The sequence below is a fragment of the Enterococcus sp. AZ149 genome, from assembly GCF_051714285.1.
Lineage (GTDB): Bacteria > Bacillota > Bacilli > Lactobacillales > Enterococcaceae > Enterococcus_D > Enterococcus_D entomosocium.
In genome coordinates, this window is the sequence record NZ_JBIORO010000001.1 from 1,191,893 (window position 1) to 1,307,235 (window position 115,343).

96 protein-coding genes, 1 tRNA gene and 1 riboswitch (2 of these 98 running past the window's edge) are annotated in these 115,343 nt (G+C 40.3%); of the genes, 84 read left to right on the forward strand and 13 right to left on the reverse strand.

What is annotated here, in order from left to right; all coding sequences use genetic code 11:
• Positions 1 to 3: the end of a GNAT family N-acetyltransferase gene (locus tag IGI94_RS05665; protein ID WP_438899524.1), read on the forward strand. 1,179 nt of this gene lie to the left of the window's left edge; the window shows 3 of its 1,182 coding nt (coding positions 1,180-1,182); the start codon falls outside the window, past its left edge; the stop codon is at positions 1 to 3.
• A 76-nt stretch (positions 4 to 79) separates the two neighbouring features.
• Here IGI94_RS05665 and IGI94_RS05670 read toward each other — a convergent pair.
• Positions 80 to 151 (reverse strand) — tRNA-Arg (locus tag IGI94_RS05670).
• A gap of 69 nt (positions 152 to 220) precedes the next feature.
• Between IGI94_RS05670 and IGI94_RS05675 the strand changes: the two genes are divergently transcribed.
• The 5 genes from IGI94_RS05675 (at position 221) to IGI94_RS05695 (ending at position 4,395) form a co-directional block, all read left to right on the forward strand.
• Positions 221 to 1,153, forward strand: a complete 933-nt coding sequence (locus IGI94_RS05675) for a DUF7916 family protein (RefSeq protein WP_074536761.1) — start codon at positions 221 to 223, stop codon at positions 1,151 to 1,153.
• Positions 1,154 to 1,248: 95 nt separating this feature from the next.
• Positions 1,249 to 1,968: a ThuA domain-containing protein gene (locus IGI94_RS05680; protein WP_438899525.1), complete on the forward strand. Its 720-nt coding sequence runs from the start codon at positions 1,249 to 1,251 to the stop codon at positions 1,966 to 1,968.
• A gap of 83 nt (positions 1,969 to 2,051) precedes the next feature.
• Complete coding sequence (locus IGI94_RS05685) at positions 2,052 to 3,176, forward strand: baeRF6 domain-containing protein (protein ID WP_438899526.1); 1,125 nt, start codon at positions 2,052 to 2,054, stop codon at positions 3,174 to 3,176.
• Positions 3,177 to 3,455: 279 nt separating this feature from the next.
• Positions 3,456 to 3,656, forward strand: coding sequence for a cold-shock protein (locus IGI94_RS05690; RefSeq protein ID WP_003126918.1), 201 nt, complete (start codon positions 3,456 to 3,458; stop codon positions 3,654 to 3,656).
• 106 nt (positions 3,657 to 3,762) lie between these two features.
• On the forward strand, positions 3,763 to 4,395 hold the full coding sequence (locus tag IGI94_RS05695) for a YfbR-like 5'-deoxynucleotidase (protein WP_008381147.1): 633 nt from the start codon (positions 3,763 to 3,765) through the stop codon (positions 4,393 to 4,395).
• A 98-nt stretch (positions 4,396 to 4,493) separates the two neighbouring features.
• Here the strand turns inward: IGI94_RS05695 and IGI94_RS05700 are convergent, their stop codons facing one another.
• The gene (locus IGI94_RS05700) at positions 4,494 to 5,264 is read right to left on the reverse strand and encodes an SDR family oxidoreductase (RefSeq protein WP_438899527.1); all 771 of its coding nucleotides are present in this window, start codon (positions 5,262 to 5,264) and stop codon (positions 4,494 to 4,496) included.
• A 212-nt stretch (positions 5,265 to 5,476) separates the two neighbouring features.
• Here IGI94_RS05700 and IGI94_RS05705 point away from each other — a divergent pair, with 212 nt between their 5' ends.
• The 20 genes from IGI94_RS05705 (at position 5,477) to IGI94_RS05800 (ending at position 32,805) form a co-directional block, all read left to right on the forward strand.
• Positions 5,477 to 8,233, forward strand: a complete 2,757-nt coding sequence (locus IGI94_RS05705) for a helicase C-terminal domain-containing protein (RefSeq protein ID WP_438899528.1) — start codon at positions 5,477 to 5,479, stop codon at positions 8,231 to 8,233.
• A gap of 48 nt (positions 8,234 to 8,281) precedes the next feature.
• Entirely contained in the window at positions 8,282 to 8,782 is a 501-nt protein-coding gene (locus IGI94_RS05710) for a cell wall elongation regulator TseB-like domain-containing protein (protein WP_005236934.1), read from the forward strand.
• A gap of 50 nt (positions 8,783 to 8,832) precedes the next feature.
• A complete protein-coding gene (locus IGI94_RS05715; protein ID WP_115232551.1) occupies positions 8,833 to 10,026 on the forward strand; it encodes a pyridoxal phosphate-dependent aminotransferase in 1,194 nt (397 codons plus the stop codon).
• Between the two features lie 43 nt (positions 10,027 to 10,069).
• Complete coding sequence (gene asnS, locus IGI94_RS05720; protein ID WP_005236932.1) at positions 10,070 to 11,368, forward strand: asparagine--tRNA ligase; 1,299 nt, start codon at positions 10,070 to 10,072, stop codon at positions 11,366 to 11,368.
• A gap of 201 nt (positions 11,369 to 11,569) precedes the next feature.
• Positions 11,570 to 12,733 carry a CDP-glycerol glycerophosphotransferase family protein gene (locus IGI94_RS05725; RefSeq protein WP_081116199.1) on the forward strand — a complete coding sequence of 388 codons (1,164 nt, stop codon included), beginning with the start codon at positions 11,570 to 11,572 and terminating at the stop codon, positions 12,731 to 12,733.
• Positions 12,723 to 13,469: a WecB/TagA/CpsF family glycosyltransferase gene (locus IGI94_RS05730; RefSeq protein WP_177900717.1), complete on the forward strand. Its 747-nt coding sequence runs from the start codon at positions 12,723 to 12,725 to the stop codon at positions 13,467 to 13,469. The genes IGI94_RS05725 and IGI94_RS05730 overlap by 11 nt, the downstream gene beginning before the upstream one ends.
• Entirely contained in the window at positions 13,450 to 14,649 is a 1,200-nt protein-coding gene (locus tag IGI94_RS05735) for a CDP-glycerol glycerophosphotransferase family protein (RefSeq protein ID WP_142424438.1), read from the forward strand. The genes IGI94_RS05730 and IGI94_RS05735 overlap by 20 nt, the downstream gene beginning before the upstream one ends.
• 3 nt (positions 14,650 to 14,652) lie before the next feature.
• Positions 14,653 to 17,970: a CDP-glycerol glycerophosphotransferase family protein gene (locus IGI94_RS05740; protein WP_438899529.1), complete on the forward strand. Its 3,318-nt coding sequence runs from the start codon at positions 14,653 to 14,655 to the stop codon at positions 17,968 to 17,970.
• 101 nt (positions 17,971 to 18,071) lie between these two features.
• Positions 18,072 to 20,054 carry a CDP-glycerol glycerophosphotransferase family protein gene (locus tag IGI94_RS05745; RefSeq protein WP_142424440.1) on the forward strand — a complete coding sequence of 661 codons (1,983 nt, stop codon included), beginning with the start codon at positions 18,072 to 18,074 and terminating at the stop codon, positions 20,052 to 20,054.
• Between the two features lie 69 nt (positions 20,055 to 20,123).
• Positions 20,124 to 23,570: a CDP-glycerol glycerophosphotransferase family protein gene (locus tag IGI94_RS05750; protein ID WP_438899530.1), complete on the forward strand. Its 3,447-nt coding sequence runs from the start codon at positions 20,124 to 20,126 to the stop codon at positions 23,568 to 23,570.
• Positions 23,571 to 23,573: 3 nt separating this feature from the next.
• Entirely contained in the window at positions 23,574 to 24,530 is a 957-nt protein-coding gene (locus IGI94_RS05755; protein ID WP_016610763.1) for an NAD-dependent epimerase/dehydratase family protein, read from the forward strand.
• A 43-nt stretch (positions 24,531 to 24,573) separates the two neighbouring features.
• Positions 24,574 to 26,109, forward strand: a complete 1,536-nt coding sequence (locus IGI94_RS05760; protein WP_438899531.1) for a prepilin-type cleavage/methylation protein — start codon at positions 24,574 to 24,576, stop codon at positions 26,107 to 26,109.
• 110 nt (positions 26,110 to 26,219) lie between these two features.
• A complete protein-coding gene (mltG, locus tag IGI94_RS05765; RefSeq protein ID WP_016613200.1) occupies positions 26,220 to 27,563 on the forward strand; it encodes an endolytic transglycosylase MltG in 1,344 nt (447 codons plus the stop codon).
• A gap of 115 nt (positions 27,564 to 27,678) precedes the next feature.
• Positions 27,679 to 28,158: a transcription elongation factor GreA gene (greA, locus tag IGI94_RS05770; RefSeq protein WP_005229556.1), complete on the forward strand. Its 480-nt coding sequence runs from the start codon at positions 27,679 to 27,681 to the stop codon at positions 28,156 to 28,158.
• A gap of 152 nt (positions 28,159 to 28,310) precedes the next feature.
• Positions 28,311 to 29,042 (forward strand): cell wall-active antibiotics response protein LiaF, encoded by a 732-nt coding sequence (gene liaF, locus IGI94_RS05775; RefSeq protein ID WP_010749367.1) that lies wholly within the window; start codon positions 28,311 to 28,313, stop codon positions 29,040 to 29,042.
• Entirely contained in the window at positions 29,039 to 30,106 is a 1,068-nt protein-coding gene (locus IGI94_RS05780) for a sensor histidine kinase (protein WP_008379604.1), read from the forward strand. Before liaF ends, IGI94_RS05780 begins: the two co-directional genes overlap by 4 nt.
• Positions 30,107 to 30,109: 3 nt before the next feature.
• Positions 30,110 to 30,739 carry a response regulator transcription factor gene (locus tag IGI94_RS05785; RefSeq protein ID WP_005236913.1) on the forward strand — a complete coding sequence of 210 codons (630 nt, stop codon included), beginning with the start codon at positions 30,110 to 30,112 and terminating at the stop codon, positions 30,737 to 30,739.
• 87 nt (positions 30,740 to 30,826) lie between these two features.
• The gene (locus IGI94_RS05790; protein WP_005229566.1) at positions 30,827 to 31,492 is read left to right on the forward strand and encodes a potassium channel family protein; all 666 of its coding nucleotides are present in this window, start codon (positions 30,827 to 30,829) and stop codon (positions 31,490 to 31,492) included.
• A gap of 11 nt (positions 31,493 to 31,503) precedes the next feature.
• Positions 31,504 to 31,803 carry a HesB/YadR/YfhF family protein gene (locus IGI94_RS05795; RefSeq protein WP_008379609.1) on the forward strand — a complete coding sequence of 100 codons (300 nt, stop codon included), beginning with the start codon at positions 31,504 to 31,506 and terminating at the stop codon, positions 31,801 to 31,803.
• Positions 31,804 to 31,860: 57 nt separating this feature from the next.
• Entirely contained in the window at positions 31,861 to 32,805 is a 945-nt protein-coding gene (locus IGI94_RS05800) for a glycosyltransferase family 2 protein (protein WP_438899532.1), read from the forward strand.
• A 64-nt stretch (positions 32,806 to 32,869) separates the two neighbouring features.
• Here the strand turns inward: IGI94_RS05800 and IGI94_RS05805 are convergent, their stop codons facing one another.
• Complete coding sequence (locus IGI94_RS05805) at positions 32,870 to 33,865, reverse strand: phosphoglycerate dehydrogenase (RefSeq protein WP_016613204.1); 996 nt, start codon at positions 33,863 to 33,865, stop codon at positions 32,870 to 32,872.
• Positions 33,866 to 33,891: 26 nt separating this feature from the next.
• Positions 33,892 to 34,701: a DUF1189 domain-containing protein gene (locus tag IGI94_RS05810; RefSeq protein WP_005236906.1), complete on the reverse strand. Its 810-nt coding sequence runs from the start codon at positions 34,699 to 34,701 to the stop codon at positions 33,892 to 33,894.
• Between the two features lie 132 nt (positions 34,702 to 34,833).
• On the opposite strand from IGI94_RS05810, the gene IGI94_RS05815 reads away from it, so the two are divergent.
• The 14 genes from IGI94_RS05815 (at position 34,834) to IGI94_RS05880 (ending at position 49,401) form a co-directional block, all read left to right on the forward strand.
• Complete coding sequence (locus tag IGI94_RS05815) at positions 34,834 to 35,277, forward strand: GtrA family protein (protein ID WP_034872204.1); 444 nt, start codon at positions 34,834 to 34,836, stop codon at positions 35,275 to 35,277.
• Between the two features lie 76 nt (positions 35,278 to 35,353).
• Positions 35,354 to 35,959 carry a superoxide dismutase gene (locus tag IGI94_RS05820; protein WP_144330983.1) on the forward strand — a complete coding sequence of 202 codons (606 nt, stop codon included), beginning with the start codon at positions 35,354 to 35,356 and terminating at the stop codon, positions 35,957 to 35,959.
• Between the two features lie 144 nt (positions 35,960 to 36,103).
• The gene (locus tag IGI94_RS05825; RefSeq protein WP_005229578.1) at positions 36,104 to 36,304 is read left to right on the forward strand and encodes a cold-shock protein; all 201 of its coding nucleotides are present in this window, start codon (positions 36,104 to 36,106) and stop codon (positions 36,302 to 36,304) included.
• Between the two features lie 109 nt (positions 36,305 to 36,413).
• Positions 36,414 to 36,815, forward strand: coding sequence for a glycerol-3-phosphate cytidylyltransferase (gene tagD, locus IGI94_RS05830; RefSeq protein WP_086317041.1), 402 nt, complete (start codon positions 36,414 to 36,416; stop codon positions 36,813 to 36,815).
• Positions 36,816 to 36,982: 167 nt separating this feature from the next.
• Positions 36,983 to 38,038: an ABC transporter ATP-binding protein gene (locus IGI94_RS05835; RefSeq protein WP_140965430.1), complete on the forward strand. Its 1,056-nt coding sequence runs from the start codon at positions 36,983 to 36,985 to the stop codon at positions 38,036 to 38,038.
• A 45-nt stretch (positions 38,039 to 38,083) separates the two neighbouring features.
• Positions 38,084 to 38,893 carry an ABC transporter permease gene (locus IGI94_RS05840; protein ID WP_438899534.1) on the forward strand — a complete coding sequence of 270 codons (810 nt, stop codon included), beginning with the start codon at positions 38,084 to 38,086 and terminating at the stop codon, positions 38,891 to 38,893.
• Between the two features lie 175 nt (positions 38,894 to 39,068).
• The gene (locus IGI94_RS05845) at positions 39,069 to 40,097 is read left to right on the forward strand and encodes an LCP family glycopolymer transferase (RefSeq protein WP_438899535.1); all 1,029 of its coding nucleotides are present in this window, start codon (positions 39,069 to 39,071) and stop codon (positions 40,095 to 40,097) included.
• 311 nt (positions 40,098 to 40,408) lie between these two features.
• On the forward strand, positions 40,409 to 42,529 hold the full coding sequence (locus IGI94_RS05850) for a peptidoglycan D,D-transpeptidase FtsI family protein (RefSeq protein ID WP_008379624.1): 2,121 nt from the start codon (positions 40,409 to 40,411) through the stop codon (positions 42,527 to 42,529).
• Positions 42,530 to 42,719: 190 nt separating this feature from the next.
• Positions 42,720 to 43,001, forward strand: a complete 282-nt coding sequence (locus tag IGI94_RS05855; protein WP_008379625.1) for a hypothetical protein — start codon at positions 42,720 to 42,722, stop codon at positions 42,999 to 43,001.
• Positions 43,002 to 43,004: 3 nt separating this feature from the next.
• Positions 43,005 to 45,041 carry a cation:proton antiporter gene (locus IGI94_RS05860; protein WP_086317044.1) on the forward strand — a complete coding sequence of 679 codons (2,037 nt, stop codon included), beginning with the start codon at positions 43,005 to 43,007 and terminating at the stop codon, positions 45,039 to 45,041.
• Between the two features lie 204 nt (positions 45,042 to 45,245).
• Complete coding sequence (locus IGI94_RS05865) at positions 45,246 to 47,153, forward strand: ABC-F family ATP-binding cassette domain-containing protein (RefSeq protein ID WP_438899536.1); 1,908 nt, start codon at positions 45,246 to 45,248, stop codon at positions 47,151 to 47,153.
• A 16-nt stretch (positions 47,154 to 47,169) separates the two neighbouring features.
• Positions 47,170 to 48,117, forward strand: a complete 948-nt coding sequence (locus IGI94_RS05870) for a thymidylate synthase (protein ID WP_005236877.1) — start codon at positions 47,170 to 47,172, stop codon at positions 48,115 to 48,117.
• Between the two features lie 43 nt (positions 48,118 to 48,160).
• Positions 48,161 to 48,907 carry a hypothetical protein gene (locus tag IGI94_RS05875; RefSeq protein WP_086317050.1) on the forward strand — a complete coding sequence of 249 codons (747 nt, stop codon included), beginning with the start codon at positions 48,161 to 48,163 and terminating at the stop codon, positions 48,905 to 48,907.
• Positions 48,908 to 48,912: 5 nt separating this feature from the next.
• Positions 48,913 to 49,401 (forward strand): dihydrofolate reductase, encoded by a 489-nt coding sequence (locus IGI94_RS05880; RefSeq protein WP_086317052.1) that lies wholly within the window; start codon positions 48,913 to 48,915, stop codon positions 49,399 to 49,401.
• 63 nt (positions 49,402 to 49,464) lie between these two features.
• On the opposite strand, the gene trhA is transcribed toward IGI94_RS05880, so the two are convergent.
• Positions 49,465 to 50,118, reverse strand: coding sequence for a PAQR family membrane homeostasis protein TrhA (trhA, locus tag IGI94_RS05885; RefSeq protein ID WP_005236874.1), 654 nt, complete (start codon positions 50,116 to 50,118; stop codon positions 49,465 to 49,467).
• Positions 50,119 to 50,244: 126 nt separating this feature from the next.
• On the opposite strand from trhA, the gene IGI94_RS05890 reads away from it, so the two are divergent.
• The 7 genes from IGI94_RS05890 to lepB all read left to right on the forward strand — a co-directional run bounded on the left by IGI94_RS05890 (position 50,245) and on the right by lepB (position 55,758).
• Complete coding sequence (locus tag IGI94_RS05890; protein ID WP_034872242.1) at positions 50,245 to 51,087, forward strand: DegV family protein; 843 nt, start codon at positions 50,245 to 50,247, stop codon at positions 51,085 to 51,087.
• A 214-nt stretch (positions 51,088 to 51,301) separates the two neighbouring features.
• The gene (locus IGI94_RS05895; protein ID WP_438899537.1) at positions 51,302 to 52,288 is read left to right on the forward strand and encodes an SGNH/GDSL hydrolase family protein; all 987 of its coding nucleotides are present in this window, start codon (positions 51,302 to 51,304) and stop codon (positions 52,286 to 52,288) included.
• Positions 52,285 to 52,935 carry a YpmS family protein gene (locus tag IGI94_RS05900; protein WP_005236869.1) on the forward strand — a complete coding sequence of 217 codons (651 nt, stop codon included), beginning with the start codon at positions 52,285 to 52,287 and terminating at the stop codon, positions 52,933 to 52,935. Before IGI94_RS05895 ends, IGI94_RS05900 begins: the two co-directional genes overlap by 4 nt.
• Positions 52,935 to 53,456, forward strand: a complete 522-nt coding sequence (gene msrA, locus IGI94_RS05905; RefSeq protein ID WP_438899538.1) for a peptide-methionine (S)-S-oxide reductase MsrA — start codon at positions 52,935 to 52,937, stop codon at positions 53,454 to 53,456. The genes IGI94_RS05900 and msrA overlap by 1 nt, the downstream gene beginning before the upstream one ends.
• A complete protein-coding gene (locus tag IGI94_RS05910) occupies positions 53,449 to 53,670 on the forward strand; it encodes a YozE family protein (RefSeq protein ID WP_005236867.1) in 222 nt (73 codons plus the stop codon). Before msrA ends, IGI94_RS05910 begins: the two co-directional genes overlap by 8 nt.
• Before the next feature lie 76 nt (positions 53,671 to 53,746).
• Positions 53,747 to 55,177: a S41 family peptidase gene (locus IGI94_RS05915; protein ID WP_438899539.1), complete on the forward strand. Its 1,431-nt coding sequence runs from the start codon at positions 53,747 to 53,749 to the stop codon at positions 55,175 to 55,177.
• A gap of 32 nt (positions 55,178 to 55,209) precedes the next feature.
• Positions 55,210 to 55,758, forward strand: coding sequence for a signal peptidase I (lepB, locus tag IGI94_RS05920; RefSeq protein ID WP_086299602.1), 549 nt, complete (start codon positions 55,210 to 55,212; stop codon positions 55,756 to 55,758).
• A 135-nt stretch (positions 55,759 to 55,893) separates the two neighbouring features.
• Here the strand turns inward: lepB and IGI94_RS05925 are convergent, their stop codons facing one another.
• A complete protein-coding gene (locus tag IGI94_RS05925; protein ID WP_005236849.1) occupies positions 55,894 to 57,387 on the reverse strand; it encodes a helix-turn-helix domain-containing protein in 1,494 nt (497 codons plus the stop codon).
• A gap of 344 nt (positions 57,388 to 57,731) precedes the next feature.
• Here IGI94_RS05925 and IGI94_RS05930 point away from each other — a divergent pair, with 344 nt between their 5' ends.
• From IGI94_RS05930 to IGI94_RS06000, 15 genes are all read left to right on the forward strand, one after another.
• Positions 57,732 to 61,307, forward strand: a complete 3,576-nt coding sequence (locus IGI94_RS05930; protein WP_438899540.1) for a SpaA isopeptide-forming pilin-related protein — start codon at positions 57,732 to 57,734, stop codon at positions 61,305 to 61,307.
• Positions 61,308 to 61,361: 54 nt separating this feature from the next.
• Positions 61,362 to 63,230, forward strand: coding sequence for a SpaH/EbpB family LPXTG-anchored major pilin (locus IGI94_RS05935; RefSeq protein ID WP_438899541.1), 1,869 nt, complete (start codon positions 61,362 to 61,364; stop codon positions 63,228 to 63,230).
• Between the two features lie 22 nt (positions 63,231 to 63,252).
• Positions 63,253 to 64,158, forward strand: a complete 906-nt coding sequence (locus IGI94_RS05940; RefSeq protein ID WP_008379656.1) for a class C sortase — start codon at positions 63,253 to 63,255, stop codon at positions 64,156 to 64,158.
• Positions 64,159 to 64,581: 423 nt separating this feature from the next.
• The gene (gene ylqF / locus IGI94_RS05945) at positions 64,582 to 65,448 is read left to right on the forward strand and encodes a ribosome biogenesis GTPase YlqF (protein WP_005229614.1); all 867 of its coding nucleotides are present in this window, start codon (positions 64,582 to 64,584) and stop codon (positions 65,446 to 65,448) included.
• Positions 65,432 to 66,196: a ribonuclease HII gene (locus IGI94_RS05950; RefSeq protein ID WP_016621295.1), complete on the forward strand. Its 765-nt coding sequence runs from the start codon at positions 65,432 to 65,434 to the stop codon at positions 66,194 to 66,196. Before ylqF ends, IGI94_RS05950 begins: the two co-directional genes overlap by 17 nt.
• A gap of 68 nt (positions 66,197 to 66,264) precedes the next feature.
• Entirely contained in the window at positions 66,265 to 67,143 is an 879-nt protein-coding gene (gene dprA, locus IGI94_RS05955) for a DNA-processing protein DprA (protein WP_008379662.1), read from the forward strand.
• A gap of 142 nt (positions 67,144 to 67,285) precedes the next feature.
• Complete coding sequence (gene topA, locus IGI94_RS05960) at positions 67,286 to 69,364, forward strand: type I DNA topoisomerase (protein ID WP_438899542.1); 2,079 nt, start codon at positions 67,286 to 67,288, stop codon at positions 69,362 to 69,364.
• 152 nt (positions 69,365 to 69,516) lie between these two features.
• Positions 69,517 to 70,818 carry an FADH(2)-oxidizing methylenetetrahydrofolate--tRNA-(uracil(54)-C(5))-methyltransferase TrmFO gene (gene trmFO, locus IGI94_RS05965; RefSeq protein ID WP_016613226.1) on the forward strand — a complete coding sequence of 434 codons (1,302 nt, stop codon included), beginning with the start codon at positions 69,517 to 69,519 and terminating at the stop codon, positions 70,816 to 70,818.
• A gap of 119 nt (positions 70,819 to 70,937) precedes the next feature.
• Complete coding sequence (locus IGI94_RS05970) at positions 70,938 to 71,363, forward strand: hypothetical protein (RefSeq protein WP_008379668.1); 426 nt, start codon at positions 70,938 to 70,940, stop codon at positions 71,361 to 71,363.
• Between the two features lie 13 nt (positions 71,364 to 71,376).
• Positions 71,377 to 72,813, forward strand: coding sequence for a flotillin family protein (locus IGI94_RS05975; RefSeq protein WP_016613227.1), 1,437 nt, complete (start codon positions 71,377 to 71,379; stop codon positions 72,811 to 72,813).
• Between the two features lie 196 nt (positions 72,814 to 73,009).
• Positions 73,010 to 73,948 (forward strand): tyrosine recombinase XerC, encoded by a 939-nt coding sequence (gene xerC, locus IGI94_RS05980; RefSeq protein ID WP_005236822.1) that lies wholly within the window; start codon positions 73,010 to 73,012, stop codon positions 73,946 to 73,948.
• Between the two features lie 22 nt (positions 73,949 to 73,970).
• Entirely contained in the window at positions 73,971 to 74,513 is a 543-nt protein-coding gene (hslV, locus tag IGI94_RS05985; RefSeq protein WP_005229630.1) for an ATP-dependent protease subunit HslV, read from the forward strand.
• Between the two features lie 14 nt (positions 74,514 to 74,527).
• Positions 74,528 to 75,925: an ATP-dependent protease ATPase subunit HslU gene (hslU, locus tag IGI94_RS05990; protein ID WP_438899543.1), complete on the forward strand. Its 1,398-nt coding sequence runs from the start codon at positions 74,528 to 74,530 to the stop codon at positions 75,923 to 75,925.
• Between the two features lie 13 nt (positions 75,926 to 75,938).
• Entirely contained in the window at positions 75,939 to 76,730 is a 792-nt protein-coding gene (gene codY / locus IGI94_RS05995) for a GTP-sensing pleiotropic transcriptional regulator CodY (protein ID WP_005236817.1), read from the forward strand.
• Positions 76,731 to 76,741: 11 nt separating this feature from the next.
• Positions 76,742 to 77,617 carry an aldose 1-epimerase family protein gene (locus IGI94_RS06000; protein WP_008379674.1) on the forward strand — a complete coding sequence of 292 codons (876 nt, stop codon included), beginning with the start codon at positions 76,742 to 76,744 and terminating at the stop codon, positions 77,615 to 77,617.
• A 52-nt stretch (positions 77,618 to 77,669) separates the two neighbouring features.
• On the opposite strand, the gene plsY is transcribed toward IGI94_RS06000, so the two are convergent.
• Positions 77,670 to 78,308 (reverse strand): glycerol-3-phosphate 1-O-acyltransferase PlsY, encoded by a 639-nt coding sequence (gene plsY / locus IGI94_RS06005; protein WP_008379676.1) that lies wholly within the window; start codon positions 78,306 to 78,308, stop codon positions 77,670 to 77,672.
• A gap of 284 nt (positions 78,309 to 78,592) precedes the next feature.
• Here plsY and parE point away from each other — a divergent pair, with 284 nt between their 5' ends.
• The 18 genes from parE to efp all read left to right on the forward strand — a co-directional run bounded on the left by parE (position 78,593) and on the right by efp (position 104,817).
• A complete protein-coding gene (parE, locus tag IGI94_RS06010) occupies positions 78,593 to 80,620 on the forward strand; it encodes a DNA topoisomerase IV subunit B (protein WP_438899545.1) in 2,028 nt (675 codons plus the stop codon).
• 11 nt (positions 80,621 to 80,631) lie between these two features.
• On the forward strand, positions 80,632 to 83,094 hold the full coding sequence (gene parC / locus IGI94_RS06015; protein WP_005236805.1) for a DNA topoisomerase IV subunit A: 2,463 nt from the start codon (positions 80,632 to 80,634) through the stop codon (positions 83,092 to 83,094).
• Positions 83,095 to 83,364: 270 nt separating this feature from the next.
• Complete coding sequence (gene pflB, locus IGI94_RS06020) at positions 83,365 to 85,593, forward strand: formate C-acetyltransferase (protein WP_008379680.1); 2,229 nt, start codon at positions 83,365 to 83,367, stop codon at positions 85,591 to 85,593.
• Between the two features lie 104 nt (positions 85,594 to 85,697).
• Positions 85,698 to 86,453 carry a pyruvate formate-lyase-activating protein gene (pflA, locus tag IGI94_RS06025; protein ID WP_008379682.1) on the forward strand — a complete coding sequence of 252 codons (756 nt, stop codon included), beginning with the start codon at positions 85,698 to 85,700 and terminating at the stop codon, positions 86,451 to 86,453.
• Between the two features lie 94 nt (positions 86,454 to 86,547).
• Positions 86,548 to 87,477 (forward strand): manganese-dependent inorganic pyrophosphatase, encoded by a 930-nt coding sequence (locus IGI94_RS06030; RefSeq protein WP_008379685.1) that lies wholly within the window; start codon positions 86,548 to 86,550, stop codon positions 87,475 to 87,477.
• A gap of 88 nt (positions 87,478 to 87,565) precedes the next feature.
• On the forward strand, positions 87,566 to 88,375 hold the full coding sequence (locus IGI94_RS06035) for a DUF1803 domain-containing protein (protein ID WP_034872210.1): 810 nt from the start codon (positions 87,566 to 87,568) through the stop codon (positions 88,373 to 88,375).
• 197 nt (positions 88,376 to 88,572) lie between these two features.
• Positions 88,573 to 89,019, forward strand: a complete 447-nt coding sequence (locus IGI94_RS06040) for a hypothetical protein (protein WP_005236794.1) — start codon at positions 88,573 to 88,575, stop codon at positions 89,017 to 89,019.
• A 94-nt stretch (positions 89,020 to 89,113) separates the two neighbouring features.
• Entirely contained in the window at positions 89,114 to 89,521 is a 408-nt protein-coding gene (locus IGI94_RS06045; RefSeq protein WP_008379690.1) for a hypothetical protein, read from the forward strand.
• 174 nt (positions 89,522 to 89,695) lie between these two features.
• Positions 89,696 to 91,630 carry a 1,4-alpha-glucan branching protein GlgB gene (gene glgB, locus IGI94_RS06050; RefSeq protein WP_016613231.1) on the forward strand — a complete coding sequence of 645 codons (1,935 nt, stop codon included), beginning with the start codon at positions 89,696 to 89,698 and terminating at the stop codon, positions 91,628 to 91,630.
• A 41-nt stretch (positions 91,631 to 91,671) separates the two neighbouring features.
• Positions 91,672 to 92,814, forward strand: coding sequence for a glucose-1-phosphate adenylyltransferase (locus IGI94_RS06055; RefSeq protein ID WP_016613232.1), 1,143 nt, complete (start codon positions 91,672 to 91,674; stop codon positions 92,812 to 92,814).
• Positions 92,804 to 93,955 (forward strand): glucose-1-phosphate adenylyltransferase subunit GlgD, encoded by a 1,152-nt coding sequence (gene glgD, locus IGI94_RS06060; RefSeq protein ID WP_016613233.1) that lies wholly within the window; start codon positions 92,804 to 92,806, stop codon positions 93,953 to 93,955. Before IGI94_RS06055 ends, glgD begins: the two co-directional genes overlap by 11 nt.
• Entirely contained in the window at positions 93,952 to 95,385 is a 1,434-nt protein-coding gene (gene glgA, locus IGI94_RS06065; RefSeq protein ID WP_438899547.1) for a glycogen synthase GlgA, read from the forward strand. Before glgD ends, glgA begins: the two co-directional genes overlap by 4 nt.
• A gap of 117 nt (positions 95,386 to 95,502) precedes the next feature.
• The gene (locus IGI94_RS06070; RefSeq protein WP_430617800.1) at positions 95,503 to 97,956 is read left to right on the forward strand and encodes a glycogen/starch/alpha-glucan phosphorylase; all 2,454 of its coding nucleotides are present in this window, start codon (positions 95,503 to 95,505) and stop codon (positions 97,954 to 97,956) included.
• An 81-nt stretch (positions 97,957 to 98,037) separates the two neighbouring features.
• A complete protein-coding gene (locus tag IGI94_RS06075; RefSeq protein WP_430617801.1) occupies positions 98,038 to 98,799 on the forward strand; it encodes a hypothetical protein in 762 nt (253 codons plus the stop codon).
• A 409-nt stretch (positions 98,800 to 99,208) separates the two neighbouring features.
• Entirely contained in the window at positions 99,209 to 102,208 is a 3,000-nt protein-coding gene (locus IGI94_RS06080; RefSeq protein WP_438899549.1) for a WxL domain-containing protein, read from the forward strand.
• 362 nt (positions 102,209 to 102,570) lie between these two features.
• Complete coding sequence (locus tag IGI94_RS06085) at positions 102,571 to 103,140, forward strand: DUF2179 domain-containing protein (protein WP_005236782.1); 570 nt, start codon at positions 102,571 to 102,573, stop codon at positions 103,138 to 103,140.
• 103 nt (positions 103,141 to 103,243) lie between these two features.
• Complete coding sequence (locus IGI94_RS06090; protein WP_034872243.1) at positions 103,244 to 104,182, forward strand: cation diffusion facilitator family transporter; 939 nt, start codon at positions 103,244 to 103,246, stop codon at positions 104,180 to 104,182.
• A 74-nt stretch (positions 104,183 to 104,256) separates the two neighbouring features.
• Positions 104,257 to 104,817: an elongation factor P gene (gene efp / locus IGI94_RS06095; RefSeq protein WP_005229668.1), complete on the forward strand. Its 561-nt coding sequence runs from the start codon at positions 104,257 to 104,259 to the stop codon at positions 104,815 to 104,817.
• A 62-nt stretch (positions 104,818 to 104,879) separates the two neighbouring features.
• Here the strand turns inward: efp and IGI94_RS06100 are convergent, their stop codons facing one another.
• Positions 104,880 to 106,091, reverse strand: a complete 1,212-nt coding sequence (locus tag IGI94_RS06100) for a chloride channel protein (RefSeq protein WP_086299712.1) — start codon at positions 106,089 to 106,091, stop codon at positions 104,880 to 104,882.
• Between the two features lie 94 nt (positions 106,092 to 106,185).
• Positions 106,186 to 106,258: riboswitch (Fluoride riboswitch) on the reverse strand.
• A gap of 231 nt (positions 106,259 to 106,489) precedes the next feature.
• Between IGI94_RS06100 and IGI94_RS06105 the strand changes: the two genes are divergently transcribed.
• Complete coding sequence (locus IGI94_RS06105; protein ID WP_008379712.1) at positions 106,490 to 107,182, forward strand: hypothetical protein; 693 nt, start codon at positions 106,490 to 106,492, stop codon at positions 107,180 to 107,182.
• Between the two features lie 83 nt (positions 107,183 to 107,265).
• Here the strand turns inward: IGI94_RS06105 and IGI94_RS06110 are convergent, their stop codons facing one another.
• Together IGI94_RS06110 and IGI94_RS06115 are read right to left on the reverse strand one after the other, a co-directional pair.
• The gene (locus tag IGI94_RS06110; protein ID WP_005236776.1) at positions 107,266 to 107,544 is read right to left on the reverse strand and encodes a GIY-YIG nuclease family protein; all 279 of its coding nucleotides are present in this window, start codon (positions 107,542 to 107,544) and stop codon (positions 107,266 to 107,268) included.
• Complete coding sequence (locus IGI94_RS06115; RefSeq protein ID WP_016613240.1) at positions 107,534 to 108,268, reverse strand: tRNA1(Val) (adenine(37)-N6)-methyltransferase; 735 nt, start codon at positions 108,266 to 108,268, stop codon at positions 107,534 to 107,536. The genes IGI94_RS06110 and IGI94_RS06115 overlap by 11 nt, the downstream gene beginning before the upstream one ends.
• A gap of 137 nt (positions 108,269 to 108,405) precedes the next feature.
• On the opposite strand from IGI94_RS06115, the gene IGI94_RS06120 reads away from it, so the two are divergent.
• Positions 108,406 to 109,041 carry a lysophospholipid acyltransferase family protein gene (locus tag IGI94_RS06120; protein ID WP_005229679.1) on the forward strand — a complete coding sequence of 212 codons (636 nt, stop codon included), beginning with the start codon at positions 108,406 to 108,408 and terminating at the stop codon, positions 109,039 to 109,041.
• A 53-nt stretch (positions 109,042 to 109,094) separates the two neighbouring features.
• On the opposite strand, the gene IGI94_RS06125 is transcribed toward IGI94_RS06120, so the two are convergent.
• From IGI94_RS06125 to anmK, 3 genes are all read right to left on the reverse strand, one after another.
• On the reverse strand, positions 109,095 to 110,186 hold the full coding sequence (locus IGI94_RS06125) for a DUF871 domain-containing protein (RefSeq protein ID WP_275626195.1): 1,092 nt from the start codon (positions 110,184 to 110,186) through the stop codon (positions 109,095 to 109,097).
• Positions 110,187 to 110,304: 118 nt separating this feature from the next.
• Positions 110,305 to 111,600: a PTS sugar transporter subunit IIC gene (locus tag IGI94_RS06130; RefSeq protein ID WP_008379718.1), complete on the reverse strand. Its 1,296-nt coding sequence runs from the start codon at positions 111,598 to 111,600 to the stop codon at positions 110,305 to 110,307.
• Positions 111,601 to 111,621: 21 nt separating this feature from the next.
• Positions 111,622 to 112,782: an anhydro-N-acetylmuramic acid kinase AnmK gene (gene anmK, locus IGI94_RS06135; protein WP_275626194.1), complete on the reverse strand. Its 1,161-nt coding sequence runs from the start codon at positions 112,780 to 112,782 to the stop codon at positions 111,622 to 111,624.
• Positions 112,783 to 113,036: 254 nt separating this feature from the next.
• On the opposite strand from anmK, the gene IGI94_RS06140 reads away from it, so the two are divergent.
• Positions 113,037 to 114,158, forward strand: a complete 1,122-nt coding sequence (locus IGI94_RS06140) for an exonuclease SbcCD subunit D (RefSeq protein ID WP_005236763.1) — start codon at positions 113,037 to 113,039, stop codon at positions 114,156 to 114,158.
• Between the two features lie 2 nt (positions 114,159 to 114,160).
• On the forward strand, positions 114,161 to 115,343 hold the start of the coding sequence (locus tag IGI94_RS06145; protein ID WP_429967114.1) for an SbcC/MukB-like Walker B domain-containing protein. Its footprint extends 1,946 nt past the window's final position; the window shows 1,183 of its 3,129 coding nt (coding positions 1-1,183); the start codon lies at positions 114,161 to 114,163; the stop codon falls past the right edge of the window.

Consider the following 115,343-nt stretch of genomic DNA (forward strand, 5'->3'; position numbering starts at 1 on the left):
TAAGCAAATCGAGGCAGAGGTATTTACTTTCCAACAAAAAAAGATTCCTTAAAAATAAGGAATCTTTTTCTTCAAAAAACGTTCCCTGCCGGAATCGAACCAGCAACTAATCCTTAGGAGGGACTTGTTATATCCATTTAACTAAGGGAACACAATAGCTATATTTTACCTGTTATTCGTGTTTCTCGCAAGATGAGAAGGAAAAGAAAGGAAGAAAAACATGGTCAAACGATTGATAAGTGCAAACTATAGTGAAATCAAAGAAATGTCGGCGCAAGAATTAAAGCAATCCATTAAAGCGAGCGAAGGACGAGTGATCGTCTGTGAAACGGTGGTTCAAACCATGCCGCAAGCTGGCGATATCACCAACGCAGAAGTCGCGGCAGCTTTTGGGGCTGACTTGATTTTGTTGAATGGCTTTGATTGTTATCGTCCAGCTATTTTTGGGATGCCTGGTATCACATTGGAGCAGCTGCTTGATCCTACACAACCGATTGAAAACCCGATTCCTCAACTAAAACAACTGATTGGACGACCTGTCGGCATCAATCTTGAGCCGATCCCAGCTACGACGGAGATGATGAGTGAAAAGATCAGCATCAGTCAAGGCCGAACAAGTTCGGTTGACACCATCAAAAAAGCCCAAGAACTCGGGGTGGACTTTCTCTGCTTTACAGGCAATCCTGGAACAGGTGTGACCAACCGAGAAATCGCTAAAGCAGTAAAATTGGCAAAAGAACATTTCTCTGGGTTGATCATCGCTGGAAAAATGCACAGTGCCGGCTCAGATGAACCTGTGGTTGATCGAGAAGCCATCATTTCTTACGCTGAAGCTGGGGCAGATATTTTGTTACTGCCTTCCGTTGGATCGATTCAAGGCTTTCTAGAAAAGGATCTGATTGAAGCTGTTCAAATTGCCAAACAATATGACTTATTGACGATGTCAGCGATCGGAACGAGTCAAGAAAGCGCACGTCCAGAAACGTTGCGTCAATTAGCCATTATCAACAAAACCTGTGGGGTCGATCTGCAGCATATCGGTGATGCCGGCTATGGCGGCATGGCACCGACCGAAAATATTTTCGAAACATCGGTTGCAATTAGAGGCATGCGCCATACGATCAATCGTGTCGGGCGTTCAATTAATCGTTAAATCAGAAAAAATTACTAGCGAAGGAAAACGAAGAATCGTTCTGCTTCGCTTTTTGCTTTTTTTCGCTAAGTTAGAAAGAAAGGAGGAAATACAAAATGAAACAAGCATTGATCATTTACGGAGGATGGGAAGGACACGCCCCAAAAGAAACCAGTCAGTTTTACCAAACGTTGCTGGAGTCAGAAGGATATCAGGTGACACTCGCCTCAGATTTTGAACCTCTCTATCATAAAGAAGAATTAAAAAGGCTGGATCTGTTGATCATGAATTGGACGCGTGGAGAATTACCTGATGAGCCGCTGCAAAATGTCACTCAGGCTGTAGCAGAAGGATTAGGATTAGCAGGAGTTCATGGCGGCTTTGCTTCGGCTTTTCAAGCCAGTAAAGGCTGGTTGTTTCTGACTGGCGGCTGTTTTTTGGCACATCCTGGCGGCTTGGAAACGACCTATAGCATCGATCTTACGACAAATCACTATATTACGGCAAATACGCAATCGATCCCTCAGTTGACGACGGAGCAATACTATTGTCTGGTTGATCCAGCCGTCACTGTGTTAGCTACCTCAACATTTGCCGCTAAAGATCATCCGAATGCAGCTAACCAAGAAGTCATACTGCCAATGATGTGGATCAAAAAATGGGGCAAGGGCAGAGTCTTTTTCCAATCTGTTGGACACAGTTTAAAAGAGCTGAAAGAGCCGATCATTCAGACTTGGACCAAGCGAGGCTTTCTATGGGCCACCAGAAACACATTGACAGATCCGTTGAAGAATAGTCGGTATAGTGAGTCATCAGAAAAACGAATGAGGAAATAAAATCGTGCAATCGTTTTACTTTATGGAAGAAAATAAGCATGGTACACTTTATTTGTATTTGATTAAGCAGGAGGTAATGTGGAATGGGAAAATTTGGAAAAAGTTTTTTATCGCAGGTAATATCTGACGGAATCAAAGGACCATTTGTCACGATCATGCTCAATACGCATGTCGGCCACCAGAATGTCGAAAAGGATCAAATCAAATTTAAGAACTTTGCCAAAGATGCGAAGCGCCGCTTTGAAAAGAAATACCCAGAACATTCTTGGGATCTTTTTCAAACGAAAATTGATGAACTGCTTGCAGATCAATCATTTTGGCGCAACAGTACAACAAGTGTGGCGGTGATTATCACCCCAGAAGAGGTACTGGTCCATCGGTTAAGTATTCGTGTGGATGATCAATATTACGTAGGGGAAACCCCTTATGTATTAGCTGTCATCAAAAATGCACAATTTAATTACCCATTTTATCTCTTAGCGTTGAATCGCGATTCAATGCAAGTCTATCAAGTTGAAAACAATCAAGTGCGTGAAGTCGAGTTGCCAGAAGAGGCACCGACGACGATTGAAAAAGCGCTGGGGGAAGAAGTCACTGGTGGTGGTAACTTTAATTACAGTGCTCAAGGTGGCCCTAACTCAGGGGGAGAAGGCGTTGCTTATCACGGCTTTAGTGCCAAAGATGAAGAAGTCGAGATCGATCACGTCAACTACTACCAAGCAGTTGATGCATTTTTCAAGAATGATTTTTCAAATGAAGAGCATTTACCAATGTATCTGTTTGCATTACCAGAAAATCAAACGCTGTTTAAAAAAGTGGCAAAAACGAACTTTTTCAAAGCAGAACCAAGTATTTCCTCTTCCCCAGCATCGTTATCCTTGAAAGAGATCCAAACGTGTACGCATAAGTTGATTGCAGAGTTGACACAAAAAGAAGTTGGGGAATACGGTAAGCTGTTGGATCGAAAATTTATTGACCAATTGGTTGATATCGTGCCTGCAGCCAAAGAAGGCCGGATCGCCTATCTGTTTGTGGCTACCTCAAATCTCGCCGATGGTTTTGGAGAAGATCCTGATACAGAGTACGATCGGCGGCAAGTGTTAAATACAATGGCAATCGATGTTTTAGAGAACGGCGGTGAGGTATCTATCTTGGAACAAAAAGATGCCCCTGGAGAAAAAAGTTTGACGGCGATTTTGCGCTACTAAACGCAGTTGCGTCGTTAGCCAATAAATCGTTTCCAAAAAAGAGAAGACTGTTGCAGATCTTTAATGCAGCAGTCTTTTTGCAAATTATAAAAAAAATAAAGGCGTTTTCATTTTTTTTGATTTTCTATTAGTCATAATGAAGATAATGTGCTATAATACAAAGTGTAGTTTTTGTTACGGTAAATTATGGTAGCTTGTTTCATCTTAAACATCTTCCACATTTTCACCTTATACAAGTAATTGCAAAATATGTGTATAAACACAAGGAGGATTTTTATTATGGAAACAGGTACAGTTAAATGGTTTAACTCAGACAAAGGTTTTGGATTCATCACTGCAGAAAACGGTAACGATGTATTCGTTCATTTCTCAGCTATCCAAGGCGAAGGCTTCAAAACTTTAGAAGAAGGTCAAGCAGTGACTTTCGATATCGAAGACGGACAACGTGGCCCTCAAGCGACTAACGTTAACAAAGCATAATTAGTGAATGCCTTTTAAGAGCAGCTTAGCTGCTCTTTTTTTGTGCGCGAGATAGTTGCTTGCAGACAAAGGAGTTGTTATACTCTTAAAAAAAGGAGGCACATTTATGGGGTTGAATGAATTTATTCTCGGATTGGCTAATTTAGAGAAGATCCAACGAGCGCCGGGTTTTTTTAAGTTTACTGAGCACAGTGTCGCTGCTCATTCATTTCGAGTAACGATGATTGCCCAGACCTTAGCTGATATCGAAGAAAAGGCGGGGAATCAAGTCAATTGGCAAATTCTCTACGAAAAAGCCTTGAATCATGATTACACCGAACGTTTCATCGGTGATATCAAAACGCCGGTCAAATATGCGAACAAAGAATTGCGGGCAATGTTATCAACCGTTGAAGAAAAAATGACCGATGCCTTCATCGAAGAAGAAATTCCAGGAAGCTTTCAAGCAACGTATCGCAGACGCTTAGCGGATGGCAAAGACAACAGCCTTGAAGGGCAGCTATTAGCAATTGCGGATAAGATCGATCTTTTGTACGAATCTTTTGAAGAGATCTCAAAAAGCAACCCAGATAAAGTATACAAAGAAATGTTTCGAGAGGCCGTTTTAACCGTCAAAGAGTTTCAGCATCGTCCGTGTGTCACTTATTTCTTTGAAGCCATTTTTCCAGAGTTACTAAATGCAGATTTTTATGGCAAAACTGCTTTTCTAGAAGAAATTGCGGCTTTGGTGGAAAAATAACCAAAACGAAAAAACGAAAAATCAAGAAATGATTCATCTCAAGGGCTTCAATGAAACAAGTGAGGGGATCAGGTTTGATTTTTCGTTTTTTTGTTGGATTAAAGTAAAGATTCCGCTCCATCAATATAGACTTCCGTTCCAGAAATATTGCCGGCAGCCTCTGAAGATAGAAAAAGCACAAGGTTGGCGACTTGTTCTGGCACGCCTGTTTCTTGCTTTAATGGTCGAGAACGTTCTGGATATTTGACGGGGATCTCAACGCGAGCAACCTCTTCTTCAATTTCTGTGCTGGCATCGATATTCGTCGCGATCGCCCCAGGGCAGATGGCATTGACCCGAATATTATAACCAGAAAGTTCCAGCGCAGCCATTTTTGTAAAGGCGACTTGACCTGCCTTAGACGTACTGTAAGCAGTCGCACCAAAATTGCTGAAGATGCGGGTTCCATTGACTGAACTCGTAATGACAATGCTGCCACCGTTCGTTTTCATAAAGGGAATGGCTGCTTTGACGGTAATAAAGGTACTACGTAAGTTTGTGTTGATCGTCTGATCCCATTCTGCCACTGTCAGCTCTTCGATCGGTGTCCAGGTACCGTTGATGCCGGCATTGACATGGAGTACATCGAGACCGCCTAGTTCTTCTACAAGACCACTCATTGCTTCTTGCAGCTTATCCGCTTCAGTGACGTCAACAGCTCGATAATGGGCTTGTGCTTGATAGTCAGCAAGAAACTCCTGCAGCTCTTCTTCGTTGCGATCAATTAACCCAACAAGTGCGCCCTGTGCTAGAAATTGTTCTGCCACCGCTTTTCCAATCCCTGAAGCAGCCCCCGTTACAATCACTCGTTTGTTTTTGAAATCATTCATTTTTTTCGCCTCCTTACAGTAAATTATAAAAAAGATCCCTTTTTTTGTCGAAAAAAGCGATCAGCGAACAGCAACAAACTTCTTCAGCTAGAAAACGCCAATGGTTGGTTTTATAATTTTACCTCCCGAGAACCCTCTTATCTAGTGGGAAAACAGATGTAATCGCCATTGATTTTGTAGTATAATGCAGACAGTGTGCAAGGAGGAATACAATGAAACCCATATACGCTGTGGTGGATCTTGAAACAACAGGAACCGATTCGACGATTGATCGAATTATTCAATTTGGCTGTGTCTTAGTCCAAGATGGCAAGATCATCAATCGTTTTGCCGCAGATATCAACCCTGACCGCAGAATTTCTAAGCAAATTCAACGATTGACACACATCACAAACCAACAAGTAAGCAAAGCGCCATATTTCGAAGACGTAGCTGATACGATCTATAACTTACTCAGCAACACGATTTTTGTGGCGCATAATATTTATTTTGATTATCATTTTTTAAGCAATGAATTTGTGCGTTGCGGGCTACCGCCTTTATCACTTCCCGGAATCGATACGGTGGAATTGGCGCAAGTGTTTCTACCAACAGAAAGCAGCTTTCGTTTAGGCGATCTGGCAGATAGCATCGGCTTTCGTCATGATAACCCGCATCAAGCTGATAGTGATGCAGAAGTGACCGCAGCTTTATTTTTGTATATCGAAGCGATCATGCGAGAACTGCCCCGAACGACCCTGAAACAAATTGCGCTTTTAAGTGGTCAAATGGGCATGCAAACGAGTGACTATATCCATGGAATCTTAAAAGAAAAAGGCCCAGAGTTGGCAGAAGATTTAGAAGTGATCGACGGTATCGTCTTGCGGAAAAAGACCGTCCCGCTTTTTGAATCTACGCATTTTCAAGAAACGTATCCGAAAGTTAAAGCGGAAAAAGAACAGCGCTTTGGCCAGCACTTAGTCTATCGGAAACAACAAGCACGCTTGATGAATGCAGTGTATACGCATTACACCCAGCCAGAGAAAAATCTGATCATTGAAGCAGAAACAGGCATGGGGAAAACCATTGGTTACTTGTTTCCAGCCGCCTATTTAGTGACACCAGAAAATCCGTTGATCGTTAGTACCTCTTCAATTCTATTGCAAAATCAAATCATCAACAAAGACATTCCTTTGGTAAACCAAGTACTGCAGCAACCTTTGCAAGCAGTTTTGGTCAAAAGTCATCGTCATTACATTGATTTGCAGCGTTTTAAAGCGACCCTTGATCAACCGATAGAGCAAAAGCAATATGCGCAATACCAAATGGGGATCTTAGTTTGGCTAACTAAAACAGAAACGGGGGATTTCGATGAATTGAACTTGGTTCGACTTGATCATCCTTTATTTACCGACATCCGCCATCGCGGCGTTGCTTTTTTAGCCAAAGATCAACCCTTCTATGAACAAGATTTTGTCCGACATTTATATCGGCGGATGGCGCAAAGCAATGTTTTGATCGTCAACCATGCCTTTTTGATGCAGGAAAATCGGCGAGCGCAGCCACTGTTGCCAACGAGTGATTACTTATTGATTGATGAAGCCCAACAGTTGCCGCAACAAGCAGAAGGCTTTAGTCAACATGTCTTTGACTCTGCTCACTTCAAGCGGCAGTTTTTACAGCTAAATGAAGAAGGGCTATTTGAAGAAATTGCCCAAATCATTACCGAGGATGACTTTCTGCAACGGATGTTCTCGTTGTATCGAAACGCGTTGTCGATTTTGGTCGAAACACAAGAACAGTATTTTCGCAGTTTGTCGATCGATGCGCCAGAGCTACAAGTCGTGCACCATGACGACCTCTATGATGGCACGTTAGAACAAGACAAGCTGCATCAGAAATTGAGCCTTTACTATCAAGAAATCAATGAGATCCAACAACAGTTGCGTCAGCGATTCGAGTTGACCAATGATCGGTGGTATGCAAGACAACGAATCGTGATTGCTCGTTTGTTTGATTTCTTTGGTCAAATGGAAACCCAGGAACAAACGGTGACCGCATGGTTGACTTGGTGGCATCCTCGTTACGTTCATTGGTTGAAAAAGCATCCCCAGTCAGGAAATGCTGTGATTGAATTAGCTGATCTAGAAGGGCATTCGATCGTGGAAAGCACGTGGTATCAACGCTATCAGCACATCATTTATCTTGGGGGGACATTGAAGATCCCAGGAAATAAAGAATATTTTGCCCATCAGATTGGCTTGACCGATGTGCCAGTCAAAACGATTCCCGCTTTTTATGACTACAGCAAACAAACTCGACTCTATGTAGTTAAAAAAGGACTCTCGATCCAACAAGCATCAGCTGCCGAATACGCGGATTATTTAGTCGAAGCGTTAGTCCCAATTTTGTTTGACAATCCGCAACCAGCGCTTGTGTTGTTTACGGCGCACGAAACTTTGAAAAATGTCTATGATCGATTGAATAAAAAAGCCCTGCATTATGGCAGAGAAATCGTTGCTCAAGGAACTGGCGGAACCCGTGAGAAAATCTTAAAGAAATTTTTATTAGCGGAAAATGGCATCTTATTAGGGACTAGCAGTTTTTGGGAAGGGATCGACCTACCAGGTCAGGCCTTGAAGATCGCTGTGGTGACTCGCTTACCTTTTGAGAATCCTAAGCAACCAATGGTCCAAGCACGGCATGCCTTCTTGGAAGCAGAAGGCATCGATTCTTTCAAAGAAGATGCCTTACCTAAAGCGATTCTACGGCTACGCCAAGCGTTGGGGCGCTTGATCCGTTCTGAAGAGGATACAGGCGCGATGGTCGTCCTTGATCGACGCTTGTTATCAACGAAGTATGGCAAACGGATGGTCAAAGGTCTACCTAAAAACTTACCTCTGATTGAAGCTAGTCCAACCGAAATTGCCGAAGATATTCAACATTTTTTTGCGCAAGAGGAAAAAGCGGCGGTTGATTTTGAAAAATGAGTCGAACATCTGATATAATGAGTTTTATTTAAGATTGGAGTACGAAGTGTGAAAACAAAAGACAAAGAACATCGGCGAGTGATTATTTTGCTGAGTGCGATCACGGTTTTACTGGTCGTTATTCTCTTCGCTTCTATTTTCTATCTCCGTTCTTCTCGTCCAATGCGGCAAGCAAGAAACGAAGCGATCGAAATAGCAGAAAGATACACCGATTTAGCAGAGGTCGAACAATTTTATTGGTTCACCCGTGAGGAAACATCTTTTAGCATTGTTGGAAAAGATACGAATAACAATGAGATCGTCGTGATCATTCCTAAAAGCGGCGAAAAGGTTTCCGTTTTTAATCAAGGGGATGGATTGACGGAAGCACAGGCCAAGGCCTTCGTTCGCGACAACCATCAAGGGCAGGAAATCCAAAAAGCAGCATTGGGTATTTTTAAAGGCGAGCCCGCTTGGGAAGTCATGACTAAAGACGACCAAGGCCGCTTGAACTATTATTTGATTGGTTTCAAAGATGGAGAAGAAATCAAAGCGGTCACTGAACTATAAAAAGGCGCTTTTGATAGACAGAAATTTGGATCGTAGGAAGGATGATAAACATGGTACTTTCAAAAAGAGCAGAAAAATTAGAACCCTCCGCTACGTTAGCGGCATCTGCTAAGGCAAAAGCATTAGCAGACCAAGGTGTAGACGTATTAAGTCTAACCGTCGGTGAGCCCGACTTTATTACCCCGAAGAACATTCGCCAAGCAGCGATTGCAGCGATTGAGAGCGGCAAAGCTAGTTTTTATACAGCAACTGCTGGGATTCCAGAGCTAAAACAGGCGATTCTTGCTTATATGAAAGAGTTTTATGGTGCTGACTATGATTCAAACCAAGTGATCGTGACAGATGGCGCGAAATTTGCCCTTTATACGTTGTTTCAAGCGCTTCTTGATGAAGAGGATGAAGTACTCATTCCAGTTCCTTACTGGGTCAGTTATGCGGAACAAGTCCGTTTAGCAGAAGGGACACCTGTGTTTGTTGAAGCTAAGCAAGCAGCAGATTTTAAAGTTTCTGTTGCTCAATTAGAAGCCGCTCGTACAGAGCAAACGAAAGCCATCATTTTAAACTCGCCTGCCAACCCAACAGGGGCGATATACTCAAAAGAAGAATTAACGGCAATCGGCAACTGGGCAGTGGAAAATAATATTTGGATCATAGCGGATGATATCTATGGTCGTTTGGTTTATAACGGCAATACCTTTACATCAATCGCTAGCCTATCAGAAGAGATCCGCAAACAAACCATCGTGATCAACGGCGTTTCTAAAACCTATTCTATGACTGGGTGGCGGATCGGATTTGCTGTCGGCGATGCAAAAATCATCAAAGCGATGGTCGATATCGCTTCCCAAGCTACCAGCAACCCGCCGGCTGCTAGCCAATACGCTGCAGTTGAGGCACTGACTGGTAATCAAGAATCGATCGAAGTGATGCGTCAGGCCTTCGAAGAACGCTTGAACAAACTATATCCGCTAATTGCCGCTATTCCTGGTTTTCAGGTGACGAAACCCCAAGGCGCGTTTTACTTGTTCCCAAATGTCAAAGAAGCCATGACAATGTGCGGCTATCAAACCATTGATGCCTTCGTAGAAGCTTTACTAATGGAAGCCCACGTGGCAGTAGTGACTGGTGCTGGTTTTGGCACACCGGATTATTTACGGATCAGCTATGCAACTGATTGGGACACGTTAGAGGAAGCTACCAAACGAATCCATGATTTTGTTGAAAAGAAACGCCAAAAAGCTTAAAATGCTCTATGGTGCCTTTATTAATTAGATAGGAGAGAATCAAGTGGAATCTATTCAAATTTTAGATGCAAAAAAACACGTTGGCGAAACCGTTCAAATCGGAGCATGGGTTGCTAACAAACGTTCCAGCGGCAAGATCGCCTTCTTACAACTTCGCGACGGAACAGCGTATTTCCAAGGAATCGTTGTGAAAAGTGAAGTAGGTGAGGAAGTTTTCCAATTAGCGAAAAATTTAAATCAGGAAACTGCCGTACTGGTCACTGGGGAAATCAGGGAAGACAGCCGCTCAAAATTTGGCTATGAAATTGGCATTTCTGGTTTAGAAGTTGTTGGGGAAAGCCATGATTACCCAATCACACCTAAAGAACACGGAACAGATTTCTTGATGGACCATCGTCATTTATGGTTGCGTTCCTCAAAACAACACGCCATCATGCAAATCAGAAACGAAATCATCCGGGCAACGTATGAATTCTTCAACAAGAATGGCTTCATCAAAATCGATCCACCGATCCTAACCGGATCAGCACCAGAAGGAACGACCGATTTATTTGAAACCAACTATTTCGATCAAAAAGCATATCTATCTCAGTCCGGTCAATTGTACATGGAAGCTGCCGCTATGGCGTTTGGCAAAGTCTTTTCTTTTGGACCAACTTTCCGTGCCGAAAAATCAAAGACACGTCGTCACTTGATTGAATTTTGGATGATTGAACCAGAAATGGCCTTTATGCACCAAGAAGAAAGTTTAGAAGTCCAAGAGCAGTACGTGGCATTCTTAGTGCAAAATGTGCTCGATAACTGTGACTATGCGTTAGACGTCTTAGGTCGTGACCGTGAAGTCTTGAAAAAATACACCAAATTACCATTCCCACGAATCTCTTACGATGATGCAGTGGAATTATTACAAAAGAACGGCTTTGATGATATTCAATGGGGCGATGACTTTGGCTCACCACATGAGACCTTTATTGCCAATTCATTCGATCAGCCCGTCTTTATCTTAAACTATCCAAAAGCCATCAAACCTTTCTATATGAAGCCACATCCAACGAGAGAAGATGTCGTGATCTGTGCCGATATGATCGCACCAGAAGGCTATGGCGAGATCATAGGTGGATCTGAACGTGCCATCGATCATGAATACCTCCTAGAGCAAATCCGCGCCCACGGCTTGGACGAAAACGAATACTCATGGTATTTAGACCTACGCAAGTACGGCTCAGTTCCTCACACCGGCTTTGGACTTGGACTAGAACGGACCGTTACCTGGTTATCAGGAATCGAGCACGTAAGAGAATCCATTCCGTTTCCACGGTTGTTGAATCGGATTTATCCGTAAAAAAGATAAAAAGTCAGCTTGATTTGAAGCTGACTTTTTTTGATTTCTTAAATGTGATGAATAAGATTACTGCTCATTGACTGATGCTAATGAAAGAAAAGCTCAAAAACAGTTAGAGTAATATAACGGTTTTGTTACAATTATTTTCTTTTCACTAATAATCATGTAAAATAAGAACTAATGTGAAAATAGAGGGTAATTATGAAAAAAAATTTTTTTGTTTCATTATCAAAAGAAGTATATTTATTTTTAGTTCGTCTTTGTTCCTTAGGGAAAAGGCGTAAAAATGATAAAATCATTTTTCTTGTCAGTTTTCCTTCAACAAGCAACTACGTTTTGGAAGCTCTGGCTGAAGCCTATGGTGATCGACTGATAATTTGTTACACCAGAAATGCGCGACAAATGGTTTCAGTATTTGAGAAACAAGGATTTAAGAGCTATCTTGTGGATTCCTTTGCAATCCTTTGTTTAAAAATCATACCGATACTAAAGAAGTCAAAATTGATCATTTGTGATAATTACTTTGCTTTTTTGGGTGGTATGATATTAGATAAACAAACGAATGTTGTTCAAATTTGGCATGCCAATGGAGCAATTAAAAAGTTTGGTCTTCAAGCACAGTATGCAAAAAATGCTGCTCCTGCGGATCGTCGGCGCTATCAGAAAGTTTATAATAAATTTACTCATTTTGTAGTAAGTTCACCCACAATGGCAACGATTTTCAAGGATAGTTATAATATTGATCCGATCTTTCTAAAGTTCGGCTATCCATTAACTGATTATTACTATCAATTAGATGATGAAACAATAACTTATCAAAAAAACGCGTTGCTAGAGGATATGAACAAGAAAATCGCTCTTTATTTACCTACCTACAGAGAGAATACCGATGATAATAATCCCTTAGATTTTGATTCTATATCAAATCAATTGAATGAAGATTGGGCATTATTCATTCATCCACATCCACATGATAAAAAGATGATAGAATTAGCAAACCAATACCCAGAATATTTTATTAAAGATGATAAGGACTACGATTTAAAAAATTTAATAGCAATGGCGGATTGTTTGATTACAGACTATTCTTCAGTACCTTTTGAATATTCTTTAGTAAACCCTCGTGGGAAGATCATTTATTTCTGTTATGATTTTGAACTGTACGATGAAATTGTCGGAATTCAAGAAGAGTTTAAGAAAGATATAGGTTCTTCCATTGTGAAATCCTCCGAGGAACTTTTTTCCAGTATAGAGACGATGGGAAATGAGGATTTGTCAGATTTTAACCAAACTTGGAATACGTATGTTTCCGGGCGCGCCATTGACTCTTTTTTAGAATGGATTGATAAGCAATATGAAATCTGAAAATATAATGGGCGTTTTAGTTGATCCAATCACTTATGGAGAAGTGGTGGATGATTTGGCACGCTACATCGATAGTGATAAGAAAATGACTATCATTAGTGTAAATCCGCAGATTATTACTGAAAGCAGAAAATACCCAGATATTGTAACGTTTATCAATCAGAGTACCCATCGGATACCTGATGGCGTCGGAGTGGTACTTGTTTCAAGATTAACTGGCGGAAAGATAAAAGAAAGAGTTACTGGTTACGATTTAATGGTAAGATTGCTAGGTTACGCAAATGAAAATAAAATGAGTGCTTTTTTTTATGGCGCAAAACCTGAAGTGTTGACTGATGCACTAAAAAATATTAATAATCAGTATCCCGACCTAACAATTGCAGGAGCGATAGACGGTTATACGACTCTGGGTGATGAGGCAATTGTCAATCAAATAAACGCTGTGAAGCCCGATTTTGTTTTTGTGGCGCTAGGGTTCCCCAGACAAGAACGGTGGCTTGCCCAAAATATGAATGCGATACACGCTTCTGTTTTTCAAGATGTTGGTGGGAGCTTTGATGTTTTGAGTGGTCATGTAAAAAGAGCCCCTAATTTTTTTATAAACCTTCACTTAGAATGGTTGTATCGCTCGTTAAGTAATCCGACCAGATTAGGAAGAATTGCGCAATTGCCTGTTTTTTTAGTTAAAAGTATCTATTGGAAGCTGGTGAATAGAAGTGATCAAAAGAATAATTAGTTTTTTTTATCGAATACTATTTAATTTTATAGCATCTATTTTTCCAGTAAAAAAACAAATGGTTATATTCGAAAGTTTTAACGGGAAAATTCCTTCTGATAATCCTTTAGCGATCTATCAAGAGATGATACAATCGATTGATTTTGCAGATTGGACTTTCTACTGGAGTATAAAAAAAGAAAGTTTGTCAGAAGCGAAAGAAAAATATCCTGAAATGTTTTTTATCTCACGTTTTTCCTTTAAATGGCTTTTGTTAATGCCAAGGGCTAGTTTTTGGATCTTTAACTCCCGTTTATCTGAATGGCTTAAAAAAAATAAGCAGACAATTTATTTGCAAACGTGGCATGGTACGCCCCTTAAAAAATTAGGAGCAGATATTGATAACGTGGTTATGCCAAATACTGATACGCAAAAATACAAAGCTGGCTTCTACAAAGAAAGTAATCGGTGGGATTACTTGATTGCCCCAAATGAGTATTCAAAAAATATCTTCAAGACGGCGTTTGGTTTTGAAAATACTTTCTTAGATATTGGTTATCCAAGAAATGATGTTTTAGTACGTTTCAAAGATGATGATAATACAATTAGTCAGCTTAAGAAAAAAATTATTGGAGATAGAAAAGGGCATGTTCTATTATATGCACCGACCTGGCGGGACGATTATTTTATTTCAAAAGGAAACTACAAGTTCTTTATGCCATTTGAATTGAGTCAACTTACTTCTAGAATGAATAAAGACGATACATTGATAATTCGACCGCACTATTTAGTCAAAGAATCTATTGTAATAGATGGCTATGAAGACCAAATCAAAATATGTTCGGATGAGGATATTAATGAGTTATATTTAATTAGTGACTGTCTCATAACGGATTATTCTTCTGTAATGTTCGATTATTTGATATTAAAAAAACCGTTGATTTTCTATCCATATGATTTAAATCATTATGAAAATGGAATCCGAGGATTTTACTTCGATTATAGTGAAGTACCAGGATCTATCTGTTTAGATGAACAGTCATTCTACCAGGTTATAGAAAAATTTTGTCGTCAAACTATTGATTCAGAATGTTCGGATACGAAATATCTAGAATTCTATAATAAATTTTGTTCTTGGGAAAATGGTGATGCTGCTAATAAGGTAGCTGAACTGATCAAAGAATGCAATATAAGGGGATAACACATGAGTGCTTTAAGTAATGTGAAAACGATATTAAGTAAAGTAGTGACTAGTTTTGTTTCAGAAAATGGCAAAATTGCCTCATACTATATAAAAGCGAGTAAAAAGAAAATACAAAAGAACACGATCCTTTATGAAGTTCGAGATGGGCAATCAATCGTAGATTCTCCCTACGCAATGTTTATGCATTTAGTAAAAGACCCCGAATATGCTCATTTTCATCATATCTGGGTTATCAACGACTTAAATTATCCCACAGTAAAACGTATTAAGGCAGAATTCGACAATGTTGAATTTGTAGAAAGAAACTCAAAAAGATATTTGCTTTGGCTGGCAACAGCAGAGTATCTAATTAACAATGCTACTTTCCAGTCATTTTTCTTAAAGAGAGAAGGTCAAACATACATAAATACTTGGCACGGAACGCCTTTGAAATATATGGGATTTGACATTCCTGGTAATCCAGCCCATTCTCAAAATGTTGTACGAAATTTTTTAATGGCTGATTACATCTTGTCACCTAACTCACATACAACAGAGATTTTCTCAAAAAGTTATCGTTTAGATGGCTTATTTCCTGGAACGATTTTAGAAGGCGGATATCCAAGGATCGATAGGACGAATACTATCAATCGAGAAAGTATAAAGAAAGAGTTAAAGAAGCTAAACTTAACTTATAATGATCGTTTACCTACAATTTTATATACACCGACTTGGAAAGGATCATCCATCTTAAATCCCTCGAATGATAAAGAGCAGATCGTTAAAGAAACCATTTTTTTGAAAGAACATTTTAAAGATCAGTACAATGTATTGGTTAAAGTACATCCATATATTTATCGTGAATTAAGTAGAGATGAAGAGATTCGCTCAATACTTATTCCTGACTACCTAGATCCTAATGAAGTTTTGTCTATTGTTGACTTATTAATAACAGATTACTCTAGTATATTTTTCGACTTTTTAGTAACTGATAAACCAATTATTTTTTATGTTTGGGATCGAGACTTATATGAAGTGGATAGAGGAATGTATTTAAAAGAAAGTGATTTACCAGGACCAGCTGCTGAAACAATAGATGATCTTATTCGGTTAATAGAAACAAAAGCGTATTCTACTGAGCAACATCGGGAATGTTACCAATTGATGAAAGAGAAATTTTCCAGATATCAAGATGGTAAAGTTACTAAAAGATACATCGAAAGAATATTTAATAATAAAAGAACGAAAAGAATTGAAGAAGTTATTCTAAGAAACGATTTAAATAAGCTTATTATTTATCCTGGCGGAATGAAAAATAATGGTATCTCAACTAGTTTTATCAATCTTACCAATAATCTAGACTTCAATAAGTATGATATTTCCATTATCCTCAACAAACCAGTTTCCGACGAAGAAATCAGTAATTTAAATAAAATCAATGAAAATGTTCGAATGATTTTTCGTCCTGGAAGGACCCTTTATACGAGAAGTGAAATATTGAGAGACTTATTTATTCAGGCGTTCACTTCGAAAAAAGTATGGCGTTTTGTCCTTCCGAAAAAAGCGTACAAGAGGGAAGCAACTAGAATAGTTGGGAATGTTCATTTTGATACTGCGATTGATTTTAGTGGCTATAGTTTTTTCTGGGCAAAAACTATAGCGTTTATGAACAGCGATAAGAAAATTATTTTCCAACACAATGATTTATTAAGTGATTCAAAAAAAATAATTAATGGAAAAGCCCCACACAAGAAAAATTTACCAGCTGTTTTTTCAATATATTATCTTTATGACCGCATCTTAAGCGTATCGAAAGAGACTATGGAAGTTAATAGACGAAACTTAAGAAGATTTATTGAAGATGATCAACTTGGTTTCACTATAAATACTATCGATACTAGAAAAATCCTAAATGATGATTTTGTTTCTAAAGATCATAATATAGTAAGTAATGAAGTAGTGGAATTTCGATATAATGCAAGAATCAAAAAAGAGGGTTTTTATAAAGTAGCAAAAAACTTAGTTTCATTAAAAGACAATTCCTTTTTCAATATATTGATTTCTGAAAAAGACACTATCTTCGTAATTGCTTCAACGAGAGTTAATGTTAAGGAATATGTAAAGATTACGTTGAATGGACTATATACAGGATGGATGGACGGTAAAGATGTTGATCCAATTAATCACATGACTGAATTAGATACTGTTGTAGATAAATGTTCATCAATTGCTACCGTCAATTGTGACAATGATGCAATGATTTTTAAGTCATTAAACAATTTAACTGAATTTCGCTCACCACTAAAGATGCTTGACAAAACCTATGTTTATATAAGTAAGCGAATCATATTCAATGATCAAGGATTTTGCTTTATTGAGAATAATTCTGGCGAAGTTGGCTGGGTGAATCAAAGTAGTCTTTCTAATTTTCATGACACTAAAGGTCTTAATTTTTTAAAAAATTATTTTCTGAGAAAAAATAAATCAAAAAATATAAATCTTTATGATTCATTTGCAATGGAGTTTGTAATTGGAACAGTTGCTAAGAATCCTATTGTAGCATCTCTTACTCCTGAAATAGATTCTGAAGGTGAACATTTAGTTTTGGAAAACCAAAAGGGTAGGGTTATAAGTTTTTCTAAGCAAGCAAGAATTGCTGATAAGATTTACTACTGCACTAATGATTTTAACAATCAGTCTCTTTGGGTTGAAGAGGATGATTTAATAGGAATTTCTGATATACAAAGTAATGAATATAATTTTAATAAAAGTTATCGGAATGAATATACTGATATCAACCAACGAACAGAAACTGAATTACCACAAACATTAGATAATTATTTTAATTTAGTCAATATGGGAAGATTATCACCTGAAAAAAATCAGATCAGTTTAATTAAAGCAGTTAAGACTGTACTAGGTAAACAGCCAAATATTCGCCTATTTATTTTAGGAGATGGACCTTTAAAGAACGAAATGCGTCAGTTGATCTTGAGCTTAGACTTAGAAAAAAATGTTTTTCTTTTGGGACATCAAGAAAATCCATTTACAATTATGAAACAGTGCGATCTTTTTGTTTTCCCCTCAATTTACGAAGGACAACCAATGGTCTTACTTGAAGCATTAACTTTAAAACTTCCTGTTTTAGCCACTAATATTCCGGCAAATCTATCGGTCCTCAAAGATTATGCTTCGGAATATATTGAAGGATTTTCTTCTGAAGATATAGCACAAGCAATTTTGAGAAGTATTGAAGAAAAAAATCATATAAAATGTTTTAACTATCTCGAGTACAATAATAAGGCAATGAAAAGTTTTAGTTTGGAAGTAGATAGATAAGAAAATGTCTTGTTTGGTGAGTTTTTAATAAGATGGCAACTTATAGCATAGATAAGAGTGAATATAAGGAATTGTTAATTATAATATTTTAAATTCTGGAGGTGATTAAAATTAGTGATAAAATTGAAATTAGAACAGACATGGACGCTTGTTACCTTATTTCAAAAACAATCGATTTAGACGAAGTAGTCATTGTAAAGGGAAACAAAAGGAAGAATTTTATTAGAATTAACACAATCACTTGGAAAATATTAGCTATCGATATTGCGGAATTAATGAATAAAAAACAAGAGGACAGAGTGTATATTTATTACGGCAAAGATATGAAACAATTTTCTACAGATTCTTTTGAGTTCTCCTTTATGAATTCTCCAATAATGCGTGCTTTTAACACCGAAATCTATGTCTATCTCACATTAGATAATAAATTAAGATTTATATGGAATCAACATCCATCTGCTAAAAGTTATGTTAAAAGCAATCAAATAAGCAATATAGAAATAGCAGAAAATAAGATAATGAACTTTTGTTTTTGTATTGTTACAAGATTTATCCCCATTAATAAAATGAATTTAATAACATCACATCGACAAAGAAAGAATACTTGTACGTCAGAAACAACATTTATTTCTAGTACTAAGAATACAGACAATACTTTTAACAATTATTTTTCTGTAGCGTATGATATTGTAGAATCTGTGAAAAAAGTTACAGGACCAATTCAATATGACCATTATTGTTATGATATTATTGATTTTGGTTTTACTATACAATCAGATTTTCTTCCTCTGACTGCTTATATAACTCAGATTGATTTTTCTTTTGAAACAGAAAAAGAGTTTTGGTTTAATTACTCAGAAGAATGTAGACTCATGACAAGATTCTTTAAGAATGCTAAAAATAAAGTCTCAGCTAGAATTGGGCTGTTGAATAATCCAGAAGCTGAATACTTAAGAGAACTTGAAAAAAATCAGAAGAAAGTTCAGATGAAGAAAAAGAAGAAGATTATTTTAATCATGGAATACCCTCATAGAGCTCAAGAAAGCGGCTTGATCTTCTTTAAGTATATGATGGATAAGCAGAAAGATTTTATTCCCTACTACATTGTTTCTAAAAGCTCAAAGGATTTAGCAGAGCTAGAAGATTATATGACGAATGTTTTATTTTATAAAAGTAAAGAACATATAGAAAAAATGTTCGAAACTAGTTATTTAGCCCATACCCATACACCAAACTATGCTGCGCCAGTTTTAACGAAAATTATCGAAGGTAAAATAAAAAGCTTTAAGAATATCTTTCTCCAACATGGTATTATAGGTGTCCGAAATTTGGAATATATGTATGGGAAAAACTCGAATCCTGAATTGATCAACAAATTTGTTGTCTCATCAAAAAGAGAATTTAATATTGTAAGAGATGAATTGTGTTACTCTGAAGAAGAGATTATCTTAGCTGGTCTTCCAAGGTTCGATTCATTGTTAGAACCTTTTACTCAGTTTAAATCGTTTTTGTATAAGAATGATATTCTGATTATGCCTTCATGGAGAAAAGGCCAAGAAAATTTAACAGATGATGAGTTTAAAAAAACTTTATTTTTTAAGTCTTTTCATTCATTAATTAATAATCAAACATTTGAAAGGGAGACCAAGAATAGAAATTTAACTGTTAATTTCTTTTTGCATAATAATTTTCAAAAGTATAATCACTTGTTTAAGTCTAGTTTTGTTCATATTATTGAATCAGGTGAACAAACAGTTCAGAATTTGCTAAAGAAACATGGAATTTTAATTACTGACTACTCAAGCGTAGGACTTGATTTTTCTATTTTATATAGACCTGTTTTATATTACCAGTTTGACAATCAACTTAGTGAACAAAGAGACCTAGAATCTGGCAATTTAGAATTTTTACCCGGTAAAATATTCCATGATGAAAATCTTCTTTTAGAGGAACTTTATCGGAAAAACGATCTTTATAAAATGGATAAAGAGTACAAACTGTTAGTAAAAAATGACATTTATCAGTTTCGAGATAGAAAAGCATGCCAAAGAATTTTTCGAAATTTACAATCTATGAATGAATAAGATAGCCATATTTAAGGAATTTTCTATTTAGTGTAAATCTATTCTTTTTAGTGAAGAAAGGTGTTTAGTGTGAATATATTATCTAAAGTGCGAAAAAAAAGTAATCTATCTTTTAAGTTGGCTACATGGTCAGCGTTGTATTATGACACCTGTTTGCAGGACCCAAACATAATATTTTATGAATCACGAGATGGGAAAAATATGGTTGATTCTCCGAAAGCAATTTTTGAATTTATGGTGAATGAGATTAAATACCAGTCATACACCCATGTTTGGAGTTTCGATTCCTCTGTGGAAGAATGGAACGAAATTTTTGAACTTTATAAAGAAAATCCAAATGTTCTCTTTGTTGAGAGAAACACGGAAGAGTATGTAAAATATCTTTATAAAAGTAAATATTTAATTACGAACGCTACTTTTCAATCTTTCTTTGTACCTAGAAAAGATCAAGTAGTGATCAATACTTGGCACGGCACGCCATTGAAAAAAATGGGTTTTGATATAAAAGATTCGCATCCTGCCGGTGCTCAAAACGTAGTCAGAAACTTTCTTTTTGCAAATTATTTAATTAGTCCAAATAGCCATACAACTAATATGTATGTAAACAGCTTCAAATTGAATGGTTTGTATCAAGGAGAGATTATAGAAGCAGGCTATCCGCGAATTGACTTAACGAAAAAAACTACATTTGATAAAGAATTAAAAAAATTAAAAGATTTGTCATTAAATGTAAGTTTTGACAAAAAAACTATTCTATACTGTCCCACATGGAAGGGCAAAGATGTAAATAATCCCACGTCTGAACTGAAGCAAATGACAAGCGAGGCTAAGTTTTTACAAAAACGAATCGCTCCTGACTATAATTTATTAGTTAAAGTCCATCCATTTATTTACAGTGTCGCGAAAGAAATGGAGGAGTTACGTGATATTCTTATTCCTGATTCATATGATGCAAATGAATTAATGGCAGCCGTTGATTTATTAGTGACAGATTATTCTAGTATCTTTTTTGATTTTATGGTGACTGGAAAACCTATTCTATTTTATTGCTGGGATAAAGAGCTTTATGAAGAAGATCGAGGGCTTTACATCTCTGAAGATAAATTACCTGGACCTGTAGCTACGACAATTTTTGAAGTTAGTGAATATATAAAAAATATTGATAAAGTTAAAAAAGAATACAACACTAATTATGAATCGCTTAAATCAGAATTTTTAAAATATGAAGATGGGAAAGTTACTAGTCGAATTGTATCTTATATTTTTGATAAAGAGAAGTTGGACTCTGGAACAACTATAGTTGTAAAAAATAGCAAAAAGAAGTTACTGTTTTATGTTGGAGGAATGAGAAATAACGGAATAACCTCTAGCCTAATTAATTTGCTTAAAAATATTGATTATTCAAAATATGATGTTACTTGTTTTTCTGGGTACCCTAAAGCTTCGGATAGTATTTTTAATATTCATTCTATTCCCAAAGAAGTTAGATTTTTATTTAAGCCCGGGTATGCGATGCTTAATTCCAAGGAACAGAAACTTGTAGAAAAGTATAATATAAATCCCTCGAAAAAAAATTCTGAATCACTCCCATGGAATGGATTAAGAAGAGAGGTAAATCGAGTATTCTCAAATCTTAGTTTTGATGTAGCTATAGACTTTAGTGGATACAGTTTCTTTTGGTCAAAGTATATTTTGGCATCTGATTCTGCGAAAAAAATATGTTATTTACACAGTGATATGATGGAGGATAAAAGTCGCACAGTTAATGGCGTTCGGATTCATGAAATGAATCTACTAAGATTGTTTTATCAATACAAAAAATTTGATAAACTAATTACTGTTTCACCTGTGATGAAGAAAGTAAACCAAGAAAAGCTAGGAGAATTTGTAGATGATAATAAGTTTGCATATGCTTTGAATACGCTAGATATTGAAAAATTATTTTCAACCAATACAATTTTAGAAGAAAAGACAAAAATTAATGAAGGTAATGCAGACTTAGTTAATTTAAGTGATTCTATAGAAGTATTTAAAAATCCTTATGATAAACATGGAGAAAGAAAGAAAATTCAATCTGATGATGCTCTAAGATCTGTTGCCCAAGTCATTAATGAAAATGATATAAGATATAAAACGTTAATGAACGATATTTTCATTGGGTGGACATCTTCAGAAGATGTTATTGTACAATTACCACAAATTGTCAGTTTGGAGAATGTAAACTATTTTTGCTATATTAAGAGAAATAAGAAAAGAATTTTATGGAAAGAACTTCCCACATTTAAAGAAGCAAAAGTTGTTGGTAAGATTTGGGAGTATCGTTACTTGATTGCTAAAGTTAACAAAGAGGCATATTTAAGTAATGATCAGATTTATGCTCATATCCAGATAGATTCTGTAGATATAGGTTGGGTTGAGAAATCCGTCTTAAGTAATATAAATAATAGTTTATTACTTAGGAAATTAAAAAATCATTTAACCAATAGAAAACGACTGGCTGAATTGTCTGAAAGAACCTTGGAAACAGTTTATGAAGAAGGATATATAGAAGTAATTAGCCTTCCCGATAAGGATCCTTGGAGTAAAGCATTAAATGGCGAATCTGAATATAATGATATATATTTAGCTGATGGGAAAATTTTGAGATACACTTTAAAAATCCAAAATGCACACGGTTGGTATTATCGAATATGGGATGACAAAAGTTTAATTGGGTGGATAAATGAAAAAGAAGTTCGTAAGATTGATGATTTTCGGGTTGTGTCAAAACAGAAGATATCAATGCGAGTAAAAATTCTTTCCGATTATGTTTTTGAAAATATAGAAAGACAGAAGACTATTGCTATAGAAAAGCCAGAAGCTGTTTTGGTTCAAAAGTATATTACAACATTTGGAACATATTATAGAACAAGTGAAAATAAATTCGTAGAAGAAACACAAATCGAAGTGATAGAAAACTTCGGAAAATATGATTTGTTGGGGAATTATGTACTATACCCTGATAAGCAAAATTATAATATTATCACAATGGGAAGACTGTCTCCAGAAAAAAGGCAATCCGATTTAATTGAAGCTTTTTCTCACTTTAATAGGTCAGTTGAAAACGCCAGGCTTTATATTCTAGGAGATGGACCTTTAAAACAAGAATTGATCAATCAAATTAATGACTCTAATCTAGCTGATAAAGTCTTTTTAATGGGGCATGAAAAAAATCCGTTCCATTTGCTATCTCTTGGTCAATTTTTTGTTTTAACTTCTGAATATGAAGGCCAGCCTATGGTATTATTAGAAGCAATGGCACTGGGGGTTCCAGTGGGAGCGACAAATATACCAGCTACGCAATTCGTGCTCCAAGAGGGTAAATTAGGCATTTTAGCGAAAAGTAATAATATCGAGGGCATACAGAATATGCTTTTTAAAGCATACAATGATAAAATCCGACCAGCTGAATTTGATGTGGAAGAATATAACAATAAAGCTGTTCAAATGTTTTATAAGCAGATCGAGGAGGCATAAAAAATGAACTATCTTATTACAGGAGGAGCCGGTTTTATCGGTTCAACCTTGGTAAATGAATTAGAAAAAGGCGACAATAATGTTTTTGTCGTGGATGATTTATCAATGGGAAAGAAAGAGAATCTCAATACCAGTTCGAAAATTATTCTTTTTGAGAAAGATATTAGGGATCTTGTTTTTTTAAATGAGATCTTTTCTGAGAATCAATTTGATTATATTTTTCATTTAGCAGCAATCGCTAGTGTTGCGGATTCAATCGAAAGACCAATAGCAACACATCAAGTTAACCTAGAGGCTACACTAAATTTATTAGAACTCACAAGACAAACTCAGAAGAACCTAAAGCGATTTGTCTTTGCTTCTTCTGCCGCTGTATATGGTGATGAACCTTCTTTGCCTAAAACTGAAAAATCAATGATAAAGCCATTATCACCATATGCTATTGATAAGTATTCTTCAGAACAATATGGTTTGCTCTATAATTCACTTTATGATCTACCTACTAGTGCTGTACGATTTTTCAATGTATATGGACCTAATCAAAACCCATCATCGCCCTATTCAGGTGTACTTTCTATAATAACGAACCATTTCAAGAAACTGAAAAACCATGAAAAAAATGTGTTTACCCTTTATGGTGATGGAAGTCAGACAAGAGACTTCGTCTATGTTGACGATGTCGTTCAAGCATTAAAAATTGTGTCAGAAAAAGAAGAGGCACAAGGTAATGTTTATAATGTTGGTACTGGTATTCCAAGTTCAATTAATGATGTACTGGATATTTTTAAATCAGAGACAGGTATAGAGCCAATCATTAAATATGAAAATGTAAGAAAAGGAGATATTCAAGACTCATATGCAGAGATATCTGAATTAAAAAAAATCGGCTATTCCCCTAAATATGATTTGAATAGAGGCATATCCACATATCTATCTACTGAACTGAATTTCGGGGATTAGAATGGATAAATATAAATTAATAAAATAGAAATGGAGCGAATTAATGATTGTTTCTCGCATCAATAAAACCAAAGGGTCGAACATAGAAAAAGGTTTTTCGCTAATAATATTAACTATTGTTATAGTAAGTATATTGCTGACATTTAATTCTAATCCTTTTTCAAATAGGCTAGATGCGCATGATTCTTCAATGTTTTTGTATTTTGGTAAAGGGATGTCTGAGGGGATGGTTCCTTACAAAGATATTTTTGATCATAAAGGTGTCGTCTTATTTTTTATTCAATATCTGGCAAGTATAGTCGGATTTGGAAATATATTTATAGGTATTTTTGTTATACAGGCTGTTTTTTTAGTTGTAGCGATAATTTATCTTTACAAAATCGGTATACTGTTAACTAAGAGTTATACAGTTAGTAGTTTGATCTTATTGATTTCCACAGGGCTATTTGCTGAGCTTTATGAAGGTGGTAATTTATCTGAAGAGTATGCATTAACTTTTATCGCTATTTCATTATTTTATTTCATAAAGGAGATTATGGCGGATTCTTTAAAGAATCATACTTACTTTTTTCTTGGGTTAATGGGTGGATTAGTTTTCTTTATGAGAATGAACATGATTTCATTATGGGCAGTATTTTGTATTGGGATTGCTATCCGAGAAATTATGACTAAAAATTATAAAGTTTTAGCAAAGAAAGCCTTGTTGATTTTTCTGGGCGGAATTTTTGTTGTTGCAATTGCATTTAGCTATTCAATAATAACAAACTCTTTTAGTGAAATGATATATCAAACTTTTACATTGAATTTGGAGTATTCATCTGTTACATTTTCTGAAAGAATCTCCTCTTTTAGATTTTTCTTTGAATTATTCTCAGTTTATGGAATGCCACTTATATCAGCTTTTATGCTTGCTGTGTATTTTATTAGGTCAAAATATTTGACTAAAAGTCAGCGTACGATCATTCTTAGTATCTTAATATCATTGATATTAAACTTTTTTACAATAATACTTTCTGGACGTAATTATCGTCATTATGCAACTACAGGGATTCCTTTTTTATTGGCAGCACAATTTATTGTTGTTAGTTTTTATTCAACGAAATTGAGTAAGAAAAATAATTTTTTAGCAATATGTACAGTTGTCATTTTTATGGTGCCGGCTTTTGTACCCACTGTGGCAGAAAGAATCAATAATGTTGTCAGGAAAGACATGCCTATTTTTCAGCAAGAGCAATTGGACATCGCTGATTATATTAATAAAAATTCGAGTGAAAACGATGTGATCTATGTTCATGCAATTGATGCGAATATCTATTTGCATGCAAATAGATTCTCGAATTCCCAATTTTTTGTATTACCGTCTTTAAACTATGAAGAATTCCCTGATTTGAAAGATCAGTTTATACATTCAATGGAAAATAATCCTCCTAAATTTATAGTTATATCAAAGAATTCTTATTTGTCTGATAATCCCAACAATACTAGATTAAATAAAGTTGTTATTGATAAGATACAATCGAACTATATTCAAATTGGAAAATTTGATAAAAACTACTATCTTTTTGAATTGAATCTTTAAGAAAAGCTGTTTTTTAAATCTATTAAGAAAGAAACTAATTCTATTCCACTCCTCCTAACTTTCGTGTATAATGGTACAAGCCAGTATTACGAAAGTTAGGAGGAGTTGTTTTGAGTAAACAACATCCAGAGGATAGATCCTTTAAAGACGAAGTATTAGGAGCTTTAAAGCAACCTCAATCAGATCAAACCCATGAAGACCAAGGTTTGAACGAGCGTCCTATTCAACAACCTCAAGAAGAGGTGGGTTCGCGAACTGCAAGTGGAAAGACCAAAAATAAACAAGCAAAGCAAGCTGCTACAAGTCGTAGGGCAGCAGCGGAAGAAGTGCCCATAGCTGAAGGTGGGGAAACGCAATTGCGCAAGCAGCAACGCAAAAAAGAAGATCGGATTGTCAATCGGATCGTTTTGATCGTAGTCCTTGCTCTGCTCGTCATCGGTGGTGTTTTAGGATTTTCAATGTATCGTTATGTAACATCAGGATTGCAGCCGTTGAATCCAGAAGATACAGAAACGGTGGCAGTTGAGATTCCTAGTGGATCGTCCAACAAAGCAATTGGAGAAATATTGGAAGAAGACAATATCATTAAAAGTGGTATGATCTTTAACTATTATACGAAATTCAATAATTTAACTGGATTTCAAGCAGGAAATTATCATTTTTCTCCTAGTATGACTTTGGATCAAATCTCAAAGATGCTGCAAAATGGCGAAGGTTCGGTCACCTCTGATGCAAAAGTGACGATTCCAGAAGGATTTGATGTGGACCAAATCGGTGATGCTCTAGCGGAAGCAACAAATATCTCGAAAGACGATTTCTTAGCTTTGATGGAAAGCGATGAGTTCTTTGAAAAAATGAAAGAAACCTATCCTGAGCTTTTAGCAAGTGCCGGCGATGCGCAAGGCGTGCGTTACCGACTAGAAGGATACTTGTTCCCAGCGACGTATGACTACTATACAGGGAATACCCTAGAAGAAGTCGTTACCCAAATGGTGGATAAATCAAATTCAGTCTTGTCCAAATATTTCGATCAAATTGCTCAAAAAGAAATGACGGTCCAAGAAGTCCTTACATTGGCTTCACTTGTTGAAAAAGAGGGTAGTAAGCTAGAAGATCGTAAAAATATCGCACAGGTATTCTTCAATCGTTTAGCGATTGATATGCCGCTACAATCGGATATTTCGATTCTATATGCGTTAGGTGAGCACAAAGAGCTAGTCACTTATGAGGACACTCAAGTTGACTCTCCTTATAATCTCTATGTGCAAACTGGCTACGGACCTGGACCATTCAACAATCCAAGCGAAGCAGCGATCCAAGCGGTCTTAGATCCAACACCGAATAACTACTATTATTTCGTTGCTGACATTCAAACCCAAGAAGTTTACTTTGCGGAAACCTATGAACAGCATATGCAATTAGTGGAACAATATGTAAACAATACCTCAAATTAAATTTTCATAGGTTTATAGTTTACATTTAAAAAAAAGCATGGTAATCTTTTGTGGACTCATCGCAAAAGATTACCTTTTGCGATTTATTAGAAGTTACTAAAAGGAGAAAAGAACTATGGTAGAAAAAGTTTACCCAATGACACTTGAAGGAAAAGAAAAGCTAGAACAAGAATTAGAAGAATTGAAAACGGTAAAACGCGGGGAAATCATTGAACGTATCAAGGTAGCCCGCAGTTTTGGCGATTTATCCGAAAACTCCGAGTATGAGTCTGCAAAAGATGAACAAGCGTTTGTCGAAGGCCGAATCACTACTTTAGAAAATATGATTCGTTTTGCAGAGATCATTGATAATGAGGGTGTAGACTCTGATGAAGTTTCCATCGGAAAAACTGTGATTTTTGTTGAGTTGCCTGATGGTGACGAAGAAGAGTACATGATCGTTGGTAGTGCTGAAGCAGATCCGTTTTCTGGTAAAATTTCCAATGATTCACCAATCGCTCGTGCCTTGATTGGGAAAAAAGTCAATGATGAAGTGACGATCTCAACGCCAGGCGGAGATATGCAAGTAAGAATCACAGAAGTAAAGAAAAGCTAGTCGCTTGATCACTAGGTAGATTTAGGTGACCCTGTTGTTCATTCTCCTTTAGGGAAATTGATCAAACAGGGTCTTTTTTCGGACCAGCGACGGATGGACAAACCATTTTTTTCAGGTATGATAAAGTAGAATTACTAGGAGGAGGAGCTTGAATGAAAAGTCCTTGGCGTTTTTTCTTTATTGTTGAAGCGCTCTTACTGCTTTTTGCGGTATGGCAAATTTTATCTAATCCGCCATTATTATTTTTATTAATACTTGGTGTGACGTGCTTGGTCCTTGTGAACCGAAGTGAGCGCAAGAGCAATTTTAAAAATTTCTTGATGGTCTCAAGTTCCATTGCTATTTTGATCAGTTTGTTAAATAGTCCAGCACTGTGGCTGATGCTGATTTTTGCGATTTTATTTATTGGTTTAAAAGGCGTCGAGATTACCGGAATCGACTTAACTAAAAATTCATTCTGGCGCAAAAAACAAATGATTATCGTTGAAACTGAAGAACCCAAAGCTGATCATCCGCTGAAACAAAAGCAGCAATGGTTAGGCAATGAACGGATCGGCAGTCAAGTCTATGAATGGGACGATATCAATTTAGATATCTTGACGGGAGACACTTTCATCGATCTAGGCAACACTTTATTGCCTAAGAAAGAAAACGTCGTGATCGTACGAAAAGGCTTTGGTAGAACTCGTATTTTAGTGCCTGCTGGCATAGCGATCAAATTAGAGCACAGTACTTTTATTGGCTCTGTTATCTTTGAAGGTGAAGAAACGAGCTTAAAAAATGAAAAAGTGACGATTTACAGCCCGGATTATGGCGAAAATAGTCGGCGTTTGAAAATCTTAACGAATACCCTTGTTGGTGATGTTGAGGTGATTCGGGTATGATTGGGAAATTTTCAAGAGGCATGATCGCTTTTTACGCAGGATTAGCAAGTTTTTTCACCATGATATTGATGCTGTTTTCCTATTTGTATGCCAGTGGGAAAAATAATTGGCTGATAGAAGTCTTTCAAATCAAACTCTTTTTTATCCCAATCGTCTTTCACTTACTTGTAATATCTGCATTGATTGCTTTAGCTGTCTTTTTACTGATTTCTTTTTTTCGCAACCGTCAATACGGTCCGGTGGAAGAAAAGCTAAGACTGTTAGCCAGCGGCTATATCGATAGCCCTTTATTGGAAACAAAGATCCCACATGCGTCTGAAAACCATTTGATTGCGAATGTGGATCGTGATATTGCCAGTATCCAATCGAAGATGAAACAGATGTCGATGGAATTACAGCAATTGAATGCGAAACCGCAGTTTGTTGATGGTCAGACGAAAGAAGAGATTTTAGAAGCAGAAAGGCAGCGTCTGGCTCGTGAACTGCACGACTCTGTTTCTCAACAGCTGTTTGCCGCCATGATGATGATGTCTGCACTGAATGAGCAAGCGATTCGAACAGATGCTCCAGAAAGCCAAAAGAAACAGTTAGCTATGGTCACAGACATTATCAATGCTTCGCAATCTGAAATGCGGGCGCTCTTGCTTCATCTACGACCTGTAACTCTGGAAGGGAAGAGTCTAAAGCAAGGAATCGAGCAATTGTTAAAAGAATTAGAGACCAAAATCAAAATTCTATTGACTTGGGATATTGAAGACTTTACGATGCCTAGTTCGATTGAAGATCAACTCTTTCGTGTGATCCAAGAACTCTTGTCTAATACACTGCGTCACGCGAAAGCTGATGAGTTAGAAGTTTACTTGCATCGCATCGATAATAACGTGTTATTGCGGGTGATCGATGACGGAGTTGGCTTTGATCCCCAAGATCAAAAGGCCGGCAGCTATGGCTTGATGAATATCCGAGAACGGGTAAGTGCTGTTGGCGGAACGTTGAAAATTATTAGTTTTAAAAATCAAGGAACCAGTATTGAAATCAAAGTTCCACTGTTGAAGGAGGCATAACGTATGATTAAAGTGTTGTTAGTTGATGACCATGAAATGGTTCGTCTGGGGGTCTCTTCTTATCTATCAATTCAAGACGATATAGAAGTAATTGGGGAAGCGGAAAATGGTCGAGTCGGGTATGAAAAGGCATTGGAATTACGTCCAGATGTGATTTTGATGGATTTGGTGATGGATGAAATGGATGGGATCGAATCTACGAAATTGATTTTAAATGATTGGCCAGAAGCAAAAATCATCATTGTCACTAGTTTTATTGATGACGAGAAAGTCTATCCTGCAATTGAAGCGGGTGCGGCCGGTTACCTGTTAAAGACGTCTACTGCTCATGAGATTGCGGAAGCCATTCGTGCAACCCAGCGAGGAGAGCGGGTCTTAGAACCCGAAGTCACCACGAAAATGATGGATCGTTTGACGAATCGGACACCAATCCTACATGAAGATTTGACCAATCGGGAACAAGAAGTGTTACTGTTGATCGCTGAAGGAAAGAGCAACCAAGAGATTGCGGATTCACTCTTCATTACGCTGAAGACAGTGAAGACACATGTGTCAAACATCTTATCAAAATTAGAAGTAGAAGATCGTACACAAGCTACAATATATGCTTTTAAACATGGCTTGATAAAATAAAATCTTAATAATCATACCTCCTCATGGCAAGCAGGGGAGGTTTTTGTTATACTAAATAATGATCTGGCAAACAAAGGAGCGTTTGTGGTGAAGCAAAATTATGCAATTATTGGATTAGGTCGTTTCGGTGGAAGTATTTGTCGTACGTTGATTGAATCAGGTCAAGAAGTGTTGGCAATCGATAGCAACGAAGATCGTGTCAATGAATACATGAATATCGCCACCCATGCGGTGGTCGGGAACGCACAAGATGAGATGACGTTGCGTTCATTGGGTATCCGTAACTTTGACCATGTCATTGTTGCGATAGGTGAAGATATTCAAGCCAGTATATTGGTCACACTGATGGTTAAAGAAATGGGTGTTCCTAATATCTTAGCCAAAGCCCAAAACGAATACCATGCCCGTGTACTGGAAAAACTCGGCGCCGACCGTGTCGTCCATCCTGAACGTGATATGGGGATTCGCATCGCCCATAATCTAGTTTCCAAAAATATCTTAGATTATATTGAACTATCTGACGAATTTTCTCTAGCAGAGATTCGCGTGTCCAATCCACGCTTTTTCAATAAATCCCTGATTGAGCTGAATTTTCGACAAAAGTATGGTCTGACAGTCGTTGCGATTCGTCGTGGACCAGGACAAGTGATCGTTTCGCCTGATGCAGAGGCAATCGTGCGTGAAAATGACAATTTACTCGTGATCGGCAATACAGATGATGTAGATATACTCGATGAACATATGAATGATTAGGAGTGAAGAAAATGAACTTAACAATAAGTCCTGAAGCAATGCAATGGTTCAAAAAAGAGTTGGTGGTAGACCAAGGAAGCGGGATTCGTTTTTTTGGAAAAATTTATGGAAAGACACAAGTGCATGACGGATTTTCCGTGGGGATGTCAGTAGACAAACCAGAACGTCCGATCGTTGAACAAACCATTGACGGCTTGCTTTTTTTTATTGATGAAGCGGATGAGTGGTTTTTCAAAGGCTATAATCTGACAGTTGATTATGATCAAACGTTGGATGAACCGAAGTACGATTTTAGTGAAGATAAAAAATAATGTGGATTCGGTCATAGCTGACCGGCTTCCCACGATTGGCTCTAGGAGATGAAACCGATGTTATCAATTGTTGTACCTTGTTTTAATGAAGAGGCGAGCTTGCCGATATTCTTTGAGGAAACAGAAAAAGTGAAGAGACAATTAAATATGCCCTTTGAATATATTTTTGTCAATGATGGCTCTTCAGATCAAACACTACCTGTTTTAAGAGCGTTATATCGTGCCCATCCCGAAAGTGTTCGCTATTTATCTTTTTCGAGAAACTTTGGCAAAGAAGCCGCACTTTATGCAGGCTTACAAGCGGCGAAAGGCGATTTTGTCACTGTGATGGACGCAGATCTACAAGACCCGCCGACATTACTGCCAGAAATGTTTGCGATGCTGGAAGCAAAACCAGAGCTTGATTGTGTGGGGACTAGACGGGCGGATCGCAAAGGAGAACCGAAGATCCGTAGTTTTTTCTCAGATGCTTTTTATAATATTATCAACAAGATTGCCGATACCGAAATGGTAAATGGTGCTCGAGATTTTCGCTTGATGCGCCGTAATATGGTAGATGCCGTTTTACAACTGTCTGAATACAATCGCTTTTCCAAAGGGATCTTCAGTTGGGTCGGCTTTGATACAGAATACATCGCCTATGAGAACCGGGAACGAGTCGCTGGCGAGACTTCGTGGTCATTTTGGAAACTATTCCAATATTCGATCGATGGGATTGTCAACTTTTCGGATACGCCGCTGAACATTGCTTCGTTTATTGGGGCGCTTTCCTGTTTTGGCTCTCTGATTGCGTTGATATTTATTGTGATCAGAACCTTTATCTTTGGTGATCCAACAACTGGTTGGCCATCGATGGTTAGCATTTTCTTATTTGTGGGCGGCTTGCAATTGCTTTGTTTGGGAATCATCGGGAAATATATTGGGAAAATTTTCTTAGAAACCAAAAATAGACCCTTATATTTCTTGAAAGAAACTGAAAAAGACCAAGAAAAACAACGATAAATTAAAAGTGTACAATCTGAAGGTTTCGCCTCCAACTGTACACTTTTTTTGCGGAAAGAATTTGTTAGTAGCCTTTATCCAAGTTTATCTCATTTTTTTCAAGTTCTTGTTTCGCCAAAAATTGTTGGAAATTCGCTAAGAAAATGGCCATAAATGCCTTTTGAAAATGGGGCGTATGCCCTGAGATATGGGGGGTTATCAAAAGGTTCTCGATGAGCCATAACGGATCATTCTCGGGCAATGGCTCTTCTTCAAAAACATCCAGAGCGGCAAATGCTATCTGCTTTTTTTCTAGGGCTTTTGCTAATGCATCGGTATCCACACTAGGCCCACGGCCGACATTATAAAAGGAAGCACTAGGTTTCATTTGGGCAAAAAAAGCTGCATCATACAAGTGAGTGGTTTCTTCCGTCAGAGGAAGGATGTTGATGACGCAATCGGCGGTTTTTGCGCAAGCGTGTAAGTCAGATAACGCAAACGTTTTTTCAAAACCTGTCACGTCATGCCCGCTAGTATTGATACCAATGGGACTTACACCAAAAAAGGTCAATGCTTGAGCTAACTTTTGGCCAATTTGTCCTGTACCAACGATCAAAATCTCTTGGTCCGACAATTTTGTATAGTGAATTGTATTCGGTGACCATTGCTGTTTTCTCTGTTGCTGAATTGCTTGGAAAATCCCGCGGTTTTCCATAAATAGTAGAGCCAACAAATGGTCTGTGATCGATTCGGCATGGATGCCGCTGCCATTAGATAAGCGAATATTGTATTTCGCAAACTCTTTTAATGGTAAGGTGTCTACGCCAGCTGAAATCGCTTGGACCCATTTCAAATTTGTTTTCTCCGTTAGCAGGTAGTCCTTCCATTCCGACTTCCAACCAATGGTGATTTCTACTTGTGACCAATCAATTGCTTGGTCCTTTGTGTACACAAGAAATTGATAGTCTTTTTCGATTTGTTTCACATATGTGTCGCGAAACTCTCGAGTGGCTAAGATTATTTTTTTCATTGCCAAGCCTCCTTTTAACTTAAGTGTAGCAAAGAATGAGAAAAAAACCATGTTCAAGGAATTGAACATGGCCTAGATTAGGTTTTAAACTGAATTTTTGGAGAATGTTTGACCCCTTGTGTGAATAAGAATAAAGAACCAAACAAAATAAAGGTGGTTGCATCGAAGGAAGGCAATAGTAGTTGTACGATTACACTAATAAGCGTAGGCAATGCAGCACTTACGATCAGAATCTTTAAATTTTCAAAGAAAGTATAGGAGAATCGTTTTAATCTTGTATAGATCGTTGCAATAAAGGTCCCCATCACTAAGGTGATCAGCAAGCTGACAAATGATGGATACAATGCAACAAAAAAGACAATGAGTTTGATTAGCCATGGAATTGCTTGGTTTGATAGCGCTTCTCGAATCGCCTGACCGTTAAGATTGCGCAGCGCAGGCTCACTGTAATCAAATTCTAATTGATTAGAATCTAACATTGACGTCGATAAGCCAGAAGAGGGGATACGGATGACCAGCTGATCTTTTAACAAGCCAACAGCGATGACAGAGCCAGTAACATCAGATGCAATATCTGCTGGCGTACGGTTGCCATCTGGATCGAAAGTAAAGATGATCGAATCGGTTTGATAAATGAAACCTTGCGTATCCGGCGCTGTAGCAAGCTGCCCATTTTCGATCGTAAAATCTGGAATCGATTCTCCAATTTTTTGTCCGTCTGCTTGCACATCGCGAAAGACACCTAATACATTGATGGTCATCGGTACCGCGATAAGCACGGAGGCGCTTAATAGAAAAACGATTACTTTGGAAAATTCTGCTTTTTTGACAAATTTTAAATCAGGTATTCGGAAAAAAGCAATTTTAAATAGTTGGACGATAGTCATTTGCTGATGAACTCCTTTGTGGTATAACTAGAGTAATTGTAACGAAGGGTTCTTTGAATTACAAGGAATTCACAAAAAAAGAACCAATAATCGAATGAATGAATAAATAAAGAAATGAAAGTAGGCAAAAGAATGCAAAAGTACAACGAATACAAGCAGTTCTTGCAGCAAAAAAAGTTGTGGGAGCCGATTACGTATTTATTTTTTGGTGGATTAACGACTGTAGTCAACATTGTCGTCTATCTCATTTTTCGTGAAGGATTTGGTCTTTATTACCAGACAGCGAATGTGATTTCCTGGATTGCTTCTGTTTTGTTCGCCTACTTTACAAATAAGTTATGGGTCTTTGAAGCAAAAACCGAGACAAAGCAAGAGTCATGGGCGGCATTTGGGAAGTTCATTTTCTTTCGCGTCTTATCATTAGGCTTAGATATGCTTTGTATGTATCTATTTATTTCAATTTTGGCAACCGGCGATCTAGTTGCCAAGCTGGTCACCCAAGTTGTTGTTGTTTTGGCAAACTATGTGTTTAGTAAATTTTTGATTTTCAATACGAAAAAAAGTGAGAAAAAGTAAGCATATTTTTTGAACAAAGTCTGATAGTCTGATAATGTTACTTATGTAAACATTATCATTGAGGAGGAATTTTTTTATGACTTACACATTACCAGATTTACCTTACGCATACGATGCATTAGAACCATACATTGATGAAGAAACGATGCATTTGCATCATGATAAACACCATAACACTTATGTAACAAACTTAAACGCAGCGATTGAAAAAAATCCTGAATTAGGTGAAAAAACAGTTGAAGAATTATTAGCTGACTTTTCTTCTGTACCAGAAGATATTCAAACAGCAGTTCGTAACAATGGTGGCGGCCATGCCAACCACACGTTCTTCTGGGAAATCTTAGGCCCAAATGCTGGTGGCGAACCTACTGGAGCCATCAAAGAGGCAATTGAAGAAACTTTTGGCAGCTTTGAAGACTTTAAAGAAGAATTTAAAACTGCTGCAACCGGACGTTTTGGTTCAGGTTGGGCATGGTTAGTCGTTAAAGATGGCAAATTAGCAATCACCTCAACAGCGAATCAAGATTCACCATTGATGGATGGCCAAACACCTGTCTTAGGTTTAGATGTTTGGGAACATGCGTATTACTTGAAATACAAAAATGTTCGTCCAGATTACATCAATGCTTTCTGGAGTGTTGTTAACTGGGACAAAGTAAACGAATATTTCGCAAAAGCTTAAACAATTTACTAGAAAGAAGCCTGCTAAAAGGCTTCTTTTTTTGTGGATAGAAAGAATCGTTTTGATATTGCTAACGCTTACATAATCCGCTATAATAAAGGCGACGGAATCGTCGGATTATAATTATTGGAGGCTTTACACACTATGGAACATGGGAAAGTAAAATGGTTCAACAACGAAAAAGGATTTGGTTTTATTACAGTTGACGGTGGCGATGATGTATTTGTTCACTTTTCTGCCATTCAAGGAGACGGTTTTAAGTCACTTGAAGAAGGTCAAGAAGTTGAATTTACGATCGTTGAAGGTGCCCGCGGACCTCAAGCAGCGGAAGTGACCAAAGTCTAAAACAGAACGGAAAAGCTGAGTAAGCCCTCAGCTTTTTTAATTTGCTATTTCTCGCCATATTTGGTATCTTCAATACATTAGTAAGACTAGGAAGCGAAGAGGGATAAGAATGAAACGAGTAATTACTTACGGAACATTTGATTTATTGCATTATGGACATATCAATCTTTTGCGTCGTGCAAAAGAGCAAGGCGATTATTTGATCGTAGCACTATCAACGGATGAATTTAATTGGAACGAAAAACAAAAAAAATGCTACTTTTCTTATGAGAAAAGAAAGCAGTTATTAGAAGCGATTCGGTATGTGGATCTAGTGATTCCTGAAGAAGGCTGGGGCCAAAAAGTTTCCGATGTCAAAGAATATCATGTGGATACCTTTGTTATGGGAGACGATTGGGCTGGCAAATTTGATTTTATTCAAGAAGAGACAGATGCTGAAGTGATCTATCTAGCACGGACTCCGGAAATATCAACTACTCAAATCAAAAAAGATTTGAAACTTAACAATTAAAAGACTATTATAAAAAAGCATCTTTTACAGATGTTTTTTTTATTGAGCCCAACTTCAAGAAATTAAGATTTTATTACTAGTTTTTCATTGATTATTTGTTCAGAACACAAAATATGGTATGATGTTTTGTGAGTTGACTCGATCAATTAGAAATTCTATGAGAATGGATGAAGAAAGTGGAAAAAGAAATCAAAGTCCGTGCAACTTTAGTGACGAAAGAATACGACTTATATAAAAAGAAAGCGGATAAAGTAAAAGCACTATTCAAGTTCTATCATCGCAATGTTCCTCGATTTTGGGCCTTAAAAGGGGTCAGCTTCGATGTGAAAGCCGGCGAATCAGTAGGGATCATTGGAATCAATGGTTCTGGGAAATCAACTTTATCCAACGTGATCAGTGGGATTATCCCACCGACATCTGGTACGATGGAAGTAAATGGTGACACCTCGATTATCGCAATCGGTGCGGGGTTAAAATATCAGCTGACTGGGTTAGAAAATATTCGACTCAAAGCATTGATGTCTGGAATGACTAATAAAGAAATTGATGAAAAAATGCCTGAGATCGTGGCCTTTGCTGATTTGGGTGACTTTATCAATCAACCGGTTAAAAGCTATTCCAGTGGGATGAAATCACGGTTAGGCTTTGCTATTGCTGTTCATAATGATCCAGATATTTTAGTTATTGATGAAGCTTTGTCTGTCGGTGATGAAACTTTTTATCAAAAATGTGTGGATAAAATCATGGAATTTAAAGCAGCCGGAAAAACCATCTTTTTTGTCAGTCATGCTTTAGGACAGGTAGAAAAACTTTGCGACCGAACGATTTGGATGCACTATGGTGATTTACGGATGTTTGGTCCTACTGAAGAAGTAATGGCTGAATATCGCAAATTCATTGATTGGTTCAAAAAGCAGCCAAAGAAAGAGCAAAAAGCGTATCAAGACAATTATAAAGAAGACCAGAAAGCCTTTAATTTGGAGAAATTAGCAGAAAAAAGCCGTGAAGATCACTTCTTGCAACAACAAAATCTTTCGGACCAAATGATCCAAAAAAACTTGAAACGTACACCTTTAGGGGAAAAAATGAGCTGGCCAACCAAAGGAATCCTAGGTTTGGTAGTAGCCGCAACGATATTTTGTTCGCTGGTTTCTTTTAGTGGGCGTTCGATTACTTACGCAATTAAGAATCCTATTGAAACGATTAGTCAAGTTTTCAAATAAAGAAGATGTTTCTTTGTTTAGTTCATATAGAAAAGGAAGAAGTTTGTGAAAGAGATTGCTGCAGTTATAAAAGAACAATTTAAAAATGCGGGGATTATTTTTCGGATGTCCCGTTATGAAGATAAAGCAACCTATCAGAGTCACTATCTAGGTTTAGCTTGGCAGATTTTAAATCCCGCTATTCAAGTAGGAATCTATTACTTGGTTTTTGGTCTAGGCGTTAATCAAAACAGAAATGTTGACGGCGTACCATTTATTATCTGGATGTTGATTGGGATCACGGCATGGTTTTATATTAGTGCGTCAATCTTAGGAGCCTCGAATAGTATTCACCGACAAGTAGGAATGGTAGCGAAAATGAAGTTTCCAGTCAGTATTCTACCATCGATCAATATTATAAGTAATTTATCATCCTACATCCCTATGGTGGCAATCGTGGTAGGTTCGTTATTCATAGCTGGTGTGACGCCAAGTATCTATTGGTTACAATTTATTTATTACTTTCTTGCGATGATTGTTTTCTTATTTGCATTTGGTCTATTGAACGCCACAATAACAGTACTAGTTCGAGATTATCATATTTTCTTACAATCAGTACTTCGTTTATTATTCTATGTTTCAGGACCTATTTGGAATATCAATAATCGTAATTTACCAGATTGGCTAATTAAAGTGTTACATTTAAATCCAATTTACTATTTAATCGAAGGATTTCGTGATGCTTTCCTTTCTCGTGCATGGGTTTGGGAAAAAACGACTTACACACTTATATTCTGGTGTTTAACTTTGATGCTTCTTATTTTAGGAAGCCATCTGCATATGAAGTTTCGTGCTCGTTTTGTGGATTATATTTAAAAAAGTGACTATTTGCGGTGCACTCTCTAACTTAGAGGGTGCACTTTATTTTTGTTTATTTCAAAGAAGTTACGGAAGGATTAAATATGAAGTTGATGCATGATAGCGATTGCTGAAAGATGCGTTTTGTGGGAAAATTTATTTGATGAGTGAATTTTTATTAGCGAGGTGTAAGATGCGGAGATATCAAAAGGTAATTTTAGGTATTTTAGTCGTGTTAGTGGTTGGAATCATTGGAGTAACGATCTACGGGATGCAGGTTTATCAAGAGACGAATGCTACTTTTAATCAAATCTCTCACGCTGTTGATCGGAAAACAGACAAACGAGAGGAAGCGATCAGCATTGAAGATCGAGATCCGTTTTCCATTTTGCTAATGGGAATCGACACTGGGGCTTTAGGGCGAACCGAACAAGGTCGTTCGGATAGTATGATGGTGGTGACGGTCAATCCAGAAAAAAAACAGTCAACGATCATTAGCCTTGACCGTGATATTTACACACAAATCGTTGGGTACAATACGATCGATAAGCTGAATCATGCTTATGCTTTTGGTGGGGAGGCCATGGCCATGGACTCTGTTGAAAATCTCTTGGACATTCCTATCGATCACTATGTGACGATCAATATGCAGGGTATGCGGGATCTGATCGATGCAGTTGGGGGCATCGAGGTGACAAATGATATCGATTTTACTTTAGAAGGTGTTCATATCCCTGAAGGGCGAATTACTTTAGATGGTAAGACAGGTCTGGCTTATGCAAGAATGCGAAAACAAGATCCGGAAGGGGATATCGGTCGCCAAAGACGGCAAAGAGAAGTGGTTACGAAAATTCTTCAAAAAGTTATGAGTCTGGATGGTATCAGTAATTACCAAAAGATTCTTAAGGCGGTTGAAAAGAATTCGAAGACGGATCTTACGTGGAATGATATGATGGACATCGGTACCAATTATATTCCTGCTTTTACGACCATCAAGCAAGAGCAACTCCAAGGAGAAGGGCAACTGATTGGTGGAGTATATTATCAGTTATTGGGGACGAATCAGTTGTTGCATACGCAAAATTTATTAAAGGAGCAGTTGCAGCTTCCGACGAACGAGGGTTTGACCCAAGGCGACGAATTTACTAACGGATCGCCTAATTATCAGTTATACGACGACAGTCTGACCTTTTCAGAAGAAAACTCAACAACTGGAGAGTAGCTAGTTTCTTTAGAAGCCTAAAAAGCAGGAGAACTTTTGGTCATCCTGCTTTTTAGTTTTCCACAAAAGCACCAACGAAAATCTTGTTTCACGAAACCATCAAATGAAAAAACATAAGAAAGCTTAAAAAAACAATTTTTTCATGAAAGAATGAAAATGAAACAATCAAACTGTGAAACATTTACTCGGATTCACGCCAATTTTTATAGTTTTTTCTAAGGATTAATGGATATTTTTTGTTTTTTCTGTTTCGAATCGAATTTTTTGGTAAAATAGGACAGTAGTCATTATAGATTGGAAGGATAGATGAGATGAAGAATTTGAAAGATAAAGTTGTCCAAGGGATACGCAAGGGGCCAGAAGAACCAAAGGCTAAATCGTATCGCAAATCTCATGTTCCATTTCGATTGAACTTTTTGTTTTTTATTATTTTTGCTTTGTTTGTGTCCTTGATCGTTCAATTAGGCTATCTACAGATCGTCAATGGCGACAATATTGAGCAGCAGTTGAAAGCTTCATCTGTAGTGGAAGTCAAAGGAAGCGCCCCTCGGGGAATGATCTATGACGCTTCTGGAAAAGCGCTGGTGGAAAATCAAGCCAATGCAGCAATCACATTTACCCGCGGAAACAAAATGACCGCTCAAGATTTGTTAGAAACGGCCAAAAAATTGAGCGAGTTGATCGAAGTACCTGTGGACAAAAACTTGTCTGATCGTGATCTTAAGGACTTTTGGCTGGCCGATGAAGAAAATCTTGAAGCAGCAACTGACCGATTGAGTGATGAAGAGCGTTCTTTAGGTACTTCTGAACAATATGCGGCAACCGTTGATAAAGTGACAGAAGATGAAATCAATTTCTCTGATGCAGAATTAGAAGCAGCCACGATTTTTAAGCGGATGAATAGCGCCCAATCTTTGAGTACGGTCTTTATTAAGACGTCGGATGTGTCTGACCGTGAATTAGCTATTGTTGCTGAAAACATGGTCGATTTACCGGGAATCTCCACCGGTACCGATTGGACGAGAAACATCGTTGAAGGAAGTTCTCTGGCTAGTTTGATCGGAACGGTGACCAGTGAAGAACAAGGAATTCCGGAAGAAGTTTTGGATGAATTTTTAGAAAAAGGCTATGCTCGTAATGATCGAGTTGGACGTAGTTATTTAGAGCAGCAGTATGAAGAAGTCTTACAAGGCACAAAATCCATTTCTGAGATTTCCCTTGATAACAATAATAATATTGAAAGTCAAAAAGAAACCTTTGCTGGGGCAAAAGGGGATAACCTTGTATTAACATTAGATGCTGAGTTTCAAGCGAGAGTTGATAAAATCTTGCAAGACAATTTCCAAAAACTGATTGATTCTGGGGCAGCAGAATATTCTCCAGGGGTTTACGCAGTGGCGTTAAATCCAAAAACCGGCGGCGTTTTGTCAATGTCCGGCTATCATCATGACACAGGTTCAAATGAATTGCAGGAAAATGCCATTGGTACCTTCATTAATTCCTTTGTACCAGGGTCCGTTGTCAAAGCAGGGACTTTGGCTGCTGGCTGGGAAAATGGGGTCTTAAATGGCAATGAAGTGTTATTGGATCAACCAATCAGAATTGGCTCCGATGTAAAAGCCTCAATTTTCAATCCAACTGGGGCAAATAATCGTAACCTTTCTGCGGAGCAGGCGTTGGAAGTTTCTTCTAACTCCTATATGATGCAAGTCGCTTTACGTTTGATGGGCATCAATTATCAGTCAGGTATCTCGATTCCAACAGTGGATCGTCAAGGGGATGTCTATGAAAAACTACGTTCATCTTTTGCCTCTTTTGGTATGGGAACTGAAACTGGGATCGATTTACCGGGAGAAGCGACTGGTATCAGCACATCGATCGATAATATGGACCCCGTCAGTGATGGTGGGAAGATCCTTGACTTGGCTTTTGGTCAGTTTGATACCTATACCACGTTGCAGCTGGCACAATATGCAGCAACCGTTGCTAATGGTGGCAAAAGATTGCAGCCTCATATCGTCGACGGTATTTACGGCAATGATGAAACTGGCGGTCTTGGCTCACTGATTGAAGAGATCGAACCAACGGTATTGAATGAAGTTGGTTTAACAGATGCTCAAATGCAAATTGTTCAAAATGGATTTTATGATGCAGTTCATGGAACGGATGCTTGGGCAACTGCCAAAGGCTTGGCTTCTGCGAAAATGGAGGTCTCTGCCAAAACAGGTACTGCCGAAACACCAATTGTGGATAGTAATGGCAATACCATCAGCTTAGTTAACCTAAACATCGTTGCCTACGGGCCAAGCAGTGATGCGGATATTGCGATTGCGATCGTAATGCCTCAATTAAAAGGCGACACAGATACCCATCCAAATATTCAAATCGCCAAAGAGATCATGGATGCTTACTACGACTTATATATGAAATAAGCATAAAAAATCGCAGTGAAGACTGCGGTTTTTTTGTTTTATAAGAAAACTGATAGAAAACCAACATTTAGTGAGAAAGACTTGCTATTTTTGAATGATTGGCTTAGAATACTAGCGGTCAAGAGATAATTTTGATTTGCACGTTAAATAAAAAGATAAACTGATGATAAAAGGGGTAAAAAACGTAATTATGAACAAGGAATGTTTAAGTAAGCAAGAACTAATGAAGCAGTTGGGACAATTTACACCAGCTGAAAAAAAGGAGATTCGGGATTATTTGCAACGGAAAAATCCATTGCTTTTCCGAAAATTTGAACGAATGAAACACGATTTATATCGCTTGGAATCACGGCGTGTCCAATGCGAGATTGAAAATAACGAAAAGGAGTTAGGTCTTCTAAACGACAAGATCCTTTTAAAAAAAGAAGATTTTCTTGAGCTGTTATTAGCCATTCGAAAGAAAAGAGGGTAATGGATGGAATTTATTGAACTCGTCATTATCATTGCAATTCTTGTCACATTATCAAATGTGGCGAGCAAAATATTGCCCTCAGTACCGATCTTTTTTATTCAAATCATCTTAGGAATTTTATTAGGTCTTACAGAAATGGGTCAAGAGATCGCCTTTGAACCGGAAATGTTTTTAGTAATGATCATTGGTCCATTGCTATTTCGAGAAGGGGAACGAGCAGATGTACCTGAGATCCTAAAAAACAGCAAGATCGTGCTGTTTTTGGCTTTTGGTGGCGTGTTAATGACGCTGTTTGCGGTCGGCGGAACCCTCCATTGGTTGATGCCGACGATACCTCTGGCTGCTTGCTTCGCTTTCGGGGCTGCGTTAGGACCAACTGATGCGGTGGCAGTCTCCTCATTAGCAAAGCGTTTGAAAATTTCCAAAAACATTATGCATATTCTTGAAGGCGAGGGCTTACTGAACGATGCTTCGGGGGTTACCGCATTACAGTTTGCTATCGTGGCTTTGACTACCGGGAGTTTTTCAGCAGCCAACGCAGGCTTCCAACTTCTTTTCTCTAGTATCGGTGGCGGGCTTGTCGGTTACTTGATAGTATGGCTGAAACGCCGGATTTTACGTTTTATTGAAAAAATCTCGGCACAAGATGTCACAGTATACTTATTGATTGAACTGCTCTTGCCATTTGCTGCCTATTTGCTGGCAGAAATGATTGGCGTCTCAGGGATTATCGCAGCAGTTGTGGCAGGTGTAGCCCAAGCCCAAAGAAAACGCCGGATCTCGTTGTTTGATGCAGAATTAGCGAACATTTCGGAAAGCACATGGTCGACCATTGTCTTTACATTGAACGCATTAGTGTTTCTCTTTCTAGGGATCGAGTTGTCACAAGTCTTTTCACCGATCTGGGAAAGCAAAAACTATGCAAACTGGCATCTAGTCATCACGATTTTAGTCGTCACAGCGGTGATTTTCCTCGTACGTTTTATCTTTTTGCTATTTTATTATTGGTTCTTACAGTCAAAAAAACAAGTATCCATGAATCAAGTCGCCTTGTTGACCTTTGGTGGCGTCAAGGGAACAGTCAGTTTGGCAGCCATCTTCATTTTACCGGTGATGGTGCATGATACACCGTTTCAGGAACGGAGCTTGCTCCTGTTTTTGACCGCCTGTGTAATTTTGCTGACATTGATCATCAGCGTGATGGTCTTACCTTATTTGGCAGATGGTGAAGCTGCCGAAAGTGTCGACTTCAATCACTTGCTGATCTTAGAAGACGTCATCGAACAATTGGAAGCAGAAGAAAAACAAGAGCTTTCTGATAAAGGTCGCTTAGCGATCGATGCTGTCATCAATTCCTATGAAAATCGTCGTTGGGAATTGTATCGCAATAGTTTGACTGATTCAGAAAAACAAGAAATCCAAGAAATTCAAGGATTGATCTTATCGATCGAACAAGACGGCTTGGATGAAGCTTATCGAAATGGGAAAGTCAGCCTAAATGGCTATCGTTTTTATTCACGCTTTATTTCTCAGCAGCAGCATTCCCTCGCAAAACAAATTCTCTCATTCTTTAGTTTTTGGCTCTTCTTTATTCAGCGTTTTATTCGTGTACTGATCCATCCACGTTTGTTTTTACAGCGGCAGCAGCAACTGAAAGATGCCTTGAAACAACGAGACATTTCTGAAGTACAAAAAATCTACTTAAAAAACAGCGAATACATTTTTCACAGTTTGAGCAATTTAGAAGATGTTTATGATTCCTCGCTGATCAATTTCTTTATTCGTCAACGAGAAATGAGCATCAAACGGTTTGAACATAGCAATTTCATTGAAACGATCATGATTGAGCAAGACCCGATTTTTGTTAAGAAAGTCCTTTGGGGCTATTATCTTGAGCGCAAGACGATCGATGAATATGAAGTGGCTGAGAAAATTTCAACGATTTCTGCAAATGAGTACCGACGCAATGTCAATCTGTTAGAATCGTATGCGATGTCTCGAGCGGAAGAACAACCGAAACAGCGGATGTTCCGCCGATAATATGTCTCAAAAGGCGCGCAACTTGATGCACGTTTTATGGAGTGTCTCCGTCAGGTTATTCCTAAAAGATGATCAACATCGATGATCAGAGGGAAAAAACTGACGAAGGCATTCTTTTTTATTGCAAAAACTGCTCCTTTCTCTCATCGTTTCCTCGGATGAAATGTGGTACAATGAGCGAAGAAAAAACTCAGGAGGGATTCTGTGAAAGAATTAAAAGTAAGTGAATTAACCAAAACTTACGGTGAAAAAACACTGTTTGATCAGCTTTCTTTTCTGATACATGAAAAAGATCGGATCGGTTTGATCGGTGTCAATGGCACGGGGAAATCAAGTTTGCTGCGAATCTTAGCAGGTTTGGATCGTGGAGATGGTGATCGCCAAACTGTTTTTGCCAGTCAAGATTATCGAATTGGCTTTTTAGCGCAAGACAATCAGCTACAAGAAGAATTATCCGTTGTAGATGCTGTTTTTCAAGGGACCAGTCCGCTGATCCGCGTTGTTCGCGATTATGAAAAAGCGCTGATTGCTTTAGAAAATAATGGTATGGATCAACAAACGCAGCGCAATTATCAATTGGCAGAAGAAGCGATGAATAAAGCCGATGCTTGGAACACAGATACAACAGCCAAAATTATCCTCCAAAAACTTGGGATCAGTGATTTAAAGAAAAAGGTCAGTGAGTTATCTGGAGGTCAAAAGAAACGAGTGGCTATGGCTCAAGTATTGATCGATGAACCAGACCTGTTGTTATTGGATGAACCGACTAACCACTTAGATTATGATGCGATCCAATGGTTGGAAGGCTATCTAAAAAATTATCGGGGTGCGTTATTGATGGTGACCCACGATCGCTACTTTTTGGATCGAGTCGTTAACCGGATCTTTGAATTGTCCTTTGGCAAGCTGCATGAATATCAAGGCAATTACGAGACGTATCTTCATGCTCGAGCAGAACGAGAACGAGTGGAGGAGACGCAAGAAGACAAGCGCAAGCAGTTATACAAACATGAGTTGGCTTGGATTCGCACCGGAGCAAAGGCCCGTACAACGAAACAACAGGCACGGATCGATCGTTTCGATGATTTAAAAGAAAACCTACATCAAGTAAAACGTAACGGCGAAGTGGCCATTGATGTTGCTACGACACGCTTAGGCAAACAAGTCTTAGAGCTAAAAGATGCGAGTTTCCAAATTGAAAACAAAACGATTTTGTCTCACTTTGATTTGTTGATTCAATCAAGAGAACGCTTAGGGATCACAGGAGAAAACGGTGCGGGCAAATCTACGTTGCTCAATATTTTAGCTGGTCGCCTGCCTTTAGAAGAAGGGGAGCGGACGATTGGCGTGACTGTGAAAATGGCTTATTATACGCAAACGATTGAAGCGATGAACCCTGATCAGCGAATGATTGCTTATTTGCAAGAAGCAGCCGAGGAAGTGCAAAAAGTGGATGGCTCACAAGTCAGTGTCGCAGAAATGCTGGAACAGTTTTTGTTTCCGCGATCCATGCACGGCACTAAGATCGGCAAGCTGTCTGGCGGGGAAAAACGACGCCTATTTTTGCTCAAGCTATTGATTGGGCAGCCAAATGTTCTCTTGTTAGATGAACCGACCAACGATTTGGATATTGATACCCTGACGATTTTGGAAAATTATTTGGAAACATTCCCAGGTGCAGTAATCACTGTTTCCCATGACCGCTACTTTTTAGATAAAGTTGCCCAAAAATTGCTGATCTTCGAAGGAGACGGCAGGATTAAGTCCTACTTTGGTTCCATTAATGAGTACTTAGCAGCCAATACCAATAAAGCTAGTTCAAGTGTACTAGAGCCAAAAGAATCAAAAAACGATTCCCTTTCTGCTGATAGTGAGGAGTCTGCTGCAGCGCCTGTCAAAAAGAAACTGAGTTATATGGAACAAAAAGAGTGGGCGACAATTGAAGATGATATCGCGGTGTTAGAAGAAAAAGCTGCCACTTTGACTGAAGAGATGAATCATCAAGGAGCTGACTTTACCAAGCTCCAAAAATTACAGCAAGAAATCAGCGAGGTTGAAACGCAACTTGCAGAAAAAATGGATCGTTGGGAATATTTGAGCGAATTTGTGTAGAGTAAAGGAGAGAACGATGGAACAAGCATATTTAGATCTAGGAAGAAAAATATTAGCAGAAGGCAATGATAAAAGTGATCGTACAGGAACGGGAACACGCAGTGTCTTTGGTCACCAAATGCGTTTTGATCTGTCCCAAGGCTTTCCATTGTTGACAACCAAGAGAGTTCCTTTTGGCTTGATCAAAAGCGAATTATTGTGGTTTCTAAAAGGAGATACCAACATTCGTTATCTCCTAGAACATAATAACCACATTTGGGATGAATGGGCGTTTGAGCGCTATATTAAAAGTGATGCTTACACAGGTCCTGACATGACGGACTTTGGCCGTCGTTCCCTAGTGGATGAAGCTTTCAATGAACAGTACCAACACGAGTTGAAACAGTTTTGTGAAAAAATCTTATCTGATGATACATTCGCTGAAACCTTCGGCGATTTGGGTCATGTTTATGGGTACCAATGGCGCCATTGGGAAAAAAGTACGGGTGGGTTTATCGATCAAATCAAAGAAGTGATCGAGATGATCAAAACAACGCCAGACTCTCGTCGTTTGATCGTCTCTGCTTGGAATCCAGAAGATGTACCGACGATGGCGTTGCCCCCTTGTCACACGATGTTTCAATTTTATGTTCATGATGGTCGCTTAAGCTGTCAGTTATATCAACGCAGTGCCGATGTCTTTTTAGGCGTTCCCTTCAATATTGCTAGTTATGCGCTATTAACGCACCTGATTGCTCATGAAACTGGACTAGAAGTCGGAGATTTTATCCATACATTAGGTGATGCTCATCTGTACAGTAATCATATAGAACAGATGAAGGAACAGTTGACTCGTTCAGTACGTCCGGCGCCAAGCTTACAGTTAAATCCTGAAAAACAGTCAATCTTTGATTTTGAAATGGAAGATATTACCCTGGCAGGGTATGATCCGCATCCAACAATCAAAGCACCGATCGCAGTTTAAGTGGTTGTTTGGTTTCATTTCATAAAGAAAGGAATGAGGCGTAATGGGAAATACCCACAAACGAGGCTTTGCGGCGACCTTTCATCAGAGACATGTTGGATCGATTCATGCATTGCTCATTGATCAATGCATTGATTTCTTGCATCAGCACTATGATACAGTTTGGCTATCCGTATCCGAGGAAACAGTGCCGGAGCTAAAAGAAGCCATTCGATCAAATCAGCAGTGCACTGCCCTTTTTATACCAGCAAAAGGGGCGGCGGATGCCCGCAGAAGGCTTATTTTTGCGGCACAGCATACTTTACCAATGCTGGATTCATTGCATATTTGTGATTTTGATCGCGTAGTGACTTGGATCGAGACGTATCCGGAAGAACTTGTGGCAATAAGCAAACAGCCGTTACCAGAGAATACGTATTGTATCCTAGGGCGAACTGCAAGGGCGTTTGCGAGTCATCCGCAAACGTGGCAAAGAACGGAGCGCTTGATCAACGAGATCGCAGCTGACTTTTTTCAAATACAAGAAATTGATGTCGCAGCTGGTAGTGCTCTCTTTCCTATCTCCCTGATACCGACCTTACTGAAAAACAACAACGCGCGTTTAAACGATGGGGAATGGCCGAGAAATGTCCAAAGAAGCGGCGGCACAATTGTTTACCAAGCCTGTGATGGCTTGCGCTTTGATGAACGCAACAAAGATCCATTTGAGCATGAATCAGCTTTTCAGCTGATGCAGCGGCTGCAGGTTGCTGCTACTATTTCGGAATCATTTTATACAGAAGGGATGTAATTTTTATGTTGATCGCACTTTGGGCACAAGATCAAAAGGGTTTGATCGGAGCGGATGGCACGTTGCCGTGGCATTTGCCAAATGATTTGAAATTTTTTAAAGAGCAAACCATCAATAATACGATTATAATGGGGCGCAAAACCTTTGAAGGAATGAGAAAAAGATTACTGCCGCAGCGTACGACAATCGTTTTGACAAGTGATCCACACTATCAAGCCAACGGCGCGTTAGTGATGCATGACCGAGAGGAAATCTTAGCGTATGTGAAGCAACAAGAGCATCCCGTTTTTTTAACTGGTGGAGCGGGTGTTTTTGAAGCGATGATTGACGATTGCGATCAATTGTACCGTACAGTGATCGATGCGGAATTTAACGGAGATGTGTATTTCCCAGAGATTGATTGGACGCAATGGAAACTTGATCATGTGATCGATGGGATCGTCGATGAAAAGAACCGTTATCCCCATCAATTTGAATTTTATCATAGAAAATAAAAGAACAGGAAGCTTTCTGCAGCGAAAGTTTCCTGTTCTTTGTTTGTAAGCAATGCTTCACTTTTAGGTATACAACAAGACGGAGAAGTACATCAGTCCAGCACCTAACATAACGAATAAGTGCCAAACCACATGCATGAATCGAACGGATTTTAAACTATAGAATAGCGCACCTACAGTATAAGAAACACCACCGCTTGCTAGTAAAAATGTTCCCCAGTAGCCTAAATGTTCGATCAGAGGTTTGAAGGCGACGACACATAGCCAGCCCATGATGATGTAGATCAGGGTGGAGATTTTTGAGACAGTCTCTTTTTTATGAAGAGTCAGTGACTTATAAACGATGCCGCTAATTGCTAGTAGCCAAATCAAGACAAAGAGTGACCAGCCAAGCCAGCCTTGGATACTAAGCAAGCAAAAAGGTGTATAGCTTCCGGCGATCAGCAAGAAAATGGAGGCATGATCAAAGACTTGGAAGACCTTTTTTGCTTTGGTAAAAATCAAACTGTGAAATAAGGTAGAAAAGAGGAAGAGCAAAATCATCATCGACCCATAAATGGCATAGGAAACGATGTGGATAGGTGACCCTAGATTTGCCCCCTTGATTAAGAGGATGACCAGTCCTGCGATACTCAGTCCTAATCCGATCCCGTGGGTTACTGCATTTAATACTTCATTGACGATCAAATATCTGCGACTAAACTTCATGTGCTGCATTCGGCACCGTCCTTTCGAATCGAAATTAGATGAAAAAAAATTTTCTCTCTGTTATACTTAGTATAAATGGTCTGTGGTTATTTTACCACGAAAAAAGACTTGATTTAAAGAGAGAGTGAATATATGATGGCAAATCTTAAAATTGTGACAGATTCTTCCAGTACGATGGAACCAAGTGTCCGTGATGCTTTGGCTATCCATGTCGTGCCTTTATCTGTAATGATCGATGGTGTCGTTTATCCAGATGATGAAACGCTGCCGGGAGAAAAATTTATGCAAATGATGGCGCAAGCCAAAGAATTACCTAAAACTAGCCAGCCGCCAATCGGTCATTTTGTAGAACTATATGATGAATTAGGCAAAGATGGCAGTGAAATACTATCGATTCATATGACCAAAGGGCTTAGCGGAACCGTGGAAGCGGCTCGTCAAGCCAGTCATTTATCAAAAGCTAAAGTCACCGTGATCGATAGTGACACGACAGACCAAGCGTTGGCTTTTCAAGTGATTCGGGCAGCAGAATTGGCTAAAGCCGGTAAGACACTAGAAGAAGTTTTACCAGAGGTGGATTTGGTGCGTGAGCATACGAAATTATTTATCGGCGTTTCAACGTTAGAAAACTTAGTAAAAGGCGGTCGTATCAGTCGTGCCAAAGGTCTTTTATCGAGTTTGCTGAACATGAAAGTGATTATGGATTTTGATCATTCAGAACTGATTCCAGTCGTCAAAGGACGTGGTGTCAAGACCTTCAATAAATGGTTTGAAGAGTTAAAAGCTGAACTGAAGAGTATGCCTAAAGTGACGAAAATTGGTATTTCTCATGCTGAAGGGTTAGAAATCACAGAACGTTTCCAAAAGGAATTAGCGGAACTATTCCCCGAGTTGGATATCCCCTTGTTGCACACGACACCGATCATCGCCACTCACACAGGTAAAGGTGCCTTTGCGATTACTTATAGTACGGAATAAAAAAGCATGTTTTCTTTCAGCGATTCGTTTAATGACGAATCGCTTTTTGGCGTATGACAAGCTGTCGGGAAGAAAAAACAAAAAAAGAAGCTGCCTTTGCTTGTCGACTCTTTGGCAGGTAGCTGTTTTCTTTCTTAAGTTTGAAGGATTGCGACTAGGAATTTTATGAGAATTTTGTTAAAATAGCAAAGATTACAAAGGAGTTTGAATACCTGTGAAATGGAAGAAATTAGTAACTTATCTACTCGTTGTGGGATTGATAGCTATTGGAACTGGCTTACTGTTTCATTTTACTGTTCCCAAAGCCCAACCATTGCTGACCCCTGTGGACAAGCTAGCAGCCAATGATTCGAAAAAATCCGCCATTGAATATCTCGCTCTTGGGGATTCCTTGACAGAAGGGGTTGGTGATGAAACAGCTCGTGGTGGCTTTGTGCCAATTTTGGCTGGGGATCTAGAGGATCGCTATGATTTGAGCAATTTGGTAACTAAAAATTATGGGGTCGCTGGTGAAAGAAGCGATCAGATTTTAAAGCGAGTGAAAAACGATGAAGACTTACGCCAAGATCTTAGTCAAGCGGATTTGATTACCTTGACTGTCGGCGGTAACGACGTACTAAAAGTGATTCAGAGCAATTTCTTCGGCTTGAGCATTGAGACGTTTACGGAACCGATGGAAGATTACCAGGAACGTTTAAAAGACTTGTTTGCTCAAATCCGCGATTTGAATAGTGATGCACCAATCTATGTCTTGGGCATCTACAATCCATTTTATCTGAATTTCCCAGAAATCACGGATATGCAGACGATCATTGATAACTGGAATAAACAAACGGAAACGTTCGTCAATCAGCAAGACAATGCCTTTTTTATTCCTATCAACGATTTGCTCTATAAAGGGTTAAGTGATGAGGTCGGTATTGCTGATACAGAAGAAGGAGAATCAGAGAAAACTGCCGAATCATCGGACACAGAACGCTTATCTGATTCATCGTCGACAGCTTCGGATGAATCACAAAGCAGTACTTCAACGACAACTGACTCATCGCAAACTGTCGGGAATAATATCACAAACAATGTTTTGTATGAAGGCGATCGCTTCCATCCCAATAATCTTGGGTATCAACTGATGGCGAATGCCGTTCGCGATGAAGTGATCAAAACGCAAAATTATTGGTTGCTAGAGGAGGAAGCAAAATGAAACCAAGCGAATCAACGAAGCAGCCGGAAAAAACAGCTGCAACGAAAAAAAAATCGATCAACTACTGGAAAATTGCTTTTCTAGTGTTGGTCGGTATCCTTTTAGGCACAACGGTTTTCTTTGCTTCAAGAATTTTTCAACAGCGAGAAACCGGCTTAAATGAAAGTGCTGAACTTGTTCAACGGGAGGGCAGTCCTGTTCTGACCGTTAACAGCAACAAGAGCCAGGTCAACCAATTGATTGATTTTTATCTGTCAGATTTTCAAAAAGATCAAGAGGTCAAGTATAATTTTGAGCTAAGAAATGAGGCATTGTTGACGGGAGAGTTTCAAGTATTAGGATTTCCTATCACCTTCTATCTCTATTTTGATCCTTACGTGACCGAAGAAGGTAACGTTCAATTGAAAGCCAAAAGCTTATCAATCGGCACCTTGGATCTGCCCACCAGTGAAGTAATGAAAATGATCAAACGTAGTTTTAAATTTCCTGACTGGATCGATGTCAATGCAGATGAACAAATCATTTTGATACGTTTGGATCAATTCCGTATGCAAAATGGCTTGTTTATCAAAGCCAACAAAATCAATCTTGTGGATGATGAAATTCAAATGAGTTTATATTTACCAGCTGAAACGGAGGATGAATAATGGAACGAGCAATTTTTGCCGGTGGGTGCTTTTGGTGTATGATCCAACCCTTTGATGAATTAGAAGGGGTGCATTCAATTTTTTCCGGCTATATCGCAGGACATACCGAAAATCCAACCTATGAAGAAGTCAAAAGCCATCAAACCGGGCATACTGAAGCAGTGGAAATCATTTTTGATCCTGAAAAAATCAGTTATGAAGACCTTTTGACGATCTATTGGCAGCAAACGGATCCGACAGATGCTTTTGGTCAATTTGAAGATCGCGGCGACAATTATCGTCCGGCTATCTTCTATTTTAATGAAGAGCAGCGGAAAAAAGCCGAAGCCAGCAAAGAGGTGCTTCAGGCTTCCGGTCGATTTACCGATCCGATCGTGACCACGATCGAACCAGCCCAACCTTTTTATTTAGCGGAAGAAGAGCACCAAGAGTATTATAAAAAGAATCCTGAGAATTTTGCTCGCAATCATGCCCGTAGAGCAGCCTTTTTAGAAAATCATTGGGAGCAAGAACATGCGTAAAAGTTTTTATACCTATTTAATGGCAGTCAAAGGACCGAGTCATACAGATGAGGCCCAGATCTTTGCTACTCATGCAAGTCATGATATCCAGTTTCCGAAGCACAGCGATGACTATGATGAAGTCTCTTCTTATCTGGAACTAAATGTTGATTATTTGCCATCCATGGATATTTTTGATCGTATCTGGGCAGAGTATCTCGAAAATAACAAATAAAAAAACGATTCTTCGTTTTGTATGGTTGCATAAAATCCGCAGAACGGAGCTGTTTTTTCTCAGAGAGGTGTTGTGAATGAAAGGTTTAACGACGAGCCAATATATCGTTTCTCTCGTTTGTGTCGCAATTTTGTCAGGAGGCGGTGTCTATTTATGGCAAACGGCTCAGCAAAATCAGCAGACGACGCAACCGGTGACAGAAACGACCACAGAAGCCAGCGGAATGGAGAAAATCCAGTCGCTATATGACCAAATCCTTGCGAATTATTACCAAGAAGTTGATGAGGATGCCTTGATAGAAGGTGCCCTTCAAGGGATGACTGATGCGCTAGATGATCCTTATACGACGTATTTGAACCAATCAGATGCGGATAACTTAGAACAATCACTTTCTGGAAGTTTTGAAGGGATTGGTGCTACCTTGTCAATCGTTGAAGACTATCCAGAAGTCGCACAAGCGCCGATAAAAAATACGCCTGCTGAAAAAAGTGGTCTGCGGATCAATGACCGAATCGTCAAGGTAGACGGTGAAGATACGCAAGGACAGGAATTATCTGAAGTTGTGGGAAAGATTCGTGGTGAAAAAGGGACGAAAGTCACCTTAACGATTCAACGTGATCAGGACACCTTTGATGTGGAGATCACTCGTGATGTGATCCCAATCGAAACAGTCCATGGAGAAATTGCTGAAAATAATGACACAATCGGTCGTATCGATATTACTTCCTTTGGTGAAAACACAGCAGCTGAGTTGAAAGAAACCATCACCGAACTGCGAGAAGCCGGCGCAAAGTCGTTTGTTTTGGATTTAAGACAAAATCCTGGCGGATTGCTGGACCAAGTACAGATCATGGCAAGTATGTTTTTAGAAAACGGCCAAACGATCGTGAAGTTTGCCAACAATCAAGGGGTGGTCAGTGAGACCAAAGCGAGCGAAGCATTGGATGAAGGATTCAAAGTCACAGAACCGGTCGTTGTTTTAGTCGACGGCGGCAGTGCCTCTGCATCGGAAATTTTTGCCGCAGCCTTGCAAGAATCAGCGGATATCCCAGTTGTTGGTACAGAAACCTTCGGCAAGGGAACCGTTCAGAACGTGAAGGATCTGGGGGATAATAGTGAATTAAAAATGACGGTCATGAAATGGCTGACACCGGATGAAAATTGGGTCAATGATCAAGGTGTGATGCCGGATTATGAAGAGGACTATCCAGAGTATGCGTATTTCCCGCCATTACCACGGGACAATGCCTTAAAAGCTGGACAATCATCAACGGCAGTCAATAACCTAAATCAATTTCTTAAAGCGTTAGGGTATGCCACTAGTGGTGATACCTTCAATGATGAGACGACAGCAGCAGTGAAGACTTTTCAAGAGGCTCATGATTTAAAAGTGACTGCGGAAGTCGATGCAGACACTGCCCAAGCGATCGAAAAAGAAGTAACGGAGAAACTCAAAGCAGAGGACCCAGCATATTTAAAAGCACTGTCCTTGCTTTCTGAAGAATAAACTAAGTGAAAAATTGGAGAGGAGGCAGACGTGTGGAGGCGAAAAAATTCTGGGTTGATCGTTTTTGGCTAGTAGTGAAATATGCGTTAATTGCTTTTGCAACAGCATTCTTGATTCGGGCATTCTTGTTGATCCCAGTTCCTGTTGAAGGAAATTCGATGGAAGGAACCTTAAAACAAGGAGACATGGTGGTCATTGAGAAGATTTCGCCAATCCAACGTTTTGATGTCGTTGTTTTCCAGTTGCCGGATGGTTCGACCTATATCAAGCGGGTGATTGGCTTACCGGGTGAGTCAGTGAAATATGTCAATGATCAGCTTTACATTGATGATGAACCGGTAGATGAAGATTTTCTAGTGAAGAACCGCAGCAATGATCACGAGTCTGTCTCTTACACCAATGACTTTGATTTGGAATCTTTATTAGGTGTTGAGAAATTAGGGAAAGATAGTTACTTTGTCATTGGAGACAATCGACGTGCCTCCAAAGATAGCCGTTCCTTTGGACCAATATCAGGAGAGGCCATTTTAGGCAATGCTCGTTTTGTTTATTATCCATTGACTCATATTCGATTGATTTAGTCTGTGTAAAATCAATAAATAATTAAATAATGAATCCCCCCCTTGGAATTATCCGTTGATTCCAAGGGGGGGATTTTGTCTAGCTTTTTATTCTTTTTCCAAAGGGAAATGGTTAGCATCGAAAGAAGCGTTTGTTTAGTCACTAATTGCTGTTAATTTTTTTATTTTTTCATTAAAAGCATTCGATAGTTTCTGACATAAATTCGTTTCAAAATCACGATAGCGACAAAAATCAATGATTGCCGAGTTTTCTTCGGTTGTAAAAGGGGGTAAAAGCTGTGGTGAGCTCAAAATATAAAAGTCAAAAGGTTCTTCAGTTGGCAGCGTGATCCGTTCAATTTCAACGTAGGGCAACCGTTCACATATATTAAAAACTTCCATGGAAACCAAGTAGTTAGATACATAGACAAAAGCAACTTTAAGTTTATATTTTTGTTCCTTTTCAATGTAAATGGGATAAAGCAAACAGGCTTGATAAAAAGCAAGATCGGTATAACAGGTTTTTAACCACTCATAACCTTTACGATTTGCTATTTTACGCCAAAAACTTTGAATGGTATTTGTCAAAATCGTATGTAATGGGTATTTATCCTTAATGACATTTGCTTCGAAAAAATTTGAAAGGGGGACTTTTTGCTTAAATATACAGAACTTCAGCAACGTAAGATATGTATTCATATAAAGGAACGACTGATGGTCGAAGTCAAAATCACAGAGAAATTTTTGGCAATGTTCTTCAAACTCAGTCATCAGCTCTTTTAATTCTAACTTTTCGTGATTGTAACAATCCGCTACAATCGGAAGACGCACATCTTTGGCAGAAGTCAGCATCGGCCAGTAATAAAAAAGAAAGAACAAAGAATTGATCTCAAGAATGTCTATTGCTGAATCAATGATCATAAAGAAAGCAGAGAAGAAATCAAGCTTTTCACCACTGGGGATAAATGATCGGTTCGTTAACTGATAAAGATTTGTCTTGTGACCATCCTTTAAACGAAACAGACAAATCTTGCAATGAAGTAAGGCTTCTTTTTTGCCAATTTCATACTTGCTTTTGTATTTCGTTCCTTCATAGGTAACAAAAAGCTCTTCGATCTCTTGGTCAAAGGCCTTCACCAAACTATCCCCTAAAGAAATGTGCCAGATAAAATTAAACAATAAGATGCGAATCACCATCTCTGAACCGATAAGCGTCATGGCGGATTGATTTAAGGTTACGTTGAATTCCTTTAAATGATCCTGAAGCTTTTTAGTTTGTCGGAAACAAGTCGAACGACTGATATAGTTTCTTTGGCAAAATGCCAGCAAACTTTCATCTTGGTTGGTCAAGATACTTAACAACATTTTATAAGAAATACTTTCTTGGGCTAAAAACTGTTGATATTGATTGTATTCAATCAAATTTTTAGGGAGACTAAGGGTGTTTTTATGTAATGAAAGATTTACTGGGGAGAGGTTTTGCAGGTCCTCTTGGATCGAGGAAAGTAAACTTTTCAATCTCGTTGCACTTAAATGGGTCAGATTTTTCACGAACTCTATGTTGTATTCACCCGGAGCAATTGATAGTAGTTTTCCGTAGAGTCCGATTTTGTCTAATGCTCGGGTATCTAAGAGTATTTTTTCAATCAAATGATCACCTTCTTATTTTATTAATAACTTATTTATATTACTGTGTAAAGACACGTCTCAAAACTTTTGCTTTTTTTTAGAAAAACTGAGACAAATTTTTGCCAGAGCTGTCTCATAAAGAACAAAAATAGAAATCGCATGTGAAAAACGCTAGTTTTTTTTAGTTATTAAATAACGTTGGTTAATTGGTTCCGCTTTGAAATAAAAAAACTTTTTTTATTTATGAATAACTACAGATGCGTAAATTTTTCCTGTTTTTCAGAAAATAAAAAAAAGAGGTGTCTTTCGCTTCTTTCTTGTATCATCAGCTTGTAATTTTTGATTCTTTGAAAGGAGGTCTTTTTATGTTTTTGACAAAGAGACACCACTGGTTCTCTTTCATTTTCTGTATGTTAGGGGGGATATTATTTTTCATTTATTCGAGTTTGCAAACAAATGGGATAGCAAGTGCACAAGAAGAAAATACGATCGCTATTACCGAAACGGAGCAGATCAAGTTGACAGGTCAACGGGAGGGCAATCAATTTACTTTACGATATCAGCTATCACAAAAAAACAAACAGCAACGCATCTGGCTGCAATTATATGCACTTGATGAAACGAAAGAACAACCGCTAACGAAAACGAACAACAAAGAGGTGGTTTTTATTGAGGATGAATCTGCGCAGTCTTGGCTAACAACACAAGACTTCTTGCAAACACCCTGTGAACAAGAAGTAACGTTTCAACTACCTAATGAAACAAAAAAACTGAAGTTGGCGATTCAGATTGAAAAATATGATCACGAAAATCAAGAATCGCACAAATTGGCGTCTTTGGATGAATTGATAGTTGACATTCCGCTTGCGACAGAATCTGCTTCCTCAGATAGGGTGGAAGTCAGCTCAATTGATTCACAAGCTGCAGAAACCGGCACGGAGTCAACTTCGGAACAAGTGTCGAATGAGGACTCAAAAGGTGTTTTAAACGAAGAAACGCAGGAAGAGACAAAGGAAACAGGAACAACGACAAGTTCTTCTGAAGACGAAACACTCATTGAACCGTTTAAACAAGAACGTCTTTATCAAAAAACGACCGTTTCACAGGCTTTTGCTTCGATTGAACCAGATTATACGACAGACCAAAGCGGGACGTATCCTTCGGCTAATTGGACAATTGATGAAAAGAGCAATGTCTTAAATCATCAGGGGAACAAAGATGCAGGCGAAACCTGGGATGGCGTAGCTACATGGAATGGTGATCCAGAAAATTTGACCAACTCGTATATTGAGTATGGTGGTGTGGGAGATGAAGCGGATTTTGCTTTACGGAAATTTGCAAAAGAGACGAATACTCCAGGACTGTTTGATGTCTACCTAAATGTACGAGGGAATGTTCAACGCCAAATTGATCCGATCGATGTTGTGTTGGTAGTGGATTGGTCAGGGAGTATGAATGAGATGGGACGCATCACTGAGGTAAAAAAAGGTGTGGATCGCTTTTTGAATCAAATTGAAGGAAGCGGCATTCAAGACAGTGTCTACATGGGCTATGTCGGTTATTCCAGTGATGGTAACAATTACCAAAACAAAACCTGCCAGTTAGGAAAATTTTCTGAAGTCAAAGAGACGATCCGAACGATGACGCCAGAAACAGCAGCTGGGGGGACCTTTACCCAAAGAGGGCTTCGCCAAGCTGGGGATATGCTATCAACGCAAAATGGACATAAGAAAGTCATCGTTTTGCTAACAGATGGCGTGCCGACCTACAGTTATCATGTGTCCAAAGTGCATACACAAGCAGATGGTAGTTATTATGGAACCGCCTTTTCTCTTTCTCAAGACCAGCCGATGAATACTTCACATCTCTACAACGGGTATTTTGCATCTGATCAGTACGGTAACTCTAAATGGATCAACAATACGTTTGTCGCCACGATCGGTGAGGCGATGGCGTTAAAAGAGCGCGGGATTGAGATTCACGGATTGGGGATTCAACTGCAAGGGGATCAAACAGCTGGGTATACAAAGGCCGATGTTGAGAACAAAATGAGACAGATGGTTTCTGCTGATGAAGAGGGGCATCTTTATTATGAGTCAGCCAATGAAGCAGCGGATATTGCCGACTATCTCGAGAAAAAAGCCCTTCATATTTCGGCGACAGTCACTGATGGAGAGATTACTGACCCCATTTCGCAGCCATTTTTATACGAAGAAAATAGCTTGTCCATCAAAAGTGTCGGTTCTGCTGCTCTAACGGTGCAGCCTGAGGTCACGATATCTGACAATACACTCAATGCTTCTGGTCTTTATTTAGGCGAAGGACAGGAACTGCAAATTCATTATCAAGTGCGGATTCAAACGGAAGCAGCGGATTTTAAACCAGATACTTGGTATCAAATGAATGGAGAAACGGTGTTTTATCCGAATCATCAGTCCGATCAAAAGGCATTGTTTGGTGTGCCTTCTGCCAAAGCACCTGGGAAAGAGTTGACGATCAAAAAAGTCTGGGAGGAATACGATGGCGATACGTCAAGTCGCCCAGAATCTGTCTATTTTGAAATAAGCAGAAGCCCAGTTACTAGCAAGGAGAGCTGGCAAACAGGATATCTCAAACTTACTGAGACCGATGCACAAGATCAGACAAGTTGGGAACGAAGCAAGGTTTCCGCGGTTTCTGAAAAGGATGGAACGGATTACGAAGAAACCCGTCTACTGCCGCTTTATAACAATCAAGGAGAAACGTTTAATTATCAAGTCACAAATGAACTGGCAGTATCAGGCTACGAGTCGACAAGAGTGGACGTTTCTACATGGAAAAACACAAAGACGTTTGTGCCCCTCGCATTAAATCTGATCAAAAAATCCGCTGTAGGAGAGGTGAAGCTGACAGGTGCTGTTTTTGAATTGACGGGCGCTGGAAAGACAGTAACCCTTGTGGATCAAGGGGATGGAACGTACGGGCTGCCAGCAGATACTACGTTGCAAAAAAGTCAGACGTATCGTTTAAAGGAAGTCACTGCACCGGCGGGACATCATTTGGCTAAGCAAACAGAGTGGCTGATCCATATTGATGAGCAAGGGCATGCGACGATTGATGGACAACCTGTCACACTGGTCGAGCATACGATTATCCTGGAGATTACCAATCCGTTTACAGAAATTCCAGTCGCTATTCGAAAATATACGTTGCAAAATGAGCAGCAAGTATTGTTAGCAGGCGCTGTCTTTTCTCTTCAACAAAAAACAGCAGGAGGGGATTATCAAGAAATCGCCTCAGAAACGTCGGATGATGTTGGGATGGCTGAATTTACGATCCTTGAGCCTGGCGCTTATCGTATCTCAGAAACAGCCGGTCCGCTCGGATATGATACGGTTGCCGGTGACTATGAATTTGTCGTTGGTACAGACGGAAAAATCCAGTATCAAGGGGAAAATGTCGACGGGGATGCCAACTGTTGGACCCTTACCCATGGCAATCAGTTAAAACCTTTTGATTTGGTGGTCAATAAACAGGATGAACTGGGACAAGCACTTGAGGGGGCAAAATTCCGGCTAAGTGGAAACGGACGGACTGTCGAACTGCCTGAAAACGGAGAAGCACTAGCGGTATTTCACTTCCAAGATCTCACACCCGGCAGCTATACCTTGGAAGAAACTGGTACACCCGCAGGCTATGCAGGTTTAACAGCACCTGTCCAAATCAAGATTGAAGAGGATGGTCAGGTCTTTATCGATGAAGAACGACTACCGAATCTTCTTGTTTCTGGAGAAAAGAACAATCAAATAGAATTGATCGTAACCAATCAAGTGAAAGTGTCTCTTCCTGAAACCGGAGGGAATTGGCATGGATGGATGGTCATTCTTTCAGCAAGTCTGCTAGTCCTTTTAGCTGGTAGCTATTTGCACGTTAAGCGCAAAGATAAGTCTTCATTAAAGTAATTTTTCCATTAGCGAATGAAAAACGAAAAAAAATTTAGAAGAGAGGAAAGAACAATGAAAAAGATTTTTAATCATACGAAAATGGTTTGTCTCCTATTTTTACTTTTGCCATTTGTCTTTTTTGGAACAAAAAATCAGCAAGTGTCTGCAGAGAGCAATTTGGCACAGATCCATCTCCATAAAAAGAAAATGGTCAATCTGCCAGGTTCATTGATTCAAAATAGTGGGACTGAGATGGAAGAGTTTGATCAATACCAAGGCTTAGCCGATGTCACTTTTTCTGTCTATGATGTGACAGCAGCATTTTATGAAAAACGATCTGCAGGGGCATCCGTTGAAGAAGCCAAGCGTCAAGTTCAAACCTTGACGTCTGGTTCCCCTATAGCTAGCGGGAAAACAGATGCAGCCGGTGATTTGGTTTTTGAATTGCCGAAAAAACAAGCCGATCGGGATGCAGTTTACACCATTGTAGAAGCCCCTAAAGACGGCGTTACCACTGCTGAGAATATGGTGATCGCCTTTCCCGTATATGAAATGATCCAACAAGCTGATGGCTCATATGTTTATGGAGAAGAAGAGCTAGACACGATCCATCTTTATCCGAAAAATATCGTCACAAATGAAGGAATGCTCCTTGTGAATAAGCGAGGAACGGGGGAAAACGAACCACTGAATGATGCGGAATTTGTTGTTTCAAAGCAAGAAGGACGCGAAAATACCAAGAAATACATTTTAAGTGCAGCCGATGGACTTTATACATGGACAACTGACAAACAGGCAGCGTACCGTTTTTTGACAGGCAAACAATATGCTGCTGGAGACGCTGGTATCGATGTGAGTGAGAACCAAAAAGGACAGCTAAAGATTGCGCAACTAGAAACAGGCGCCTATCAATTAGAGGAAACGAAAGCCCCAAGTCAAGCCGCCTTAATCGAGGAAGAAAGAATCAAGGATTTCTCGATTGATTCAGGAAGTAACGTTACTGTTGAGCTAACAATCAAGAATGACACAACAAATGTTACAAAAACAACACCACAATTAGACGGCAAAGACGTAGAGATCGGCGAAAGAATCCAATATCACCTAACAGTCAATATCCCATCAGGTATTCAAGATAAAGTAGGATCAGAAAACAAATACAAACATTTTCAATTGATCGATGCCCATGATCCAGCATTAACTTTTGAAAATACAGCTGAAGGAGAAACGGGCTATGCGTTGTATGATGGAGAGCAGAAAATCGATGCGACGAATTACCAAGTAACGGAAAAAGAGCATGGCTTTACGGTAACTATCAATCCAGAATTCGTGCCGCAATTAACGCCGGGAAATCAATTGCGCTTTGTGTATTATATGTATTTAAATGAACAGGCTATGCCTATCAATGGCTTTACGAATGAAGCAAATGTAGAAACGGATTTCATGACGGATCAAACGCCTCCAAGCGTGGAAGTTTTGACAGGGGGCAAACGGTTCTTAAAAGTCGATGGGGCTGTGACCGCTACCGAAGCATTGGCAGATGCAGTTTTTGTTGTACGGGATCAAGACCGTGATGATGCCAACTACCTGAAAATCGAAGAAGGAACCAAACAGGTATCTTGGGTGCAAACAGCGGATGAAGCGACGAAATTTACCACAGGGACAGATGGATTAGTTGATATCATCGGGTTAAAATTTGGCACCTACTATTTGGAAGAAGTAAAAGCACCAAAAAATTATGTACTGCTAACAAATCGCATCGCTTTTGAAGTACATGAAACGTCTTATGGAACGAAAGAGCAATTGGGAGATCCAGAAAAAGTCCCTAACCGCCGCAAAGGAACCTTACCGGCAACTGGTGGTGCCGGCACGTATTTAATGGGCGCCATCGGAGTGGTGATCGTTGGTTTAGCTGGGTGTTATTTTGTAAAACGGAAAGGGTAAGTAAATGAGATGAAAATGCACGATGACAATCAAAAGGAAAAGAAATGGCACGAAAGTACCTACTCAAAAAGTGACTTTGTTGGATGTTCTAATGGGTATTCTGCTGCTGCTAGGTGTTCTGATCATCAGTTATCCTTTTGTAAGTAATCAGCTCAACACCTTTTTGGATCAACAGTTGATCAGCTACTACCAAAGCCAAGCTAAAAAAATGAGTGAAATAGAAAAACAACAAAAAAGGAACCAGTTGGAACGAGTAAATCAAGAGCTGGCACAGCATCCCAGCAATCCTGGAATCAAAGAAACGCAAGATTTATCAGAAACAAGGGACTCAGAATCAGGCGATACACCTGATTACTATGAACGACATACGATCGGCGTTTTAAAGATCCCCGTGATTGGTGTCGCTCTCCCGATTTTTGATCAAACCACCGATACGTTGTTAAAAAGAGGAGCAACATTATTGGAGGGCGCTTCGTATCCAATAGGTGGTGAAGATACCCATGCAGTTCTGTGCGGACACCGTGGGTTAACGAGTGCAACCCTCTTTACGGATCTGCCTAAGCTGCAGATCGGCGATGAGTTTTATATCGAAACGTTTGATGATACGTTGGCGTATCAAATAGATCAGATTAAAACGGTCGCCCCTGATGATACCGAAGCACTAAAAATTGTCAAAGGCAGTGATTATGTCACCTTACTAACCTGCACACCCTATATGGTCAATAGCCATCGTTTATTGGTTCGCGGCAAAAGGGTTCCTTACAATGAAGAAAATGAAACAAGTGCCGCAAAAAAAGCAAACCAGCAGGATTTGTGGGTGCTGCTAGTTGTAAGCACCATACTATTACTACTCCTGCTGGTGATTAGCAGAATCAAAAGAAAAAAACAGCATGATTTGATCACTCCCAGTGATAAGAAGAAAAGATAGCAGGTTTTCCTCTAGATCCACTAGAAAATGACTTGTTAACCTTACTCAGAACGAAACATGTCGTGTGAAATATGGTACAATAACGAAGATAAAAGGTAGTAAAAAGCAGTCGGTCTAATGGTAAAGGTGTCAGAAAAAAGGAAGAATGAGTGGATAGACAAGCTTTTTCCAACCACTTCCCCAAAATTAAAAAGCGAGAAAGCGCGTATGACGCATGAGAATCGCGCTGAAAGCTTTACCTATGCACGAGGTTGGAACAAGAACATTGTCCTAAAGCAATTTTAGCAAAATGCCCAGTGTGACTAGTTTCTCTGATGGTTTTAGAGCAAATAGTCCTCGTTCTTGTCAGATATATACTGCATGGATTTAGACACTACTGTCTTTTTACCAATTCGAAGAAGTACCAAGGAGGAAAACGTTCAAATGACCATTCAATGGTTTCCAGGCCATATGGCGAAAGCCAGACGTGAAGTAAGTGAAAAATTAAAATTCGTGGATATCGTTTTTGAACTCGTGGACGCACGCTTGCCGATCTCATCCCGCAACCCCATGCTGGACCAATTATTACAGCAAAAACCACGATTGATCTTGATCAATAAAGCGGATTTAGCAGATCCCGTTCAAACCAAAAAATGGGAGCATTATTTCCAAGCACAAGGCTATTTAGCCTTGGCGATCAACGCCCAAGACAATCAAGGCGTCAAAGCCATTGTCCCGACGGCTAAGCAAGTCTTGAAGGAAAAAATCGCTCGTGACAAAGCCAGAGGATTGAAGCCCCGTGCGATTCGAGCGATGGTGATTGGCATTCCGAATGTCGGAAAATCAACCTTGATGAACCGTTTAGTAGGGAAGAAAATTGCTCAGACGGGTAATAAACCCGGCGTGACCAAAGGACAGCAATGGCTGCGTTTTGGGACTGATCTAGAGCTGCTAGATACGCCTGGGATCTTATGGCCAAAATTTGAAGATCCTGAGATTGGTAAAAAATTGGCATTGACGGGGGCTATTAAAGATCAGCTGATCCATTTGGATGATATCGCATTGTATGGACTTGATTTTTTTGCCCGCTATTATCCTGAAAGAATCGCCAATCGTTACCAACTAAAGGCGGAGGAAGAGGCGTTGTTAGCGCCGGACCTGTTGATGAAAATCACTGAAAAACGTGGGTATAAAGATAACTATGATCGAGGAAGCGAGCTTGTTGTCTTTGACATTCGGCAAGGAAAATTAGGCCGTTATACACTAGATCGAGTGGAGGAAATGGAAAGCCAAGATGAAACAACCGATTAAGACAATCAAAGAGCGATTATTTGATCCAACCTTTAATGACCCGGCATTTTTGCAGGAATTGCTAGCAGATGAACGCGCAGGGGTCCAAAAGCTGTTGCAACGATATGAGAAACAATTAGTCAAACAGCAGCTATTGCAGGAAAAATACGAAGAAATGATGCGTTTTGAAAACGAAGCATTTCAACAAGGCGCCCGTTTTATCGCCGGTTTAGATGAAGTGGGGCGCGGACCTTTAGCAGGACCCGTGGTGTCAGCTGCGGTGATTCTGCCTAAAGAATGCCAGATTTTGGGGTTAAATGATTCAAAACAGCTTTCTGCGAAGAAAAGAGAAGAACTGTTTATCGAAATTCAAAATAAAGCCGTTGCTGTCGGTATCGGTGTGGTTAGTCCTGAAGAAATCGATCGGATAAATATCTATCAAGCGAGCCGCCTGGCGATGAAAGAAGCTTTGATCGACTTAGCGGTCAAGCCGGAACATTTGCTCATTGATGCGATGACCATCGAGACCGACATCCCTCAACAAAGCTTGATCAAAGGCGATGCCCGCTCCATTTCGATTGCCGCAGCAAGTATCATTGCCAAAGTCTATCGTGACAATTTAATGAAAGATTTTCATGATGTGTATCCTTTTTATGGGTTTGATCAAAATGCTGGGTATGGGACCAAAGTTCATTTAGAAGGGTTAGCTGCCCATGGAATTTGCCCTATTCATCGAAAAACCTTTGCCCCAGTTAAACAATACCTATAAATTTCATCCATCCCTCTTTTTTTAGCGAATCTTATAAGTAAGATCACTAAGAAAAGAGGGCTTTGTTTATGAAATATCAACAAGCAACAGATTTTGAAAAACAGTTGATAAAACTGTACTACTGTCAGGGAATCGGTCTGCAAGGTTGCTGGAAGATTATTTGGCATTGGCTGGAAACAAAAGAAATGCGTTGTTCGTTGGAAGAGATGATTGCCATCGGCGTCCTTCCACAGCATAGGACGGTCTTTCGCCGATCGTGGGAGCAAATGACAGAAGAGCATATCACACAAAAGATGGGGGGACAAAACTACCTCACCTTCTTTTCAGCGGAGTATCCGATGCTTTTAAGACAAATTGCGGACCCACCATTATTACTATTTTACGAAGGAAATCTGCAATTGTTGCAAACGCCCATGATTGGATTTGTCGGCGCAAGAACAGCTTCTCGCTACGCGCGTAAAGTTTGCGAAAAGCTGATCCCGCCTTTAGTGACAGAAAACTATACGATCGTCAGTGGATTAGCAAATGGCGTCGACAGTTTTGCCCATGAATCAGCCATCAGAAATCGGGGACAAACCATTGCCGTGATTGCTTCTGGTTTGGAACATTGTTATCCTACTTCTGCGTATCCGTTGTTCCAGCAGATTCGTCAAGAACATCTAGTACTGAGTGAATATTCTCACGACACCAAACCGCAAAGACATCACTTCCCCTTACGCAATCGCATCATTGCCGGTATTTCAAAAGCAATCTGTGTGATTGAAGCTAAAGAAAGAAGCGGTTCTTTGATTACGGCACAATTAGCAATGGAAAATGGCCGAGAAGTTTTTGCAGTGCCTGGTGAAATGATTTCCGATCAGTCAAAAGGTTGTCACCACTTGATTCAAGATGGCGCAAAATGTACGATTAGTGTGTCAGATATTTTACAGGAGTTAGCCTTTTTTTGATTTTTCCAATCAACCTTCCTTGACAAACCTTTTCTTGAAAGCTATGATAAGCTACGATTTGTATGTTTCATCTGCATACGATAGGTTCACTGATTGATAGAATATAATAGTAGGAAAAATTCAGGAAGGAGCCATTCTTTATATGGCATATAAATATTTAGTAATCGTGGAATCGCCGGCAAAGGCGAAAACCATTGAAAAATACCTTGGACGAAATTACAAAGTCGTCGCAAGTGTCGGTCATATTCGTGATCTTCCGAAAAGTAAAATGGGAATTGATGTCGAAAATGACTATGAACCGCATTACATTTCGATCCGTGGCAAGGGCGATGTGATCAAAAGTCTCCGCTCAGCTGCGAAAAAAGCCGAAAAAGTCTACCTCGCAAGTGACCCGGATAGAGAAGGAGAAGCTATTGCGTGGCATTTATCTTTTCTACTAGGGTTAGATTTAAAAGATAAAAACCGAGTCGTCTTTAATGAGATCACTAAGGATGCGGTCAAGGCAGCTTTCAAAGAACCAAGAACGATCGATGTAGATCTCGTTGACGCTCAACAAGCGCGCCGGATTTTAGACCGATTGGTGGGGTATTCATTGAGCCCAATCCTTTGGCGTAAAGTGAAAAAAGGATTGAGTGCTGGCCGTGTTCAATCGGTGGCGCTTAAGATTATTATAGATCGTGAAAAAGAGATCCGTGAGTTTGTTCCTGAAGAATATTGGAGCATCGATGGGAACTTTAAAAAAGCCACGAAAAAATTCAAAGCCAATTTTTGGGGCCTAGATGGCAAAAAGAAAAAATTACCGAATGCTGAAAGCATAAAAGAAATCACCGATCGTCTTTCTAGTAAAGAGTTTCAAGTGACGAAGGTTGAAAAGAAAGAACGCAAACGCAACCCGGCGGCACCGTTTACCACCAGTAGCTTGCAACAAGAAGCAGCCCGTAAACTGAACTTTCGAACGCGGAAAACCATGATGGTCGCACAACAGCTCTATGAAGGGATCGCTCTTGGTAAACAAGGCACCGTTGGTTTGATCACCTATATGCGTACCGATTCGACCCGAATCGCAGACACAGCCAAAGGCGAAGCGGCAGAATTTATTGAAAGTACTTATGGTTCAGAGTTCTCGGCGCACGGTGGCAAAAAACGCGCGAATGCACAAGGGGCACAAGATGCCCATGAAGCGGTAAGACCAACAAGTGTGATGCGTACGCCAGAAGCCATGGAGAAATTCTTAGACAAAGACCAACTGAAACTGTATCGCTTGATCTGGTCTCGCTTTGTGGCTAGTCAAATGACGCCGGCGATTTTGGATACAATGAAAGTTACCTTGGATCAAAATGGTGTCATCTTTATTGCCAATGGTTCAAAGATCAAATTTAAAGGGTTTATGCAGGTCTATGTGGAAGGGCGCGATGATGGCAAAGAAGACAAAGAGAACATTTTGCCAGAGTTAGTTGAAGGAGATGTGGTCCAATCCGTATCGATCGAACCAAAACAGCATTTCACACAACCACCTGCCCGCTACAGTGAGGCCACCTTGATCAAAACCCTTGAAGAGAACGGTGTGGGTCGTCCTTCAACTTATGCACCAACGTTGGAAACAATCCAACGACGTTATTATGTGAAATTGACACAAAAACGTTTTGAGCCAACTGAACTTGGTGAGATCGTCAATTCATTGATCGAGGAATTCTTCCCGCAAATCGTTGATATGCATTTTACTGCTGAAATGGAAAATAGCTTGGATAGCATTGAAGCTGGGAAAGAAGAATGGGTCAAAGTCGTCGATCAATTCTACCGTCCATTTGAAAAAGAATTGACGACCGCAGAAGAAAGTATCGAAAAAATCCAAATCAAAGACGAACCTGCAGGCTTTGACTGTGACCTTTGTGGCCATCCAATGGTGATCAAATTAGGTCGCTACGGAAAATTTTATGCCTGCAGCAATTTCCCTGACTGTCGCAACACGAAACCAATCGTCAAAGAAATCGGCGTTGAGTGCCCGGTCTGTCACCAAGGCCAAGTTGTTGAACGCAAATCGAAAAAAAATCGGTTGTTTTATGGATGTACCCGCTATCCGGACTGTGACTTTACTTCTTGGGACAAACCTGTAGGCCGTAATTGTCCGAAATGTGATAATTACTTAGTCGAGAAGAAAGTCAAAGGCGGCAAGCAAGTCGTGTGTATCAATGGGGACTATGAAGAAAATGTGCAAAAATAACTAACAGGATTCCCTGTTAAAAAAAGAATCGGCGCATTCTTTTGAACGGTCAGCCTCGATGTTGGCTGACAAAAGAAAGTGCCGGTTCTTTTGATTAATACAAGCAGTTTCTTATGAGAAGAGGCGAGCTTTTGAAATAAAAGGAGAGCACTATGAAAGAAATCAATGTTATTGGTGCCGGTTTAGCCGGAAGCGAAGCTGCTTGGCAAGCAGCGCAAGCAGGTGTCGCAGTAAAGCTTTATGAAATGCGTCCTAAGAAATCGACAGAAGCCCATCATACAAATAATTTTGCTGAACTTGTTTGTACGAATTCACTTCGGGGCAACAACTTAACGAATGCGGTCGGTGTTTTGAAAGAAGAAATGCGCCGCTTAGATTCAGTCATTATTACCTCTGCAGACAAAACAGCTGTTCCAGCAGGTGGTGCTTTAGCTGTGGATCGTGATGATTTTTCAGAGTTAGTCACCAAACGTGTCAAAGAACATCCTTTAGTCACTGTCATCGAAGAGGAGATCACTGAAATTCCAGAAGGGATTACCGTGATTGCAACTGGACCTTTGACTTCTGAACCTTTATCAAAAGCGATCCAAGCTTTTAACGGATCAGAAGGATTTTATTTCTATGACGCAGCAGCACCGATCGTCGATAAATCCACCATCAATATGGATAAAGTTTATTTGAAATCACGCTACGACAAAGGCGAAGCAGCCTATCTGAACTGTCCAATGAACGAAGAGGAGTTTTATGCGTTTCGTGAAGCTTTAGTCAATGCGGAAGTGGCCCCTTTGAAAGAATTCGAAAAAGAAAAATTCTTTGAAGGATGTATGCCAATCGAAGTTATGGCTGGCCGTGGACCGAAAACTATGTTGTTTGGTCCGATGAAACCCGTTGGTTTGGAAGATCCGAAAACCGGCAAGCGTCCTTATGCAGTGATTCAGCTGCGGCAAGACAATGCAGCTGCTTCTCTGTACAACATCGTTGGTTTTCAAACACATTTGAAATGGGGCGAGCAAAAGCGGGTATTCCGGATGATCCCTGGTTTGGAAGAGGCAGAATTTGTGCGCTACGGCGTGATGCATCGGAATAGTTTTATGAATTCACCAGAGTTGTTACAACAAACGTACCAATCGAAAAAACGTGAAGACCTCTTTTTTGCTGGTCAGATGACAGGCGTTGAAGGGTATGTTGAAAGTGCAGCCAGTGGATTGATGGCCGGGATCAACGCTGCCAAACTTGCAAAAGGGGAAGCGCCGATCATTATGCCACAAGAGACGACAATTGGCAGTATGGCGTATTATATCACTCATGCAGAAGGCAAACACTTCCAACCGATGAATGCCAACTTTGGTTTGCTGCCAGAACTTCCAGAACGAATCAGAGATAAAAAATCTCGTTATGAAGCATTGGCAAACCGGGCATTAGCTGCCTTAGAAGAAGCCAAAGAACAACTATAAGAGCGATGAGTCATCACCTTCTTACTAATAAATGGTAAGAAGGTTTTTTTTTAATTTGTCTTGAAACTTTAATCAAGGTGACTTATGATAGACAGTAACAATGACAGAAGGTGGTGAAGATGGTGATTGGAGAATGGATTCATTTGATTCAAAACTATTTACAGCGTTTTCCTACAGTAATTCAATTTTTAGGATGGCTGATCCTGTTGGTCGGGGTCATTTTCGTTGTCTTTGTTTTATTTAGTTTGCTGTTAGGTCCCATTATGTGGCTTTACAATCGCATCACAGACAAAAACCGCAGCAATGTCATTAGTCGCAATGATTTTGTGATCGGTGAACTGACGGAAAAGATTGTCGGAGATACAATCGGCGAAGTCATGGAGATAGGGAGTCAAGGTGCACGTTCTGTTTATCCTGCACGTTTTTTTCGGGAAGAAGATCGTGAAAACAATGTTCGATTGCCAGTCGGAACCAAAGTCATCATTGTCGATTTTGATAAAAAAGGGATCGCGTTGGTGGTGGAAAGTAAAAATTTTATAGAATAGGAAGTGTTACGTTATGGTGGATACAGGATCAGCAGTAGATTTTTTAAGTAATCCGATTTTATGGGGTGTTGTCCTCGTTGTTTTATTGATCGCTTTTTTGATGATACGCTATCGCATTGGGAAACCCGATGAAGCATTGATCGTTACGGGGTCGTTTTTAGGAAAAGAAGGCATCAAAATCTTAAAAAACAGTGGGACGTTTGTGATTCCTATTGTTCAAAAAGCCCATAAATTAAGTTTATTAACCCACAAGTTAGAGATTGGGACACCAGAAGTTTATACGGAACAAGGCGTACCGATCAAAGCCAGTGCGACGGTGCTTGTGAAGGTCGGCAACAGTACCGAGTCGATCAAGACAGCTGCTGAGCAATACTTAGGCAAATCCACAGGTGAATTGGAAGATGAAGCCCAAGAAGTCTTAGAAGGTCACTTACGGGCGATTCTAGGAACGATGACGGTAGAAGCCATCTATAAAAACCGCGATGATTTTGCGGAACAAGTGCAAGAAGTTGCCTCTACGGATTTGAAGAAAATGGGGTTGGAGATCGTTTCGTTTACGATCAAAGATGTCAGCGACAGCAATGGCTACTTGGATGCGTTAGGACGCCCTCAGATTGCTGAAGTGAAAAAAAATGCCGAAGTAGCGGAATCCAATGCCTTAAGAGAAACTCGAATCAAGCAAGCTGAGAATGAGCAATTGGCACAGCATGAAGAGATCCGTCGCCAAACAGAAATTGCAGAAGCGACAAAAGATATGGCATTGAAACAAGCACAATACAAACAAGAACGCGAAGTTGCGGATGCGAAAGCGGAACAGATCGCGGTCGGCGAACAAATGAAAGTTCAATTGATCGAACAAGAAAAAAATATCGAGATTCAAGAAAAACAAGCGGAATTGACGGAAAAAGAATTGAATGCAACTGTCCGTAAAAAAGCCGAAGCGGATAAATATGTGGTTGAACAAAACGCTTTAGCAGACAAAGCAAGAGAAATCGCACGAGCACAAGCGGAAGCGGAAAAAGTCAAATTAGCTGCCCAAGCAGAAGCCGAACGAATTGAAAAACTAGGTAGTGCCGACGCGGAACGGATCGCAAAAGTCGGTCAAGCCGAAGCGGAAAGCCGTGAAAAGATGGCGATTGCTTTGACCAAACTGAACGAAGCTGGTATTTTGATGGAGTTCATCAAAGTGCTGCCTGAAATCGCGAAAGAGGTCAATGCGCCACTGAGCAATATTGATAAAGTGGTTAGCTTTGGCGGCAATGATGGTCTTCAATCAATGGGGGAAGCTGGTTTAGCGCGAACCTTTGATACGATCAAAGAGACAACCGGATTAGACTTAGTTGGGTTAATCAATGACACGATGTCCACAAAACAAGGAAACAAAGAGCTAGTTCAGGTTGTATCTGAAAGCACTGGTTCGCATCAGCCAACAACTGATCCAATCGAATAAAAGCAAATAAGTGGAAACGTATCAGTCCCTCTTTCTTTTGAGGAGAGGGACTGGTACGTTTTTCTGGCGCATTTAACGGATCTTTCTGAACAAAGATAAGAATCTTACGTAGATTCTTAGAAAGTTTTCACAATTATGTCTAAACTTTGAAATATTGATTAAATTCTGACAATTCATTTGTTTTTTTTTGTGGTCTATGCTAAAGTTATTTCGAATCATGAAAAGGGGGGTTAATTTGCAAACAGATCAGTTTCAAGAAGAGTTTTTTCGTTATCTTATTGTTGAAAGAGGGTATTCGGAAAAGACAAAAAAAGCGTATCAAGAAGATATGGGCGATTTTTTTCACTTCTTAAAAGAGTCTGGCAATGAAGACCCATTAGCAGTGGAATACCGCGATGTTCGCGTCTATTTAAGCTATTTGACGGAACGAGAGTACAGCCGTAATTCCATCAGTCGTAAAATGGCTAGTTTGCGATCTTTTTATCAGTTTCTAACCAAGCATGAGATCGTCAAAGAGAATCCTTTCGCCTACATTCATTTAAAAAAGAAAAACGCCAAATTGCCGCGTTTTTTTTATGAGAAGGAAATGGATGCTCTCTTTCAAAGTGTTGCTGGCGATGAGCCACTACAACAGCGCAATCAAGCATTGTTAGAAGTCCTTTATGGTTCAGGTTTGCGGGTCAGTGAGTGCAGCAGTCTCACACTGGGGGCAATCGATTGGGAAAGCGGCGTATTACTGATCCATGGGAAGGGGAATAAGGATCGCTATGTTCCTTTCGGTAGTTACGCACAAGCAGCAGTCAAACGCTATCTTTCCTCAGGACGCAAACAGCTGATGGAAAAGCAGAACAAGGAACACGAGATCCTTTTCGTGAATCATCTTGGTGACGGGATCACTGCAACTGGGATCGAATATGTTTTGAATCAAATCATTCGAAAAAGCAGTTTAGACAGTAAAATCCATCCTCATATGCTTCGGCATACGTTTGCAACCCATTTATTAAACAACGGCGCCGATATGCGGACCGTTCAAGAATTGTTGGGGCATGCCAATCTATCGACGACACAGATTTATGCGCATGTCACCAAAGACAGTTTACAAAAAAATTATCGCCAATTTCATCCACGCGCGTAAAATTGGTACAGGAGGAACATAAATGAAGTCAGAATTTCATTCAACCACCATCTGTGCGGTTGAAAAAGATGGGAAATTTGCCATGGCCGGTGACGGACAAGTAACGATGGGAGAACAGGTCGTTATGAAAGGAACCGCTCGGAAAGTCCGTCGAATTTACAACGGTGAAGTGATCGTTGGTTTTGCCGGCAGTGTGGCAGATGCCTTTACCTTGGAAGAAAAATTTGAAGGAAAACTAAATGAATACAACGGAAATTTGCAACGAGCTGCAGTAGAATTGGCACAAGAATGGCGGACTCAGCAGTCGATGCAAAAATTAGAGGCGATGCTGATCGTCATGAATGATAAGGAGATGCTTTTGGTCTCTGGGACAGGCGAAGTCATTTCGCCAGATGAAGGAATCTTAGCCATCGGTTCAGGTGGAAACTATGCCTTGGCAGCAGCCCGTGCGATGAAACGTTATGGCGGTGAACTATCTGCCAAAGAAATTGCTGAAGGTGCCTTGAATATTGCCGCAGACATTTGTGTCTTTACGAATCACAATATCATTGTAGAAGAGTTTTAAAGAGGGATGACGATATGACAAACCAAAACAAATCACCACGAGAAATCGTGAAAGAGTTAGATGAATACATCGTTGGACAAACCAACGCCAAAAAATCAGTGGCTGTTGCTTTGAGAAATCGCTACCGCCGGCTGCAATTAGATGAAAAGATGCAACAAGATGTCACACCAAAAAATATTTTGATGATCGGACCAACAGGGGTTGGTAAAACGGAAATTGCGCGACGCTTAGCAAAGATCGTTGATGCACCTTTCGTTAAGTTAGAAGCGACGAAATTCACGGAAGTCGGCTATGTCGGTCGAGACGTAGAATCGATGGTACGTGACCTCGTTGAGAATGCGATCCAAATCGTGAAAAAAGAACAATATAAAAACGTGCGGATCCAAGCAGAGAAAAAAGCCAACCGTCGTTTAGTAAAAGTCTTAGTTCCTGGTATTAAAAAGGAACAGAAAAAGAATACCAATCCTTATGAACAAATGATGAATATGTTCAACGCCGCACAACAACCAGAAGAGCCAAAAGAAGAATTGACGGATGAGATTCGCAGCAACCGTCAAGCCATTTTTGAGCAATTAGAAAAGGACCTTTTAGACAACCGGGAAGTGACGATCCAAGTCGATGAGCCGAAAAATCAAGCACCGATGATGAACAATGGCTTAGAACAAATGGGGATCGATTTGAATGAAACCTTAGGAGCATTGAAACCGCAAAAGAAAATTGAACGCACAGTAACCGTAAAAGAAGCACGAGAATTGCTGATTCAAGAAGAATCCTCAAAACTGGTCAACGACGCGGATATTCATAGTGAAGCATTACGTTTAGCAGAATCTAGTGGCATCATTTTTCTAGATGAAATCGACAAAGTATCTTCGAAATCACAGCAGTCAGGAGAAGTTTCTCGTGAAGGGGTGCAAAGAGATATCTTGCCGATCGTTGAAGGATCGCAAGTCAATACGAAATACGGAACCCTACAAACAGACCATATCCTTTTTATTGCTTCTGGGGCATTCCACCTGTCGAAACCAAGCGATCTGATCCCTGAATTGCAAGGGCGTTTCCCGATTCGTGTGGAACTAGATGATTTGACAAAAGAAGACTTTGTTAAAATTTTAACGGAGCCCAACAATGCCTTAGTCAAGCAATACATTGCCTTGTTAGGAACCGAAAATGTCAAAGTAGTCTTTACGATGGAAGCTATCGAGAAAATTGCCGAAATTGCTTATCAAGTGAATCGCGATACCGACAATATTGGTGCTCGTCGTTTGCATACGATTCTAGAGAAACTACTTGAAGACTTATTATTTGAAGCATCTGAGATGCAAATGGGTGAAATCACCATCACAGAAGCGTATGTGGAAGAAAAACTTGCGTCCATCGCAAAAGATGAAGACTTAAGCCGGTATATTTTATAAAGGGAGCGGACCAATGAAAACATTATTAGAAAAGACAAGACAAATCAACGAATTATTGCAGCAAAAAAACACCTTTAATTTAGCTTCTGATTTGCCTTACGACAAGATGGCTGTCATTTTAGGAAACATCCTAGACAGCAATGCGTATATTATTAGCATTGACGGTAGCGTGTTAGGTTTTGTTGAGAACCATGATGTCAATAATGAACGCATCAAAAAAATGTTTGTTGAAAAACAGTTTCCTAAAAATTATACAGATTTAGTCGATCACCTGACTTCCACAGAAGCTAATGTGCCAATCAGTGATGATATGACCGCTTTTCCTGTAGAAGGCCGTGAGTTGTATCCCAACGGACTAACGACCATCGTACCGATTTACGGTGCAGGAGAACGTTTAGGTACGATCATTCTTTCCAGAATCGATAAGTCCTTTGATGACGACGATTTGGTATTAGCGGAATACAGTGCGACAGTTGTTGGTATGCAATTCTTGTACCAAAAATCCCGCAGTATCGAAGAAGATGTTCGCAGTACCACAGCTGTTCAAATGGCAATCAACACCCTTTCTTATAGTGAGTTGAAAGCTGTTCAAGCGATCTTTGAGGCATTAGAAGGCGACGAAGGTCGTCTGACCGCGTCAAGTATCGCTGATCGCATTGGAATTACACGGTCGGTGATCGTAAATGCTTTGCGTAAACTAGAGTCTGCCGGCATTATAGAATCCCGCTCTTTGGGGATGAAAGGCACCTATTTAAAAGTGCTTAACAGCCGCTTTAAAGAGGAATTGACGAAACATCAATATTAGGAGATGAGACCATGACAGTTACCATCACGGCGGGTCATCTGCAAGCAAAAATTGCAGAAAAAGGGGCTGAGCTACAAAGCTTAGTTGATACAAGCAATGACCTTGAATATATTTGGCAAGCTGATCCAAACCACTGGGGAAAGCATGCGCCAATCTTATTTCCGATTGTTGGCGCCTTAAAAGAGGACACCTATCAGCATGAGGGCAAAAGTTATCATTTGCCCCGTCATGGGTTTGCCAGAGACATGGTGTTTACTGTCGTTGAAAAACGTACAGACTATGCCTTGTTTCTATTAGAAAGTTCAACTGAAACCAAAGTGAAGTATCCGTTTGATTTTCAGCTGTATGTCAGTTACGAATTAGGCGGTGATGGCTTAGTCGTCAAATACCAAGTAAAGAATAGCGGTCAAAAAGAACTATTCTTCTCCATTGGAGGACACCCTGCATTCAACGTCCCACTTGAAAAAGGGCTGACATTTGAAGACTACTACCTTTCTTTTTCTCCAAAAAAATCACGAGTGAAATTGCCATTAAAAGGCAATTATATTGATTATGAACAACGCACACTCGGTCAAACGAATACGGATTTGCGCTTGACCCACGATATGTTTGCAAATGATGCGCTGGTTTATGAAACGAAAGGATTACATTCCTACTCGATTCGCAGTGAGAAATCGCCTCATAGTGTTACGTTAAGCTACAATAATATGCCGTATGTCGGTTTTTGGTCCACGTATCCCGTAAAATCGCCGTTTCTATGTATAGAACCATGGTGCGGTATCGCAGATACACTGGAAGCTTCCGGTGAGCTTTCAGAAAAATTGGGTATTCAAGCACTTTCGCCTGAGGAGTTATTTGAAACAAAGTACTCGATCACAGTCAAATAAAAGCAGGCAAAAAGAAGCTGAGAAAAGTCATTGCACTTTTCTCAGCTTCTGCTTATTTGTTCGCTTGACGCTTATTCAGACCAAACGGTACCCGACTTTCAGTCCCGTCTTTAATACGTGAAATATTTTCGCGATGGCGAATAAAGATAAAAATCGTTACGCCGATCGCGATGAAGGTCAGCAACCAGTTTTGCTCAGGCAATATCGCAGGGGCGATAAAAGGCAAAACGACCGTCGATAAGGTGATCAAACACGCCGCGATCATACTGGTCAGGCTTACCATACTTGTCACATAAAGACAGATAACAAAAATCAATGAAGAATAAATGAAAAAGAGCGGATTGTATCCTAAGAGCATCCCAGCACTTGTCGCCACCGCTTTGCCGCCTTTAAACTTGGCAAAGATCGGAAAGGTATGACCTAAGATCGCGCAGACCCCAAACCAGAGCGGATTGACGGTATGGAGACCAAAGAGGACAGGCAAACTGGTTGCCAAAGTTCCTTTTAAGATATCCATCAATAAAACAACGATCCCGGCTTTCTTTCCTAAAACGCGAAATGTATTGGTCGTTCCCGTATTGCCGCTGCCGAATTGGCGAATATCTTTTTTGAAAAACAATTGGCCAATCCAAACACCCGAGGGGATCGAACCTAAAAGGTAAGCAACAATAAATAAAAGAATCGTATTCATAATAACCAACTTTCTTTGCAAGGCTAGGGCAATTTTAGCATGAAAACGCCTTTCCAACAATAAGAAAATCTTTCGCTAGTCAGGGAAAGAAGAAAAACAGCTTTCCTCGGAGCTGTGAAACACAAACAAGCCATTTTGTGACTCTAGCTTGTGCAAACAAAGGAAAAAGGATAAGATAGTTTAGAAAAATGTTCGCTTGAAAAAAGCGTATTTTGTGTTAAGATTTTTTTTGCAGTCCTTTCAGCAGTAAAAAAGGACTGATCAAGATTAAAGGAGCGGTGGGTTTGGCAAAGAAAACCACAGAATATAATGATGCTTCCATTCAGGTCTTAGAGGGCCTAGAAGCAGTAAGAAAACGGCCAGGAATGTATATCGGCTCGACCGATAGCCGCGGCTTACATCACTTAGTGTATGAAATCGTCGATAATGCGGTTGATGAGGCACTCTCAGGATACGGCAATGAAATCGATGTTACGATCCACAAAGACAATAGTATCAGTGTTCGAGACAACGGGCGAGGAATGCCGGTCGGGACACATGCATCGGGAATCCCTACTGTTGAAGTGATCTTCACAGTGCTACATGCCGGCGGGAAGTTTGGCCAAGGAGTCTACAAAACTTCTGGCGGCCTTCATGGGGTTGGTGCCAGTGTTGTAAATACTCTATCCAGCTGGCTGGAAGTAGTCATCGTTCGTGATGGCATCGAATACAAACAGAGCTTCAAAGACGGTGGGAAACCAGCGGGTACTTTGAAAAAAATCGGCAAAACTCGTAAACCAACTGGAACCACAGTCACCTTTAAACCTGACGACACGATCTTTTCAACAACCAAATTCTCCTATGAAATTCTCGCAGAACGTTTAAGAGAATCGGCTTTCTTGCTAAAAGGGGTCAAAATCTCCCTGACGGATGAACGTGGGGAAGAACCAATTCATGAAGTTTTTTTATATGAAGAAGGCATCAAAGAATTCGTTGATTATTTAAATGAAGAAAAAGATACCTTGACCCAGGTGGTGTATTTTTCCGGTACCAAAGAAGCAATCGAGGTAGAACTTGCCTTTCAATACAATGATGGCTATTCGGAAAATGTCTTGTCCTTTGTCAACAATGTACGTACCAAAGATGGTGGTACCCATGAAGTGGGGATGAAAACGTCAATGACGAAAGCTTTCAATGAATATGCCCGCAAGGTCAATTTGTTGAAGGAAAAAGATAAGAACCTTGAAGGTAGTGATTTTCGTGAAGGCTTAGCGGCCGTGTTGTCGATCCGTGTTCCAGAAAATCTTTTGCAATTTGAAGGGCAGACCAAAGGGAAATTAGGAACACCCTTAGCAAGAAATGCTGTAGACAATGTGATTGGCGAGCAACTAGGCTATTACCTGCAAGAAAACAGTGAAATGAGTCAAATGCTGGTTCGTAAAGCGATCAAAGCAAGAGAGGCCCGTGAAGCTGCCAGAAAGGCGAGAGAAGAAAGCCGCACAGGAAAGAAACGCAAAAAAGGTGAGTCACTGCTTTCTGGAAAATTAACGCCTGCTCAGTCTCGTAATCCTAAGAAAAATGAATTGTATTTGGTGGAGGGGGACTCAGCCGGCGGGTCAGCGAAGCAAGGCCGTGACCGCAAGTTCCAAGCGATTTTACCGTTACGAGGCAAAGTTATCAATACAGAAAAAGCCAAGATGCAGGATATTTTGAAAAATGAAGAGATCAATACCATGATCTATACTATCGGTGCCGGTGTTGGCCCAGAGTTTTCGATTGAAGACTGCAATTATGACAAAGTCATTATCATGACCGATGCGGATACCGATGGGGCGCACATCCAAGTGCTGCTTTTAACGTTTTTCTACCGGTATATGAAACCTTTGATCGAAGCGGGAAAAGTATACATTGCTTTGCCACCTTTGTATAAAGTGTCTAAAGGGTTAGGGAAAAAGGCAGTAGTCGAATATGCTTGGACGGATGATGAACTAAGCAAACTGACCCAAAAAATCGGTAAAGGCTATATGCTTCAGCGCTACAAAGGGTTGGGGGAAATGAATGCCGATCAATTGTGGGAAACGACGATGGACCCAGAAACGCGGACGCTGATTCGGGTAAGAATCGATGATGCGGCCCAAGCAGAACGCCGTGTCACCACACTGATGGGGGACAAGGTAGAACCTCGTCGGAAGTGGATCGAAAGCCATGTTCAATTCAGTTTAGAAGAAGATGGCAGTATTTTGGATAAAAAAGAAGATACGGTACCGGAATTAGTTGATGAAAAGTTAATGGATACCGAACAAGCAGAAAGCAAACATTTAGTTAAGGAATAGGAGGTGGTCTCTTGGAACACAGAAGCAATATACAAGAATTGACATTGGAAGAAGTGATGGGAGATCGCTTCGGTCGATATTCCAAATACATTATTCAAGAACGGGCATTGCCAGATATTCGTGATGGGTTAAAACCGGTTCAGCGGCGCATCTTGTTCGCCATGAACCAAGACGGCAATACGTATGACAAAGGCTTCCGCAAATCAGCGAAATCAGTCGGGAATATCATGGGGAACTTTCATCCCCATGGTGACTCGAGTATTTATGAAGCAATGGTCCGCATGAGCCAAGACTGGAAATTGCGTCAGATTTTGATTGAAATGCACGGAAACAACGGGAGTATGGATGGTGATCCGCCAGCTGCCATGCGTTATACCGAAGCACGACTTTCAGAATTAAGCGGTGAGCTGTTAAAAGATATCGAAAAAAACACCGTCGAATTGGTGTGGAATTTTGATGATACCGAAAAAGAACCAACTGTCTTACCAGCAAAATACCCAAATCTGTTAGTCAATGGCTCAACTGGGATCTCAGCTGGGTATGCAACGGAAATTCCCACCCATAATTTAGGGGAAATCATTGATGGAACGGTCTATTTGATCGACCATCCGCAAGCTTCTTTGGATCAGCTGATGAAGTATATTCCCGGCCCTGATTTTCCAACAGGAGGGATTTTACAAGGGAAAGAAGAAATCAAAAAAGCCTATGAAACAGGCAAAGGCAAAGTGATCCTGCGTTCGAAAACCAAGATCGAAGACATCAAAGGTGGCAAGCAGCAAATCGTTATCAATGAGATTCCCTATGAGGTCAATAAAGCCAATCTAGTCAAAAAAATGGATGAGATTCGTTTGAATAAACGGATCGACGGGATTGCTGAAGTGCGTGATGAAACTGACCGTACTGGTTTGCAGATCGTTGTCGAGCTGAAAAAAGAAGCAAATGCACAAGGAATTTTAAATTATTTATTTAAAAATACCGAATTGCAGATCAACTACAACTTCAACATGGTGGCTATCGACAATATGCGCCCCCAACAAGTCGGTTTGAAACGGATTTTAGAAAGCTACATCAAGCATCGGCGTGAAGTGATCGAAAAACGCAGTCGTTTTGAACTGCAAAAAGCCCAAAAGAGACAGCATATCGTCGATGGGTTAATCAAAGCTTTATCGATTCTTGATGAAGTGATCGCCACCATTCGCGGCAGTAAAGACAAAAAAGATGCCAAAAACAATCTGGTTGTTCAGCACGGTTTTACGGAAGAGCAAGCAGAAGCCATTGTGAACTTACAGTTGTACCGCTTGACCAATACGGATATCACACAATTGCAAGCAGAGGCGAAAGAACTTGCTGAAACGATCGCTGAATTGACAACGATTTTAAATGAGGAAAGTGAATTACTGAAAGTGATCAAAAAGGAATTGCGGGAGATCAAGAAAAAATATTCGACACCGCGATTGACTGAGATCGAAGCCGAAATTCAAGAAATCAAGATCGAAACACAAGTTTTAGTCGCGCAAGAAGAAGTCGTCGTGACAGTCACAAGAGACGGTTATGTCAAACGCAGCAGTTTGCGTTCTTACGGTGCCTCAAAACCAGAAGAGATCGGCATGAAAGAAGGCGACTCTTTACTTTACAGCAACCAAATGAATACGTTGGATCATCTGTTATTGGTAACCAATAAAGGAAACACGATCTATCGTCCGGTTCATGAATTGCCTGATTTAAAATGGAAAGATCTAGGCGAACATATTTCGCAAACGGTTATGACACTGGCGCAAGATGAAATGATCATTGGGGTCTTTGCCTACAAAGAGATCGATCCGTTGAAAAACTTTGTGCTGATCAGTAAAAACGGCATGATTAAACAAACACGAATGACGGAATTTGAACCTTGGCGCACCTATAAGACACGGCCAATGACGATCATGAAGCTGAAAGATGAATCAGATGAATTAGTCAATGTCTTTTTGACTGATCAAACAGAAGAAATGGATGTCTTTTTAGTCAGTCATCTTGCCTTTGGCTTACGGTATTCGCTTAATGAAGTGCCCGTTGTGGGACCAAAAGCAGCTGGGGTCAAAGCGATGAACCTTAAAGCGGATGATTATCTTATCAATGGGTTGTTAGTTTATTCAGAAGGGGATACACCGATCGTTCTGATTACCCAACGTGGCGCAGCAAAACGCATGCTAGCCCAAGAGATCACCCAATTAGGACGGGCGAAGCGTGGATTGATGGTCTTACGGGAATTGAAGAAAAACCCTCATCGCGTAGTCTATATGGGGAATGGAGAGAACCAGCAGCTACTGGTAACCAACCAAAAAGGACAAGCCTTTGAAGTCATCACGAATCAAATCCCGATCAATGATCGGACCTCCAACGGCTCATTTATCATGGATGAGAAAACAGGGGGGCAAATCTACGAAGTGAAAACACAAATCAGTCCTGCAATCGCAGAGGATTCTGTACTATAAATTATAACAAAGCAACCATTCTGTACCAGTACAGAATGGTTGCTTTTTTGCCCCTTAATTAATCTTTCACATTAATAAAAAACGCACTTTAATAAAAGATTCACATTTGATAAATGCTTATAAATCAACGTTTTTAATAATAAAAATCTTAAAAAAAACTAAATTGTTCAAAATAATTCTTGAAAACACTTGCAATCATTAGGGTGTGTGTTATACTGTTCACGTAAAGCTGTTACATTAGTGAACAGAAAATTTAAGGAGGTCCATCAGATGGAACAATGGAATGGATTTAAAGGAAAAACTTGGAAAGAAGAAGTAAACGTACGCGACTTCATCCAAGAAAACTACACACCTTATGACGGAACAGATGAATTCCTAGCAGATGCTACTGAAGCAACGACGAAGCTATGGGATCAAGTCATGGAACTGAACAAGCAAGAGCGTGAAGCTGGCGGCGTATTGGATATGGATACAAAAGTCGTTTCAACGATTACTTCTCATGGACCTGGCTACTTAGACAAAAACTTAGAAACAGTTGTTGGTTTCCAAACGGAAAAACCATTTAAACGCAGCTTGCAACCATTTGGCGGCATCCGCATGTCAGAACAAGCAGCAGAATCTTACGGCTATGAAATCGATGCGGAAGTTTCTCACATTTTCCGCGACTACCGTAAAACACATAACCAAGGGGTATTTGATGCCTATACACCTGAAATCAGAGCAGCTCGTCGTTCTGGTGTAATCACAGGTCTTCCTGATGCATACGGCCGTGGCCGGATCATTGGTGACTACCGTCGTGTTGCATTATACGGAGTGGATTTCTTGATCAAAGAAAAACAACAAGACCTATTGTATTGCGGAAACGGAACCATGTCTGAAGACATTATCCGCCAACGTGAAGAATTAAGTGAACAAATTCGCGCTTTAAGCGAATTGAAAGAATTAGGAAACATTTACGGATTTGATATTTCTAAACCAGCTCAAACGGCGAAAGAAGCATTCCAATGGTTATATCTTGGTTACTTAGCAGCCATCAAAGAGCAAAATGGTGCGGCAATGTCATTGGGACGTACGTCAACTTTCCTTGATATTTATGTTGAACGCGATTTAAAAAATGGCGTGATCACTGAAGAAGAAGCACAAGAAATCGTTGACCATTTTGTCATGAAACTACGTCTTGTGAAATTTGCTCGGACGCCTGATTACAACGCATTGTTCTCTGGTGACCCAACTTGGGTAACTGAGTCAATCGCTGGTATGGGTGAAGATGGACGCCACATGGTAACAAAAAACAGCTTCCGTTTCTTACACACGCTAGCAAACTTAGGTCCAGCACCAGAACCAAACTTGACTGTTTTATGGTCAACACGTTTGCCTCATAACTTCAAAACATTCTGTGCGAAAATGTCGATCCAAACATCAGCGATTCAATATGAAAACGATGATGTGATGCGTGGACATTGGGGCGATGATTACGGAATCGCTTGTTGTGTATCCGCAATGCGCATCGGGAAACAAATGCAATTCTTTGGTGCTCGTGCCAACTTAGCGAAAACATTGTTGTATGCAATCAACGGTGGGGTCGATGAAAAATCAAAAGCACAAGTTGGACCAAAATTCCAACCAATTACTTCTGAATACTTGGATTACAACGAAGTAATGGAAAAATATGACACAATGATGGACTGGATTTGTGATCTGTATGTGAACACATTGAACATCATTCATTACATGCATGACAAATATTCTTATGAACGCATTGAAATGGCGCTCCAAGATACAGATATTCTACGTACGATGGCTACTGGTATCGCTGGTTTCTCTGTTGCAGTTGATTCATTATCAGCGATTAAATATGCCAAAGTTCGTACGATTCGTGATGAAAACGGCATTGTTGAAGATTACGAAATCGAAGGCGATTATCCTAAATACGGAAACAATGATGACCGTGTAGATGATATCGCAGTCAACTTGTTGAAAGCTTTCATGAAGAAAGTAAAACGCACAAAAACATATCGTGATGCAAAACATACAACTTCGATCCTTACAATCACTTCTAATGTGGTTTATGGGAAGAAAACAGGGAACACGCCTGATGGACGTCGTGCAGGTGCACCATTTGCTCCAGGTGCAAACCCAATGCATGGCCGCGATACGCATGGTGCATTAGCAAGTCTTTCGTCAGTTGCGAAATTACCATATGATTACTCATTAGATGGTATTTCAAACACCTTCTCAATCGTACCTAAAGCATTAGGTCGTGACGATGAGACACAACAAGAAAACCTAGCAACAATGCTAGATGGCTATGCAGCAAAAGGTGGTCACCACTTAAATATCAACGTATTTAACCGTGATACATTACTTGATGCGCAAGCTCACCCAGAAAAATACCCACAATTAACGATTCGGGTTTCTGGTTATGCGGTTAATTTCATTAAATTAACCAAAGAACAACAAGATGATGTCATTGCTCGTACAATGCACGAAGCAATGTAATAAGCAACAACTTCAGGCGGCGGACGGGAAAATCCGCCGCCTCTTGTTTTGAGAGTATCAGACGGAGCATGGTTATCCGTCGTTTCGAAGAAAGGAAGAGCATTATGGCAGTAACAGGACAAGTACATTCAACAGAAAGTTTTGGATCAGTAGATGGACCAGGTATCCGTTTTATTGTATTCATGCAAGGATGCCGCATGCGTTGCCAGTTTTGTCATAATCCAGATACTTGGAAGATTGGCACGGGTATCGAACGAACGACCGATGACGTCTTAGAAGAGGCGTTGAAATATCGCGAATTCTGGGGACAAAAAGGTGGGATCACCGTTAGTGGTGGGGAACCGTTACTTCAAATGGACTTTCTGATCGATCTGTTTCGCAAAGCCAAAGCAGAAGGGGTCAGCACAACACTGGACACTTGCGGAAAACCATTTACACGAGAAGAGCCTTTTTTCAGTAAGTTTCAAGAGTTGATGACTGTGACTGATTTGCTGTTGTTTGATATCAAACATATCGATAACAAAGCCCATAAAGAGCTGACCACCCAATCCAATGATAATATTTTGGATATGGCAAATTATCTTTCAGAGATCAATCAGCCCGTCTGGATTCGTCATGTGCTGGTTCCTTTTAGAAGCGATTATGATGACTTCTTGATCCGTTTGGATGAATTTATCAAGACGTTGAAGAATGTCGATAAAGTTGAGATCTTACCTTATCACACGATGGGGAAATACAAGTGGGATGAGCTAGGCTTGAAATATCCCCTTGAAGGGATCGAACCACCAACCGAAGATCGGGTGAAAAATGCCAAACGTTTGCTCCATGTAGATGACTATAAAGGCTACTTAACCCGTTGATCAAAACAGGAAAGAAGAGATTGCTATTGCTTCTTTCCTGTTTTTTTACTATGATTAGAAAGTGAATATCAATTGAAATAGGAGCGATGAAGAAATGTCGAAAATATTAGTATTCGGTCACCAAAATCCTGATACCGACGCTATTGGTGCAGCGATTGCCTTTGCAAACTTACAAAATCAACTTGGGAAAGACTGTGAAGCGGTGGCGCTAGGTACACCGAATGAAGAAACACAATTTGCACTAGACACCTTTAGCCTGGCTGCTCCTCGTGTAATCGATTCAGTAACTAAGGAAACACAAGAAGTAATGCTGGTGGATCACAATGAGTTTCAGCAAAGTGCGGCAGATATTGCGGATGTTACAGTGTTGGCAGTGGTTGATCATCACCGTATTGCTAACTTTGAGACAGCCAATCCGTTGTATTATCGTGCAGAACCTGTTGGTTGTACCAGTACGATCGTATTGAAGTTATACAAAGAAAATCAAGTGGAAATTCCAAAAGCGATCGCAGGAATCATGCTTTCAGCGATCATCTCCGATACATTGTTGTTCAAATCGCCAACATGTACCGATGAAGATGTAGCGGCAGCAAAAGAATTAGCGGTTTTAGCAGGTGTTGAACTGGAAGCATACGGATTGGATATGTTGAAAGCCGGCACAAATCTTGGAACGAAATCAGCAGCAGAATTGCTGGATCTTGATGCAAAAAGCTTCCCAATGGGCGGGAAAAACATCCGTATCGGACAAGTCAATACAGTCGACCTAAAAGAGGTCTTTGACCGTCAAGCAGAATTGGAAGCTGCCATGAAAGAATCAATGTCAGCAAATGGCTATGATTTGTTCTTGCTTGTTGCTACTGATATCTTAGACAGTAATTCTGAGCTATTAGTTGTTGGTGAACCAATTGCCCCAGTAGAAGCAGCGTTTGAAACGACATTAACGAACCATCGTGCCTTTTTACCTGGCGTTGTTTCTCGTAAAAAACAAATCGTTCCTCAATTAACAGCGGTTTTCGAAGGATAATTAGGATAAATGTCAGAGTGCTGGTGAGATCTGTTTTGGTAGATCAAGCCAGCATTTTTCATGATTTTTTTAATAAGGAGTACACACAGTGAAATTTTTTTATAGTCCCCATTATCGTTCGTTGCAACCGATCCTGGCATCTTCTGAATTCCATGATTTGGTTCATGTGCTTTTAAGCTGTCAGGAACCGCCGACACTACGAGAGCTAAAAGCGAAGTTTCCAGAGGTGTCATTTGATAAAACCCTTGACCGTCTGATCGCATCAGCTTTGATCATCCGCCAAAATCGACGCTATTTTTTAGGTTTTCCTGTTTATACTGAAGAAGATCAAAAGCAGCTGCAAGAAAGTGACGGTTTTTATCAAGATGCCCTTGATTGGTCAACACAAGAAATCGCTGGTTTTCTCAAAAACTTTGCGACATTAAGTAATGAAAATAAATACTTCTATGGTTGTTTGCAGGAGGTGGAGCAGGGGATTGTTTATTCCTTGGCCCATGAAAGTTTTCAGATGATCTCATACGCAGAAGCGCCATGGCCACCAACGCTGCCGGCTTTTTTTGAAGCAAATCGCCAGCTGCAAAATCTATCGGTTTATGACGAACTAATGGATTTGATCGGTGATGTCGATCCGGTCTATTACTTAGATCAAGTAAGTGTCATCTTTGAACGTATCCGTAAAAACAAAAAAGTGCGTCCGAGTATTTTTCTAGAATCGCTTCAACAGTTGAAAATCGTTAGTTCCGAGCTAGATTTCTTGCTGGAAGAAATAAATTGTGATAATCTAAAAAACGGCCGTTATCCATCTGCTGAAAAGGATATTTTCTTGCAACGATCAGTGCTCGCTCACTTAGCGAAAAAAGCAGGTTCATACAACACGTTTTTTTTCAATGATAATTGAGATTTCTAATAATTATGTTATTTGTTTTAAATTTTCTGAATATTACAAAGCTGTTAGATGTTATTCTAATAGCTTTTTTTCTTGTTCACTAAAATGATAATTTGATGAATAAAAATTAAAATATAACGATCGTTTTGTTTGGAGATTTGATTTCTTGATGATATGATGATTTTAGAACGTTGAAAGGGGATATAAAAATGGAAGGATATAAAACGGTTGATTTTGAACAGTTGGAACGGAATAAAACGAAAGCAGAAATGATTACATTCGTATCAATGTCAGAGATAGAAGCGGCACGGCAAGCAATTACAAATGCGGGGATCGATGAAACGCGTTTTTCTGATGGAGATCTCATTCTCGCATTAAAGCAAAAGGAACGATTTGGGGCAAATACGATCGTTTCAGTGGTTATTGATTGGCTAGTGAATCAAAACTATTTAGTGAATCCCGCGAATGCCCTTCGTTATTTGGCGAAAAAAATGGCAGATGGTCCATTAACGAGTTATAAATTATTGAGTGAGGGAGAGTTTGACTGTGATGGCAATTATTACTTAATTGGTCACGCAGACAAGTCCTTGGCAGTAAATAAAGCCTATAAAGTTTACACCGATGGGCAAGTAAAAGAGCTTTGGCAAGCAAAATAATTGAAGGTGATTTCGGCTCTAGCGAAGAAGGGAAACGGCTGTAGAAGCAGTTGTTTTCGTAAAAGGATCGAAGATTGAAGGTTGTGAAGGACGCGTGAAACTAAACATTCGAATCAGCTTAGCTGGCAGTCATCTTTTGATTGGTGCATTCAGTTTGATCGGTGCATTGCTGACGCTTTATAAAGTACCAACTAGTTTTGGTACGATCCAAGTCATGTTAGGTGAAATTTATTATACCGATACGGTATTTGACCGATTTACTCAGCTTTTCTTATTGGGGATTATTAGTCTTTATACCGTAGTGACGAGTTTTTACGGGTTTCGATTCTGGTGTTTTTGCTCCGCCTCTTCTGCATTTGGGACACTGCTGGCATATGTTGAATTAACTGAGACACTTCCGGTGATGATTGTTTTCATCCTGGTTTTGGCAAGTTTGTTTCAGTTAAGTGTAGTCACATACTTCATTTTCCAAAAGCTAAAAAGTAGAGCTGAAACAGGTTGAACAGATACGTTCAAGCTGTTTTTTTCTGTCCTGAATAATTCGTTCGTATCATAGGGTTATTAGGTTACTAGAATTTTATTTTATGCTATGCTAACAGTAGAGATCGTTTGATTGCAAATGCTTCTCTATGAAAAAATGGGACAATGATCGATCGTTAAAGAATAAGCGATCAAGATGAGTCGAAGGAGGACTGATGAGAGAGTGGTTACCAAACAACAGGTACTGACTGCAGAAAAGGACTTTCTGAGCGGTGAAAATTTTTATGTCCAACATTTCTTAGGAGCCCATCAAGCGGATGACGGCTATGTGTTTCGTGTTTGGGCACCAAACGCTCAACAAGTTTGGCTGGTTGGTGATTTCAACCAATGGACAGACACTTTGCCAATGAATAAAAGGGCAGAATCTGGGGTCTGGGAGATTGAGACCAACCAAGTAAAAGAAGGACAGCTTTACAAATACAAAGTCAAACAAGCAAATGGACGAGAAGTATTGAAGATTGATCCTTTTGCTGTCCATTTCGAAGCTCGACCAGGAACTGCTGCCGTGTTGCATTCGATCCCACAAAAAAAATGGCGGGACGGACTATGGCAAGGCCGCAAAAAAAGACAGAAAACATTTAATCGACCTCTAAATATTTATGAAGTTCATGCCAGCTCGTGGAAGCACCACGAAGACGGCACCCCTTATCGCTTCTCTGAATTAAAAGATGAACTTATTCCTTATGTGAAAAAAATGGGTTATACCCATATTGAATTTATGCCTTTGATGGAACATCCATTAGGTACCTCGTGGGGCTATCAGCTGACAGGTTATTTTGCGCTCAGTTCCTATTATGGGACACCAGAAGAATTTCAAGACTTTGTAGAGGCATGCCATTTAGAAAATATTGGTGTCTTTGTTGATTGGGTACCAGGACATTTTTGTGTCAATGATGACAGCTTAGCTTATTATGACGGCACGCCGACATTTGAATACATGGATGAAAACCGTGCCAAAAATGTTCGCTGGGGTGCGATCAACTTTGATCTCGGCAAACCACAAGTCCAAAGCTTTCTGATCTCAAGTGCCTTGTTCTGGATCGAATTTTACCACATTGATGGTATTCGGGTAGATGCCGTTTCCAACATGATCTATCGCGATTATGATGAAGGTCCATGGGAACCAAATCACGAAGGGGGCAATCGCAACTTTGAAGGCTATTACTTTTTACAGAAGCTTAATTCTGTTATCAAGTTAGCCCATCCAGCAGTGGTCATGATTGCAGAAGAAAGTACGTCTGAAACCAAAATAACAGGAATGGTCGAAGAAGGCGCGTTAGGATTTGATTATAAATGGAATATGGGCTGGATGAACGATGTCCTGCGTTTTTATGAAATGGACCCGATTTTCCGTAAAGATCATTTAAATCTGCTTTCTTTCTCTTTCATGTATCGGATGCAAGAAAATTATATCTTGCCACTTTCTCATGATGAAGTCGTTCATGGTAAAAAAAGTTTGATGCATAAAATGTGGGGGGACCGCTACAAACAGTTTTCACAACTACGAAATCTCTATACGTACATGATGATGCATCCAGGGAAAAAATTGTTATTCATGGGTAGTGAATGGGGACAGTTTTTAGAATGGAAATATGATCATGGGCTTGAATGGGTCGATTTAAACGACACATTAAATGCAAAAATGCAGTTCTTCACCCAGACCTTGAATGAACTATACAAAGAAGAACGAGCCCTTTGGGAATTGGATGATCAAGAAGATTCATTGATGGTGATCGATGCAGACAACTTAGATGAAACGACATTGACTTTCTTACGACAAGGAAAAACGAAAAAAGATTTCTTGATCGTTGTTGTCAATCTGACACCAGTGGAGCGTCACGATTTTGCGATCGGCGTGCCATACGAAGGAACGTATCGAGAGATTTTAAACACTGAACGGGATGTATTTGGTGGAACTTGGGTGGCTAATAACCAAGACTGCCAGACCAGTAATGCCCCTTTTAAACAATACGACTATCAAATCAAAACAATTTTGCCTGCACTTGGGGCTTTGATTATCAAACCAGAAAAAATCAAAATGACTCGTAAAAAAGCAGTAAAGAAAGCATAAAAAAGAGTAGAGGGGGAACGGTGAGTAGATCACCAAACAAAATGAAAACAGAAATGTTAGCAATGATCCTCGCAGGAGGACAAGGGACTCGTTTAGGGAAACTAACAAAAAATATTGCCAAGCCAGCAGTTCCGTTTGGCGGCAGGTATCGGATCATCGATTTCACGTTGAGTAATTGTGTCAATTCTGGAATCAAAAATGTGGGTGTAGTCACGCAGTACCAACCTTTAGCACTGAACAACCATATCGGCAATGGCGCCAGTTGGGGATTGGATGGAATCAGTACCGGTGTGACGATTTTACAGCCATATTCAAATTCAGAAGGCGAAAAATGGTTTGAGGGAACTGCCCATGCCATCTATCAAAACATCGCCTATATCGATGAGATGGACCCGCAATACGTCTTGATTTTGTCCGGCGACCATATCTACAAAATGGATTACGAAGAAATGCTGGAAAAACACAAAGAAAATGATGCTTCATTGACGGTTGCAGTTCTCGAAGTTCCGATGAAAGATGCTTCTCGTTTCGGGATCATGAATACTGATAAAAATGACCGCATCATCGAATTTGATGAAAAACCAGCCGAACCAAAAAGCAATCTTGCTTCGATGGGGATCTATATATTTGATTGGAGTCGTCTACGCAGTATGCTATTGAGTAACTACACAAAAGACGGCGAAATGGTCGATTTTGGGAAACATGTGATTCCTTCTTATCTAGAAAGCGGCGACAACGTTTTTGCCTATCGCTTCTCTGGCTATTGGAAAGACGTAGGAACGATCGATTCATTGTGGGAAGCCAACATGGAATTTATTGATCCAGCTATGGAGTTGAATATCCGGGATAAAAGCTGGCAAGTGTTCTCCAAAAACCCAATCGCACCACCGCACTTTGTAACTGAAACCGGTGCTGCTAAAAATTCGCTTGTGATGGACGGCTGCTATGTTGCTGGGGAGATCGAGCACAGTATTTTATCAGAGAACGTGCAAGTGAAAGAAGGCTCGACTATCAAAGATAGCGTGATCATGCCTGGAGCGGTGATTGGCAGAAATGTCAAATTAAATCGAGTGATCGTTGGGGAAAATGCAGTGATTGGTGACGACGCAGAGATCGATGGAACAGACGAAATTGCCGTAGTCGGCTATTCTGAAATTTTAGGGGTGACGATTGATGAGAACTAATAAAATGTGTGCAATTTTAGGGAACCTACAGCGATACCAAGACTTGATGCCATTAACGGAGAATCGTCCGCTGTCGACCTTGTTGTTTGACTGCAAATATCGCTTGCTGGATTTCAATCTTTCAAGTATTGAAAATGCCAACATCAAACAAGTCTACATGATTTTCAATGAAGGAGAGACCCAGTCAGTTTTTGATCATATCGGTGGTGGAAAAGAGTGGAACTTGGACGGTGTTCAAAACCGGTTCTTTATCCACTTATTCCAAGACTCATTGAAAAAGCAAGCCGAAGGGCAAGAGTACTACTATAACGTCATTGACTATTTGGAAAAATCAAAATCAGATCACACTGTATTTATGGGCAGCAAAATCTTATGCAACATCGATTTGCGTGCTTTGCTGAAAATTCATCAACTACAAGGCAATGAAATGACTGTGGTGTATAAACGCATCGGCAGTGACAATGTTTCTGAAAGTGACTTGTTGTTTAATGTTGACAGTGAAGGACACTTAGAAGAAGCGATCCAAGCGAAAAAAGGGGAAGTTGGCTCCCTAGTCAACTTGTGTACGGATATTTTTATCATTCAAACGGATCGTCTGATCGCGGCTCTTAAAGAAGGGCAAAAAGTTGGCGCAACGGCAGATCTCGGTCAATTTTTACGAGAGATGATCTCTGTGGAGAACACTGGCCTATATGAGTACACTGGTTACTTAAGTAACATTTATGATATCTCTTCTTATTATCAAACAAATATGGACATGCTAGATGTGCATAAATTCACCTCATTGCTTTATTCGAATCAAAAAATCTATACCAAATTGAAGAATGAAGTACCAACCTATTATTCGGAAACGTCTGAGGTGAAAAATAGCCACTTTGCTTCTGGTTGCATCGTTGAAGGCTCTGTCGAGCAGTCACTGGTTGCTCGCCGTACGAAAATCCATCCTGAGGCAAAAGTCAAAGGCGCGATCATTTTCGGAAATAACGAAATCAAAGCAGGTGCCGAAGTCTCTTATGCGATCTTAGATAAAAATGTAACCATCGCAGAAGGTGTAAAAGTGCAGGGAACCAAAGAAACCCCGATTGTCATTAAGAAGAATTCTCATGTGACAGAAGATGTAATCGGAGGAGCAAGCGCATGAAGGTTTTGTTTACAGCAGCAGAGTGCGCTCCGTTTTTTAAAACAGGCGGGTTAGGGGATGTTGCAGGTGCATTGCCAAAAGAGTTGGTCAAAAAAGGCGTCGAGACAGTTGTCGTCTTACCTTATTTCACGAAAATGCCTGCCGAATACCAAGACCAAATGGAAGATTGTTTTTCCTTTGAAGTGGCGGTCGGCTGGCGCAAGCAATATTGTGGAATCAAAAAATTAGTTCTAGGCGCTGTGACTTATTATTTCATAGACAATCTCTACTATTTTGGTCGCGAACGGCTCTATGATTTTTATGATGATGGGGAACGCTTTGCTTTCTTCCAATTAGCCGTGATCGAAATGATGGAACGCATTGAATTTATTCCAGACGTCGTACATGTCAATGATTACCATACGGCGATGATTCCGTTCTTGATCAAAGAAAAATATCATTGGATCCAAGCGTATCAAAACATACGCACCGTTTTGACGATCCATAACATTGGGTTTCAAGGGTGGTATAGTCGCGATATTTTACCGGATCTTTTTGGGATGGGTACGGAAAGATATGATGATGGAACCTTGCGTTTAAACGATTGCTTGAACTTTATGAAAGCAGGAATCTTGTATGCGGACCGCATCACGACCGTCAGTCCTTCCTATAGTGAAGAAATCAAAACAGCTGAGTTTGGTTGTGGTCTTGAAGTCATTTTACGCATGGAAAGTGGCAAGCTAAGCGGTATCTTGAATGGAATTGATTATGAAATGAATGATCCAGAAACCGATCCTCATTTGGACTATCCTTTCAGTGTCGAGGATTTATCAGGAAAAGCTAAAAACAAGCGAGCGCTACAAGAACAGTTTGGCTTGCCAACTCGTAAAGAGGTTCCGTTGATTTCCGTTGTCAGTCGTTTGACCACTCAAAAGGGGTTCCATTTAGTTCTTGAAGAAATGGAAAACCTCTTGCAGTTTGATGTCCAGTTTATCCTATTGGGAACCGGTGAGCATGATTTTGAAGAAGGCTTTCGCTACTTTGCGCAGAAATATCCTGACAAATTTGCTGCCGCGATTTCTTTTGATATTGCACTGGCGCAAAAGTTATACGCAGCAGCGGATCTCTTCTTGATGCCTTCGGCTTTTGAACCATGTGGACTATCGCAGATGATCGCGATGCGTTATGGTACATTACCGATCGTTCATGAAATCGGTGGCTTGAAAGATACGGTGGATTCCTATAATCCGATCACGAAACAAGGAACCGGCTTTGGCTTCCAAGAGTTTTCACCTTTTTACTTGATGAATGCTTTAAAACAGGGGATTGAATTGTATGAATCGGATCCGACAACATGGACGGCATTAGTCAAGCAAGCAATGAAAAAAGATTTTAGCTGGAATCAAAGCTCAGATCTTTATGTTGAGTTGTATAATAATATCAAAGTTTGATTGTTTTAAGACAGAAGAATCCTTGTCTGCAACAGAACGGCTAGTTGTATGACTAGCCATTCTGGCGGCAAGAATTCTTCTTTTTTATAAACGGTTAGCATAAAGGAGTGTAACCCTATGACAAAAGAACGATTGCGTGATCTGTTAGAAACCAACGTGCACGAACTGTTTGCGATAGAGATCGATGAAGCATCACCGCAGGAATTGTTTCAGGCGCTAGCCAATGTCGTGAAGCAAATGTATTCAGAAGACTGGCGTCAGACCAGAAAAAATCTCTTGTTGGAGGATCAGAAACAAGCGTATTATTTTTCAATCGAATTTTTACCCGGCAAAATGTTAAAGAGTAATCTGTTAAATATGCAGCTGTTGGAGCAAGCGGAAGCCGTTTTTGAAGAGTTAGGGGTTTCACTTGACGATGTTGCAGAGACGGAAAAAGACATGGCTTTAGGCAACGGGGGACTCGGTCGCTTAGCGTCTTGTTTTATGGATTCATTGGCTTCTTTAGGTTTGCCGGGAAATGGCAATGGGATCCGCTATCGCTACGGATTATTTAAACAAAAATTTATTGACGGTCATCAAGTAGAGTTGCCCGATGACTGGTTGCGTTCGGGGAATGTTTGGGAAGTCCGCAAAGAAAGCAAGGCGGTGCCTATTCGTTTCGGGGGCCATGTCTATCTCGTTACCGGAGAGGACGGGAAATTAGCCCCAGTTTATGAAGGTGGCTTTACCTGGCGGGCGGTTCCTTATGATACAGCAATGGTTGGCTACCAAAATCACCATCTCAATACCTTGCGTTTATGGAGTGTTGAGGTTCCTGTCGAAGATGAGGCGCACTACGCGACACTAGAATCGCGGCAAGCATTGGAAAATCTGACAGCGGTCTTGTATCCCGATGATTCCAATGAGACAGGCAAACGGACCCGGCTGATGCAAGAATACTTTTTTGTGTCTGCAGGGATCCAAAGTATCGTCCGTTATTATAAAAAATTGAATTTACCTTTGACCATGATGAGTGAACGAGTAGCGATCCACATCAATGATACGCACCCAGCCCTTTGCGTCCCAGAACTGATGCGCATTTTAGTTGATGAAGAAGGTCTTGCTTGGGAACAAGCGTGGTCGATCACCGTGAAAGTCATGAGTTATACGAACCATACGATCATGGCGGAAGCCTTAGAAAAATGGCCCGTGCGCATGATTGAAGAAGTTTTGCCGAGAATGGATCAGATCATCAAAGAAATTGATCGCCGTTTTGTGGAAACGATGCAAGGGGTCCATCCGCAAGCCTTACTGGAACGGACACGAATCATTATTGATGATCAAGTCCATATGGCACATCTCGCGATCATCGGCAGCCACAGTGTCAATGGCGTAGCCAAGCTCCATTCTGATTTACTAAAATCAGTGGTACTCCATGACTTTTATCTTATTTATCCTGCCCGTTTCAACAATAAGACCAACGGCATCGCGCAACGGCGTTGGCTTCAGCTAGCCAATCAACCGTTAGCCAAAGTATTGGATCAGTCCATCGGAACAAGCTGGCGCAATGATCCATTAGACCTGCAACTACTCAAAAACTATTATGAGGACGAAACTGTTCTCCAACAAATTGCCGACGCAAAAATGAGTAACAAGCGTGCACTGGCACAGTACATTCAAAAAGCAACGGGCATCACAGTAGATCCGACGGCAATATTTGATGTGCAGATCAAGCGTCTGCATGCATACAAACGACAATTACTAAATCTTATGCATATTCTAAAGCTCTACTTTGAGGTCAAAGACGATCCAACTGCTGCGTTTCATCCAAGAGTCTTTCTCTTTGGTGCCAAAGCCGCACCAAGCTATCACTACGCAAAATCGATCATTAAAGTCATCAATGAAGTGGCGAATCTGATCAATCAGGATGAAACCATCAATGATAAAATCAAGGTTGTTTTTTTAGAAAATTACAACGTTTCTTTAGCAGAAAAAATTATCCCAGCAGCGGATGTCAGTGAACAAATATCATTGGCCTCCAAAGAAGCTTCAGGGACAAGTAATATGAAGTTGATGCTAAATGGGGCAGTAACGATCGCCACTTTAGATGGTGCCAATATTGAGATTCGAGATGCAATCGGTGATGAAAACATCGCGATCTTTGGGCTAACCGAAGAAGAAGTGTATCAGTATTACGCCCAGCGTAATTATTCTGCCTATGCGTATTATGAGTCAGATCCACTACTACAACGTGTAGTCAATGCCTTTATTGACGGGACAATCCCCAATATCCAAGTAGAAGGACGCGAGATTTTTGATTCACTTTTGAAATACAATGATGAGTACTTTTTATTAAGAGATTTCCACGCCTATTGTGATGCACAGCATCGGGTGGATATTGCTTATCAAGATACTCATCGCTGGCAAAAAATCAGTCTAATGAATATTGCGAATGCTGGGAAGTTTTCGGCGGATGAAACGGTGCGAAATTATGCAGCAGATATTTGGCAGATCGATCCATTATTTGCCCATATCAAAGAACCAAATGCGGCAAGCTTGACGGAGTCAGTGCCTCCAAGGGGAGACAATTGAAGCGACTTCGGTTGAAATGGCGCAGTCTTTCGTGAAATTCTCTTTTATTTGTGGTATGATGAAAAAAATGCATGTAAGAGGATGAGTTCAGTGGCAAATTATTTAGATGTGAAACGAAAACACTTCCGTTTTCCTGCTTATGATGATACAGACGGTGTGAAGCTTCAATCCGAGCATCGCCCCGCATTCAGTAAAGCAGATGATTGGATTTTAACCGAAATCAAAGATCCCGTGAGTCATTCTCACAAGGAAGAAAATCAATCTTTGCAGCGTAAAGTGCAGTCCAGCCAACGCGATCGAGGGCACAATGTTCGTCAAAAAGAAGAGCTTGCCAATCACCGTGCCAACTTGCCTCAGTACGGAAAACGTCCGGTGAAAGAGCAGATGCCGACAGGAAAAACCAATTTTTTTGGCAAAGAAGCGAACCATTCTTCTTATCAAGTGACTAGTAAGAAGGAAAAAGCTGAGGTTCCTGTTTCTTCAAAAAAAGAATATTCGGGACGCTCTTACTTCGTGCCTAAATATATTCCTGCATCAATTATTCCTGATGAGCAAAAACCTGAAATTACGCCGAACGATTTGATGGATGCAATGGCAAAAAAACAAGAAAGTTATTTGTTATTTGACACTGAACCAGCAGCTTATCAAGTCAAAGAAGAAAGCGATCCAACCGTCAAAAAATTCAATCGCCACCCCTCTGTTGGGATGACACGCAGCGAGTTTCGCGCCAACAATAAAAAAAATGGTGAGAAAAAACGGTCTGTTTTAGATCGATCATTAAAAGGAATGATTGAAGACGATCAACAAGAAGAATCTTCAAATGGCTATTTTCGTTCTAAATAGTAGAGACAGTTACTCTTAATAGAAGTAGTCCTTTGAGCATAACGATGAATGATTTCAGCTAGATGGCGAACATCTAGCTGTTTTTTTTGTGTGCTGAAACTGCCGATTTCACAAAATACTTAGTCGAATTACATTTTTCACCGACTGAGGAATATTCTGATTTTACTAAGCAATAGCGTGGGCTATAGAATAAAGTGAAACGATCAAAACCATCGTTATTTATAATGTTTGTTATTTTAATTGGCGATTTCTTTTGTCATTTAAAATCGATGGCAGGATTGTGGTTTTCTGATCAGCCGTAATTGAAAAAAGGAAGCAAGCGTCCTGATGGTTATAGCTGCTCTTTGGGAAGGACTGATCCATGATCGATTTCAAGTGAAAGATACGCTGAAAGGTGGGGCATCAACAAATGAACAAGAAAAAGAGAATGGTATATTTCACCATCATTATTGGCTTACTTGGAGGACTCTACTTTTTTTCAACCATGAGTGTGTTTTCTTCAAACATTTTCTTTGCTGCACAGCTGGAGGAAGAAACGGTTGCGAGTGACCCATTCGAACCGATACGAGAGAAAGAGGCTGAGGGAAAAGTTGCCATTTATTTTGATGAATCAACGAAAGCCGGGACTGTAGGAGACATGTTACTAGTTGCGTTTCATACGGGCCGTCCCATTAGTGAAATAGCGATCCGGTTGCCGCAATCTGCGGTTTTTGTTGAAGAGGAGTTGCCAAAGGGAGTCAAAATTATGTCAACCACTGAAGAGAATGGTTGGAAACTAACGACTGATATCCCTAGAAGTGATTTTTTGGTTCCATTGGTAGTTGATACAGCAGGGGCGTTTCCATTTGAAGTAGCAGAATCAATGATAAGACTTGAAATAAAGGAAGCACGGGAGACAAACCCTACGGATACACAAGAGGATGCGCTAACCGATTCGAGTGACTCCACTGACCAATTCGATCAAGAGGACAAAGAGGATCAATTACCAAAAGAGAAGGAAATAGAAAGCCAGATTCCTGACGAATCAGAGTCAGATCCTGGCAATCTATATCTGTTAGGCGACGACGTAAAAAAGAGAGGGGTTGCTAACTGGGTCGAATTTATGGCTGCAATGGTCGATCCGACGGTCAATTATATTTATTTGACAGCCAGTTTTCAAACGAACGATAATCCTCGTTTAGGCATTACGGGAATTGACGGCTGGAGCAGCAGCGCCAATCCTAATGGCGGATTAGCCTATGTTTATATCAATGCCTCGAGAGTTTCAAGAACGTTAATCATCGATGGTCTCGACACCTTTCAGATGGATCTTAGAGCCGTAGCGATCTGTTTCCGCGATTCCAGTGTCAATCCTGATTCCCCATGGGACATTACCTTGCAAAATTTGGAACTTTACCATGGAAACTTTTGGGGGGCAATTGAATATCATGATTTGAACATGTCAAATCAGCAGCGTTCAATCATTCGGTACCACAATCTCAACCATACTGGCAATCAGTTGTTTTACGGTTTGCACTCTCGAGCCAGCTTTTCTGGACATTCGGTTTCACACCAAACGCCTAGATATACATCAGACTTCAATGCTTCTTGGATGATTCACTCGAACACCCAAGCGAATTTTGAAATCAACCAAATCGAGCTTCGTGAGGGAGCAAACGTCGAAATGTCGACGATCAGCTCAGGAAATCTTGATTTTTATAATACGAATGCGCGTCTCATACTAGGGAATAATGCCCGACTATCATTAAATGCCAACGGTTCAGCTGGCGAAGCAGGCGGTGCCAATATTCGCTTTGTCGCTGGCAATGGACGCATTGAGTTAGGAAAAGGTGCGGAATTGGCATTAAATACACAAAACAACAGTCCGGCAGTCATCACATCAGGCACGCCCCATGATATTCGCTTAATGGAAAAAAGTCGCTTGTCAGTTACTGCTACAAACCGAACGTTGTACAGTCATATTTTCTGGTTAAGTGCCAATACGCATGTCACCTTAGAAGACAGCAGCACCTTAGAGGTTGAAGCAACAAATCAAAATACAACCGCAAATATCTTCCACTTCTCTGGCACGACTGGCAATCTCAACGTGGGCAAAGATGCTACCTTAGATATTCGTTCGGACAGCCCACAAGCTGTCCAACGGCTACTTTTCTTTACCGGTGCCAACAATCCCGCAAGATTGACGATCGACGATGCCAAGCGTGTCAATTTGCAAAGAACCCGCGCCATAACGACCACCACAAATGGTCTAATTGAAGGGGGAGGAATCACTGCAAAGAATCAGGCGATTCGCCAGTGGCGGCATGGAAATACAGGAGATCCATCTGATTTTCAGTGGCAACCGATTCTGTCCATGACTGCGGCGATTTCCGGAACCAACACCAATGTGACCAATGTATCTTCACTGAATGAGGAAACAAGTCGAGGGTTTGCCTCGCAGTTTGCTTCTCGTTCACAACGTCTATTATTTGAGAGAATCCCAGACATCACGGTGACCATCGATCCTTTGACAGAAGATAGAACCTTACCTAATGCCTATACGATTTCGGGAACCGCCAATCCTGGTAGCTACCTTCGATTTCAAAGAGAGGGGCTGATGCCAGAACCGACGCTTGAAACGCCAGTCGATAGTGCCGGCAATAGCGAGTACTTTCACACACAAGCGGGTGAAAATGGGCACTATTTACTTGATCTATCTGATTTAGAACCTTTCCAGTATTTTACACAAGGTGAGGTGGTCACCGCTCAGGCATTTCTTGATGGTAAATGGGCAGAAGCATCAACCACTGTGGAACCCATTGGTGACGTTGACCCAAAAGATCCCCTTGATCCTGATCAACCGATTCTACCTGAAAATCCACCATTGATACCAGAAAATCGCGGGTTTATCAGTATAGACTTTGTTTCACAATTCGATTTTGGTACAGTACCGATTCGCTCGTCGACAAGCCGCTATCCGGCGCGTCCGCAACGAATTTCTTCAGTGGATGATCATGAATCAACCGAACGACCAAACTATATTCAGGTTTCCGATCGTCGATTTCTCCCAAATGGCTGGACCTTGAGTGCCCGATTATCTGAGGAAGGGTTCGTAAGCACGGATGCGTTTAAGCACTATTTAAAAGGAGCGAGTGTGCATTTGAATAATATTGAAATGGTCACCTCTAAAGAAAATCGCTCTGAAGCACCAGACTACGTTGAAGCAATTGAGCTAGGACCGCAGAACCAAGTGATTGCACGTGCCAATGAAAATCAAGGGACGGGTACTTGGATTCAACGCTATGGAAACGAGCATACCATGCAAAAAAGTGTCGAGCTGGAAATCCCTATTGGCGCGAGGCCGCAAGCAACAAGTTATCAAGGAACCCTTCGTTGGGAGCTGAGTTTCGTACCTGGTGCTGACGAATAACCCCTTGGAAAACAAGTAAGCATGTTCTGCAATCGTGAATATGATCGAACACTGTAAAAGTTGCTCAGACAAAAAGAAGTCCAGTTGCCATTGGACTTCTTTTTTGTCTGAAACAGACGAGCGGTGGTTTAAACTGCTTTTCCCACTTTGGTGGATATGCTTTTCGATCAATAGAAGAGAGTGAAACCACAGGCAATGGACCAATGAGCAAAATCATGACATGGTAGTGATCAATGAAATCACTTAAGCACTATATCTTCCCCAGTATAAATTTTATTTAGCTATTTTAGTAATTAAATCCTGCTCAAATATTTTAATTTTCTCTTGCCTTTTGATATGCTAAGAACAAGGGGGAATCAAAGATGGAAGTTGATCTACAAATGCTGGCGATGATTTTCTTTATCAATCTCGCCTATGTCACATTGAACACACTGCGATTTTTATTGACAATGAAAGGGTATCGCGTGATTGCCCCATTAGTGAGTATGATCGAAATCACGATCTATATTTTAGGCTTATCTATGGTATTGGATCGTTTGGATAACCCGCTGAATCTCTTATTCTATGCATTAGGTTATGCTGCAGGAGTCAGTATTGGTATCAAAATCGAAGATAAGCTGGCTCTGGGCTATACAATGGTCACAGTGATCCTACCTAGTAATACGGATGAGGAAAAAAGTTTGCCTAAGATCTTACGACAAGAAGGCTACGGAGTTACACAAAGTTATGGAGAAGGCTTAGAAGGGCCACGACTGATTTTAGAGATTCTTTCCCAAAGAAAAAGTGAGAAAAAGCTCTATCAAACCATCAAAGCGGTGGAAGAACGAGCGTTTATCATCAGCTATGAACCCAAGTATATTTCGGGCGGTTTTTGGACCAAAAAAATCAGCCGTAGAGAGGCGAAGTTGAAAAAGCAAGCACCTGTTGATTGAGGAACTAGAGGCAGCTTGATCCATTCGTGAAGAATAGTTGCATAATAAGCAGGGAGTTTATTGATGAGAGGAAGCGTAAGGTGTGGAAAAGAAAGCAAATGGTATGATGGCGGTCATCGCTGCCCTGATCTCAAATATTTTGGTGGCTATTAGTAAGTTTGTCGGTTATGCACTAAGTGGCAGTGCAGCCATGTTGAATGAAAGCATTCATAGTGTCGTGGATTGTAGCAATCAAATCTTTTTATTGATCGGGGATAAACGGGCAACAAAGGGCCAAAGTGAACTGCATCAGTTTGGAGAAGGTCGGGCGAAATATTTTTTTAGCACGATCGTTGCGATGATGCTCTTCTTTGGTGGGGGCGCACTCGGTGTGATGGAAGCGGTAGAAAAGCTGCTGCATCCTGCCCATGAAGTTGGTAACGCTTGGTTGGTGATCGCTATTTTGATTTTCGGGATGATCGTTGAAGGAAGTTCGTTGTGGATCGCGATCAAGGAGATCCGCGAACTGAATGTGGAACGTCAACCAATCTATCGTTTTTTGAAAGAAAGTCGGCATAGTGAGATTCTGATCATTTTCACAGAAGACTTTTGTGCAATGATCGGCCTAATGATCGCACTATTTGGTACGATTTTAACCATGATTACGGGTAACGCATTTTTTGATGCCTTCAGTGGTTTGTTGATTGGTCTTTTATTGATGGTAGCAGCCATTTTCTTAGCCCGCGAATTTTACAGTCTACTGATTGGCGAAAGTGTCACAAAACGGGATCTAGCAGTGATCAAAAGAGCATTTGAACGGCCAGATGTTGATCGCTTGATTGATGTTAAAACGGTGCATTTAGGACCATCAGAAATTTTGATTGCGGCAAAAGTTGATATTGCCTCGAAACAAGAAGAGGTCGGCTATGAGATCATTAATGAGATTGAAGCCGAGATTCGACACCAGATGGCAGATAAAAAAGTCTATATTTATATTGAGACAGATGAGTATGACCCTCACTATATGGAGAAACGCCGTAAACTTGTGCGACCTTCCCACTGATTTAGCTAGAATAAAGCAGCTTTTTTTGATACAATAGACAAGGATTATCACATAGTGAAGGAGATTTCAAAATTATGATCAATGCAAGTGACTTAAGAGCTGGAATGACATTCGTTCAAGACGGCAAACTTATCAAAGTATTAGATGCTAGCCATCACAAACCAGGTAAGGGAAATACGGTTATGCGTATGAAATTACGGGACGTTCGGACTGGTTCGACTTATGATACAACCTTCCGTCCAGAAGAAAAATTTGAAAAAGCGCATATTGATACGAAAGCTGTACAATATCTATACACAATGGATGATACAGCATTCTTCATGGATCTGGAAACGTATGAACAATATGAAATTCCAGTTGAAGTGGTAGAAGAAGAAATGAAATTTATTCTTGAAAACATGGAAGTAAAAATCCAATTCTTCGGCAGCGAAGTAATCGGCGTTCAACTACCATCAAGCGTAATCTTAAAGGTTGTTGAAACACAGCCGTCGATCAAAGGGGCGACTGTGACTGGTTCAGGCAAGCCAGCAACGATGGAAACTGGCTTAGTTGTCAATGTTCCTGACTTTGTTGAAGAAGGCGAAATGCTAGAAATCAATACAGCTGAAGGTACCTACTTAAAACGTGCGAAATAAGAAAAAAACCGCGACTTGTTCGCGGTTTTTTCTTTTGCTCTGGAGGAGGGATCAAAAGTGAATCATTTCCCGTCTGCCAATGATTTTTGTAAGGGATAAATACTATAGGGTTTACTGATAAAGTAGGCGACGGAGCAGACGATCACAAACAAGGGCAGATTTTCAAAGCCAAAGACTTCCCCACCGATAAAGATCGGTGCAAATAAAGTGCTAGTAGCACTGCCAAAGACACTGGCATAGCCTAGGGCTGCCACCAGTTCGATAGGCAGTCCGAAGAGCGGTGCCAGCACGACGCCCAAAGAGGCGCCGATCGCAAACAAAGGGGTGACTTCTCCGCCCAAAAAACCAATACTGATAGTCAGTACAGTTAACACCATCTTAAGCAGCCAGTCATAAGAATAGATTGGTTGATTCGTGAAACTAGCGCTGATCAAATTCGTTCCTAAACCTGAATAACGACCATGATACAAAAGGACAAAAAGTAAGACTAGCACGAGTGAACCGATGCCAATGCGCCAGAGAGGATGAGGAAAGCGTCGTTTCATGATCCGTTTCATCGTTTCTAATAATCCCGCAAAGCTGCCACCAACAATACCAAATATTAAGCCAATCAAAAGTAATTTCAGAAAAACAGCCAAAGTCAAATCGGGGGACGGTGACAAAGCAAAACTAAATTTTTCTAATCCTAACAATTGAGAAGTCGTACTAGCGGTGAAAGCAGCCAGCAAAGTTGGTAAGAGTGCATGATGACTGAATTTACCGATGACAAGTACCTCCAGTGCGAAGAACGTCGCAGCGATCGGGGTTTCAAATAAACCAGCAAATCCCGCAGCCATCCCAATCATGATCAGGGTGCTGGCGTACTTTTCTAGTCGCAGCCATTTTCCTAAGCGATTGGCGATGGTGGCACCTAACTGAACCGCAACCCCTTCTCTGCCAGCGCTTCCTCCAAATAAATGCGTCAGCCAGGTTCCCACCATTACAAAAGGAATCAAGCGCAACGGAATGTCTTTTTCTTCTTCATGTCCGACTAAAAACACTAAATTCATTCCCTGAGGACTTCGGTCACCGTACTTTTGGAACAGGTAAGTAAAACAAATGCCGATAATGGGTAAAAAGAGAATCAAGGGCAAAAAATGACTATCACGAAAGGCGCTTAAGGAAAGTAGGATTTTCCCAAAGAAGGTGTCGACGGCTCCAGCGAATACGCCAATAACCAGACTGACCACACCTAAAGCAGTCAGTTCCCAATTAGTTGTTTTTTGTTTCATCATTTCTATCACGATCCTTTAAAAAGAATATAGGAACAATGCTCCTGCAAATACGACGACCTAGTGAAAATAAAAAAATGACTGCTACACACTAAAAAAAGTGGTAGAAGTCATTAGCAAAATTGCGGTTTCAGTAAGAACTGAGGGAGACATTCATTCCCGATTAGCATTAATATTATCTGATAAAACCCTCCTTTTGTCAATGGATGTTTGTTGTGAAAAGCAATTCATCTAACACTTATCTTTTCTACATAGTTATGGTAAAATTAATCTCATAAGAACTTATATGGGAATTGAGCGCCTTGAGGATAATTGGCATGAAAAGGGATGAAAGGACGATCCTTCTACTGTTTGACCAAAGGTAAGACAGTGAGTAGTGAGGAATCGAAGAGGAATAAAAAATGGTTGCATTTATGACGAGCGAAAAATGGCTGCAAAGTGAGCGTTTTTATTATGTGATCCTACCAATTCTCATGGTAGTTGGTCTGATTGCGTTATTAGGGTTCCTGATGGTTCTGCTTTATCGAGAAAACCGCAACCCAAAAGTGACGCTATTGCTTGGCGGCATAGTCGTTACGTGTCTATTAGGTTTTTTTATTGGGGATCAAGTGTATGGTGAATTCAAAACGTATAATGCGCTGATCACACCGAATATCCGAGATCGCGAAAAGATGTTTCTAGGCTATAAATATTACGAATCTGATACTACAGCAATTTATCAGCGCATCCAAAGCAATGAAGCGATTGAAACTTTAGGAATCTATCAAGCAATACCGGTGGAACGGGAGATTGAATTTCTTGGTTCTGCTCATAACTCCGTATATTTTAAAATGGGCGCCCAGGTTTACTATGCTCGCTATCAACCGACTTTTGTGGATGAGGAAACAACTGCTAAACTGCAGGGGGTTCAATACCATTTGACTGATCCTTCCTTTGAAACAATTGGTTTCTATTCCGAAACCAACAACTATTTAACGGCAATTACGATTCCAAAGTCCCAAGAAACCCTCGAATATCAATCCGTTGATTCTGTGATCCCGAAAGAATTTGGGAAAAGTCAAACCCAATGGGCGTTACCGAATAGGAATGAATAACGATAAAAAAACTACCTAAGTCACGAAAGAAAGCTCCCTCAAGAAGGAAACTTCCGTGCGCAGGTAGTTTTTTGCATGCTTGGTCAGAGAACATTGCTTTTCCTATGACTGATCAGGTAGTCCTCTTTCTTTTTGCGAGGCAATTTTTTGAAGGCGGCTTCTGCTTGAGTGGCTTTACTGCGAGTGGAAAAGCTTTCCGCATGGATCATTTGCAAGGGTCTGCGACTAGCGGGACGGGTATATTTTGCCCCGATCCCTTTGTTATGCTCTAATAAGCGGCGACTCAAATCGGTAGTATAGCCGCCGTAAAAGGATTGGTCGTTGCAACGTAAGACATAAAAGTAATGGTTGTCAGCAGCCATAGAGCATCGCCTTCACTTCTGGACTATAAGAGCCCGTTTCATCATAGGTAATGAGAGGAGAATCAATTTTAAACCCTTCCGCCTTACCATCCTTGATTCCTTCAATCAATAAAATATTGGCCTCTTTGCCTACTTTCGGATAGACGAAGCGGACTCGTTTTGGCGCGATTCGATGGGTGCGCATATTGTCCAAAATATCGAGAAAGCGATCCGGGCGATGAACCATCGCAAACCTTCCATTCATTTTTAACGCTTTACTGGCGGTTTGGATCACTTCATCTAAATTTGTGGTGATCTCGTGCCGGGCGATCGCTAAATAGGGATTCGGGTTTTTGATCGCCGTCGGTATATTTTTAAAATAAGGCGGATTGCAGACCAAAAGATCGACGGAATCAGGTTTGATTTTTTGAAAGAGATTCTTCAAATCCATAGGATAGACCGTCAGCTGTTCTTGCAAGTCATTTAATTCGATACTGCGCTGCGCCATATCCGCTAAGCGTTCCTGCAATTCGACCTGATAAATATGAGCAGTCGTTTTTCTGCTGATAAATAAACCGACTGCGCCATTCCCTGCACAAAGGTCAACGATCACACCTCTTTTTGGTACTCTAGCGTAATTGGCTAATAAGACAGCATCTAATGAAAAAGAAAAAACTTCGGAACTCTGAATAATCTTGATGTCATCGGCATACAATTGGTCAATGCGTTCGTTCGGTTGCAACATGAAGCATACTCCTGTTCTAAATTCATTTCAATGTATTATACTACGATTAAGAATAATGGGAAACGCTAAAAAAGGCTTGTCATTTAAACCGTTTTTTTGCATACTTGAATAGGAGAGAAATAGAAAGGAAAATGAGTATGTTTTTTCGCTTTATGCGCGGTGTGGTTCGCGTAGTATTATTTTTGATCAACGGCAATGCTCGTTATCAAAACAAAGAGGTTTTACCTAAAAATGAAAACTATATTTTAGTGGCTCCTCACCGAACCTGGTGGGATCCATTGTACCTAGCAGTGGCTGCTCGGCCAAAGAAATTCAGTTTTATGGCGAAAGAAGAGCTGTTCAAAAACCCGATTTTACGGTTCATTTTGATTCATGCCAATGCTTTTCCAGTCAAACGGGACAAACCAGGACCGAGCGCGGTAAAGACGCCAGTCAAAATCTTGAAGGAAACCGATCTTAGCTTGATCATGTTCCCAAGTGGTACGAGACATGCAACGGCCTTAAAAGGTGGCATGGCGTTGATCGCGAAAATGGCCAAAGTCAAGATCGTTCCCTCTGTTTATCAAGGACCGCTGACATTAAAGGATTTATTTAAACGCAAGCGAGTGACTGTCCGTTTTGGGGAGCCAATCGATATCAGTGACATCAAAAAGATGGACAAAGAGGGCTTGGCGGAAGTGGAACGGCGCATCCAAGGTGCATTTGACACACTGGATCAAGCGATCGATCCGTCATTTGTTTATCAAATCGATGAGTCCAAAAGAGAAGATTAATACCTAAGAAAAGCCGTTGATCCTTTTGTGATCAGCGGCTTTTTTCTAATGATTTAATCCAACAATTCGAAAGCAAATTTGGTCCATGGTTTCAAATATTCCAACAAAGGCAACTCCTCTTTTGGGATAGCACCGACTTTGTTTTTTCGGGCGTCTTGGTGAGGGGTCAAAACGATCTGCAATTCGTTTTTGTACTGACCAAAGGTATCATTGCCGATAACGATGTCCCCATAAGCAAACGGTTCTTGGTTTGTATGAGGGAGGTTTTCGATGGGACGGTATTTCACCCGTGATTGTGTGGAACGAGCGACTAACGCATTACTGTCACCGCGACGAAAATGATTGGTTTCAGCTAATATCCTCCGTTCGATTTCGCTGGCTTCTGCTTCTACGGAAACGCCAAAGGTCAGTTTGTAGCGATCGATCGCCGCCAGAGCTTTCAGTTCTGCATCCGACGCATAGGCATTGCCAATAATCACCGTATCGATCAACCCAGAAGCAAAAAGCAGCTTTCCTTGCAACGCCAAAGGTAAATCGCGACAAGATTCTAAGGTTGGCAGGCCATCATTGACTTCCCAAGGGCCAATTTTGGCTGATTGACTAGTGATGAAGGCGGCTGTTTTCAACCCATTTTTTTTAAAACGTTGACTGCAGTTGCGGAAAAAAGCCTCCGTTAATCCTGTGCCTCGTTGGGGGTAAAAATTGTGGCAGCCATATAAAAAAGGTTCATTGGCTTGATAAGAAAGGATATTTTCTAAATAGTTCACATCATTACTCATGTTTAATTCAATCGCCAAGCCGAATGGATTGAAGGTCAGTTGGGCTTCTTTGCTGCCATCAAACCCTTGATCCAAGCGGATACCGTCCGCACCTAATTCTGCAAAGAAGCTTAGATCGTCATAAGAGATCGCCAGATCACTAAAAACAGCTGGGGAAATATCTAAAATCGTTTCAAACCCAAGGTTCTTGGCAAACCCGATAATCGAAGAGAATTTCTTTCTGACGGTCTCTTTGCCTTCACTGACTTCTAGCATACTCATAAATAAGCGAGAGTAACCAAGGGCAGCAGCTTTTTTTAAATAGTCTTGATCCAGTAAAGGATCGCTATGGTCGGGGTAAATCGAAAGGCCAATTTCTCGTTTCAATGGTTTTCCCTCTTTCTAAAAAAATCGTACGAAGCACCTCTTAGTATCGAAAAATGCTGCTGTGGAGCGCTTCTTCCGATTGTCTTGATGGGTGCTTCGTCCGACCTTTATCAACAAATTATTGTGTGACTGGTTGATTTTCTTTTTCCAATTCGTTTTTGTCATAGATTTTTACGAATGGGTAATAGATCAGAATCGATAAAAGAATCAAAAGAACATTCAGCACGATCGCACGCCAATCGCCGCCAGTCGCTAAGAAAGCACCAATTGGTCCAGGCAATGTCCAAGGGGCATTGACCGTGACGGCATTGACTAAACCTGCTGAGGTGGCGACCCATGCAATGACACCATTGATTAAAGGCGCAATGATGAATGGTGGGATCAAGATTGGATTCAAGACGATCGGTGTACCGAATATCAGTGGTTCGTTGATGTTGAAAATAGCTGGAATCAAGGCTGTTTTTCCTAGTTTTGAACCGAATTCCGATTTGGTGCGAAACGCTAACAAGATAGCCAAACCAATCGTTGAACCAGCCCCACCGATCCAGATGAACCATTGATAAAATGGTTCGGCTGCAATATTGGGAATCATATCTCCCGATGCAAGCGCTGTTGTATTTCCTTCTAACAACTGTAACCATAATGGACGAGCCAGTGAACCAACGATAGAAGCACCATGGATCCCGAATGACCAGAAGAAGGTCGTCAAGAAGGTGATCAAAAGCACACTTGGCAAGGTATCTGCGGCACTGACTAAAGGATCGACCACTTTTGCCACGATCGTGTGCCAGTCAAAACCGATATAGTAAGTGATCGCGCCCATTCCTAAAATGATCACTAAAGTGGGAGTCAAGGCTTCAAAAGAGCGAGCGACTGCAGGTGGGACTTGTTCTGGCATCGTGATTTTGAATTTCGATTTGTCCGTTAACCGATAGATTTCAACGGCAAGAATCGAGGTGATGATCGCCACAAACATACCAGCACTCCCTAAATTGGCCATTGGCAAGACAAAACCGACCGTTCCGGCAGCATCCAACGCTTCTGCTGGGATATTGACCGGGGTGAAGGTCAGTAAGAAGGCGGTCGTAGCTAAGATCCCGCCTGAAAGACCATCAAGCTTATAAGAGCGAGAAAGACTGTATCCAATCCCGAATGCAGCATACAAGCTCATAATGTACATCGTCATTCGATAAGGCAATAAGATGGTTGTGGCATTGCTAGACAAGAATTGATAGATGCCCCAACTTTGAGGTAGCGGTGGAAAGGCTAAAATCATAAAGAACGAACTGACGATAATCAATGGCAATGTTGAAACGATCCCGTCACGAACCGCTCGCAAATGACGCTGGCTGCCAAGTTTTTCCATCGGTCCTGCCAGATGGCGTTCGATGAACTGAGTGAATTTATCTAACATGGTTTATCCTCCTAAGATGTTTTACATTATTGTTTCCCATGGATTCGGAATGATTTTTCCTAAAATCACGCCTTGGGCTGCCCCGGTTGCTGCAGGGGCATTGTTGACACGGCTGTGAAGGGTTTCATTTCCTAAGATGGCGAAAGCCACCGCTTCTTTGGCATCGTTCGAACCGCCAATGTCATCTTGTGTTACAACGGCTACTGTTTCGGGTAAATAGCCTTTGATCATCTCAATCAGCAGATGGTTATGGGCGCCACCACCTGAAAGAATCACTTCAATATCATTTGTTCCCAACTGAGGGAAAATGAACCTTTGGTAACTGTCAGCAATGGAAAATGCGGTGAAATCGGTTAAAGTCCTCACCAAGTCTTCCGATGCTACTTGGGGATATTCGGTCATTAGCTGCTGCACAAAATGTTTGCCAAATTGTTCACGTCCAGTGCTTTTCGGCGGTTGCTGGGACAAATAAAAATGAGTTCTTAATTCCTTTTGCAAGGTGGGTATAATTGCTCCCGCTCGGGCTGTTTCGCCAAACGCATCATAAGGCTGACCGAATAGCTGAACCATTAGTTCATCGATGACCATGTTTCCTGGACCTGTATCAAAAGCATATAATTCGCTTAAGCCACCATTTTTAGGCAGAACCGTAACGTTGCCGATGCCGCCAATATTTTGCAATAAACGATTTTTATCGTTTGATTGATAGAGCAGATAGTCCGTATAAGGTACAAGGGGCGCTCCTTGCCCGCCAGCAGCCATATCCATCACTCGGAAATCGGCGACGACTTTCGTTTGTAAGCCATAAGCAATAATCGAAGGTTCGCCAATTTGCAAGGTGCTGTTTTTCGCTGGATCAGCATCGGGGGAGTGCCAGATCGTTTGTCCGTGGCTGGCAACAAAATCAATGCTTTTTTCTTCAATACCGGCTTTTTGGCAGAGGATTTGACACGCTTTCAAAAATTGATACCCTAATTCAGTATTTAATTGGCAGATGAGGGGAACATTTGATTCCACCGGATCACAAGCAGTTTTTATTCGTTCCTTCAATTCTTCATCAATGGGCAGTGTGAGCATTTCCATCAGCTGGACGTCAGTTTCGATACCGCAGCCGTTGATTTTTACTAAAGCAGCGTCGATTCCATCCAAACTGGTTCCTGACATGAGTCCTATTGCAAGCATATCGTTTCTCCTTTCTTTTAGAATAGTGATGAAAGCGATTGTTGAATTCGATTTCACACTCATTGTAAATGAAGTGTAATTATATTTCAAGATATAAATTTATAATTGAAAAAACATTTCAACATAATGATGTTAGGTGTTCGCTATTTTTATCAAAAATGGGTGGTAAATGAAATTTCGCTGGAAGAGAGATGTCTAACGATCAGGGAAAGTGGTATAATGATTGGAAGGATATTTTTTAAGAAGGTGAAGAAATGCGCTTTATACATACAGCTGATTGGCACATCGGAAAAAAACTACATGGCTATGATCTGCTGGAAGACCAACGAGCAATCATTGATCAAATCATAGCGCTAGCAAGAGCAGAAAAGGTCGATGCCATCGTCATTGCGGGGGACCTTTATGATCGTTCGGTTCCTGCTGTTGATGCAGTCAAATTACTAAATGAAAAAATCGCTGAAATCAATTTAACGAATGAACTGCCATTATTGGCTATCTCAGGAAATCATGATAGTCCAACTCGTTTAGAAACCGGCAGTCAGTGGTTTCAACAAACACGCTTTTACCTGTCCACCAGCATCGAACAAAGTTTGCACCCGGTTGAGTTTGACGATACACAATTCTTTTTACTACCGTATTTCGAACCCATCGAGGCCCGCTTGTTTTTTGATGAACCATTAATGAAGATTTCTGATAGTGTCCAAAGAGTCATTGAGGAGATGACCAAGAACTTTGACTCGTCCAAAAAGCAAGTGCTAGTGACCCATTTTTTTGTGGCGGGTTCTAGCCAAACAGATTCAGAAACAAAAATTCAAGTTGGCGGATTGGACAGCGTACCGACCACCGCTTTTGCGCCTTTTGATCGGGTTGTTTTAGGCCATTTACATGCCAATACGGCTCTCAAACACCCAAAGATCGGGTACAGCGGCTCACCACTGAAATTTTCCCTTTCTGAACGGACGAACCAAAAAGGGATCTATCTTATTGATACCGTAAAAGATACCAATGAATTTATTCCACTGACACCAAAAAGGGATATCCAGCAGCTGACGGCGTCCTTTGAGGAGTTGATCGATCCGGTTTTTTACCGTGATCTGGATCGTGAGGCGTTTTGGCATTTTCTGCTGACGGATCGTGCTGTGATTCCAAATATGATGAATCAGTTGCGAAAAATCTATCCATTTATTTTGTCTGTCGAACGGTTGAATGGACGAGAACAGACGAAAAAAAGACAGCTAACGACACGAGAAACCGACCCGCAGACCTTGATCAGTCATTTTTTTCAAGAAATGACGGGAGATTCATTGCTCGATTCACAAACCAAATGGATCGAACAAGGATTAAATGAAGCATTTGTCGTGGAAAAGAGGGAATAGTCATGCAACCGAAGTCTTTACAAATGAAAAATTTTGGTCCATTCATTGATGAAAAATTGGATTTTAGTCAGCTGCAAGCTGGCGGGTTGTTTTTGATCAGCGGTAAAACTGGTGCAGGAAAAACGACGATTTTCGATGGAATGACGTTTGCCTTGTTCGGTGAAACATCGGGGAATCTGCGCTCAGGCAAAGAAATGCGATCGATGTTTGCTTCACCAACCGAAGAGACCAGCGTCACGTTTACTTTTGAACATCAGCGTTTTACCTACCAGATCCAACGGAAACCGGAACAGACGTTAGCAAAAAAACGTGGTGACGGTGTCACTAACCAAACGGCAAAAGTTCAATTGACGATTTTTGACGCCGATGGCAAAGAGAAAAAGCAGATCAGTAAACGGACAGAAGTTGATGCGTTTATCAAGGATCTGCTGCAGCTGGATGCAAAACAGTTTTTTCAAATCATGATGTTGCCGCAAGGAGAATTTCGTAATTTTCTGATTTCCAGTAGTAACGAGAAAGAACGGGTTTTACGAAATCTATTTGGTACAGAAATGTACCAGCAATTTAATGAATGGCTAAAAGAGCAAGTCAAAGCACAAAGTAGAAAGCTTGAACATCAGCAACTAGTCGCTTCGCAGATCATGGAGCGTTTTGAATGGGAAGAAGTGCAAGAAGTTTTAACGGTTGCGGAATGTCTGACTTTATGGGCGCAAGATTTAGAGAAACAACAGATTCAACTTCAAAAGTTATTGCAGAGAAAAGACCAGGCAACGCAAGAAATGAAAGCTGCGCAAGATGCCTTTTACCGTGCAAAAGAAATCGAAAATGCTCGGATCGAATGGCAAGAACTACAAGAAAAAGCACAACTGTTGAATGCCCAAAAAAACGAGATCGATCAAAAAAAAGCACGATTGACTCAACTTGTGTGGGCGCTTGAACATCAAGAAATCATGCAGCAAAAAGAAGAACGCGTAAATGAAGCGCAGCAAGCAGCACAGCAAATCGACGAAACGAAGCAGCTGTTGCAAGATGTTCAGCGGCAACAAGTAAGCTGGCAAGATCAAAGACCGTTGATCGAAGAGACTAAGAAAAAGCATGAAGCTGCCAATCAAAGAAGCCAACAGATCCAGCAGCAGATTCCATTGGCGCAACGCACAGAAAAGCAGCGAGAAGAAGTGGCACAGC

Bases quoted from the DNA above. Each gene is read 5' to 3' on its own strand.
- IGI94_RS05675 (WP_074536761.1), top strand. From the start codon at position 221: ATGGTCAAACGATTGATAAGTGCAAACTATAGTGAAATCAAAGAAATG.
- IGI94_RS05680 (WP_438899525.1), top strand. From the start codon at position 1,249: ATGAAACAAGCATTGATCATTTACGGAGGATGGGAAGGACACGCCCCA.
- IGI94_RS05685 (WP_438899526.1), top strand. From the start codon at position 2,052: ATGGGAAAATTTGGAAAAAGTTTTTTATCGCAGGTAATATCTGACGGA.
- IGI94_RS05690 (WP_003126918.1), top strand. From the start codon at position 3,456: ATGGAAACAGGTACAGTTAAATGGTTTAACTCAGACAAAGGTTTTGGA.
- IGI94_RS05695 (WP_008381147.1), top strand. From the start codon at position 3,763: ATGGGGTTGAATGAATTTATTCTCGGATTGGCTAATTTAGAGAAGATC.
- IGI94_RS05700 (WP_438899527.1), bottom strand. From the start codon at position 5,264: ATGAATGATTTCAAAAACAAACGAGTGATTGTAACGGGGGCTGCTTCA.
- IGI94_RS05705 (WP_438899528.1), top strand. From the start codon at position 5,477: ATGAAACCCATATACGCTGTGGTGGATCTTGAAACAACAGGAACCGAT.
- IGI94_RS05715 (WP_115232551.1), top strand. From the start codon at position 8,833: ATGGTACTTTCAAAAAGAGCAGAAAAATTAGAACCCTCCGCTACGTTA.
- IGI94_RS05725 (WP_081116199.1), top strand. From the start codon at position 11,570: ATGAAAAAAAATTTTTTTGTTTCATTATCAAAAGAAGTATATTTATTT.
- IGI94_RS05730 (WP_177900717.1), top strand. From the start codon at position 12,723: ATGAAATCTGAAAATATAATGGGCGTTTTAGTTGATCCAATCACTTAT.
- IGI94_RS05740 (WP_438899529.1), top strand. From the start codon at position 14,653: ATGAGTGCTTTAAGTAATGTGAAAACGATATTAAGTAAAGTAGTGACT.
- IGI94_RS05755 (WP_016610763.1), top strand. From the start codon at position 23,574: ATGAACTATCTTATTACAGGAGGAGCCGGTTTTATCGGTTCAACCTTG.
- IGI94_RS05760 (WP_438899531.1), top strand. From the start codon at position 24,574: ATGATTGTTTCTCGCATCAATAAAACCAAAGGGTCGAACATAGAAAAA.
- greA (WP_005229556.1), top strand. From the start codon at position 27,679: ATGGTAGAAAAAGTTTACCCAATGACACTTGAAGGAAAAGAAAAGCTA.
- liaF (WP_010749367.1), top strand. From the start codon at position 28,311: ATGAAAAGTCCTTGGCGTTTTTTCTTTATTGTTGAAGCGCTCTTACTG.
- IGI94_RS05780 (WP_008379604.1), top strand. From the start codon at position 29,039: ATGATTGGGAAATTTTCAAGAGGCATGATCGCTTTTTACGCAGGATTA.
- IGI94_RS05785 (WP_005236913.1), top strand. From the start codon at position 30,110: ATGATTAAAGTGTTGTTAGTTGATGACCATGAAATGGTTCGTCTGGGG.
- IGI94_RS05795 (WP_008379609.1), top strand. From the start codon at position 31,504: ATGAACTTAACAATAAGTCCTGAAGCAATGCAATGGTTCAAAAAAGAG.
- IGI94_RS05800 (WP_438899532.1), top strand. From the start codon at position 31,861: ATGTTATCAATTGTTGTACCTTGTTTTAATGAAGAGGCGAGCTTGCCG.
- IGI94_RS05805 (WP_016613204.1), bottom strand. From the start codon at position 33,865: ATGGTTTTTTTCTCATTCTTTGCTACACTTAAGTTAAAAGGAGGCTTG.
- IGI94_RS05810 (WP_005236906.1), bottom strand. From the start codon at position 34,701: ATGACTATCGTCCAACTATTTAAAATTGCTTTTTTCCGAATACCTGAT.
- IGI94_RS05815 (WP_034872204.1), top strand. From the start codon at position 34,834: ATGCAAAAGTACAACGAATACAAGCAGTTCTTGCAGCAAAAAAAGTTG.
- IGI94_RS05820 (WP_144330983.1), top strand. From the start codon at position 35,354: ATGACTTACACATTACCAGATTTACCTTACGCATACGATGCATTAGAA.
- IGI94_RS05825 (WP_005229578.1), top strand. From the start codon at position 36,104: ATGGAACATGGGAAAGTAAAATGGTTCAACAACGAAAAAGGATTTGGT.
- tagD (WP_086317041.1), top strand. From the start codon at position 36,414: ATGAAACGAGTAATTACTTACGGAACATTTGATTTATTGCATTATGGA.
- IGI94_RS05835 (WP_140965430.1), top strand. From the start codon at position 36,983: ATGAAGAAAGTGGAAAAAGAAATCAAAGTCCGTGCAACTTTAGTGACG.
- IGI94_RS05845 (WP_438899535.1), top strand. From the start codon at position 39,069: ATGCGGAGATATCAAAAGGTAATTTTAGGTATTTTAGTCGTGTTAGTG.
- IGI94_RS05850 (WP_008379624.1), top strand. From the start codon at position 40,409: ATGAAGAATTTGAAAGATAAAGTTGTCCAAGGGATACGCAAGGGGCCA.
- IGI94_RS05855 (WP_008379625.1), top strand. From the start codon at position 42,720: ATGAACAAGGAATGTTTAAGTAAGCAAGAACTAATGAAGCAGTTGGGA.
- IGI94_RS05860 (WP_086317044.1), top strand. From the start codon at position 43,005: ATGGAATTTATTGAACTCGTCATTATCATTGCAATTCTTGTCACATTA.
- IGI94_RS05870 (WP_005236877.1), top strand. From the start codon at position 47,170: ATGGAACAAGCATATTTAGATCTAGGAAGAAAAATATTAGCAGAAGGC.
- IGI94_RS05875 (WP_086317050.1), top strand. From the start codon at position 48,161: ATGGGAAATACCCACAAACGAGGCTTTGCGGCGACCTTTCATCAGAGA.
- IGI94_RS05880 (WP_086317052.1), top strand. From the start codon at position 48,913: ATGTTGATCGCACTTTGGGCACAAGATCAAAAGGGTTTGATCGGAGCG.
- trhA (WP_005236874.1), bottom strand. From the start codon at position 50,118: ATGCAGCACATGAAGTTTAGTCGCAGATATTTGATCGTCAATGAAGTA.
- IGI94_RS05890 (WP_034872242.1), top strand. From the start codon at position 50,245: ATGGCAAATCTTAAAATTGTGACAGATTCTTCCAGTACGATGGAACCA.
- IGI94_RS05900 (WP_005236869.1), top strand. From the start codon at position 52,285: ATGAAACCAAGCGAATCAACGAAGCAGCCGGAAAAAACAGCTGCAACG.
- msrA (WP_438899538.1), top strand. From the start codon at position 52,935: ATGGAACGAGCAATTTTTGCCGGTGGGTGCTTTTGGTGTATGATCCAA.
- IGI94_RS05910 (WP_005236867.1), top strand. From the start codon at position 53,449: ATGCGTAAAAGTTTTTATACCTATTTAATGGCAGTCAAAGGACCGAGT.
- IGI94_RS05915 (WP_438899539.1), top strand. From the start codon at position 53,747: ATGAAAGGTTTAACGACGAGCCAATATATCGTTTCTCTCGTTTGTGTC.
- IGI94_RS05930 (WP_438899540.1), top strand. From the start codon at position 57,732: ATGTTTTTGACAAAGAGACACCACTGGTTCTCTTTCATTTTCTGTATG.
- IGI94_RS05935 (WP_438899541.1), top strand. From the start codon at position 61,362: ATGAAAAAGATTTTTAATCATACGAAAATGGTTTGTCTCCTATTTTTA.
- IGI94_RS05940 (WP_008379656.1), top strand. From the start codon at position 63,253: ATGACAATCAAAAGGAAAAGAAATGGCACGAAAGTACCTACTCAAAAA.
- ylqF (WP_005229614.1), top strand. From the start codon at position 64,582: ATGACCATTCAATGGTTTCCAGGCCATATGGCGAAAGCCAGACGTGAA.
- IGI94_RS05950 (WP_016621295.1), top strand. From the start codon at position 65,432: ATGAAACAACCGATTAAGACAATCAAAGAGCGATTATTTGATCCAACC.
- dprA (WP_008379662.1), top strand. From the start codon at position 66,265: ATGAAATATCAACAAGCAACAGATTTTGAAAAACAGTTGATAAAACTG.
- topA (WP_438899542.1), top strand. From the start codon at position 67,286: ATGGCATATAAATATTTAGTAATCGTGGAATCGCCGGCAAAGGCGAAA.
- trmFO (WP_016613226.1), top strand. From the start codon at position 69,517: ATGAAAGAAATCAATGTTATTGGTGCCGGTTTAGCCGGAAGCGAAGCT.
- IGI94_RS05970 (WP_008379668.1), top strand. From the start codon at position 70,938: ATGGTGATTGGAGAATGGATTCATTTGATTCAAAACTATTTACAGCGT.
- IGI94_RS05975 (WP_016613227.1), top strand. From the start codon at position 71,377: ATGGTGGATACAGGATCAGCAGTAGATTTTTTAAGTAATCCGATTTTA.
- xerC (WP_005236822.1), top strand. From the start codon at position 73,010: ATGCTAAAGTTATTTCGAATCATGAAAAGGGGGGTTAATTTGCAAACA.
- hslV (WP_005229630.1), top strand. From the start codon at position 73,971: ATGAAGTCAGAATTTCATTCAACCACCATCTGTGCGGTTGAAAAAGAT.
- hslU (WP_438899543.1), top strand. From the start codon at position 74,528: ATGACAAACCAAAACAAATCACCACGAGAAATCGTGAAAGAGTTAGAT.
- codY (WP_005236817.1), top strand. From the start codon at position 75,939: ATGAAAACATTATTAGAAAAGACAAGACAAATCAACGAATTATTGCAG.
- IGI94_RS06000 (WP_008379674.1), top strand. From the start codon at position 76,742: ATGACAGTTACCATCACGGCGGGTCATCTGCAAGCAAAAATTGCAGAA.
- plsY (WP_008379676.1), bottom strand. From the start codon at position 78,308: ATGAATACGATTCTTTTATTTATTGTTGCTTACCTTTTAGGTTCGATC.
- pflB (WP_008379680.1), top strand. From the start codon at position 83,365: ATGGAACAATGGAATGGATTTAAAGGAAAAACTTGGAAAGAAGAAGTA.
- pflA (WP_008379682.1), top strand. From the start codon at position 85,698: ATGGCAGTAACAGGACAAGTACATTCAACAGAAAGTTTTGGATCAGTA.
- IGI94_RS06030 (WP_008379685.1), top strand. From the start codon at position 86,548: ATGTCGAAAATATTAGTATTCGGTCACCAAAATCCTGATACCGACGCT.
- IGI94_RS06040 (WP_005236794.1), top strand. From the start codon at position 88,573: ATGGAAGGATATAAAACGGTTGATTTTGAACAGTTGGAACGGAATAAA.
- glgB (WP_016613231.1), top strand. From the start codon at position 89,696: ATGAGTCGAAGGAGGACTGATGAGAGAGTGGTTACCAAACAACAGGTA.
- IGI94_RS06055 (WP_016613232.1), top strand. From the start codon at position 91,672: ATGAAAACAGAAATGTTAGCAATGATCCTCGCAGGAGGACAAGGGACT.
- glgD (WP_016613233.1), top strand. From the start codon at position 92,804: ATGAGAACTAATAAAATGTGTGCAATTTTAGGGAACCTACAGCGATAC.
- glgA (WP_438899547.1), top strand. From the start codon at position 93,952: ATGAAGGTTTTGTTTACAGCAGCAGAGTGCGCTCCGTTTTTTAAAACA.
- IGI94_RS06070 (WP_430617800.1), top strand. From the start codon at position 95,503: ATGACAAAAGAACGATTGCGTGATCTGTTAGAAACCAACGTGCACGAA.
- IGI94_RS06075 (WP_430617801.1), top strand. From the start codon at position 98,038: ATGAGTTCAGTGGCAAATTATTTAGATGTGAAACGAAAACACTTCCGT.
- IGI94_RS06080 (WP_438899549.1), top strand. From the start codon at position 99,209: ATGAACAAGAAAAAGAGAATGGTATATTTCACCATCATTATTGGCTTA.
- IGI94_RS06085 (WP_005236782.1), top strand. From the start codon at position 102,571: ATGGAAGTTGATCTACAAATGCTGGCGATGATTTTCTTTATCAATCTC.
- IGI94_RS06090 (WP_034872243.1), top strand. From the start codon at position 103,244: ATGATGGCGGTCATCGCTGCCCTGATCTCAAATATTTTGGTGGCTATT.
- efp (WP_005229668.1), top strand. From the start codon at position 104,257: ATGATCAATGCAAGTGACTTAAGAGCTGGAATGACATTCGTTCAAGAC.
- IGI94_RS06100 (WP_086299712.1), bottom strand. From the start codon at position 106,091: ATGATGAAACAAAAAACAACTAATTGGGAACTGACTGCTTTAGGTGTG.
- IGI94_RS06105 (WP_008379712.1), top strand. From the start codon at position 106,490: ATGGTTGCATTTATGACGAGCGAAAAATGGCTGCAAAGTGAGCGTTTT.
- IGI94_RS06110 (WP_005236776.1), bottom strand. From the start codon at position 107,544: ATGGCTGCTGACAACCATTACTTTTATGTCTTACGTTGCAACGACCAA.
- IGI94_RS06115 (WP_016613240.1), bottom strand. From the start codon at position 108,268: ATGTTGCAACCGAACGAACGCATTGACCAATTGTATGCCGATGACATC.
- IGI94_RS06120 (WP_005229679.1), top strand. From the start codon at position 108,406: ATGTTTTTTCGCTTTATGCGCGGTGTGGTTCGCGTAGTATTATTTTTG.
- IGI94_RS06130 (WP_008379718.1), bottom strand. From the start codon at position 111,600: ATGTTAGATAAATTCACTCAGTTCATCGAACGCCATCTGGCAGGACCG.
- anmK (WP_275626194.1), bottom strand. From the start codon at position 112,782: ATGCTTGCAATAGGACTCATGTCAGGAACCAGTTTGGATGGAATCGAC.
- IGI94_RS06140 (WP_005236763.1), top strand. From the start codon at position 113,037: ATGCGCTTTATACATACAGCTGATTGGCACATCGGAAAAAAACTACAT.